Source organism: Pseudomonas sp. ATCC 13867 (assembly GCF_000349845.1).
Classification (GTDB): domain Bacteria; phylum Pseudomonadota; class Gammaproteobacteria; order Pseudomonadales; family Pseudomonadaceae; genus Pseudomonas.
Genome location: NC_020829.1, coordinates 3,776,859 through 3,889,328, shown reverse-complemented (window position 1 = coordinate 3,889,328; position 112,470 = coordinate 3,776,859). Strand labels below are relative to the sequence as shown.

Annotated in this window: 106 protein-coding genes and 5 tRNA genes (2 of these 111 running past the window's edge); 67 read left to right on the top strand and 44 right to left on the bottom strand. The window is 66.1% G+C overall.

Annotated elements, in window-relative coordinates:
- Positions 1-1,179 carry the 5' portion of a patatin-like phospholipase family protein gene (locus tag H681_RS17285; protein ID WP_015478167.1) on the bottom strand. It extends 1,008 nt beyond the left edge of the window, so the window shows 1,179 of its 2,187 coding nt (coding positions 1-1,179); it begins with the start codon at positions 1,177-1,179; its stop codon lies beyond the left edge, outside the window.
- 68 nt (positions 1,180-1,247) lie between these two features.
- Between H681_RS17285 and H681_RS17280 the strand changes: the two genes are divergently transcribed.
- Both H681_RS17280 and rfaD read left to right on the top strand, forming a co-directional pair.
- Entirely contained in the window at positions 1,248-1,532 is a 285-nt protein-coding gene (locus tag H681_RS17280; protein WP_015478166.1) for a SelT/SelW/SelH family protein, read from the top strand.
- A gap of 112 nt (positions 1,533-1,644) precedes the next feature.
- Positions 1,645-2,637 (top strand): ADP-glyceromanno-heptose 6-epimerase, encoded by a 993-nt coding sequence (gene rfaD, locus H681_RS17275; protein WP_015478165.1) that lies wholly within the window; start codon positions 1,645-1,647, stop codon positions 2,635-2,637.
- 548 nt (positions 2,638-3,185) lie between these two features.
- Here the strand turns inward: rfaD and H681_RS17265 are convergent.
- The 3 genes from H681_RS17265 to H681_RS17255 all read right to left on the bottom strand — a co-directional run bounded on the left by H681_RS17265 (position 3,186) and on the right by H681_RS17255 (position 5,308).
- On the bottom strand, positions 3,186-4,052 hold the full coding sequence (locus tag H681_RS17265; protein ID WP_015478164.1) for a DMT family transporter: 867 nt from the start codon (positions 4,050-4,052) through the stop codon (positions 3,186-3,188).
- 75 nt (positions 4,053-4,127) lie between these two features.
- Positions 4,128-4,469, bottom strand: a complete 342-nt coding sequence (locus tag H681_RS17260) for a tRNA-binding protein (RefSeq protein WP_015478163.1) — start codon at positions 4,467-4,469, stop codon at positions 4,128-4,130.
- Positions 4,470-4,543: 74 nt separating this feature from the next.
- Complete coding sequence (locus H681_RS17255) at positions 4,544-5,308, bottom strand: helix-turn-helix transcriptional regulator (protein WP_015478162.1); 765 nt, start codon at positions 5,306-5,308, stop codon at positions 4,544-4,546.
- A gap of 138 nt (positions 5,309-5,446) precedes the next feature.
- Here H681_RS17255 and H681_RS17250 point away from each other — a divergent pair, with 138 nt between their 5' ends.
- Positions 5,447-6,256: a UDP-2,3-diacylglucosamine diphosphatase gene (locus H681_RS17250; protein WP_015478161.1), complete on the top strand. Its 810-nt coding sequence runs from the start codon at positions 5,447-5,449 to the stop codon at positions 6,254-6,256.
- Positions 6,253-7,275 (top strand): glycosyltransferase family 4 protein, encoded by a 1,023-nt coding sequence (locus H681_RS17245; RefSeq protein ID WP_015478160.1) that lies wholly within the window; start codon positions 6,253-6,255, stop codon positions 7,273-7,275. The genes H681_RS17250 and H681_RS17245 overlap by 4 nt, the downstream gene beginning before the upstream one ends.
- On the opposite strand, the gene H681_RS17240 is transcribed toward H681_RS17245, so the two are convergent.
- Entirely contained in the window at positions 7,276-7,524 is a 249-nt protein-coding gene (locus H681_RS17240; RefSeq protein ID WP_015478159.1) for a hypothetical protein, read from the bottom strand.
- A 213-nt stretch (positions 7,525-7,737) separates the two neighbouring features.
- Here H681_RS17240 and H681_RS17235 point away from each other — a divergent pair, with 213 nt between their 5' ends.
- Positions 7,738-8,871 (top strand): GNAT family N-acetyltransferase, encoded by a 1,134-nt coding sequence (locus H681_RS17235; protein WP_015478158.1) that lies wholly within the window; start codon positions 7,738-7,740, stop codon positions 8,869-8,871.
- A gap of 222 nt (positions 8,872-9,093) precedes the next feature.
- Here the strand turns inward: H681_RS17235 and H681_RS17230 are convergent, their stop codons facing one another.
- The 4 genes from H681_RS17230 to H681_RS17215 form a co-directional block, all read right to left on the bottom strand.
- The gene (locus tag H681_RS17230) at positions 9,094-9,360 is read right to left on the bottom strand and encodes a DUF2790 domain-containing protein (RefSeq protein ID WP_015478157.1); all 267 of its coding nucleotides are present in this window, start codon (positions 9,358-9,360) and stop codon (positions 9,094-9,096) included.
- 249 nt (positions 9,361-9,609) lie between these two features.
- Positions 9,610-9,840 (bottom strand): hypothetical protein, encoded by a 231-nt coding sequence (locus tag H681_RS17225; protein ID WP_015478156.1) that lies wholly within the window; start codon positions 9,838-9,840, stop codon positions 9,610-9,612.
- A gap of 1 nt (position 9,841) precedes the next feature.
- Positions 9,842-11,269: a cytochrome-c oxidase, cbb3-type subunit I gene (gene ccoN / locus H681_RS17220; RefSeq protein WP_015478155.1), complete on the bottom strand. Its 1,428-nt coding sequence runs from the start codon at positions 11,267-11,269 to the stop codon at positions 9,842-9,844.
- 149 nt (positions 11,270-11,418) lie between these two features.
- Complete coding sequence (locus tag H681_RS17215; protein WP_015478154.1) at positions 11,419-11,853, bottom strand: NUDIX hydrolase; 435 nt, start codon at positions 11,851-11,853, stop codon at positions 11,419-11,421.
- A gap of 131 nt (positions 11,854-11,984) precedes the next feature.
- Between H681_RS17215 and rluB the strand changes: the two genes are divergently transcribed.
- On the top strand, positions 11,985-13,310 hold the full coding sequence (gene rluB / locus H681_RS17210; RefSeq protein ID WP_015478153.1) for a 23S rRNA pseudouridine(2605) synthase RluB: 1,326 nt from the start codon (positions 11,985-11,987) through the stop codon (positions 13,308-13,310).
- Positions 13,311-13,466: 156 nt separating this feature from the next.
- Here rluB and H681_RS17205 read toward each other — a convergent pair whose 3' ends face one another.
- From H681_RS17205 to H681_RS17185, 5 genes are all read right to left on the bottom strand, one after another.
- The gene (locus tag H681_RS17205) at positions 13,467-14,393 is read right to left on the bottom strand and encodes a GGDEF domain-containing protein (protein ID WP_015478152.1); all 927 of its coding nucleotides are present in this window, start codon (positions 14,391-14,393) and stop codon (positions 13,467-13,469) included.
- 247 nt (positions 14,394-14,640) lie between these two features.
- On the bottom strand, positions 14,641-15,384 hold the full coding sequence (locus H681_RS17200; protein ID WP_015478151.1) for a YciK family oxidoreductase: 744 nt from the start codon (positions 15,382-15,384) through the stop codon (positions 14,641-14,643).
- A 51-nt stretch (positions 15,385-15,435) separates the two neighbouring features.
- Positions 15,436-16,113, bottom strand: a complete 678-nt coding sequence (mupP, locus tag H681_RS17195) for an N-acetylmuramic acid 6-phosphate phosphatase MupP (RefSeq protein ID WP_167650136.1) — start codon at positions 16,111-16,113, stop codon at positions 15,436-15,438.
- A complete protein-coding gene (gene ubiG, locus H681_RS17190) occupies positions 16,110-16,808 on the bottom strand; it encodes a bifunctional 2-polyprenyl-6-hydroxyphenol methylase/3-demethylubiquinol 3-O-methyltransferase UbiG (protein WP_015478149.1) in 699 nt (232 codons plus the stop codon). Before ubiG ends, mupP begins: the two co-directional genes overlap by 4 nt.
- A 147-nt stretch (positions 16,809-16,955) precedes the next feature.
- Positions 16,956-18,281 carry a TRZ/ATZ family hydrolase gene (locus tag H681_RS17185; RefSeq protein ID WP_015478148.1) on the bottom strand — a complete coding sequence of 442 codons (1,326 nt, stop codon included), beginning with the start codon at positions 18,279-18,281 and terminating at the stop codon, positions 16,956-16,958.
- A gap of 152 nt (positions 18,282-18,433) precedes the next feature.
- On the opposite strand from H681_RS17185, the gene mtnA reads away from it, so the two are divergent.
- The 17 genes from mtnA to H681_RS17100 all read left to right on the top strand — a co-directional run bounded on the left by mtnA (position 18,434) and on the right by H681_RS17100 (position 37,295).
- On the top strand, positions 18,434-19,510 hold the full coding sequence (gene mtnA / locus H681_RS17180; RefSeq protein ID WP_015478147.1) for an S-methyl-5-thioribose-1-phosphate isomerase: 1,077 nt from the start codon (positions 18,434-18,436) through the stop codon (positions 19,508-19,510).
- A gap of 233 nt (positions 19,511-19,743) precedes the next feature.
- The gene (gyrA, locus tag H681_RS17175) at positions 19,744-22,524 is read left to right on the top strand and encodes a DNA gyrase subunit A (RefSeq protein ID WP_015478146.1); all 2,781 of its coding nucleotides are present in this window, start codon (positions 19,744-19,746) and stop codon (positions 22,522-22,524) included.
- A 14-nt stretch (positions 22,525-22,538) separates the two neighbouring features.
- Positions 22,539-23,624 (top strand): 3-phosphoserine/phosphohydroxythreonine transaminase, encoded by a 1,086-nt coding sequence (gene serC / locus H681_RS17170; RefSeq protein WP_015478145.1) that lies wholly within the window; start codon positions 22,539-22,541, stop codon positions 23,622-23,624.
- Positions 23,624-24,721: a prephenate dehydratase gene (pheA, locus tag H681_RS17165; protein ID WP_015478144.1), complete on the top strand. Its 1,098-nt coding sequence runs from the start codon at positions 23,624-23,626 to the stop codon at positions 24,719-24,721. The genes serC and pheA overlap by 1 nt, the downstream gene beginning before the upstream one ends.
- Before the next feature lie 87 nt (positions 24,722-24,808).
- Complete coding sequence (hisC, locus tag H681_RS17160) at positions 24,809-25,921, top strand: histidinol-phosphate transaminase (RefSeq protein ID WP_015478143.1); 1,113 nt, start codon at positions 24,809-24,811, stop codon at positions 25,919-25,921.
- A complete protein-coding gene (locus H681_RS17155) occupies positions 25,914-28,139 on the top strand; it encodes a bifunctional prephenate dehydrogenase/3-phosphoshikimate 1-carboxyvinyltransferase (RefSeq protein ID WP_041712105.1) in 2,226 nt (741 codons plus the stop codon). Before hisC ends, H681_RS17155 begins: the two co-directional genes overlap by 8 nt.
- Complete coding sequence (gene cmk, locus H681_RS17150) at positions 28,140-28,832, top strand: (d)CMP kinase (protein WP_015478141.1); 693 nt, start codon at positions 28,140-28,142, stop codon at positions 28,830-28,832.
- Between the two features lie 215 nt (positions 28,833-29,047).
- Positions 29,048-29,821, top strand: a complete 774-nt coding sequence (locus H681_RS17145; RefSeq protein WP_236620485.1) for an ABC transporter permease — start codon at positions 29,048-29,050, stop codon at positions 29,819-29,821.
- Positions 29,811-31,541, top strand: a complete 1,731-nt coding sequence (locus H681_RS17140) for a GspE/PulE family protein (protein WP_015478139.1) — start codon at positions 29,811-29,813, stop codon at positions 31,539-31,541. Before H681_RS17145 ends, H681_RS17140 begins: the two co-directional genes overlap by 11 nt.
- A gap of 4 nt (positions 31,542-31,545) precedes the next feature.
- Positions 31,546-32,736: a type II secretion system F family protein gene (locus H681_RS17135; protein ID WP_041712102.1), complete on the top strand. Its 1,191-nt coding sequence runs from the start codon at positions 31,546-31,548 to the stop codon at positions 32,734-32,736.
- 127 nt (positions 32,737-32,863) lie between these two features.
- A complete protein-coding gene (gspG, locus tag H681_RS17130; protein ID WP_051070481.1) occupies positions 32,864-33,259 on the top strand; it encodes a type II secretion system major pseudopilin GspG in 396 nt (131 codons plus the stop codon).
- A 28-nt stretch (positions 33,260-33,287) separates the two neighbouring features.
- Entirely contained in the window at positions 33,288-33,638 is a 351-nt protein-coding gene (locus tag H681_RS17125; protein ID WP_015478136.1) for a hypothetical protein, read from the top strand.
- A complete protein-coding gene (locus H681_RS17120) occupies positions 33,635-34,066 on the top strand; it encodes a PulJ/GspJ family protein (RefSeq protein ID WP_041712660.1) in 432 nt (143 codons plus the stop codon). The genes H681_RS17125 and H681_RS17120 overlap by 4 nt, the downstream gene beginning before the upstream one ends.
- Before the next feature lie 41 nt (positions 34,067-34,107).
- Complete coding sequence (locus H681_RS17115) at positions 34,108-34,656, top strand: type II secretion system protein GspJ (RefSeq protein WP_236620484.1); 549 nt, start codon at positions 34,108-34,110, stop codon at positions 34,654-34,656.
- Positions 34,646-35,680: a hypothetical protein gene (locus H681_RS17110; RefSeq protein ID WP_015478133.1), complete on the top strand. Its 1,035-nt coding sequence runs from the start codon at positions 34,646-34,648 to the stop codon at positions 35,678-35,680. The genes H681_RS17115 and H681_RS17110 overlap by 11 nt, the downstream gene beginning before the upstream one ends.
- Positions 35,595-36,689, top strand: coding sequence for a hypothetical protein (locus H681_RS17105; RefSeq protein WP_162140833.1), 1,095 nt, complete (start codon positions 35,595-35,597; stop codon positions 36,687-36,689). Before H681_RS17110 ends, H681_RS17105 begins: the two co-directional genes overlap by 86 nt.
- Positions 36,690-36,701: 12 nt before the next feature.
- Positions 36,702-37,295: a hypothetical protein gene (locus H681_RS17100; protein ID WP_080636234.1), complete on the top strand. Its 594-nt coding sequence runs from the start codon at positions 36,702-36,704 to the stop codon at positions 37,293-37,295.
- Between the two features lie 298 nt (positions 37,296-37,593).
- Here the strand turns inward: H681_RS17100 and H681_RS17095 are convergent, their stop codons facing one another.
- From H681_RS17095 to phhA, 3 genes are all read right to left on the bottom strand, one after another.
- A complete protein-coding gene (locus H681_RS17095) occupies positions 37,594-38,790 on the bottom strand; it encodes an amino acid aminotransferase (RefSeq protein ID WP_015478130.1) in 1,197 nt (398 codons plus the stop codon).
- The gene (locus H681_RS17090) at positions 38,787-39,143 is read right to left on the bottom strand and encodes a 4a-hydroxytetrahydrobiopterin dehydratase (RefSeq protein WP_015478129.1); all 357 of its coding nucleotides are present in this window, start codon (positions 39,141-39,143) and stop codon (positions 38,787-38,789) included. The genes H681_RS17095 and H681_RS17090 overlap by 4 nt, the downstream gene beginning before the upstream one ends.
- Before the next feature lie 99 nt (positions 39,144-39,242).
- Positions 39,243-40,031 carry a phenylalanine 4-monooxygenase gene (phhA, locus tag H681_RS17085; protein ID WP_015478128.1) on the bottom strand — a complete coding sequence of 263 codons (789 nt, stop codon included), beginning with the start codon at positions 40,029-40,031 and terminating at the stop codon, positions 39,243-39,245.
- A 257-nt stretch (positions 40,032-40,288) separates the two neighbouring features.
- On the opposite strand from phhA, the gene H681_RS17080 reads away from it, so the two are divergent.
- Positions 40,289-41,851 (top strand): sigma-54-dependent phenylalanine hydroxylase transcriptional regulator PhhR, encoded by a 1,563-nt coding sequence (locus tag H681_RS17080; RefSeq protein WP_015478127.1) that lies wholly within the window; start codon positions 40,289-40,291, stop codon positions 41,849-41,851.
- A gap of 212 nt (positions 41,852-42,063) precedes the next feature.
- Here H681_RS17080 and H681_RS17075 read toward each other — a convergent pair whose 3' ends face one another.
- Positions 42,064-42,432: a hypothetical protein gene (locus H681_RS17075; RefSeq protein WP_015478126.1), complete on the bottom strand. Its 369-nt coding sequence runs from the start codon at positions 42,430-42,432 to the stop codon at positions 42,064-42,066.
- Positions 42,433-42,543: 111 nt separating this feature from the next.
- On the opposite strand from H681_RS17075, the gene H681_RS17070 reads away from it, so the two are divergent.
- Positions 42,544-46,860, top strand: coding sequence for a DEAD/DEAH box helicase (locus H681_RS17070; RefSeq protein ID WP_015478125.1), 4,317 nt, complete (start codon positions 42,544-42,546; stop codon positions 46,858-46,860).
- Between the two features lie 102 nt (positions 46,861-46,962).
- On the opposite strand, the gene H681_RS17065 is transcribed toward H681_RS17070, so the two are convergent.
- Entirely contained in the window at positions 46,963-47,280 is a 318-nt protein-coding gene (locus H681_RS17065) for an Mpo1-like protein (protein ID WP_015478124.1), read from the bottom strand.
- A 136-nt stretch (positions 47,281-47,416) separates the two neighbouring features.
- On the opposite strand from H681_RS17065, the gene H681_RS17060 reads away from it, so the two are divergent.
- Positions 47,417-48,415, top strand: a complete 999-nt coding sequence (locus tag H681_RS17060; protein ID WP_015478123.1) for an AraC family transcriptional regulator — start codon at positions 47,417-47,419, stop codon at positions 48,413-48,415.
- A 178-nt stretch (positions 48,416-48,593) separates the two neighbouring features.
- Here H681_RS17060 and H681_RS17055 read toward each other — a convergent pair whose 3' ends face one another.
- A complete protein-coding gene (locus tag H681_RS17055; RefSeq protein ID WP_015478122.1) occupies positions 48,594-50,048 on the bottom strand; it encodes a TrkH family potassium uptake protein in 1,455 nt (484 codons plus the stop codon).
- 352 nt (positions 50,049-50,400) lie between these two features.
- Here H681_RS17055 and H681_RS17050 point away from each other — a divergent pair, with 352 nt between their 5' ends.
- On the top strand, positions 50,401-50,961 hold the full coding sequence (locus H681_RS17050; protein ID WP_015478121.1) for a nitroreductase family protein: 561 nt from the start codon (positions 50,401-50,403) through the stop codon (positions 50,959-50,961).
- Here the strand turns inward: H681_RS17050 and H681_RS17045 are convergent.
- The 7 genes from H681_RS17045 to H681_RS17015 form a co-directional block, all read right to left on the bottom strand.
- On the bottom strand, positions 50,942-51,403 hold the full coding sequence (locus tag H681_RS17045) for a hypothetical protein (protein WP_015478120.1): 462 nt from the start codon (positions 51,401-51,403) through the stop codon (positions 50,942-50,944). The genes H681_RS17050 and H681_RS17045 overlap by 20 nt on opposite strands.
- Before the next feature lie 26 nt (positions 51,404-51,429).
- Entirely contained in the window at positions 51,430-52,764 is a 1,335-nt protein-coding gene (locus H681_RS17040; protein ID WP_015478119.1) for a sensor histidine kinase, read from the bottom strand.
- Positions 52,765-52,855: 91 nt separating this feature from the next.
- Positions 52,856-53,314 (bottom strand): Spy/CpxP family protein refolding chaperone, encoded by a 459-nt coding sequence (locus tag H681_RS17035; protein WP_015478118.1) that lies wholly within the window; start codon positions 53,312-53,314, stop codon positions 52,856-52,858.
- Positions 53,315-53,461: 147 nt separating this feature from the next.
- Positions 53,462-54,139 (bottom strand): response regulator transcription factor, encoded by a 678-nt coding sequence (locus tag H681_RS17030; RefSeq protein WP_015478117.1) that lies wholly within the window; start codon positions 54,137-54,139, stop codon positions 53,462-53,464.
- Positions 54,140-54,152: 13 nt separating this feature from the next.
- Positions 54,153-54,581, bottom strand: coding sequence for a hypothetical protein (locus H681_RS17025; RefSeq protein WP_015478116.1), 429 nt, complete (start codon positions 54,579-54,581; stop codon positions 54,153-54,155).
- 106 nt (positions 54,582-54,687) lie between these two features.
- A complete protein-coding gene (locus tag H681_RS17020; RefSeq protein ID WP_015478115.1) occupies positions 54,688-54,987 on the bottom strand; it encodes a YciI family protein in 300 nt (99 codons plus the stop codon).
- Position 54,988: 1 nt separating this feature from the next.
- Entirely contained in the window at positions 54,989-55,582 is a 594-nt protein-coding gene (locus tag H681_RS17015) for a septation protein A (RefSeq protein ID WP_015478114.1), read from the bottom strand.
- Between the two features lie 170 nt (positions 55,583-55,752).
- Between H681_RS17015 and H681_RS17010 the strand changes: the two genes are divergently transcribed.
- The 7 genes from H681_RS17010 to bglX all read left to right on the top strand — a co-directional run bounded on the left by H681_RS17010 (position 55,753) and on the right by bglX (position 63,709).
- Positions 55,753-56,628, top strand: coding sequence for a PHP domain-containing protein (locus H681_RS17010; protein WP_015478113.1), 876 nt, complete (start codon positions 55,753-55,755; stop codon positions 56,626-56,628).
- Complete coding sequence (locus tag H681_RS17005) at positions 56,625-57,254, top strand: L-threonylcarbamoyladenylate synthase (RefSeq protein WP_015478112.1); 630 nt, start codon at positions 56,625-56,627, stop codon at positions 57,252-57,254. The genes H681_RS17010 and H681_RS17005 overlap by 4 nt, the downstream gene beginning before the upstream one ends.
- A 45-nt stretch (positions 57,255-57,299) precedes the next feature.
- Positions 57,300-58,514, top strand: a complete 1,215-nt coding sequence (locus H681_RS17000; RefSeq protein ID WP_015478111.1) for a tryptophan--tRNA ligase — start codon at positions 57,300-57,302, stop codon at positions 58,512-58,514.
- 335 nt (positions 58,515-58,849) lie between these two features.
- Positions 58,850-59,662 carry a segregation and condensation protein A gene (locus tag H681_RS16995; RefSeq protein ID WP_162140838.1) on the top strand — a complete coding sequence of 271 codons (813 nt, stop codon included), beginning with the start codon at positions 58,850-58,852 and terminating at the stop codon, positions 59,660-59,662.
- Positions 59,640-60,152 carry a GNAT family N-acetyltransferase gene (locus H681_RS16990; RefSeq protein ID WP_015478109.1) on the top strand — a complete coding sequence of 171 codons (513 nt, stop codon included), beginning with the start codon at positions 59,640-59,642 and terminating at the stop codon, positions 60,150-60,152. Before H681_RS16995 ends, H681_RS16990 begins: the two co-directional genes overlap by 23 nt.
- Positions 60,153-60,168: 16 nt before the next feature.
- Complete coding sequence (gene scpB / locus H681_RS16985) at positions 60,169-61,206, top strand: SMC-Scp complex subunit ScpB (protein ID WP_015478108.1); 1,038 nt, start codon at positions 60,169-60,171, stop codon at positions 61,204-61,206.
- A 217-nt stretch (positions 61,207-61,423) separates the two neighbouring features.
- Positions 61,424-63,709 carry a beta-glucosidase BglX gene (gene bglX / locus H681_RS16980; RefSeq protein ID WP_167650144.1) on the top strand — a complete coding sequence of 762 codons (2,286 nt, stop codon included), beginning with the start codon at positions 61,424-61,426 and terminating at the stop codon, positions 63,707-63,709.
- Between the two features lie 59 nt (positions 63,710-63,768).
- On the opposite strand, the gene H681_RS16975 is transcribed toward bglX, so the two are convergent.
- Both H681_RS16975 and gap read right to left on the bottom strand, forming a co-directional pair.
- Positions 63,769-64,548 (bottom strand): hypothetical protein, encoded by a 780-nt coding sequence (locus H681_RS16975; RefSeq protein ID WP_015478106.1) that lies wholly within the window; start codon positions 64,546-64,548, stop codon positions 63,769-63,771.
- A gap of 182 nt (positions 64,549-64,730) precedes the next feature.
- Positions 64,731-65,735 (bottom strand): type I glyceraldehyde-3-phosphate dehydrogenase, encoded by a 1,005-nt coding sequence (gene gap, locus H681_RS16970; RefSeq protein WP_015478105.1) that lies wholly within the window; start codon positions 65,733-65,735, stop codon positions 64,731-64,733.
- Between the two features lie 128 nt (positions 65,736-65,863).
- On the opposite strand from gap, the gene edd reads away from it, so the two are divergent.
- The 3 genes from edd to H681_RS16955 all read left to right on the top strand — a co-directional run bounded on the left by edd (position 65,864) and on the right by H681_RS16955 (position 69,824).
- Positions 65,864-67,690, top strand: a complete 1,827-nt coding sequence (edd, locus tag H681_RS16965; protein ID WP_015478104.1) for a phosphogluconate dehydratase — start codon at positions 65,864-65,866, stop codon at positions 67,688-67,690.
- Between the two features lie 104 nt (positions 67,691-67,794).
- Positions 67,795-68,784, top strand: a complete 990-nt coding sequence (locus H681_RS16960; protein ID WP_015478103.1) for a glucokinase — start codon at positions 67,795-67,797, stop codon at positions 68,782-68,784.
- A 203-nt stretch (positions 68,785-68,987) separates the two neighbouring features.
- Positions 68,988-69,824, top strand: a complete 837-nt coding sequence (locus H681_RS16955; RefSeq protein ID WP_015478102.1) for an aldose epimerase family protein — start codon at positions 68,988-68,990, stop codon at positions 69,822-69,824.
- 126 nt (positions 69,825-69,950) lie between these two features.
- Here H681_RS16955 and H681_RS16950 read toward each other — a convergent pair whose 3' ends face one another.
- Positions 69,951-70,808, bottom strand: coding sequence for a MurR/RpiR family transcriptional regulator (locus tag H681_RS16950; RefSeq protein WP_015478101.1), 858 nt, complete (start codon positions 70,806-70,808; stop codon positions 69,951-69,953).
- A 186-nt stretch (positions 70,809-70,994) separates the two neighbouring features.
- Between H681_RS16950 and zwf the strand changes: the two genes are divergently transcribed.
- From zwf to H681_RS16935, 3 genes are read left to right on the top strand one after another with little or no spacing between them, the layout of a single operon-like run.
- Positions 70,995-72,464: a glucose-6-phosphate dehydrogenase gene (gene zwf, locus H681_RS16945; RefSeq protein WP_015478100.1), complete on the top strand. Its 1,470-nt coding sequence runs from the start codon at positions 70,995-70,997 to the stop codon at positions 72,462-72,464.
- On the top strand, positions 72,451-73,167 hold the full coding sequence (gene pgl, locus H681_RS16940) for a 6-phosphogluconolactonase (RefSeq protein WP_015478099.1): 717 nt from the start codon (positions 72,451-72,453) through the stop codon (positions 73,165-73,167). The genes zwf and pgl overlap by 14 nt, the downstream gene beginning before the upstream one ends.
- Before the next feature lie 17 nt (positions 73,168-73,184).
- Positions 73,185-73,832 (top strand): bifunctional 4-hydroxy-2-oxoglutarate aldolase/2-dehydro-3-deoxy-phosphogluconate aldolase, encoded by a 648-nt coding sequence (locus H681_RS16935; RefSeq protein WP_015478098.1) that lies wholly within the window; start codon positions 73,185-73,187, stop codon positions 73,830-73,832.
- A 194-nt stretch (positions 73,833-74,026) separates the two neighbouring features.
- Here the strand turns inward: H681_RS16935 and H681_RS16930 are convergent, their stop codons facing one another.
- The 4 genes from H681_RS16930 to H681_RS16915 all read right to left on the bottom strand — a co-directional run bounded on the left by H681_RS16930 (position 74,027) and on the right by H681_RS16915 (position 78,269).
- Entirely contained in the window at positions 74,027-75,859 is a 1,833-nt protein-coding gene (locus tag H681_RS16930; protein WP_015478097.1) for an ABC transporter ATP-binding protein, read from the bottom strand.
- A 75-nt stretch (positions 75,860-75,934) separates the two neighbouring features.
- On the bottom strand, positions 75,935-76,495 hold the full coding sequence (locus H681_RS16925) for a peptidylprolyl isomerase (RefSeq protein WP_041712654.1): 561 nt from the start codon (positions 76,493-76,495) through the stop codon (positions 75,935-75,937).
- Positions 76,496-76,524: 29 nt separating this feature from the next.
- Positions 76,525-77,316 (bottom strand): alpha/beta fold hydrolase, encoded by a 792-nt coding sequence (locus tag H681_RS16920; RefSeq protein WP_015478095.1) that lies wholly within the window; start codon positions 77,314-77,316, stop codon positions 76,525-76,527.
- 26 nt (positions 77,317-77,342) lie between these two features.
- Positions 77,343-78,269 carry a LysR family transcriptional regulator gene (locus H681_RS16915; protein WP_015478094.1) on the bottom strand — a complete coding sequence of 309 codons (927 nt, stop codon included), beginning with the start codon at positions 78,267-78,269 and terminating at the stop codon, positions 77,343-77,345.
- Between the two features lie 55 nt (positions 78,270-78,324).
- On the opposite strand from H681_RS16915, the gene H681_RS16910 reads away from it, so the two are divergent.
- The 9 genes from H681_RS16910 (at position 78,325) to H681_RS16870 (ending at position 85,998) form a co-directional block, all read left to right on the top strand.
- Positions 78,325-78,639: a hypothetical protein gene (locus H681_RS16910; protein ID WP_015478093.1), complete on the top strand. Its 315-nt coding sequence runs from the start codon at positions 78,325-78,327 to the stop codon at positions 78,637-78,639.
- Between the two features lie 151 nt (positions 78,640-78,790).
- Positions 78,791-79,390, top strand: coding sequence for an FMN-dependent NADH-azoreductase (locus H681_RS16905; protein ID WP_015478092.1), 600 nt, complete (start codon positions 78,791-78,793; stop codon positions 79,388-79,390).
- A gap of 203 nt (positions 79,391-79,593) precedes the next feature.
- Positions 79,594-79,878: an integration host factor subunit beta gene (ihfB, locus tag H681_RS16900; RefSeq protein ID WP_015478091.1), complete on the top strand. Its 285-nt coding sequence runs from the start codon at positions 79,594-79,596 to the stop codon at positions 79,876-79,878.
- Positions 79,879-79,908: 30 nt separating this feature from the next.
- Positions 79,909-80,214, top strand: coding sequence for a lipopolysaccharide assembly protein LapA domain-containing protein (locus H681_RS16895; RefSeq protein WP_015478090.1), 306 nt, complete (start codon positions 79,909-79,911; stop codon positions 80,212-80,214).
- Positions 80,215-80,332: 118 nt separating this feature from the next.
- Positions 80,333-81,358 carry a tetratricopeptide repeat protein gene (locus H681_RS16890; RefSeq protein ID WP_236620483.1) on the top strand — a complete coding sequence of 342 codons (1,026 nt, stop codon included), beginning with the start codon at positions 80,333-80,335 and terminating at the stop codon, positions 81,356-81,358.
- A gap of 49 nt (positions 81,359-81,407) precedes the next feature.
- Positions 81,408-82,370, top strand: coding sequence for a UDP-glucose 4-epimerase family protein (locus H681_RS16885; RefSeq protein ID WP_041712095.1), 963 nt, complete (start codon positions 81,408-81,410; stop codon positions 82,368-82,370).
- Positions 82,367-83,392: an MraY family glycosyltransferase gene (locus H681_RS16880; RefSeq protein WP_015478087.1), complete on the top strand. Its 1,026-nt coding sequence runs from the start codon at positions 82,367-82,369 to the stop codon at positions 83,390-83,392. Before H681_RS16885 ends, H681_RS16880 begins: the two co-directional genes overlap by 4 nt.
- A gap of 74 nt (positions 83,393-83,466) precedes the next feature.
- Entirely contained in the window at positions 83,467-85,458 is a 1,992-nt protein-coding gene (locus H681_RS16875) for a polysaccharide biosynthesis protein (RefSeq protein WP_041712094.1), read from the top strand.
- 192 nt (positions 85,459-85,650) lie between these two features.
- Complete coding sequence (locus H681_RS16870) at positions 85,651-85,998, top strand: ComEA family DNA-binding protein (protein ID WP_015478085.1); 348 nt, start codon at positions 85,651-85,653, stop codon at positions 85,996-85,998.
- A gap of 334 nt (positions 85,999-86,332) precedes the next feature.
- On the opposite strand, the gene H681_RS16865 is transcribed toward H681_RS16870, so the two are convergent.
- Together H681_RS16865 and H681_RS16860 are read right to left on the bottom strand one after the other, a co-directional pair.
- Positions 86,333-86,408 (bottom strand) — tRNA-Asn (locus tag H681_RS16865).
- Between the two features lie 69 nt (positions 86,409-86,477).
- A complete protein-coding gene (locus H681_RS16860; protein ID WP_015478084.1) occupies positions 86,478-87,674 on the bottom strand; it encodes an amino acid aminotransferase in 1,197 nt (398 codons plus the stop codon).
- A gap of 183 nt (positions 87,675-87,857) precedes the next feature.
- On the opposite strand from H681_RS16860, the gene uvrB reads away from it, so the two are divergent.
- A complete protein-coding gene (gene uvrB / locus H681_RS16855) occupies positions 87,858-89,873 on the top strand; it encodes an excinuclease ABC subunit UvrB (RefSeq protein ID WP_015478083.1) in 2,016 nt (671 codons plus the stop codon).
- 138 nt (positions 89,874-90,011) lie between these two features.
- Here uvrB and H681_RS16850 read toward each other — a convergent pair whose 3' ends face one another.
- Together H681_RS16850 and H681_RS16845 are read right to left on the bottom strand one after the other, a co-directional pair.
- Positions 90,012-91,517, bottom strand: coding sequence for an MDR family MFS transporter (locus H681_RS16850; protein WP_269078310.1), 1,506 nt, complete (start codon positions 91,515-91,517; stop codon positions 90,012-90,014).
- 43 nt (positions 91,518-91,560) lie between these two features.
- Positions 91,561-92,595, bottom strand: a complete 1,035-nt coding sequence (locus H681_RS16845; RefSeq protein ID WP_015478081.1) for an HlyD family secretion protein — start codon at positions 92,593-92,595, stop codon at positions 91,561-91,563.
- 108 nt (positions 92,596-92,703) lie between these two features.
- On the opposite strand from H681_RS16845, the gene H681_RS16840 reads away from it, so the two are divergent.
- From H681_RS16840 to H681_RS16790, 11 genes are all read left to right on the top strand, one after another.
- Positions 92,704-93,624, top strand: coding sequence for a LysR family transcriptional regulator (locus tag H681_RS16840; protein ID WP_015478080.1), 921 nt, complete (start codon positions 92,704-92,706; stop codon positions 93,622-93,624).
- A gap of 49 nt (positions 93,625-93,673) precedes the next feature.
- Positions 93,674-95,158 (top strand): glutamate--tRNA ligase, encoded by a 1,485-nt coding sequence (gltX, locus tag H681_RS16835; protein ID WP_015478079.1) that lies wholly within the window; start codon positions 93,674-93,676, stop codon positions 95,156-95,158.
- A gap of 279 nt (positions 95,159-95,437) precedes the next feature.
- Positions 95,438-95,513 (top strand) — tRNA-Ala (locus tag H681_RS16830).
- Between the two features lie 67 nt (positions 95,514-95,580).
- Positions 95,581-95,656 (top strand) — tRNA-Glu (locus H681_RS16825).
- A 43-nt stretch (positions 95,657-95,699) separates the two neighbouring features.
- Positions 95,700-95,775, top strand: a tRNA-Ala gene (locus H681_RS16820).
- A gap of 58 nt (positions 95,776-95,833) precedes the next feature.
- Positions 95,834-95,909, top strand: a tRNA-Glu gene (locus H681_RS16815).
- A 170-nt stretch (positions 95,910-96,079) separates the two neighbouring features.
- On the top strand, positions 96,080-96,619 hold the full coding sequence (locus H681_RS16810; RefSeq protein ID WP_015478078.1) for a TetR/AcrR family transcriptional regulator: 540 nt from the start codon (positions 96,080-96,082) through the stop codon (positions 96,617-96,619).
- 13 nt (positions 96,620-96,632) lie between these two features.
- Positions 96,633-97,472, top strand: a complete 840-nt coding sequence (locus H681_RS16805; protein ID WP_015478077.1) for an alpha/beta fold hydrolase — start codon at positions 96,633-96,635, stop codon at positions 97,470-97,472.
- Between the two features lie 167 nt (positions 97,473-97,639).
- Entirely contained in the window at positions 97,640-98,290 is a 651-nt protein-coding gene (locus H681_RS16800; protein WP_015478076.1) for a bifunctional 4-hydroxy-2-oxoglutarate aldolase/2-dehydro-3-deoxy-phosphogluconate aldolase, read from the top strand.
- The gene (locus H681_RS16795) at positions 98,287-98,742 is read left to right on the top strand and encodes an acyl-CoA thioesterase (RefSeq protein ID WP_015478075.1); all 456 of its coding nucleotides are present in this window, start codon (positions 98,287-98,289) and stop codon (positions 98,740-98,742) included. The genes H681_RS16800 and H681_RS16795 overlap by 4 nt, the downstream gene beginning before the upstream one ends.
- Before the next feature lie 75 nt (positions 98,743-98,817).
- The gene (locus H681_RS16790; protein ID WP_015478074.1) at positions 98,818-99,777 is read left to right on the top strand and encodes a tRNA dihydrouridine synthase; all 960 of its coding nucleotides are present in this window, start codon (positions 98,818-98,820) and stop codon (positions 99,775-99,777) included.
- A 122-nt stretch (positions 99,778-99,899) separates the two neighbouring features.
- Here the strand turns inward: H681_RS16790 and H681_RS16785 are convergent, their stop codons facing one another.
- A complete protein-coding gene (locus tag H681_RS16785) occupies positions 99,900-100,646 on the bottom strand; it encodes an SDR family oxidoreductase (RefSeq protein WP_015478073.1) in 747 nt (248 codons plus the stop codon).
- A 145-nt stretch (positions 100,647-100,791) separates the two neighbouring features.
- Between H681_RS16785 and H681_RS16780 the strand changes: the two genes are divergently transcribed.
- Entirely contained in the window at positions 100,792-101,238 is a 447-nt protein-coding gene (locus H681_RS16780) for an Hsp20 family protein (protein WP_015478072.1), read from the top strand.
- Positions 101,239-101,322: 84 nt separating this feature from the next.
- Here H681_RS16780 and H681_RS16775 read toward each other — a convergent pair whose 3' ends face one another.
- Genes H681_RS16775 through H681_RS16765 form a run of 3 tightly spaced genes read right to left on the bottom strand, consistent with a single transcriptional unit; the run spans position 101,323 to position 103,949 of the window.
- On the bottom strand, positions 101,323-102,384 hold the full coding sequence (locus H681_RS16775; RefSeq protein WP_015478071.1) for a YkvI family membrane protein: 1,062 nt from the start codon (positions 102,382-102,384) through the stop codon (positions 101,323-101,325).
- Positions 102,385-102,441: 57 nt separating this feature from the next.
- Positions 102,442-102,816 carry a RidA family protein gene (locus H681_RS16770; RefSeq protein WP_015478070.1) on the bottom strand — a complete coding sequence of 125 codons (375 nt, stop codon included), beginning with the start codon at positions 102,814-102,816 and terminating at the stop codon, positions 102,442-102,444.
- A gap of 20 nt (positions 102,817-102,836) precedes the next feature.
- The gene (locus H681_RS16765) at positions 102,837-103,949 is read right to left on the bottom strand and encodes an NAD(P)/FAD-dependent oxidoreductase (protein WP_015478069.1); all 1,113 of its coding nucleotides are present in this window, start codon (positions 103,947-103,949) and stop codon (positions 102,837-102,839) included.
- 110 nt (positions 103,950-104,059) lie between these two features.
- Between H681_RS16765 and H681_RS16760 the strand changes: the two genes are divergently transcribed.
- Positions 104,060-104,683 (top strand): helix-turn-helix domain-containing protein, encoded by a 624-nt coding sequence (locus H681_RS16760; RefSeq protein WP_015478068.1) that lies wholly within the window; start codon positions 104,060-104,062, stop codon positions 104,681-104,683.
- Positions 104,684-104,697: 14 nt separating this feature from the next.
- Here the strand turns inward: H681_RS16760 and H681_RS16755 are convergent, their stop codons facing one another.
- Both H681_RS16755 and H681_RS16750 read right to left on the bottom strand, forming a co-directional pair.
- A complete protein-coding gene (locus H681_RS16755; RefSeq protein WP_015478067.1) occupies positions 104,698-107,571 on the bottom strand; it encodes a sensor domain-containing protein in 2,874 nt (957 codons plus the stop codon).
- 109 nt (positions 107,572-107,680) lie between these two features.
- On the bottom strand, positions 107,681-108,574 hold the full coding sequence (locus H681_RS16750) for a LysR family transcriptional regulator (RefSeq protein WP_015478066.1): 894 nt from the start codon (positions 108,572-108,574) through the stop codon (positions 107,681-107,683).
- A 166-nt stretch (positions 108,575-108,740) separates the two neighbouring features.
- Here H681_RS16750 and leuC point away from each other — a divergent pair, with 166 nt between their 5' ends.
- The 4 genes from leuC to leuB form a co-directional block, all read left to right on the top strand.
- The gene (gene leuC / locus H681_RS16745; RefSeq protein WP_015478065.1) at positions 108,741-110,168 is read left to right on the top strand and encodes a 3-isopropylmalate dehydratase large subunit; all 1,428 of its coding nucleotides are present in this window, start codon (positions 108,741-108,743) and stop codon (positions 110,166-110,168) included.
- Between the two features lie 12 nt (positions 110,169-110,180).
- A complete protein-coding gene (leuD, locus tag H681_RS16740; protein WP_015478064.1) occupies positions 110,181-110,825 on the top strand; it encodes a 3-isopropylmalate dehydratase small subunit in 645 nt (214 codons plus the stop codon).
- A 29-nt stretch (positions 110,826-110,854) separates the two neighbouring features.
- Complete coding sequence (locus H681_RS16735) at positions 110,855-111,619, top strand: class I SAM-dependent methyltransferase (protein ID WP_015478063.1); 765 nt, start codon at positions 110,855-110,857, stop codon at positions 111,617-111,619.
- Between the two features lie 104 nt (positions 111,620-111,723).
- A protein-coding gene (gene leuB, locus H681_RS16730) for a 3-isopropylmalate dehydrogenase (protein ID WP_015478062.1) crosses the window boundary here: on the top strand, positions 111,724-112,470 show its 5' portion. Its footprint extends 336 nt past the window's final position; the window shows 747 of its 1,083 coding nt (coding positions 1-747); it begins with the start codon at positions 111,724-111,726; its stop codon lies off the right edge, out of view.

Below are 112,470 nucleotides of genomic sequence, written 5' to 3'. Positions count from 1 at the left end.
GTCCTTCTGGTGCACCACGCGGTACTGCACCTGGTCGAAGTAGTCCAGGCCGTAGAGGGTGCTCATGTCGCGCTGCAGGCGTTCCAGGTCCAGGCGTTCGCCCAGCGGCTGGCGGATGTAGTGGAGGATGACGTCGTCGCTGACCTTGGAGTTGTTCTCCACTTCGATGCGATTGATCACCGGCTGGCGTTCGCCGGGCGTGCGCGCCTCGTTCAGGGCCACGGCGTGTTCGTCCCTGCTCTGGCGCAGGCTGGCCAGGCGCGGCGCGAGGATGGTGGCGGCGCGGTAGCCGGCGTCGATCAGTTGCGGCACCTTGCCGAAGTCGGCGGAGCTGTAGCCGCTGAGCGGTGGCTGGATCAGCACGTCGGTGGATTTCAGGGTGGCCAGTTGCGCCTCGGAGTTCTTGCGGGTCATCAGGGTGACGGACTGGTTGAGCATGTCCACCACCGAGGTCAGTTGCTTGCGGTCCAGCAGCGGGTTGCCGATGTCCACCGCGATCACCACGTCGACGCCCATCTGCCGCGCGACATCCACCGGGATGTTGTCGACCATGCCGCCGTCCACCAGCAGCTTGCCGTTGACGTCCACCGGGGCGAACACCGCCGGGATCGACATGCTGGCGCGGATCGCCTGGGGCAGGTGGCCTTTGCTGAACACTATTTTCTCGCCGGTGGAGATGTCGGTGGCCACTGCGCGGAAGGGGATGGCCAGCTTGTCGAAATCGCGGGTGTCGCTGGTGTGCACCAGCAGGCTTTCCAGCAGCATCGACAGGTTCTGGCCCTGGATCGCGCCCAGCGGCAGGCCGAGGGTACCGTCGTCACGGAAGCTGAGTTTCTGTTTCACCAGGAAGTCGCGGTCGTCCTGCTTGCGCCGGAAGGGCATGTCGACCCGTGGCGGGGAGTCGGACAGCGCCTGCTGCCAGTCCAGGGTCAGCGCCAGCTTTTCGAGCTCCTTGGGTGTGTAGCCCGCCGCATAGAATCCGCCGATCACTGCGCCCATGCTGGTGCCGGCGATGGCGTCGACATGGACGCCCTGTTCGTCCAGTGCCTTGAGTACGCCGATGTGCGCCAGGCCCCGGGCCGCGCCGCCGGAGAGCACCAGTCCGATCTTCGGCGGCGCGTTGGCCGCCAGGGTGCCGAGGGGCAGGAGCAGGAGGAGGGCGAACAGCAGGCGGCGCATAACAGGGGAATCCGAATAGGCGTGTCGGCCGGTATTATAGGTGCGCGTCCTACTGCAGGGTCTGATTCATGTCCGAAGCCAAAGCCGAAATCGTCATCACCTATTGCACCCAGTGCCAGTGGCTGTTGCGCGCCGCCTGGCTGGCGCAGGAACTGCTGAGTACCTTCGGCGACGACCTGGGCAAGGTCAGCCTGGTGCCGGGCACCGGCGGGGTGTTCCACATCAGTTGCGATGGCGAGCAGATCTGGGAGCGCAAGGCCGACGGTGGGTTCCCCGAGGCCAAGGTGCTCAAGCAGCGGGTGCGCGACCGCATCGACCCGCAGCGTGGCCTGGGCCACAACGACCGCCCCTGAGTCGCCGAAATATCATTTCGATAGCAAGCTAACTTCTTTGCTTCATGTCAACGGGGTACGTCCGTGCCACTCGTAGTCTGGGTGCATCCATTCTCCGCAGGGGATGCCCGACATGAGCATCATCGTCACCGGCGCCGCCGGCTTCATCGGCAGCAACCTCGTCAAGGCGCTGAATGCGCGCGGCGAGACCGACATCATCGCGGTCGACGATCTGACCGAGGGCGACAAGTTCGCCAATCTCGCCGATTGCGACATCAGCGATTACCTGGACAAGCGCGACTTCATCGAACGCTACGCCCGCGGCGACTTCGGCGTGGTGCGCGCGTTGCTGCACCAGGGCGCCTGCTCCAGCACCCTGGAGCGCGACGGGCACTACATGATGGACAACAACTACCGCTACAGCGGCCAGTTGCTCGACGCCAGCCTGTCGCTGGGCGTGCCGTTCCTCTACGCCTCGTCGGCGGCGGTGTATGGCGGCGGCCAGGAGTTCCGCGAGATGCGCTCCTGCGAGCGGCCGCTGAACGTCTATGGCTATTCGAAATTCCTCTTCGACCAGCGTGTGCGCAAGGTACTGCCCACCGCGCGCAGCCAGATCGCCGGCTTCCGCTACTTCAACGTCTACGGCCCACGCGAACAGCACAAGGGGCGCATGGCCTCGGTGGCCTTCCACTGCTTCAACCAGTTCCGCGAGACGGGGAAGGTGAAACTGTTCGGCGAATACGGCGACTACCCGGCTGGCGGCCACCAGCGCGATTTCGTCTCGGTGGAGGACGTGGCGAAGGTCAATCTGTACTTTCTCGACCACCCCGAGCACAGCGGCATCTTCAACCTCGGCAGTGGTCGCGCGCAGCCGTTCAACGACGTGGCGCTGGCCGTGATCAACACCCTGCGCGAGCAACAGGACCTGCAGCCGCTGACCCGGGATGCGGCGACGCGCGCCGGGCTACTGGAATACACCGCGTTCCCGGACGAGCTGCGCGGAAAGTACCAGTGCTACACCTGCGCCGACATCGCCTTGCTGCGCGAGGCGGGCTACCGCGAGCCGATGCTGGCCGTGGAGGAGGGCGTGGCGCGTTATTGCCGCGGCCTGCTGGCGCAGGCGTGAGCCGGTTTTACCCAGTCTTTACCTTGTGCTGACACTCAAGGGCGGGCGAACACGCGATCATTGCACCTGGAGCGGCGGACATCGCTCCGCCCGATACCGCGTCAACCGAGGCTCCTGGAACACAGGAGCCGTCACCGGACAGGCCGCTTCGCAGGCTGTCATGCGAGGAACCCTTGGTATTCCCTCCCCAGGGCAAGGATTCGCAATCCGCATGCTGCGAGGCGGCCTTCTTTTTGCCGCACGCATTGCTCCAGCCCTTGTAGGAGCAACCCTCTCCCTCCGGGAGAGGGGGCAGACCGTGCCGGCTGAGACCGAGATTTCCTCCTGCACCGAACGGTCCCCTCTCTCCCTGGGAGACGACTGCATGGATGCAGGGGGTACGACGCAGGATGCCAAAGCCGAGGGTTAGGGTGAGGGTCGCCCCGAGCGCAGATATATCTCGTAGGAGCGAGCTTGCTCGCGAACTGGTCCTGCTTCGCTGCCAAGCGGTTCGCGAGCAAGAACCAGGCGTCCCCCTCGCTCCTGCGAAAAGCAAGCGCGGAGCGAGATCAGTGCGACCCGCGCGCACTGAGGAAGGTGGCGAAGATGATCAGCACGCCACCCGCCAGCATCCGCAGGCTCGGTTCTTCGCCGAACAATACGGTGGCGAAGGCGATGCCGTAGACCGGCTCCAGGGCGAAGATCACCGCCGCCGTGCGTGCCTTGATCAACCGCAGGCTGGCGACGAACAGGCTGTGGGCGACGCCGGTGCAGAGCACGCCCAGCAGCACCAGCCAGAGCCAGTCCATGCCGCGCACCGAGGGCAGTTCGACGAACACCAGCGGCAGCAGGCAGGCGATGATCGTCAGGTTCTGGCACAGCGCCGCCTGGATCGGGTCGATGCCGCGCACGCTCACCCGGTTGGCCAGCGACAGCAGGGCGAACAGCAGGCCTGAGAGAGTGCCCCAGAGCAGTCCGGCGGTGGCGCCGTCGCGCAGGTCCAGGGTTGGCGTGACCATCACCAGGCCGATGCACACCAGCGCCACCACCCCGTACTCGCCCTTGCGGATGCGCTCGCGGAACAGCAGCCCTTCCAGCAGCACGGTGAAGGCCGGGAAGCTGGCGAAGCCGAGGGTGGCGACGGCGACGTTGCCCACCTTTACCGCGAGGAAGAAGGTCAGCCAGTGCGTACACAGCAGCACGCCGCCGCCCAGCAGCATGGCGGCCTGTTTCAGCGTGGGTCGCCGTTGCCCGCGCAGATGCCCGGCGAACACCGTCGCCAGCGACAGCGAGCCGAACAGCGCACGGCCGAAGACGATGACCAGGGGGCCGGCGAGGATGAGTTTGCCGAAGATGCCGGACAGCCCGAACATCAGGGCGCCGATGTGCAGGCCGATCAGGGCGCCGCGGGGAGTGAGTTGAGTGACGCGTTTCATGCCGGGGGCGGTGGCGGGACCTTGTCGGGAAAGAGGGACGCGCGCCAGGACAGCCGGCGCGCGGTGGAACGAGCATCAGGCCAACCGCGCGCCATTGGGCAGCGGCTTGTCGAAACCGGCCAGCACCACTTTCTCGTCGCTGTCGTAGGCGCCGGTGACCAGCACTTCCGAGCGCACGCCGGCGATGGACTTGGGCTCGAAGTTGCACACGCACAGCACCTGGCGGCCGATCAGCTCGCTGGCTTCATAGTGCGCGGTGATCTGCGCGCTGGAGGTCCTGATCCCCAGCGGGCCGAGGTCGACCTGGAGGATGTAGGCGGGTTTGCGCGCCTTCACGTTGGGTTCGGCCTGGACGATGGTGCCCACGCGCAGTTCGACGCGCTCGAAATCCTGCCACTCGATGGTGTCTGCCGACATCGCTGCTCCCGCTGGGTTATCCGGTTCGATGGCCGGCAGTCTAGGCCCTGGGCGCGCGGCTGTCTGTCGCGCGGCTAGCGGGAATTGTCGCGCGCCTGCTGGCGCAGTTGGCGCGGGGTGGTGCCGAACTGGCGCACCAGCGCGGCGGTGAAGGCGCTTTGCGAGGCGTAGCCGACCTGCGCGGCGATCTCGCCGACCGACAGGTGCGAGCCGCGCAACAGGTCGCGGCCCAGCTGCAGGCGACGCTGGCGCACATAGTCCATGGGCGTTTGCCCGGTTTCGGCGAGGAAGCGGGCGTGGAAGCGCGCGGCGGACAGCCCGGCGAGTCGCGCCAGGTCGGCGACCTGCAGCGGGTGCGCGGCATGGCGGTCGATGTAGCTATCCAGGCTGGCCAGCGGCAATTGCGCGGGTTCTTCCACGCGCTGCTGGCCGGCGGCGAGGCTGGCCAAGAGCAGGATCGCACCCTGGCGCGCCAACACCGGATCGTGCAGCGGGCTGCCGGCAAGCCAGTGCACCAGTTGTGCCTGATCGTTGCTGAGCAGGCGCTGGCCGGGGGTTTCCAGCAGGCGGCGACCGGCATCGCTGTGCAGCCCCAGGTCGGCGAGCAGATCGTCTTCGTCTTCCAGATCCACCACCAGGCAGCGACTGCCGTCGGGGCTGGCGCAGGCGTGGTGCTCCTCGCGCGGCACCACGGCGAAAGTCTGCCGGGTCACCAGGCTGCCGCGTCCGCCCACTTCGAAATCCAGGCTGCCGGACAGCCCCAGCACCAGCTGCGCATGGCTGTGGCTATGGGCGAGATGGTCATGGCTGTAGTGACGCAGGGAGAGGATCTGGCTCATGCAAGGCTGCTTTTCGTGCTGGCGGGCAGGCTGACAGTCTAGCGCGCCGCGGGCTGTAACGGGACTGTCGCCAGTCGGTCACCTGCGCTTCACCCCGTGGGTCGACACTCGGAGAAACCCCACTGGAGGTCGCCGACGATGAGCAGCGCGCAACGCATGACGCCGACGAAGAAACAACGGGTGCGGACCCTGTGGATATCCGATGTCCACCTCGGCACCCGCGACTGCCAGGCCGAGCACCTGGCCGGCTTCCTCAAGCGCTACCATGCCGACCGCATCTATCTGGTGGGCGACATCATCGACGGTTGGAAGCTGCGCGGCGGCATCTACTGGCCGCAGGCGCACACCAACGTGATTCGCCGTTTGCTGACCATGAGCAAGCGCGGCACCGAGGTGATCTATGTCACCGGCAACCACGACGAGTTCCTGCGCCGCTATTCCTCGCTGCTGCTGGGCAACATCCGCCTGGTGGACGAGATCGAGCACACCACCGCCGACGGCCGCCGGCTGCTGGTGATCCACGGCGACCAGTTCGACGTGATCACCCGCTACCACAAGTGGCTGGCCTTCCTTGGCGACTCCGCCTACGAATTCACCCTGACTCTCAATCGCTGGCTGAACCACTGGCGCAGCCGCTACGGCTATGGCTACTGGTCGCTGTCGGCGTACCTCAAGCACAAGGTCAAGACGGCGGTGAACTTCATCAGCGACTTCGAGGAAGCCATCGCCCACGAGGTGCACAAGCGCGGTCTCAATGGCGTGATCTGCGGGCATATCCACCATGCCGAGATCCGCCAGATCGGCGAGGTGGAGTACCTCAACTGCGGCGACTGGGTGGAGTCCTGCTCGGCGCTGATCGAGCACTGGGACGGCAGCATCCAGCTCTACCGGCTGGCCGAGGAGCAGGCGCGCGGCGCGGAGCTGACGGCGGTCGAGACGGCGGCATGAGGCTGCTGATCGTCACCGATGCCTGGCTGCCGCAGGTCAACGGCGTGGTCACCAGCCTGCGGGCGCTGGTGGCTGAGCTGGAGGAGATGGGCCATGCGGTCGGCCTGATCACCCCGCAGGATTTTCGTCATTGCCCGTGCCCGAGTTATCCGGAAATTCCCCTGGCCTGGGACCTGTGGAGGGTCGGCGAGAGGATCCGCGAGTTCGCTCCCGACTGCGTTCACCTCGCCACCGAAGGTCCGCTGGGCTGGGCCGCCCGGCGCTGGCTGATACGCCGGGGCCTGAAGTTCAGCAGCGCCATCCACACGCGCTTTCCCGAATACGTGAACACCCGCTGGCCCTGGTTGCCGCTGGGTTGGGGCTATGCCCTCCTGCGCCGCTTCCACGCGCCGAGCCAGGCCGTGCTGGTGAGCAGCGAGCGGATGCGCGAGGCCTTTGCCGAGCGCGGATTGGAGCGCCTGGTGCTGTGGCGCAAGGGCGTCGACCTTTGCCGTTTCCAGCCAGGCGAGAGAGCGCCGGCGGCGGAGCCGGTGTTTCTCTATGTGGGACGCCTGGCGCGGGAGAAGAACCTCGACGCTTTCCTGGGTCTCGACCTGCCCGGACTCAAGCGCGTGGTGGGCGATGGCCCGCAGCGGGCGGAGCTGCAGGCGCGTTATCCACAGGTGGAGTTCCTCGGCTATCGCCACGGCGACGCACTAGTGGCGGCTTATCGCCAGGCCAGCGTGCTGGTGTTCCCCTCGCGGACCGATACCCTGGGGCTGGTGATGTACGAGGCGCTGGCCTGCGGCACGCCCGTAGCGGCCTTCCCGGTGGCGGGGCCGCTGGATGTGCTGGAAGAGGGCGTGACCGGTGCGTTGCACGAGGACCTGCGCAGCGCCTGCCTGCGGGCGCTGGCTCTGGATCGCCAGGTCTGCGCGCAGTGGGCGCGCGGTCAATCGTGGCGGTCGTCGGCGCAGGAGTTCCTTTCCCTGCAGGTACGCCTGACGGAGTTGCCGATCAGCGAAGCGCCAGCCTGCTGATCAGAACAGCGGACGGTCGTGGTCCAGGCTCTGGTCCACCAGCCATTTGCCGTGGGCGATGGAGGCGTGCTGGGCCTTCTCCAGGTCCGCCATGTAGGCGTATTCCAGCGGCAACGTCTTGCGTTTGGTGGTCTGGCCGTCGGGGCTGGTAATGTGGCAGCCGCCGGCCCAGGGCGTGGGCATGCCGGGATGTTCAACGACATCGGCGGTGATGGTGTACTTGCGGTATTCGCATTGCATCAGGCTCATGGGACGTCCTCCGGGCAAATCGCCACTCTTCCGGGCCGGGCGCGTGGCGGGCGGAATGGAGCCGGCTGGGGTTGCCGGCAAGCCTTGTCAATCCCCACCATAGACCAGTCGTTGGGTCCGTTTGCCGGATACCGACGAACGTGAATGTCACTGGCGCGGGCTTTTCCTGCGCCAATCTTCCATTCCCGGGCGCTGCGCGCCAGACTGTCGGCCATGCCAATCCAGACTCTTTCCCGCCTCGCCGATGTGGATGCCCGCCAGTGGGATGCCCTGCTGACGGACGGCCAGCCGTTCCTGCGCCATGCCTTTCTCCAGGCATTGGAGGAAAGCGGCAGTGTCGATGGGCGTACCGGCTGGACACCGGCTCATCGCGCCCTGTTCGACGACGATGGCCGCCTGCTCGCCGCCGCGCCGGCCTATCTGAAAGGCCATTCCTACGGCGAGTACGTGTTCGACTGGAGCTGGGCCGATGCCTGCCAGCGGGCGGGTATCGGCTACTACCCCAAGCTGCTGGTGGGCATTCCCTTCACCCCGGTGGCCGGCGGGCGCTTGCTGGGCGCACCTGAGGCCGCGCTGAGCCTGGTCGGTGCGCTGGTGAGGGAGGTGGATGAGGCGCGTTGCTCCGGGGTACACGTGAACTTCACCGATGGTGCCGCCGACGCGCTGCTCGGTGGGGCCGATGGCTGGATGGAGCGGCTGGGTTGCCAGTACCACTGGCGTAACCGTGGTTACCGCGATTTCCAGGATTTCCTCGACGCCCTGAGTTCGCGCAAGCGCAAGCAACTGCGCAAGGAGCGCGAGCAGGTCGCCGGGTTGGGCATCGATTTCGTCTGGATGGAAGGCCGCGAGCTTTCCGAGGCGCACTGGGACTTCGTCCATGCCTGCTATAGCAGCACCTACGAGGTGCGCGGGCAGGCGCCTTACCTGACGCGGTCCTTCTTCAGCCTGCTCGGCGAACGCATGCCGGAGGCCGTTCGCGTGGTGTTCGCCCATCGCGGCGGGCGCCCGGTGGCGATGGCCTTCAGCCTGGTCGGTGGCGATTCGCTGTACGGTCGTTACTGGGGTTGCCTGGCGGAGTTCGATCGACTGCACTTCGAGACGTGCTTCTACCAGGGGTTGGACTTCGCCATTGGCCACGGTCTGCGGCGTTTCGATGCGGGGGCGCAGGGCGAGCACAAGCTGATCCGTGGCTTCGAGCCGGTGATCACGCGCTCCTGGCATCGCCTGGGGCATCCCGGTTTGCGGGCGGCGGTAGCGGAGTTTCTGGAACAGGAGCGCGCCGGCATTCTCGCCTACGCCGAAGAGGCCCGGACCGCGTTGCCCTATCGGCAGCAGGGCTCTTCGTAGGAACGAGCTTGCTCGCGAACCGCTTTGCAACGATGTCTACGGGGCGTTCTGTTCGCGAGCAAGCTCGCTCCTACAGGTGGCGCAGCTTCCTGGTAGGGCTGAGTTTCGCGGACTTGCGGGATGACGGCTGTGGTGCGGCGGCAAATCAGGATCGCCCCCCGACCGCCACCACAGGCTCGCGGGGGTGGGCCAAGACGGCCGGAGGGCGATGTTCGGCGGGGCTCAGCCCTGGCTGGTGCTGCCGCCCCATTCGAGGAAGCGAACCTTGTGGGTTTCGCCGTTGTGGTCCTGGTAGACCATGTAGGCCGGCACGATGCCGACCTTGCCGGAGTTGTCGGTGCGGTGCAGCACCTTGTCCACGTCCAGGGCCATGCCGTAGTGGTATTCGGTAACCGGCAGATCGGCACCGGGGTTCTTGATGGCGTCCTGGGCGAAAGCCATCGGGGCAAGGCTGGAGATCACAGCCGACACGACAGAGGCAAGCTTCATTCTGATATTCCTCGGTGAACGGACTCGGTGAATGGGTTTGAAAGCCCCACCGGGGAGCGCTGGCATCGATGATGTTTGTCCTGGGGTCCAGGCAGGGCAGGGGACGATGCTTCAGGCGTCCATCGGGTGGCGGGGCACGGGACAGATAGTTTCATTCCGGCCGCCCGCCGAGAAATTGATGTGCTTGCTAATGAAAATTGATGGAGGTGATGCGGCGCTCTGTCGCAGGTCTTTGCGTGAGATACCGCGCTAGGGCTGCCAGTCGTGCCAGTGCTCGCAGTCGCCTTGGCAGCGACCGGGGCAGGCGCAGCCAGTACGGCTGCGTCCGGTGGTTTTTTCCATGCGCCGGGCGACCTCTTCGTCATCGGCGAAGGGCAGCATGCTGGCCTCCTCGATGCCGCGCTCGCGGTGCGCCCGCAGGCTCCAGCCGACGCCGAAGTACAGCGCCAGCAGGCCGGCCAGCCCCAGCCAGAGCGTCACCTCAGGCCATCCGCTCGGCGGCGAGCAGCGCTTCGGGCTGCGGCCTGCGCACGGTCATCCAGGTGTTCCAGGCCATCAGCAGCATGCCGCCGAGGAACAGCATGCCGCCGCTCATGCGCACCACGAAGCCGGGGTGGCTGGCCTGCAGCGCTTCGACGAAGGAGTAGGTGAGCGTGCCGTCGGCGTTCACCGCGCGCCACATCAGGCCCTGGGTGATGCCGTTGACCCACATCGAGGCGATGTACAGCACGGTGCCGATGGTGGCCAGCCAGAAGTGCGCGTTGATCAGGCCGATGCTGTGCATCTGTTCGCGACCGAAGACCTTGGGAATCAGGTGGTAGAGCGAGCCGATGGAAATCATCGCCACCCAGCCCAGGGCGCCGGCATGGACATGGCCGATGGTCCAGTCGGTGTAGTGAGACAGGGCGTTGACGGTCTTGATCGCCATCATCGGGCCTTCGAAGGTGGACATGCCGTAGAAGGCCAGGGAGACGACGAGGAAGCGCAGGATCGGGTCGGTGCGCAGCTTATGCCAGGCGCCGGAGAGGGTCATCATGCCGTTGATCATTCCTCCCCAGCTCGGAGCCAGGAGGATCAGCGACATCACCATGCCCAGCGACTGGGCCCAGTCCGGTAGCGCGGTGTAGTGCAGGTGGTGCGGGCCGGCCCAGATGTACAGGGTGATCAGCGCCCAGAAGTGCACGATGGACAGCCGGTAGGAATACACCGGGCGTCCGGCCTGCTTGGGCACGAAGTAGTACATCATCCCCAGGAAGCCGGTGGTGAGGAAGAAGCCCACCGCGTTGTGGCCGTACCACCACTGCACCATCGCGTCGGTGGCGCCGGAGTACACCGGGTAGGACTTGAACCAGTCCACCGGGATCGACAGGTGGTTGACGATGTGCAGCATCGCGGTGACCACGATGAAGGCGGCGAAGAACCAGTTGCCCACGTAGATGTGCGGCGTCCTGCGCTTCATCAGGGTGCCGAAGAACACCACCGCGTAGGCGACCCAGACGATGGCCATCCACACCGCGCCGGTGAACTCGATCTCGGCGTATTCCTTGGTGGTGGTGTAGCCCAGCGGCAGAGTGATCAGCATCACCACGATCAGCGCCTGCCATCCCCAGAAGGTGAAGGCGGCCAGGCTGTCGGAAAACAACCGCGCCTGGCAGGTGCGCTGCACGGTGTAATAGCTGGTGGCGAACAGGGCGCAGCCGCCGAAGGCGAAGATCACCAGGCTGGTGTGCAGCGGGCGCAGGCGCCCGAAACTGGTCCACGGCAGGTCAAGGTTCAGTTGCGGCCAGACCAGCTGGGAGGCGATCAGCACCCCCATAGCCATGCCGACGACGCCCCAGACCACCGTCATGATGGCGAATTGGCGAACCACCTTGTAGTTGTACGCCTGCTCCGTGCTTCTCGTGTTCATGCTGGATTCCCGCTTGTGTCAGAACGTCCGGGCACGCGCGGGTGGGCCGGCGGCGTGCTTCGGTGAGCGGGCAATCTAAGGAGATGTGTCAGCCGGAAACAGATTCAGATGGGCCGTGCAAATGCATATCAGCGGTTGGCCGCGTGGAATCAGCCGATCTCGACGCGGCCTGCGAGGAAATGCCGCAGGCGCTCCTGCAGGTAATCCACGGCCTGCCCGTGGGCGAGGTATTCGCTGACCCGCATCAGGCGCCAATACTGGCCCTCGTCGCCGAAGCGGATGGCGTCGAGCTCGGCTCGATCCAGGCGCGCCACCAGGAACCAGGCCCACGGCGCGGGACCGTGGGTGGCGCGGTAGCGGCGCTGCCACTCGATACGCCGGGCATCCAGGCGGATGGCAAACTCCTCTTCCAGTTCACGCAGTGCGCACTGCGCCGGGGTTTCGTCGCCCTCGCGGCCGCCGCCAGGGAAGTCCCAGCAGCCGGGGTAGGGGATGCCGGGTTTCTCGTCGCGCTTGTAGACCACCAGTTGGCCGGCATGGAACAGCGCGAGCTTCGCGCCGGTGAAGTCGTCTTCGCGGTGCATTGATCCATTCCCCGTGTAGGGTTCTGTAAGTCGGCTAGTCTTTCCCGATCGCGGGCGATGCTTTGCCGCGCGCAAGCGCGTATGATGCGCGACCTTTTTATTCGTTGCATGCCACACCGGGAGGTGCCCAGATGACCGACACGCACGAAAACCCAGAACTGATCCCCGCGCCGGCCGGCGAGAAACTGCAGAAGGTCCTCGCTCGCATGGGCGTCGGCTCGCGCCGCGACGTCGAAGCCTGGATCGAAGATGGCCGGGTGAAAGTCAACGGCGCCGTGGCCACCCTTGGCCAGCGCGTCGGCGACCGCGATGCCATCGCCGTCGATGACCGCCTGCTCAAGCGCGAGAAGATCGAAGAGCACGTCCGTCGCGTGCTGATCTACAACAAGCCCGAAGGCGAAGTCTGCACCCGCGACGATCCGGAAGGCCGCCCGACCGTGTTCGACCGCCTGCCGCGCCTGCGCAGCGGCCGCTGGATCAACGTCGGTCGCCTGGACATCAACACCACCGGCCTGCTGATGTTCACCACCGACGGTGAGCTGGCCAACCGCCTGATGCACCCGTCCTACGAGATGGACCGCGAGTACGCCGTGCGCGTGCGCGGCGAAGTCGACGAAGAGATGATCGAGCGCCTGAAAGCCGGCGTGATGCTCGAAGACGGCCCGGCCAAGTTCAGCGACATCCAGGAAGCGCCCGGTGGCGAAGGCTTCAACCACTGGTACCACGTGGTGGTGATGGAAGGCCGTAACCGCGAAGTCCGCCGCCTGTGGGAGTCCCAGGGCGTGATCGTCAGCCGCCTGAAGCGCGTGCGCTTCGGACCGGTGTTCCTGACCTCCGAGCTGACCATGGGCCGCTACCGCGAGATGGGCCAGCGCGAGCTGGACATCCTCAGCGAGGAAGTCGGCCTGACGCCGGTCGCCCTGCCGGCGGTCTCCACCAAGACCAAGGAGAAGGTCGAGCGCCAGGAGCGCAAGCTCGGCAAGAAGCTGGCGCCCAGCGAGCGTCCGGGCCGTGGTGCGCGTACCCGCACCGAGCGCGCCGAAGGCGAGCGCCCGCAGCGCGCGCCGCGCCCGGCTGCCGGTGAGCGTCCGGCGCGCGCTCCGCGTGATGGCGACGAGCGTCCGGCCCGAGCCCCCCGTGGTGATGACAGCCGTGCCCCGCGCAAGCCGCGCGAGACGGGCAGTGATCGTCCTGCTCGCGCCCCGCGTGGCGAAGACAGCCGTGCTCCGCGCAAGCCGCGTGACGCGGGCGGTAATCGTCCGGCCCGTGGTCCGCGCAGCGATGCCGGCGAAGACCGTGCACCGCGCAAGGCACCGAGCGATCGTCCGGCTCGCGCGCCCGAGCGCGACAAGGGCGCCCCGCTGGCCGAGCGTCCGGGCAAGCCGGCGCGCAAGCCGATTGCCAAGCGTCGCCCGCAGGCTGCCGGTGACGGCATGCGCCCGGGCTTCAAGCGCTAAGCGTTAGCGATAAATGAAAAAGGGCTCCTCGGAGCCCTTTTTCATTGCCTGCGAATTAGCAGAGCTTTGTAGGAGCGAGCTTGCTCGCGAACCCGCCTGACACCGAAGTCACCGGGAAACGCTGTTCGCGAGCAAGCTCCTACAGGGAGATAGTTCTCAACTCGCGCAGGCCAGCCGGTTGCGCCCGTCGCGCTTGGCTTCGTAGAGGGCGCTGTCGGCGCGGCGCAACAGGTCGTCCACCGACTCACCGCCATTGAGCGTGGCACAGCCCAGGCTGATGGAAAGCGGCAAGCGCTTGCCGTCGATGACCAGGTCCAGCTCCTCCACGGCGCGCCGCAGCCGTTCGCCCACCTGGGCGGCGCTGCTGCCGGGAGTATTGGAAAGCAGCACGAGAAACTCCTCGCCGCCGAAACGGAACACCATGTCGACGTTGCGCAGGCTGGTCTTGACCGCCGCCGCCACCGCGCACAGGGCGTCGTCGCCGATGCTGTGGCCGAACGCGTCGTTGATCTGCTTGAAATGGTCCAGGTCGAGCATCAGCAGCGACAACGGTTGCAGGTGGCGCCGGGCGACCTCGACCTCGCGAGTCAGGGCCTGGTCCATCGCGATGCGATTGCCGGTGCCGGTGAGCGCATCGCGCAGGGCGGACTGCACCGCGGCGCGGTAGAGCAGGGCGTTGCGCAGCGGGTAGAGCAGGCAGGCCATCAGCGACTCCAGCTGGCCCAGCTCGGCCTCGGAGAAGCGCTGGCGGCGGCGGAAGCAGAGTTCGCCCAGGTACTCGCCGTCATGGGTGAGGCGATAGCCGGCGCTGTGCGCTGCCGAGTCGCCGAACTCCAGGCGCAGGTCGGCCCCCGAGTGCTGGTAGGCCAGGTAGTCCACCGGCAGCAGGCGCTGGATCTCACTGAAGAACACCGCCAGGATACGTTCGGCTTCCAGGCTGGCCTGCAATTGCAGGTTCAGTTGCTGGCGCAGTTCCAGCGGGTCGAGCGGAAGCCTGGGACGCTGGCGCGTCTCCTGGGCGGCCAGGCGCTGGAGCTTGGCGGCATCGAAGTCGATGGTGTTGGACTGTTTGGGGGGAACCATGACGCGAGGCAACCTCTGACGCATTTTGTACGGCGACAGGAGGGACAGAGCGATTTCCGTGCCAGCCCTCGAAAAGTCTCCAAAAGAGCGCTTATGGACCGACAGAAGGCGGGTTGGGTTCCGATGGGGTGGAAGTTTCGTCAGAAGAGTGGCGAAATAATGGCACTTTGCCGGGAGTCAGAAAGCGCGCTAGCCAGAAAACCGGCGAAATGCGGCGCCCCCGAGGCGGGGCGAGGGCGCCGTGGGGTCAGTCCTGGGCGTTGAAGGCCTGGCCGTTCACGCCCTTGCTGTCCGGACCCATGAGATACAGGTAGACCGGCATGATTTCTTCGGGCGCCGGGTTGTTGAAGGCGTTCTCGCCCGGATAGGCATGGGCGCGCATGGCGGTCCGGGTGGCGCCGGGGTTGACGCTGTTGGCGCGCACGCGGGTGATGTCCTCGCACTCGTCCGCCAGCACCTGCATCAGGCCTTCGGTGGCGAACTTCGACACCGCGTAGGCGCCCCAGTAGGCGCGGCCCTTGCGGCCGACGCTGCTGGAGGTGAAGACCACCGAGGCGTCCTCGGAGAGCTTGAGCAGCGGCAGCAGGGTGTGGGTGAGGCTGAACATGGCGTTGACGTTCACCTGCATGACGCGGGTGAAATTGTCGGTGGAAATCTGCTCGATGGGCGAGCGCAGGCCGAGGATCGAGGCGTTGTGCAGCAGGCCGTCGAGCTTGCCGAACTCCTTCTCGATGGTGGCCGCCAGCTCGTCGTACTGGTGCGGCAGGGTGGTTTCCAGGTTCAGCGGGATCACTACCGGTTCCGGATGGCCGGCGGCGACGATCTCGTCGTAGACCTCGTTGAGGTAGTCCTCGGTCTTGCCCAGCAGCAGCACGGTGGCGCCGTGGGCGGCGAAGGTCAGCGAAGCGGCCCGGCCGATGCCGCGACCGGCGCCGGTCACCAGGATCACGCGGCCCTTTAGCAGGTCGGGGCGGGCGGAGTAGTCGAACATGGTTTCTCCTAAGCGGAGCCCGTCAGCGCGACGAGCTCCCGGGAATTGAACTCAGCAGGAGCAGAGCGCGCGGTCGAGGACGGCGAGCAGGTCGCGAGGCTGATCGACGATGACGTCGGCGCCCCAGTGCGCGGGGTTGTCGTCCGGGTGGATGTAACCGTAGCGCACGGCGGCGGTCTTGGTCCCGGCGGCGCGGCCCGACTCGATGTCGCGCAGGTCGTCGCCGATGAACAGCGCTTCGGACGGGTCGATCTTCAGCTGGCTGCAGGCCAGCAGGAGCATTTCCGGGTCCGGCTTGCTGTTCTTCACATGGTCCGGGCAGACCAGCACGGCGGAGCGCTCGGCCAGGCCCAACTGCTCCATGATCGGCGCGGCGAAGCGCACCGGCTTGTTGGTCACTACACCCCAGATCAGGCGCGACTGCTCGATGCTCTCCAGCAGCTCGGCCATGCCGTCGTACGGGCGGGTGAAGACGGCGCAATGTTCCTGGTAGCGATCGAGGAACTCCTGGCGCAGGGCCTCGAAGCCGGCGGCTTCCGGGTCCATCTCGAAGGTCGCGGCGACCATCGCGCGGGCACCGCCGGAGACCACGTCCTGGATGCGCTGGTCGTCGATCGGCGGGCGGCCGTGGGCCTTGAGCATCGCCTGGCACACGGCGATGAAGTCCGGCGCGGTGTCCAGCAGCGTGCCGTCCATGTCGAAGAGAACCGCTCTGAGCATGCGACTCACTCCTCGCGCAGGGTCTGGATCATGTAGTTGACGTCGACGTCGTCGGCCAGCTTGTAGTGCTTGGTCAGCGGGTTGTAGGTCAGGCCGATGATGTCCTTGACCGCCAGGCCGGCGTCGCGCGACCAGGCGCCCAGTTCGGAGGGGCGGATGAATTTCTTGAAGTCGTGGGTGCCGCGCGGCAGCAGGCGCATCACGTATTCCGCACCGACGATGGCGAACAGGTAGGCCTTCGGGTTGCGGTTGATGGTGGAGAAGAACACCTGGCCGCCGGGCTTGACCATCCTGTAGCAGGCGCGGATGACCGAGGCAGGGTCCGGCACGTGCTCGAGCATCTCCAGGCAGGTCACCACGTCGAACTGCTCGGGCATCTCTTCGGCCAGTTCTTCGGCGGTGGTGCGGCGGTATTCCACCGGCACGCCGGATTCCAGCTGGTGCAACTGGGCGACCGCCAGGGGCGCTTCGCCCATGTCGATACCGGTGACGGTGGCGCCGCGCTGGGCCATCGCTTCGCTGAGGATGCCGCCGCCGCAGCCGACGTCGAGCACCTTCTTGCCGGCGAGGCTGACGCGCTCGTCGATCCAGTTGACCCGCAGCGGGTTGATGTCGTGCAGGGGCTTGAACTCGCTCTCGCGGTCCCACCAGCGGTGGGCGAGGGCCTCGAATTTGGCGATCTCGGCGTGGTCGACGTTGCTCATGGTGTCCCTATTGATCAAAAAGCTGGAAACGAAGACTGACTATGATGCCAGCTTCGTGGAATGGATGGGGCGCGGCATGACAGATTGTCGCAGCGGCGGCGGGCATCCTCAGGCAGCGCGGCCTGAGGATGCCGATCCGGGGTGGGCTCAGGCGCCGGCGATCCTGCGGCCCCACTCGCCGGCCACGGCGATCAGGCGCTCTTCGTCCAGGCGGGTGAGCTGGCCGTCGTCCAGCAGCTGCTTGCCGCCGACCCAGACGTGGCGCACGCAGTCGCGGCCGCTGGCGTAGATCAACTGGGAAACCGGCTCGTAGACCGGCTGCTGGGCCAGGCCCGAGAGGTCGAAGGCGGTCAGGTCGGCGGTCTTGCCCAGCTCCAGCGAGCCGGTTTCCTGCTCCATGCCCAGCGCGCGGGCGCCGTTCAGGGTGGCCATGCGCAGGGCGCGGTGGGCGTCCAGTGCGGTGGCCTGGCCGGCCACGGCCTTGGCCAGCAGGGCGGCGGTGCGGGTTTCGCCGAGCAGGTCGAGGTCATTGTTGCTGGCGGCGCCGTCGGTACCGATGGCGACGTTGACGCCGGCCTGCCACAGCCGTTCCACCGGGCAGAAGCCGCTGGCTAGCTTGAGGTTGGATTCCGGGCAGTGCACCACCGAGCTGTTGGTTTCCACCAGCATCGCCAGGTCCTCGTCGTTCACCTGGGTCATGTGCACGGCCTGGAAGCGCGGACCGAGCAGGCCCAGGCGGTGCAGGCGCGCCAGCGGCCGCTCGCCATGCTTCTCCAGCGCCTGCTGGACCTCGAAGGCGGTCTCGTGGACGTGCATGTGGATGCCGACGTCCAGCTCCTCGGCGAGCATCAGGATGTTTTCCAGCTTGTCGTCGCTGACCGTGTAGGGCGCGTGCGGGCCGAAGGCCACCTTGATGCGCGGGTGGTGCTTGAGGTCATCGCGCAGCGCCAGGCCCTGGCGGATCGCCTCGTCGGCGTCGCGGGCGCCGGGCACCGGGAAGTCCAGCACCGGCACGCTGATCTGCGCGCGCACGCCGGCCTTGTGCACCGCCTCGCAGGCCACCTGCGGGTGGAAGTACATGTCGGAGAAGCAGGTGATGCCGCCCTTGAGCTGTTCGGCGATGGCCAGCTCGGTGCCGTCGCGGACGAAGTCCTCGCCGACCCACTTGGACTCCGCCGGCCAGATGTGTTCCTGCAGCCAGGTCATCAGCGCCAGGTCGTCCGCCAGGCCACGGAACAGGCTCATCGCCGCGTGGCCGTGGGCGTTGATCAGGCCGGGGGAGAGCAGCATGCCCGGCAGCTCGCGGGTTTCCGAGGCCGGGTGGCGCAGCGCCTCGGCGCGCGGGGCGAGCAGGGCGATGCGGCCGTCGCGGATGCCCAGGCCGTGATCGCGCAGGACGACGCCGGCGGGCTCCACGGGGACGATCCAGGAGGGAAAGAGCAGCAGGTCGAGCGGGACTTTGGCGGTGGGCATGGAGCGCATCCTGGGCGCGGGGATAAAGGGCCCGAGTATAGCCGAGCGCCACTCGATCCGGCTCGGTATACTCGGCGCTTTTACCCGCCCGTGCGGGACGATTCCCGGGGCCGGGAAAGGCCCGCGATTCCATTGAAATGAAGAGGTGTTCCATGCGTGAGCGACTGTTGGCGGCCGAACGGGTGACAGCCATTGATTGGCGCAAGGGGACCCTCCGCCTGCTGGACCAGCGCCTGCTGCCGCTGGAGGAAACCTGGCTGACCTACGAGAGCGCCGAGGGCGTGGCCGAGGCCATCCGCCAGATGGTGGTGCGTGGCGCGCCGGCCATCGGCATCGCCGCCGCCTATGGCGTGGTCCTGGGGCTACGCGCCCGCCTGGCCGTGGGTGGTGACTGGCGCGCGGCGCTGGAGAACGATTTCAGCGTGCTGGCCGAGTCGCGTCCCACCGCGGTCAACCTGTTCTGGGCGCTGAACCGCATGCGCGACCGCCTGGAGCGTCTGAAGCCGGGCGAAGACCCGATGCCGCTGCTGGAGGCGGAAGCCATCGCCATCCATGAAAGCGACCGCGAAGCCAACCTGACCATGGCCCAACTGGGCGTGGAGCTGATCCGCAAGCAGCACAGCGGCCCACAGAAGATCCTCACCCACTGCAACACCGGCGCCCTGGCCACCGGCGGCTTCGGTACCGCGCTGGGGGTGATCCGCGCCGCGCACCTGGAAGGGCTGATCGAGCGCGTCTACGCCGACGAGACCCGTCCCTGGCTGCAGGGCGCGCGCCTGACCGCCTGGGAGCTGGCCAACGAGAACGTGCCGGTTACCCTCAATGCCGACGCGGCTGCCGCGCACCTGATGAAGACCGAGAGCATCACCTGGGTCATAGTCGGGGCCGATCGCATCACCGCCAACGGTGACGTCGCCAACAAGATCGGCACCTACCAGCTGGCCGTCAACGCCATGCACCACGGCGTGCGCTTCATGGTGGTGGCGCCCAGTTCGACCATCGACATGAACCTGGAAAGCGGTGAGGACATCCCGATCGAGGAGCGCGACGGCCGTGAGCTGCTGGAAATCGGCGGCAAGCGGGTCGCCGCCGAGGTCGATGCCTTTAATCCGGTCTTCGATGTGACTCCGGCGGATCTGATCGATGCCATCGTGACCGAGCGCGGGGTGGTCGAGCGTCCCGACGCCGAGCGCATGGCCCAGTTGATGAGCCGCAAGCGCCTGCATTGACGGGGCCTGCGGCAATTCATCGTGGGGGCTGGGCGAGGGTAGGGTTTGACCCTGGCTTGTGGTAAGCTCCGACGGTTCTTAAGGGGGCATTTTCACGGCCCCCACAGCATCGCGGATCAACGGCCAAGTCGTTGATTTGTAGAGAGTCGGTGGCGCTTTGATGGCGCACCGCGCTCCGCCGGGCTCAGGACGGGCGAGGCGGAGTCCCATTTGAAAAAGGAACCAGGCTTCTCATGGGCGAACTGGCCAAAGAAATCCTCCCGGTCAACATCGAAGACGAACTCCGACAGTCCTACCTCGATTACGCCATGAGCGTGATCGTCGGTCGTGCCCTGCCCGATGCGCGCGACGGCTTGAAGCCCGTGCATCGCCGCGTCCTGTACGCCATGAGCGAACTGGGCAACGACTGGAACAAGCCCTACAAGAAGTCTGCCCGTGTGGTCGGCGACGTGATCGGTAAGTACCACCCGCACGGCGACACCGCGGTGTACGACACCATCGTCCGCATGGCCCAGCCGTTCTCGCTGCGCTACATGCTGGTCGACGGCCAGGGCAACTTCGGTTCGGTGGACGGCGACAACGCCGCGGCCATGCGATACACCGAAGTGCGCATGTCCAAGCTTGCCCATGAGCTGCTGGCGGACCTGGACAAGGAAACCGTCGACTGGGTGCCCAACTACGATGGCACCGAGCAGATCCCGGCGGTCATGCCGACCAAGATCCCGAACCTGCTGGTCAACGGTTCCAGCGGTATCGCCGTGGGCATGGCGACCAACATCCCGCCGCACAACCTCACCGAGGTGATCGACGGCTGCCTGGCGCTGATGGACAACCCCGAGCTGTCCATCGATGACCTGATGCAGTACATCCCCGGTCCGGACTTCCCGACCGCGGGCATCATCAACGGCCGTGCGGGCATCATCGAGGCCTATCGCACCGGTCGTGGCCGCGTCTATATCCGTGCCCGCGCCACCATCGAGGACATGGAGAAGGGTGGCAACCGCCAGCAGATCATCATCACCGAGCTGCCCTACCAGTTGAACAAGGCCCGCCTGATCGAGAAGATCGCCGAGCTGGTGAAAGAGAAGAAGATCGAAGGCATCACCGAGCTGCGCGACGAGTCCGACAAGGACGGCATGCGCGTGGTCATCGAGCTGCGCCGCGGCGAAGTGGGCGAGGTCGTGCTGAACAACCTCTACGCGCAGACCCAGCTGCAGAGCGTCTTCGGCATCAACGTGGTGGCCCTGGTCGACGGCCAGCCGCGCACGATGAACCTCAAGGACATGCTCGAGGTGTTCATCCGTCACCGCCGTGAAGTGGTGACCCGCCGGACCGTCTACGAGCTGCGCAAGGCGCGCGAACGTGGCCACATCCTCGAAGGTCAGGCCGTTGCCCTGTCGAACATCGACCCGGTGATCGAACTGATCAAGACCTCGCCGACCCCGGCCGAGGCCAAGGAACGCCTGATCGCCACTGGCTGGGAATCCAGCGCCGTGGAAGCGATGGTCGAGCGCGCCGGCGCCGATGCCTGCCGTCCGGAAGACCTGGACCCGCAGTACGGCCTGCGTGACGGCAAGTACTTCCTGTCGCCGGAGCAGGCCCAGGCCATCCTGGAATTGCGCCTGCACCGCCTGACCGGCCTGGAGCACGAGAAGCTCCTGTCCGAGTACCAGGAAATCCTCACCCTGATCGGCGAGCTGATCCGCATCCTGACCAGTCCCGAGCGCCTGATGGAAGTCATCCGCGAAGAGCTGGAGAAGGTCAAGGCCGAGTTCGGCGACGCCCGCCGCACCGAGATCGTCGCGTCGCAGATGGACCTGACCATCGCCGACCTGATCACCGAAGAAGAGCGCGTGGTGACCATCTCCCACGGCGGTTACGCCAAGTCCCAGCCGCTGGCCGCCTACGAGGCCCAGCGTCGCGGTGGCAAGGGCAAGTCCGCCAGTGGCGTGAAGGACGAGGACTACATCGAACACCTGCTGGTCGCCAACAGCCACGCCACCCTGCTGCTGTTCTCCAGCAAGGGCAAGGTCTACTGGCTGCGCACCTTCGAGATCCCGGAAGCCTCGCGTACCGCCCGTGGCCGTCCGCTGGTGAACCTGCTGCCGCTGGACGAAGGCGAGCGCATCACCGCGATGCTGCAGATCGACCTGGAAGCCGTGCGCGCCCAGTTCGCCGGCGACGACAACGATGACGACGACGTGGTTGCCGAGCAGGTCGCCGAAGTGGTGGAAGCCGAAGAGGCCGAAGAGGGCGACGACGCCGACTTCAGCCAGGACGAGCCGACCGGCGCGTACATCTTCATGGCCACCATGAAAGGTACCGTGAAGAAGACCCCGCTGATCCAGTTCACCAAGCCGCGTTCCAACGGCCTGATCGCCCTGAAGCTGGAAGAGGGCGACTCGCTGATCGCCGCCGCCATCACCGACGGTTCGAAGGACGTGATGATGTTCTCCGACGCCGGTAAGGTGATCCGCTTCAAGGAAAGCAAGGTGCGCATCATGGGCCGTAACGCCCGTGGCGTGCGCGGCATGCGCCTGGGCGAAGGCCAGCGCATCATCTCGATGCTGATCCCCGAGTGCCGCGAGGCGCAGATCCTCAGCGCCTCCGAACGCGGCTACGGCAAGCGCACCCCGCTGGCCGACTACCCGCGTCGCGGTCGTGGTGGCCAGGGCGTGATCGCCATGGTGATCAACGAGCGTAACGGCAACCTGGTCGGCGCCGTGCAGGTGCTGGACGGCGAGGAAATCATGCTGATTTCCGACCAGGGCACCCTGGTGCGTACCCGCGTCGACGAAGTTCGCGGTGCGGGCCGTAACACCCAGGGCGTGATCCTCATCAAGCTCGCCGCCGACGAGACCGTCGTGGGCCTGGAGCGGGTGCAGGAGCCGACCGTGGTGGAAGACGAAGACGACGTCATCGACGGCGAGATCGTCGAGGGCGAAGTGTCGGAAGAGAACCCAGAAGCAGGCGAAGCTGTGGCTGAAGAAGCCCCGCAGGCCAGCGAAGACTGATAGCGAGAGTGGATGTGAGCAAGCGAGCCTTTAACTTCTGCGCCGGTCCCGCGGCGCTTCCCACCGAGGTGCTGGAGCGCGCCCGCGCCGAACTGCTGGATTGGCAGGGCAAGGGCCTGTCGGTCATGGAGATGAGCCACCGTAGCGACGACTACGTGGCCATCGCCGAGAAGGCCGAACAGGACCTGCGCGATCTGATGGGCGTGCCGTCGAACTACAAGGTGCTGTTCCTGCAGGGCGGCGCCAGCCAGCAGTTCGCCGAGATCCCGCTGAACCTGCTGCCCGAAGACGGCGTGGCGGATTACGTGGAAACCGGCATCTGGTCGAAGAAGGCCATCGAAGAGGCTCGTCGCTACGGCAATGTCAACGTGGTTGCCAGTGCATCCAAGTACGACTACTTCGCCATCCCCGGGCAGAACGAGTGGAACCTGTCCAGGGACGCCGCCTACCTGCACTACGCGTCCAACGAGACCATCGGCGGCCTGGAGTTCGACTGGATTCCGCAAGTCGGCGACGTCCCGCTGGTGGTGGACATGTCCTCGGACATCCTCTCGCGCCCGACCGACGTGTCGAAGTTCGGCCTGATCTACGCCGGTGCGCAGAAGAACATCGGCCCGTCCGGCCTGGTCGTTGTCGTCGTCCGTGAAGACCTGCTGGGCCGCGCCCGCAGCATCTGCCCGACCATGCTCAACTACAAGGTCGCCGCCGACAACGGCTCCATGTACAACACCCCGGCGACCTACTCCTGGTACCTCTCCGGCCTGGTCTTCCAGTGGCTGAAGGAGCAGGGCGGCGTCGAGGCGATGGAGCAGCGCAACCGCGCCAAGAAGGACATGCTGTACGGCTTCATCGACAGCAGCGACTTCTACACCAACCCGATCCAGCCCAGTGCCCGCTCCTGGATGAACGTGCCGTTCCGCCTGGCCGACGAGAAGCTCGACAAGGCCTTCCTCGAAGGCGCCGACGCGCGCGGCTTGCTCAACCTCAAGGGCCACCGCTCGGTGGGCGGCATGCGTGCCTCCATCTATAACGCCCTGGGCCTGGACGCCATCGAAGCCCTGGTCGGCTACATGGCCGAGTTCGAGAAGGAGCACGGCTGATGAGCGACGCTGACCAGCTCAAGGCTTTGCGCGTACGCATCGACAGCCTCGACGAGAAGATCCTCGAGCTGATCAGCGAACGCGCCCGCTGCGCCACCGACGTGGCGCGCGTGAAGATGGCCGCCCTGCCCGAAGGCGAGAAGCCGGTGTTCTACCGGCCCGAGCGCGAGGCCTGGGTGCTCAAGCACATCATGGAGCTGAACAAGGGCCCGCTGGACAACGAGGAAGTCGCTCGTCTGTTCCGCGAGATCATGTCCTCCTGCCTGGCTCTGGAACAGCCGCTGAAAGTGGCCTACCTCGGCCCGGAAGGCACCTTCACCCAGGCCGCGGCGCTCAAGCACTTCGGCCACGCGGTGATCAGCACGCCGATGGCAGCCATCGACGAAGTGTTCCGCGAAGTCGCCGCCGGTGCGGTGAACTTCGGCGTGGTGCCGGTGGAAAACTCCACCGAGGGCGCGGTCAACCACACCCTCGACAGCTTCCTCGAGCACGACATGGTGATCTGCGGCGAGGTCGAGCTGCGCATCCACCACCACCTGCTGGTGGGCGAGAACACCAAGACCAGCAACATCACCCGCATCTATTCCCACGCCCAGTCCCTGGCCCAGTGCCGCAAGTGGCTGGACGCGCACTACCCGAACGTCGAGCGCGTGGCGGTCTCCAGTAACGCCGACGCCGCCAAGCGGGTGAAGAGCGAGTGGAACAGCGCCGCGATTGCCGGCGACATGGCGGCCAGCCTGTACGGCCTGGACAAGCTGCACGAGAAGATCGAGGACCGCCCGGACAACTCCACGCGCTTCCTCATGATCGGCAACCAGGAAGTGCCGCCCACCGGCGACGACAAGACCTCCATCATCGTCTCCATGCGCAACAAGCCGGGCGCGCTGCACGAGCTGCTGGTGCCGTTCCACAACAACGGCATCGACCTGACCCGCATCGAGACTCGCCCGTCGCGTAGCGGCAAGTGGACCTACGTGTTCTTCATCGACTTCGTCGGTCACCACAAGGACCCGCTGATCAAGGACGTGCTGGAAAAGATCAACAGCGAAGCCGTTGCCCTGAAGGTGCTGGGCTCGTATCCGAAAGCGGTTCTCTGAACCGACAGCCGCAAGCCAGGGCCGCAAGCTGCCGACACGTCGGTAGACGGTTGATGGCTTGCGGCCCATAGCTTGAGGCTTTTAGCGATGTCGTGTGATTTCCTTGCCCTGGCCCAGCCGGGTGTGCAGAAGCTTTCCCCCTACGTACCCGGCAAGCCGGTCGATGAGCTGGCCCGCGAGCTGAAGCTTGACCCCGCCGGCATCGTCAAGCTGGCCAGCAATGAGAATCCGTTGGGCCCGAGCCCGAAGGTCCTCGAGGCCATCCGCGCGGAACTGGCCGAACTGACCCGCTATCCCGACGGCAACGGCTTCGAACTGAAGAGCCGCCTGGCCGCCCGCTGCGGCGTCGAAACCGCGCAGGTCACCCTGGGCAACGGCTCCAACGACATTCTCGATCTGGTGGCTCGCGCCTACCTGGCGCCCGGCCTGAACGCTGTGTTCAGCCAGTACGCCTTCGCGGTCTACCCGATCTCCACCCAGGCCGTCGGCGCCCAGGGGAAGGTCGTGCCGGCGAAAGACTGGGGCCATGACCTGGAAGCCATGCTGGCGGCCATCGATGCCAATACCCGCGTGGTCTTTATCGCCAACCCGAACAACCCCACCGGCACCTGGTTCGGCCCGGACGCGCTGGAGCGCTTCCTGTCGCAGGTTCCGGAGAATGTCCTGGTGGTGCTCGACGAGGCCTACATCGAGTACGCCGAAGGCGAAGAGCTGCCGGACGGCCTGAAATATATGGCGCGCTACCCGAACCTGCTGGTCTCGCGCACCTTCTCCAAGGCCTACGGCTTGGCGTCCCTGCGCGTTGGCTACGCGATCTCCTCGGCGCAGGTCGCCGACGTACTCAACCGCGTGCGCCAGCCGTTCAACGTCAACAGCCTGGCCCTGGCCGCCGCCTGCGCCGCGCTGGACGACGCCCAGTACCTGGCCGAAGGCAAGCGCATCAACGACGAAGGCATGGCCCAGCTGGAAAACGGCCTGCGCGCGCTGGACCTGCAATGGATTCCCTCCAAGGGCAACTTCATCGCCGTGGACCTCAAGCGCGATGCCGGTCCGGTCTACCAGGCCCTGCTCGCCGAGGGCGTTATCGTCCGTCCGGTGGGCGGCTACGGCATGCCACAGCACCTGCGCATCTCCATCGGCCTGCCGGCCGAGAACGCCCGTTTCCTCGAAGCGCTGGCCAAGGTACTCGCCCGTGCCTGATGTCCAGCCGCAAAAGCTTCGCCGACTGGTTGTGGTGGGGCTCGGCCTGATCGGCGGCTCCTTCGCCAAGGGTATCCGCGAGAAGGGGCTGTTCGAGGAAGTGGTCGGCGTCGACCGCGATCCGCAGACCCGACGCCTGGCGGTGGAGCTGGGCGTGGTCGACCGCTGCGAGGAAAGCCTCGCCGCCGGCTGTCGCGAGGCCGACGTGATCCAGCTTGCCGTGCCGATCCTGGCCATGGAGAAGGTCCTCGGCGAACTCGCCACCCTCGACATCGACAACGCCATCCTGACCGACGTGGGCAGCGCCAAGGGCAACGTGGTACGTGCGGCGAAAGCGGTGTTCGGCGGCATGCCGGCGCGCTTCGTGCCCGGCCATCCCATCGCCGGCTCCGAGCAGAGCGGGGTGGAAGCGGCCAACGCGAAACTGTTCCGCCGTCATAAAGTCATCCTCACGCCGCTGGATAATGCCGATGCGGACGCGATCCAGTGCGTCGAAAGCCTCTGGCGCGAGCTGGGGGCGGATGTCGAACAGATGGCTGTCGAGCACCACGACGAAGTTCTTGCCGCCACCAGCCACCTGCCGCACCTGTTGGCCTTCACGCTGGTCGACTCGCTGGCCAAACGCAGCGAGAATCTGGAGATCTTCCGCTATGCCGCTGGCGGCTTCCGCGACTTCACGCGGATCGCCGGCAGCGACCCGGTGATGTGGCACGACATCTTCCTCGCCAACCGCGAGGCGGTGCTGCGCATCCTCGACGTATTCCGTGACGACCTTGATGATCTGCGCGAGGCCGTCGACCAAGGGGACGGGCAACAACTGATGGGCGTCTTCACCCGCGCCCGCGTTGCCCGCGAGCATTTCAGCAAAATCCTGGCCCGCCGGGCCTATGTGGACGCCATGCACAACAATGACCTGATTTTCCTGGCCCAGCCGGGTGGCCGCCTCTCCGGACGTGTTCGCGTACCGGGCGACAAGTCCATTTCCCATCGCTCGATCATGCTCGGCTCGCTGGCCGAAGGCACGACCGAGGTGCAAGGCTTCCTCGAGGGTGAAGACGCCCTCGCCACCATCCAGGCGTTCCGCGACATGGGCGTGGTCATCGAAGGCCCGCACCACGGTCGCGTGACCGTTCACGGCGTCGGCCTGCATGGCCTGAAGACTCCGCCTGGCCCGATCTACCTGGGCAACTCCGGAACCTCGATGCGCCTGCTCAGCGGCCTGCTCGCCGCCCAGCCGTTCGACACCACCCTGACCGGCGACGCCTCACTGTCCAAGCGTCCGATGAACCGCGTGGCCAAGCCGCTGCGGGAAATGGGCGCGGTGATCGAGACCGGTCCCGAAGGCCGTCCGCCGCTGACCATCCGTGGCGGCAACAAGCTCACCGGCATGCACTACGAAATGCCGATGGCCAGCGCCCAGGTGAAGTCCTGCCTGCTGCTCGCCGGCCTCTATGCCGCCGGCAGCACCTCCACCACCGAGCCGGCGCCGACCCGCGACCACACCGAGCGCATGCTGCGCGGCTTCGGCTACCCGGTGGACGTCGAAGGCGCCACCGCCCGCGTCGAGTCCGGCCACAAGCTCAGTGCCACCTCCATCGAAGTCCCGGCCGACATTTCCTCGGCGGCCTTCTTCCTGGTTGCCGCGAGCATCGCCGAAGGTTCCGACCTGACCCTGGAGCACGTCGGCATCAACCCGACCCGCACCGGCATCATCGACATCCTCAAGCTCATGGGTGCCGACATCACCCTGGAAAACCAGCGTGAAGTGGGCGGCGAGCCGGTTGCCGACATCCGCGTGCGTTCGGCCCGGCTGAAAGGCATCGATATCCCCGAAGACCTGGTGCCGCTGGCTATCGACGAGTTCCCGGTACTCTTCGTCGCCGCCGCCAACGCCGAAGGCCGCACCGTCCTGCGCGGCGCGGAAGAGCTGCGGGTGAAGGAATCCGACCGCATCCAGGTCATGGCCGACGGCTTGCTGGCCCTGGGCGTGAAGTGCGAACCGACCCCGGACGGCATCATCATCGACGGCGGCAGCTACGGTGGCGGCGAAGTCTGGAGTCACGGCGACCACCGTATCGCCATGTCCTTCAGCGTGGCCTCCCTGCGTGCCGGCGCGCCGATCCGCATCCACGACTGCGCCAACGTCGCCACCTCCTTCCCGAACTTCCTAGGGCTGGCCGCCGGCGCGGGCATCCGCGTCGCCGAGGAGGGCAAGTAAATGAGAGGCGAATGGCCGGTCGTCGCCATCGACGGCCCCAGCGGTTCCGGCAAGGGCACGGTCGCCGGTCTGCTGGCCAAGCGTCTGGGCTGGAACCTGCTGGATTCCGGCGCGTTGTACCGCCTGCTGGCGTTCGCCGCCGGTAACCACGGCATCGACCTGACCAACGAGGAGGCCCTCAAGGTCCTGGCCGCGCACCTGGACGTGCAGTTCACCCACCGCAAGGGCGGGCAGGGCCAGCACATCATCCTCGAAGGCGAAGACGTCACCGACGTGATCCGCACCGAGCAGGTCGGCGCCGGCGCCTCGCAAGTCGCCGCGCTGCCCGCGGTGCGCGACGCGCTGCTGCAACGCCAGCGTGCCTTCCTCGAAGCGCCGGGCCTGGTGGCCGACGGTCGCGACATGGGCACCGTGGTCTTCCCTTATGCGCCGCTGAAGATCTTCCTCACCGCTTCGGCCGAGGAGCGCGCCCGCCGCCGCTACCTGCAACTGAAGAACAAGGGCATCGACAGCGACCAGGCGCAACTGGCCGAGGAAATCCGCACCCGCGACGAGCGCGACAGCCAACGCGCCGTGGCACCGCTGAAACCGGCGGAAGGTGCGATTCTGGTGGACTCCACCGAGATGACCATCGACGCGGTGGTGGAGAGCATTCTCGGAGAGATCGCCCGGCTCGGCCTGGACAATCTCTGATCCCCTCTGCCCATCCGGATGCCCTGAGCGTTCGGATGGGTTCCTCCTCATCCTCGGAAAATGCCGTACGTAGCTGCGGAACGGTCCTGCATCTCCGAAAGTCTCCCAGCCCTCACCATTACCTACTCATTTTTCTGGGCGGTTTGTAGAAAACCGGTCCGAGTCGGTCGGGGGCGTGCGTGTCGAAGCATCACTTTCTTTCCTGGTACGAGTCCGTGTTCGAGCGCCTCGGACTGACCGTCGCGCTGGCGCGGCGGGAGATCGAATCCAGGTATCGCGGCACCTTGCCGGGGCGGGCCTGGATCATTATCGCCCCCTTCCTGATGCTGGTTGTCTACACCTTCGTGTTCGGCCATATCCTGAAGTCCCGCTGGGGTGCCGATCAGGACACCTCTTCATTTGCCCTGACCCTGTTTTCGGGGTTGCTGCTCAATACCCTGCTGGGTGAATGCCTGAGCCGTGCGGCATCAGTGATGCACAGCTATGGCAACTACGTGAAGAAACTGGTTTTTCCCCTTGAAGTCATTCCTCTTTCCGTGGTTCTTGCCGGGCTGCTCAATGTATTCATCGGCTACCTTGTCCTGCTTGTAGCCATGCTGCTGTTGGGACATCCGCTGGCTTGGAGCGTGCTCTACCTGCCGTTGGTGTTGCTGCCGTTTCTCGTATGCCTTGTCGGGTTGACCTTCCTAATCGCGGCGCTGGGGACGTATTTCCGAGATGTCGGACAAATCGTGCAGTTCGTCCTGATACTCGCCTTGTTCCTCAGTCCGATCCTTTACCCGTTGACCTCTCTTCCTGAATCCGCGCGCTCCTACCTCGCGCTGAACCCGTTGACTATTCCGGTCGAGACGGTGCGGGCTGTTCTCTTCGGTTCGCCATTGCCGGAGCTGTCGCAGATCGTTGCTTACCATGTGACGGCCGGGGTTCTCGCGGTGATCGGTATCGGGCTGTTCATGCGCGTGAAATGCGGATTTGCCGATGTCCTCTGAACGAGCGGACGACCTGATGCAGGCGGTTTCACCGGACCTGCTGGGGCAACGCCTGATTCGCAAGGGGGTGGTGTCCGACCAGGAGGTTGAACGGGCGCTCGATCTCCAGGCACGCATCGGTGGCCGCCTGGGAGGCATCCTGATGCGCTCCGGCGCACTCTCGGAGACGGCGCTGCTTGAAGAGCTTGCCGAGCAGTTGGCACTTCCTCTCGTAGGGCGGGATCTGGAGGGGCCGTCGGCCGTGGCTATTGCCGGATTGCTGGAGGCGACGCCGATCAGTGTCGAGTGGTTTCTTTCCGAACAGATAGTGCTCTGGCAGGACGAGCCGAACGCCTTGCTGGTGGCGGCTCGCGACCCCCTGGAGCCCGCCCTGCGTGATGTGTTGAGTCACTTCTATCCCGACCTGACCCCGCACTGGGTGTTGTGCCGTTCCCAGGAACTGGATGCCTGGCTGCGGATCATCGATGAACACCAGCAACGTGATGGATGGAAGTCCCAGACGATCGGGGATGACGATGTACGGCATCTGCGTGAAATGGCAGAAGAGGCGCCGATCGTCGAGTTGGTGAACAACGTGATCGGCCAGGCTATCGAGAAGCGTGCTTCGGACATTCATATCGAGCCGAGCGAGTTCAGCTTCCAGGTGCGCCTCCGGGTGGATGGCGTCCTGCAGTCGCAGCTATCGCTTCCTCGCGAGCGTTTTGCCGCCGTGGTGTCGCGAATCAAGCTGATTTCCATGATCGATATCGCCGAGCGACGTCTTCCGCAGGATGGGCGGATGAGCGTGAGAGTCGGTGGTCAGGAGATGGATATCCGGGTTTCGACGTTACCCGGTGTGCACGGCGAGTCCGTGGTGATGCGTCTGTTGCCCAAGAAGCGTGAGGGGTTACGTCTGGATAGCCTTGGCATGCTACCGGATCACTTGGAAATGGTGCGTACCTGGACGCTGGAGCCTCATGGCATCGTGCTGGTTACCGGCCCCACCGGCTCGGGCAAGTCGACCACGCTTTACGGTTGCCTGGAATCGATCAATGACGGGGTACGCAAGATCATCACGGTGGAGGACCCGGTGGAGTACCAGGTGCCGCATATCACCCAGGTCCAGGCCCATTCGGAAATCGGCCTGACCTTTGCCGCGGCGTTGCGCTCGATCCTGCGCCAGGACCCGGACGTAATCATGATCGGTGAGATCCGTGATCTGGAAACGGCGGAAATTGCCGTGCAGTCCTCGCTGACCGGACATCTGGTGTTCTCAACACTGCACACGAATGACGCCGTGAGCGCTTTCACCCGCCTCATCGATATGGGGGTGGAGCCGTTTCTGGTTGCTTCACCGGTGCGCGGTGTGCAGGCCCAGCGGTTGGTTCGAAGCCTGTGCAGCCACTGTGCTGAACCTCATGCATCCGGGCTCCCCGAAGCAGAGCGGCAGGGGGTGGAGAGTCTGGTGGCGAAGTTGTTCCCGAATCGGGCGCCGGCCTGGAAGCGCGCGGTGGGGTGCGCGCAGTGCCAGGGCACCGGTTACCGGGGGCGCTTGGGAATCTACGAAATGATTGACGTGCTGCCACAGATGCAGGAACTGATCATGCAGCGTTCTCCAGTGGAGCAGATGCGGCGCCTGGCCCTGGCTCAGGGTTTCCGCAGCATGCGCGAGGACGGCTTTATCAAGGCCTGGATGGGCTTGACCACGGTCGATGAAGTCCATCGTGTGACCAGCGGTTGACACCATGCGCATGCAGTACCTAGCCATCGACCGCCACGGTAAACGCTGTCGCGGTGAATTGAATGCCAACTCCAGGGAGGAGGCCGCACGGCAACTGGAGGCCCAGGGGCTGACGCCGCTGTCGCTGGCGCAACCCAGTCGCTCGATGATGCGCAGGGGTCGAAGGTTGCGGGCCGAGGAGCTCAATCTGGCGCTCTATGAGTTGGCGACCTTGCTTGGCGCAGGTGTCAGCCTGGCGGAGGCGGTCGAGGCGCAACAGCGGGCCGCGCAGCATCCCCGCCTGGCCGATGCCTTGCAAGGGATGAATGACGGGCTCCGCCAGGGACGTTCTTTCCCCCAGGTACTGGAGGCGGCGCGTCTACCGTTGCCTCGCTATGCCTATCAGTTGGTCACCGCCGGAGAAATGACCGGCAACCTCGCAGCCTCGTTGCGCGATTGCGTCGCCCAGATGGAGTACGAGCGGCGTACCCGGGACGAGATCCGCAATGCCTTGATCTACCCGGCGATCCTGGTGATGAGCGGTATCGGCGCGGTGGCGATGATGTTCGTCTTTGTCGTGCCCAAGTTCGCCAACCTGCTCGAGCATGCCGATCGTTTGCCTTGGCTGGCCTGGGCGGTACTCAGCAGCGGCGTGTGGTGCAGGAACAACGCGATGCTCCTGGCCTTGATGGTGGCGATGGCCGCAGTGCTCGCTGTATCGCTGGCAGGCAACTCCCGGGTACGAGGGCGAGGCCTGGGGGCCTTGCTGCGGCTGCCCGTTCTTGGCGAGTGGCTGCTACAGGCCGAGGTCGCCCAGTGGTCGAAGGTGCTCGGCACCTTGCTGGGCAATCGCGTGGCATTGGTCGATGCCTTGCGCCTTGCCGCCGAGAGTCTGCGGGTTCCGACGCAGCGGGAGGTGATGGAGCGAGTCACCCAGGATGTACGAGGCGGTTTATCCCTCTCGCTGGCGCTGGAGAATCGGCATGCCATAACCGCCACGGGCGGCAACCTCATTCGGGTTGGGGAGACGTCCGGGCGCTTGTCGGAAATGCTCGACAGCCTCGCTGGGCTGTATGAGGAGCAGGGGCGGTCGAGGATGCGGAGAGTGTTGGCGCTGATGGAGCCGTTATCGATCCTGCTGATCGGTACGGCCTTCGGCGTGATCATCACCGGCGTCGTTCTGGCGATCACCAGCGCCAACGACATCGTGCTGTGAACGGACCGCGACGGGCTTGCCCCGCCGGGCATCGGAAAGTCGCCGGCGCCGGTTCTGACGTCGGTCGTATGGAGGGAGAACGCGAGTGAAGAGCAGGTATGGAGAGCGAGGGTTTACCTTGCTTGAGATGATCGTGGTCCTGGTGATCATCGGGTTGCTCATGGGACTGGTCGGCCCACGACTGTTCAGTCAGGCCGACAAAGCCAAGATTCAGACCGCCGAAACCCAGGTCAAGATGCTCAAGGGGGCATTGATGACCATGCGTCTGGACATCGGCAGGTTGCCGACGGAGCAGGAGGGGCTGGCGTTGCTGAACACCGCCCCCACCGACGAACTCATCAGGAAGTACTGGAGGGGACCTTACCTCGAGGGCGGCGTGCCCCTGGACCCCTGGAACCATCCCTATATCTACAGCGCCAAGCCAAGCCAGGAGCAGCCATTTTCGCTCTATAGCCGTGGCGCCGATGGCCAGTCAGGTGGCGAAGGTGAGAATGCCGAGATCGGCTATCTACCCGTGCAGTGAGCGACCATCGGGATTCACGTTGCTCGAAATGGTCGTGGTGCTGGCGCTGGTAGCCCTGCTCGGTGCGGTGGTCATGCCCGGTCTGCTGAAGATGCAGGAGGCCTGGAAGCGCCGTATCGATATGCAGGACATTGCCGATCAGTTGCGCAGCCTTGGCTATCGTGCGCGACTCGAGGCGACCGACGTGGTTATAGGTCGCGAGGGTGTTTGGCCCGGGCGGATGCTGGATCTGCCGCCCGGCTGGTCCTTGTCGGCCCAGCCACCTGTGGTGTTTCGCCGCAATGGTGCCTGTCTGGGGGGGCAGGTCGATCTGATCCGGGGGGAGGTGGTGGATCACCTCAGGCTGGATGCCCCCTTGTGCCTGCCGAGCCGCTCATGAGTCGCCGCCAGGCTGGATTCACGCTGCTGGAGGCGGTGGTCGCCATGACGCTGCTGGTAGTGGTCGGCGGGGCATTGCTGGCCTGGCTCAATTCCGGATTCGTCACAGTGGAGCGAATGGCGGATGTACAGCGTCGGCTCGATGCATCCCGAGTCGCCCTGGCTTATCTGGAGCAGATCAACCCTTCGCTTCAGCACGAAGGCCAGGTGCACCTGGGGCCCTATACGCTGGAGTGGACGTGTGATGCTCTGGTGGAGGCGCGCCCAGTCGTCGGGCGCCATAGCGGCGCTCCGGGGCCGTACGATGCTGCGTTGTACCGGGTCAAGGTCCTCATTCTCGAGGAACACGCCGACCCGATCGAGTTGTTCGTCGAGTTGCCGGGCTTCCAACGAACCCGCGTGGCGCAGGATGCCGGGGGGGACGAATGATGCTCCGGCGGAGCGTGCACAGGGGCGAGTCTGGCTTCACATTGCTGGAGCTGCTGGTGGTGCTCGTTCTGCTGTCGTTCATCACGACCCTGCTGATACAGGGAATGACCTACGTCGCCAAGGTCAACGATACCTTTGCGCGCGAAGGGCATCAGCGCTATCTACGGGAGTTGGCGTTCGGCTGGTTCTCCGATGCCATTTCCCAGCTGGCAGCACCCGAGCAGGGCGAAACTGGCGAGCGATTTCGTGGTGATCCGCTGAGTTTCGAGGCCGTGACGCTGAGCAGCGTGGACCGCCGGGAAGGTATCCCGACGCCTTTTGCCTTTCGCCTGGAGCCCGAGGGCCCTGCTGCCGAGCTGATCTATGTGCGGCGTGTCGAGGCCAGCCGCTGGCCACTTTTGGCGATTGCGGCGGATGCCCGTTTCGAATACCTGGACGGTCAGGGACGCTGGCATGAGGACTGGCCTCCCGTTCCTGAGCTGGCGGACGCGCTGCCGGATGCGGTTGCCGTGGCTTCCGAACAGGAGCGGTTGTTCCTGATGGCGCCGGTACAGATGCCCAGACGAGGTCTTGCCCTGGATGATCGCTGATATCAGGACCGATCGAATCGGTGGCCAGCAAGGGTTCGTACTGGTCGGCGTCATCTGGTTCCTGGCCTGCATGACGCTGGTGGTGGGCGCTGCGGTGCTGTGGATCGATCGCTCTCGGGAAACGCTCGAAGCGGAGCGGCAAGGGGTACAGAGAAGTTTCGAGGAGCGCAGCATGCTGAGCCGCCTGACCTGGCTGATGGCTACCCATCGCCTGACTGCCGCAGGCCAGACCACTCCGGAGAGTGCTCCCGCCGATCCGTCGGAGATGGATCCGTCGATGCTGTCCGCGGGAGCTGAGTTGCCTCTGGATGGCCGGGAGCTCTGTTGGGTCAACGGTTTCTGCGTGGCACTGATTGACCGGGCCTCCCGGTTGAGCCTGAACAGCAGTGATCCTGCCGCTATCAATGCCCTCCTGCTCAGCCTTGGCGTACCGGCGGAAAGCACTGCGCGCATGTTGCGCGAACTGGCGCTCTACCAGGCGGCTGAGCGTGGAACGGCCTCCTCGTTATTGGCCCGTCGTCGCCTGCGCTCACCTATGGAGGTGTTCCGCCTGCCATCGTGGCAGCAGTGGGAGGAGCTACTGGTCGCCAGAGGGTGGAGCGAACTGGTCACGGTGGGAGAGGCCGGCCTCAATCTGAACACGGCCAGTGCTGCCGTGCTCACTCAGGCGTGGAGAGTTCCCGAAGGAGGACTTCTGCGGCTGCTCGATCTTCGTCGAGAGCGCCCCATTCTCAGTGGCTCCGATCTGGAAAATATTCTCGGCGGTTACTACGGCGATATTCCTCCGGAAGGTTGGTCACGTTTACCCAGCTCTGTGGTTCTGATCCGTATCCGTCCCCGCGATGGTGAGGTTCGCCATGAGTTTCAACTCAAGCTGCTACCCAACAGTTCCTCTCTGCCGCCCTGGCAATTCCTTCAACGAAGAACCTTACCCAGCCATGCTTCTGAAATCGTCGAACCTCAATCGCCTCAAACTCTACCTGGCCTACTCGCCGCCCCGCTTGTGGCAGGCCCTTGGGGCTGACGGGAGCCGCCTCCTGCGTTGGACCCATCGTCCGCAAGGGCTCTGGCGTACCGCCCCCACGCAATGGGTGATCGACCGTTCCCAGTGCCTGTACCGTTGCCTCGACTTCAGTCATGTGCCTCGAGCGCAGCGTGGTCAGGCGCTGGCGATGAAGGTGTCCAGCCTGTCGGCATATCGCACCCCTGAATACCATGCCGTCTGGCGGGGTGGCCATGCTTTGCTGTGGATGTGGGACAGGCAGGTCCGGCAGGCATTGGCGCAGGACATGGCCGATGCCCCCAGGCGCTATCGCTGCCTGCCCGAGTCTCTGTTGCAAAGCCCGGTGGAGGCAGTGGCTTCACCTGTCCTGCGCCTGATCCAGGTGATGCACGGCTATGACTTGCAGGTGTGGAAGCAGGGGGTCCTGCTGCTGAGTCTTCACTTCCGGGAACCACCCTCTCTGCAGCAGATCCGCTTCGCGACACGCGGTCTGGCGGGGTTGGAGGTCACAACTGTGCCTGAGGTGCAGCGGTTCGAATATCTGCAAGCGCCGTGGGCAGCAGCGGGAGGACCGGGGGACAGGGCCTGGGAGCGCTGGGTGCCTCATGGACTGGCTGCGGCGCTGGTGCTGGGGGGCACGATGGAGATAACCCAGGGCGTTCTTTCCTGGTCGGGCATGCGGGAGTTGCAGAGCGAGCATGCGCAACTGGTCAAGGATATCGAGCCGCTACTCGATGCTCGCTCCCGGACTCAGCGGGCGGTAGCGCAATCCCAGGAGCTCCAGCGGCGAATGCAAGCGATACCCACGCAGATCGAGTTGATGAAAAGAGTCGCGGAGTTGCTTCCGCCGGACAGCAGGCTGACCACCTGGCGTTTCGATGGCCGTGAGCTGGCGTTGCTGATCAACACCACGAACATGGATCCGCGCTTCTTCGTCCAGCGCCTGCAGGACGAGGGGCACTTCCACGATGTACGAGTAGAGCCTTCTCCCCGAGGGGACGGTTTGCAGTTGGCCATGTCCCTGAATTAATGGAGTGGAGTCATGGGAGAGCTATGGACGGTGCCACGCCAGCGTTGGCATCAGTGGGTACAGCGCTGGCAGGAGCAACCTCGTTTGCGCCTGGCCGGCTGGATCATCCTTGCGTTGCTGGTGATCGACCTGGTGGGTGTCTGTGCCGACTGGAAAGGCGCCAGGCAGCAGGAGTACACGGGCATTGCGGAGGAGCTCCGGAAAATGCACGACCTGGCCCGACAGTCCTACTGGCCCGAACGCGCTGTCCAGGCGGAGGATCGCCTGGCGCAGTTCCGTGCCCATTTATGGCAGGCACAGAATGCCTCGCTGGCACGTGCCGATGTGCAGTCCTGGCTGGATGTCGAGATCAGGAAGGCGGGCGTCATGGAGCCGCGGGTGACAGTGCTGGATCCGGTGGACTTCAATGATGGCAAGCCGGATCCACGAATCGAAGTACAGGTGCGCGGGAGCTTCGATCCCACCAGCTATGGACGATTGCTCCTCGCCATCGAGGGGGCTGAGCGCTGGATCAGCATCGAGCGGGTAGAGTTGAGCAATGGCGTCTCGCCGTCCATCAACCTGCAACTGGCATTCCATTGGGCCCTGCCAGGCAAGGCTCCTTGAGTGAGGCCTTTTCGCCGCCATTCCTACGGATTGTGATGGAGTCTGCCAGGGTATCCGTACGTTTTCACGCGCCAGCAATATGCCCTTCCGATCCGGCGGTGAATTGGGCTGGGCGAGGTTTTCCAGTGCCTGGGGCAATGGCACCGTATCCCGCGCTACAAGGCAGGGCCGGGGGCGTTGGAGGGCTGTCGTCGAGGGATAAGGACATTTCCGAAACCTTGCCCGCAGTGACGTGGGCGCCGCTCCCCTGTCTCAGAAAGGACCGGCCCGAGGGCCGGTCGAAGAGGTAGACGATCCGTCAGCGGCAGACGCTGGCGATGGCCGCCGCCAGGTCGTCCAGGCGTTCGGCGGCGAGCCCGGCGATATTGGCGCGGCCGCTGCCGACCATGTACACGCTGTGTTCTTCGCGCAGGCGGCGTACCTGGTCCGGCGTCAGGCCGGTGTAGGAGAACATGCCGCGCTGGATGGCGATGTGCGCGAAGCGCTCCGCCAGGCCGTGGGGGCGCAGGGCCTCCACCAGGCTCAGGCGCAGATCGGCGATGCGCGCGCGCATGCCGTCCAGCTCTTCCAGCCAGAGTGCCTTGAGGTCCGTGTCGCCGAGGATGGTGGCGACCACTTCGGCGCCGTGGGCAGGCGGAGTGGACCAGAGGTTGCGGGCCATCAGCGCCAGTTGGCTGCGCACGTCGGTGAGCTTGGCGGCGCTGCCGGCGCAGACGATCAGCGCGCCGGTGCGTTCGCGGTAGAGGCCGAAATTCTTCGAGCAGGAGCTGGTGATCAGCACTTCCGACAGGCTGTCGGCGAACAGCCGCACGGCGCGGGCGTCTTCTTCCAGTCCGTCGCCCAGACCCTGGTAGGCGAAGTCCAGCAACGGCAGCAGCTCGCGGCGGCGCACCACGTCCAGCACGCGTTGCCAGTCGTTGTAGGCCAGGTCGAAGCCGGTGGGGTTGTGGCAGCAGGCGTGCAGCAGCACTACGTCGCCGTGGGGTACGCGCTCCAGGGCGCTGAGCATGGCTTCTACGTCGAGGTGGTTGTCGGCATCGACGTAGGGGTAGTGCGATACACGCACACCGGCGGCGGCGAACAGGCTTTCGTGGATCGGCCAGGTCGGGTCGCTCAGCCAGACGCTCCGGCCTGGCAGGCAGCGGGCGATGAAGTCCGCCGCCAGGCGTAGGGCGCCGGTGCCGCCCGGGGTCTGGGTGGCGTCGGCGCGCTGGGTGGCCAGCAGGCGCGAGTCGGTGCCCAGCACCACTTCGCACAGGCGCGCGGCGAACAGTGCGTCACCGTGGCCGCCGACGTAGCTCTTGGTGGTTTCGGTTTCCACCAGGCGTTGCTCGGCGATCTTCACCGCGCGGGGGATCGGCGTCAGGCCCTGGGCGTCCTTGTAGACACCCACGCCAAGGTCGAGTCGCGCCGGGTTCGGGTCGGCCCGGTAGGCGTCGAGCAGGCCGAGGATCGGGTCGCCCGGCACGCGGGTGACCTTGGCGAAATGGCTCATTTGCGGCCCTCGGCGGTTTGCGCAACCTCGTCGGTACGGGCGGCCATGATGAAGTCGTTGCGGTGCAGGCCCTTGAGTTCGTGGCTCCACCAGGTGACGGTGACCTTGCCCCATTGGGTCAGCAGGTCGGGATGGTGGCCTTCTTCCTCGGCAATGGCGCCGATGGCGTTGGTGAAGGCCAGGGCGTGGCGGAAGTTCTTGAACAGGAAGACGCGCTCCAGCTCCATGTGGCCGTCGCGGACTTCGATGTTCCAGTCCGGAATCTGCTTGATCAGTACTGCCAGTTCTTCGTCGGACACCTTCGGGGCGTCGGCGCGGCAGGCTTCGCAATGGGCTTGGGTGAGTGCGGTCATGGCTTTCTCCTGAGTGGGGGCGTAGGAGCGGGCTCGCGAATCATCTTACGTTCGCGAGTGAGTCCGCTCACAGGCACAGATTGGGGTAAATACGGCGGATCAGGCGGCCTGCTTGGGCGGAAATTTCGGCGCATGCAGGCCCAGGTGCATGGCTTCGCGCACCAGCGCCATGATGTCCTGGTGGGCCAGCTCGAACAGGCGCTTGAGTTCCGGCAGCACGAAGTACAGTGGCTGCAGGATGTCGATGCGGTATGGGGTGCGCATGCATTCCAGCGGGTCGAAGGCCTGGTGCTCGGGGACATTGGAGAGACTGTAGACGGTCTCCTTCGGCGAGGAGAGGATGCCGCCGCCATAAATGCGCGTGCCCTGGGAGGTGTCGAGCAGGCCGAACTCGATGGTCATCCAGTACAGGCGGGCGAGGAACACCCGCTCTTCCTTGCTGGCGGCCAGGCCCAGCTTGCCGTAGGTGTGGGTGAACTCGGCGAACCAGGGGTTGGTGAGCAGCGGGCAGTGGCCGAAGATCTCGTGGAAGATATCCGGCTCCTGCAGGTAGTCCAGTTCCTCCGGGGTGCGGATGAAGGTGGCTACCGGGAATTGCTGGCTGGCCAGCAGTTCGAAGAAGGTCTGGAAGGGGATCAGCGCCGGCACCCGCGCCACGCGCCAGCCAGTGGTGGCTTGCAGCACCTGGTTGATTTCGGCCAGTTGCGGGATGCGGTCATGGGGCAGGCCGAGTTGTTCGATGCCGTCCAGGTACTCCTGACACGCGCGGCCCTCGATCACGTTCAACTGGCGGGTGATCAGGGTGTTCCAGACCTGGTGCTCGGTTTCCGGGTAGTGGATGAAACCGTGTTCGTCAGGCTGGCGGGCCACGTACTGCGTTGTCTTCATGGGGCCTCCGGCATCGGGCCTTGTTGTTGTGATGCTCCACAATTAACGCGAGTCGTGCTACCGGACAGCCCCCGGATAGACGCCTGGCGGCTCTTGAGGAAGGGGATTGCGTAAAGAAATGATTACGCTTTGACGTGCGCTCGTCCCTTCATGGCTTGAAGGTGTGTCATGGTGTCACATATTCTTGACGGAAATTTCCGGTTGCCTTGCGAAAAAAGCGCCGGAGCGCCCATCAGAATCACAATCACGGGCCCGCCATGCGCATCAAAGTGCACTGCCAGAATCGCGTCGGTATCCTGCGCGACATCCTCAACTTGCTGGTCGACTACGGCATCAACGTCAATCGCGGCGAAGTCGGCGGCGAGCAGGGCAACGCCATCTACCTGCTCTGCCCGAACCTCATCAATCTTCAGTTCCAGTCGCTCAAGCCCAAGCTCGAGGCAGTGCCCGGCGTGTTCGGCGTCAAGCGCGTCGGCCTGATGCCCAGCGAGCGCCGCCACCTGGAGCTGAACGCATTGCTGGCGGCGCTGGATTTCCCGGTGTTGTCGATCGACATGGCCGGGCAGATCGTCGCCGCCAACCGCGCGGCCGCGCAACTGCTCGGCGTGCGTGTCGACGAGGTGCCGGGCATCCCGCTGTCGCGCTACGTGGAGGACCTCGACCTGCCGGAACTGGTGCGGGCCAACAAGGCGCGCATCAATGGCCTGCGGGTGAAGGTGAAGGGCGACGTATTCCTCGCCGACATCGCGCCGCTGCAGTCCGAGCACGACGAGAGCGAGGCGCTGGCCGGCGCGGTGTTGACGCTGCACCGCGCCGATCGCGTCGGCGAGCGCATCTATAACGTGCGGCGCCTGGAGTTGCGCGGCTTCGACAGTATCTTCCAGAGCTCGCGGGTGATGGCCGCCGTGGTCCGCGAGGCACGGCGCATGGCGCCGCTGGATGCGCCGTTGCTGATCGAAGGCGAGACAGGCACCGGCAAGGAGCTGCTGGCCCGCGCCTGTCACCTGGCCAGCCCGCGCGGGCAATCGCCGTTCATGGCGCTGAACTGCGCCGGCCTGCCCGAGTCGATGGCCGAGACCGAGCTGTTCGGCTACGGTCCCGGCGCCTTCGAAGGCGCGCGCCCGGAGGGCAAGCTCGGTCTCCTGGAGCTGACCGCCGGCGGTACGCTGTTCCTCGATGGCGTCGGCGAGATGAGCCCGCGTCTGCAGGCCAAGCTGCTGCGCTTCCTGCAGGACGGCTGTTTCCGCCGGGTGGGCAGCGACGAGGAGGTGTACCTCGACGTGCGGGTGATCTGCGCGACTCAGGTCGACCTGTCCGAACTGTGCAGCAAGGGCGAGTTCCGCCAGGACCTCTACCACCGCCTCAACGTGCTGTCGCTGCACATCCCGCCGCTGCGCGAATGTCTGGACGGCCTGGAGCCGCTGGTGGAGCACTTCCTCGACCAGGCCAGCCGGCAGATCGGCTGCGCGCTGCCCAGGCTCGCCCCACAGGCGCTGGACCGCCTCGGCCGCTACCACTGGCCGGGCAACGTGCGGCAGCTGGAGAACGTGCTGTTCCAGGCGGTCTCGTTATGCGAGGGCGGCACCATCAAGCCCGAGCACATCCGCCTGCCGGACTATGGCGCGCCGCATCCGCTGGGGGATTTCTCCCTGGACGGCGGACTGGATGCCATCGTCGGCCGTTTCGAGAAGGCCGTGCTGGAGCGGCTCTATCGGGAGCACCCGAGCAGTCGGCAACTGGGCAAGCGGCTGGGGGTGTCGCATACCACTATCGCCAACAAGCTGCGCATGCATGGATTGGGGCACAGCGAGGAGTCCTGAGTTGATTGTAGGAGCGAGCTTGCTCGCGAACCGCCCAAACGCTGGAGTCATCGGGAAACAGCGTTCGCGAGCAAGCTCGCTCCCACAGGTTGGCGCCAGGGCTCCTACGCTCGCCTCGGGCGCAGGCGGACTTTGTCCGGGATTGACCGGCAAGGCCGGCGCGGGCGGGGCGGGGAACACCGTGCGCTCCTGCGAACGCAGGCTCCTGAAGCTCACCACGTCTTCGGCCGGTACCCTTTTACGCACGCCCGCACTTCATCGTCGATCACGTTGCCCGGCTTGATGCATTCGGAAAGCTTTCGCGGACTGTCGCTATAGGGCGAGGCGGCTGGAGCCGCCGGCATGCCGTCAGGCGAAATGCCCAGGCGAATCTGCAGCAGCACCCAGCGCTCGTGGAGCCAGGGCTGGCTGGCCGGATTGCGCCATAGGGCGGTGCCGGCGGCGAGGATCAGCAGGGGGATGAGGAACCACAGCAGTGGCTTCACCAGTATCCGCCAGTTGCGCTTCGGGTCGTCGGGCGGCTTCTGTCGGTTCTGTTGCTTGACCTGCTCCCAGTAGTAGTCGCGATCTCGCTCGCTCATCGGCTGTCCGTCCGCTGGTGGATGAGGGAAGAGTAACGGCTGGCGCGGCCTGCGACGAGCCACGATCGGCGGTCCTTGTGACGGGCTTCGCGCGCCACCATAGTGGGGAATATGACCACCTCCCGAACCTCATCCCGCGTCAGGCGCGCCGACGCGCTGGTCGCCTTCCATCCGGCGGTGGCGGCCTGGTTCCGCGCGCATTTCGCCGCGCCGACCCAGGCGCAGGCGTTGGCGTGGCCGGCGATCCAGGCTGGCGATTCGACCCTGGTGGCCGCGCCCACCGGCTCGGGCAAGACGCTCACCGCCTTCCTCGCCGCCATCGATGTGCTGGTGCGCGAGGGGTTGGCCAACGGCGGTGAACTGCCGGATCGCACCACGGTGGTCTACGTCTCGCCGCTCAAGGCGCTGTCCAACGACATCCGCATCAACCTGGAAGAACCGCTGGCCGGCATCCGCGCGGCGCTGGGCAGGATGGGCCTGGCGGAAGTGGACATCCGCACCGCCGTGCGTACCGGCGACACCACCTCCAGCGAGCGCGAGGCCATGCGCCGACGGGTGCCGCACATCCTCGTCACCACGCCTGAATCGCTCTATGTGCTGCTCGGCTCGGACTCCGGCCGCGCGATGCTGGCCGGCGCGCGCAGCGTGATTGTCGACGAGATCCACGCGCTGGCGGCGAACAAGCGCGGCAGCCACCTGGCGCTGTCGCTGGAGCGGTTGCAGGCATTGTGCGAAGCGCCGCTGGTGCGCATCGGCCTGTCCGCCACGCAGAAACCCCTCTCGGCGGTGGCGGGCTTCCTGGTCGGCCGCCACCAGGCCTGCCGCATCATCGACATCGGCTACAGTCGCCAGCGCGACCTGAACCTGGAGGTGCCGCCGGCGCCGCTGGAGGCGGTGATGTCCCACGATGTCTGGGACAAGGTCTACGACCGCCTCGCCGAACTGGCCGAGGCGCATCGCACCACCCTGGTGTTCGTCAATACGCGGCGCCAGGCCGAGCGGGTCACCCGGCACCTGGCCGAGCGCATCGGCGCCGGCTGGGTCGCGGCGCACCACGGCAGTCTGTCCAAGGAACTGCGCCTGGGCGCCGAGCGGCGACTCAAGGTCGGCCAGCTGCGGGTGCTGGTGGCCACTACATCGCTGGAACTGGGCATCGATATCGGCGACGTGGAGCTGGTCTGCCAGCTCGGTTCGCCGCGCTCCATCGCCGCCTTCCTGCAGCGCGTCGGGCGCTCCGGGCACAGCGTCGGCGGTACGCCCAAGGGACGGCTGTTCCCGGCTTCGCGGGACGATCTGGTCGAATGCGTGGCGCTGCTCGACAGCGTGCGCCGCGACGAGCTGGATGCCTTGACGATTCCGCGCGCGCCGCTGGACGTGCTGGCGCAGCAGATCGTCGCCGAAGTGGCCTGCCGGGAATGGGGCGAGGACGCCCTGTTCGAGCTGTTCACCGCCGCCCAGCCCTATGCCGACCTGACTCGCGAACACTTCGATGCCCTGCTGCGCACCCTCGCCGAGGGTTACAACAGCCGCAACGGCCAGCGCGGCGCCTACCTGCACCGCGATGCCGTGCACCGGCGCCTGCGCGGGCGGCGGGGCGCCAAGCTCACCGCGGTGACCTCCGGCGGCACCATTCCCGATACCGGCGACTACGCCGTGCTGCTGGAGCCGCAAGGGTTGACGGTGGGTTCGGTGAACGAGGATTTCGCCGTGGAAAGCCTGGCCGGCGATGTGTTCCAGCTGGGCAATATTTCCTACCGCATCCTGCGCATCGAACCGGGGCGGGTGCGTGTCGAGGACGCCCAGGGCCAACCGCCGAACATTCCCTTCTGGCTCGGCGAAGCGCCGGGCCGCAGCGATGAGCTGTCGTTCAGCGTGTCCCGCCTGCGCGCCCGGCTGGATGAGCTGCTGGCCCAGGGCGAAGGCGATGCCGAGCCCCTGGCCCGAGCCCTCGGCTGGCTGCGGGACGAACTGAATCTGGACGAGGGCGCGGCGCGCCAACTGGTGGAATACCTGGCCCGCGCCCGTCACGCCCTCGGCGCGTTGCCGACCCAGAAGACGTTGATCCTCGAACGCTTCTTCGACGAGTCCGGCGGCATGCAGCTGGTGATCCATTCGCCCTTCGGCAGCCGCCTCAACCGTGCCTGGGGCCTGGCGTTGCGCAAGCGTTTCTGCCGCACCTTCAATTTCGAGCTGCAAGCCGCCGCCACCGAAAACGCCATCATCCTCTCATTGTCCACCAGCCACAGCTTCCCGCTGGAGGAAGTCTGGCGCTACCTGCACTCCAACAGCGCCGAGCAGGTGCTGATCCAGGCGCTGCTCGATGCGCCGCTGTTCGGTGTGCGCTGGCGCTGGAACGCCACCACCGCGCTGGCGTTGCCGCGCTACAGCGGCGGGCGCAAGGTCGCCCCGCAACTGCAACGCATGCGCAGCGAAGACCTGCTGGCCTCGGTATTCCCCGACCAGGTGGCGTGCCTGGAGAACATCGTCGGCGAGCGCGAGATACCCGATCACCCGCTGGTGGCGCAGACCCTCGATGACTGCCTGCACGAGGCGATGGACAGCGAAGGCTGGCTGGTCCTGCTGCGACGCATGGAGCGCGGCGAGGTGACCTTGCTGGCGCGCGACCTGCCGGCGCCGTCGCCGCTGGCGGCGGAAGTGCTGTCGGCCAGTCCCTACGCCTTCCTCGACGACGCGCCGCTGGAGGAGCGCCGCACCCAGGCCGTGCAGAGTCGCCGCTGGACCGATCCGGAAAGCGCCGACGACCTCGGCGCGCTGGATGCCGAAGCCATCGCCGCGGTGCGCGCCGAGGCCTGGCCGGAAGCCCGCGACGCCGACGAGATGCACGAGGCGCTGAGCGGCCTGGGCGGTATCCGTGACAGCGAGGCCCAGGCCAGCGAGGGTTGGCCGATTCTGCTCAAGTCGCTGGCCAAGGCGGGCCGGGCGACCTGCCTGGCCTTACCCGCAGGCGCCGTGTGGGTGGCGGCGGAACGGCTCAGCCAGTGGCGCGCGCTGCATCCGCGGGCTGCCACGAAGCCGCCGCTCGAGCTGCCGGCATCCTTGTGCGAGGACTGTCCGACGGATGACGCGCGGGTGGAACTGGTGCGCGCACGGCTCACCGGATTCGGCCCGCGGCTGCAGCGCGAGCTGGCCGAGGACCTGGGCATTTCCACCGGCGATGCCGGCTTCGCCCTGGCCAGCCTGGAGCGCGAGGGCTATGTGCTGCGCGGACGCTTCACGCCCGGCGCGCGCGAGGAGGAGTGGTGCGAGCGCCACCTGCTGGCGCGTATCCACCGCTACACGGTCAAGCGCCTGCGCCGGGAGATCGAGCCAGTGCAGCGTGCCGACTTCATGCGCTTCCTGTTCGACTGGCAGCGTGTCTCCGCGGGCACGCGGATGCGCGGTGCGGAGTCGCTGGCCGGCGTGCTCAGCCAACTGGAAGGTTTCCAGGCGGCTGCCGGTGCCTGGGAGAGCGACATCCTGCCCAGCCGCGTGGCCGACTACGGAATCAACTGGCTGGACGACCTGTGTCGCGCCGGCCGCATCGTCTGGGCGCGCCTGCCCGGCCGAGTCGCCGCGAAGGGCCGCGGCGGCCCGCTGAAGAGCACGCCTATCGTGCTGCTGCCACGTGCGCAGATGGCGCAATGGAGCGTGCTGAGCGCGGGGCAGGCGGATGCCGAGCTGTCCACCAAGGCCAACAAGGTGCTGGAGGTGCTCAAGGAGCACGGTGCGTCCTTCTTCGAGGAACTGGCCAGCGACAGCCACCTGCTGCGCACCGAGCTGGAAACCGTGCTGGGCGAGTTGGTAGCGGCTGGGCGGGTGAATGCCGACAGCTTCGCCGGCCTGCGCGCCCTGCTGATGCCGGCGGCGCGGCGCCATCCGCAACGGCGTTCGCGCACGCCGCTGTTCGGCATGGCCGACGCCGGGCGCTGGGCGCTGCTGCGCCGATCCACGCAGGAAGCGGGCGCGCGGCTGCCGGCGGAAGCCCTGGAACATGTCGCCATGACCCTGTTGCGCCGCTACGGGGTGGTCTGCTGGCGCCTGCTCGACCGCGAGGCCGACTGGCTGCCGCTGTGGCGCGACCTGCTGCGGGTCTGTCACCGCCTGGAAGCGCGTGGGGAAATCCGTGGCGGCCGCTTCGTCGCCGGGCTCACGGGCGAGCAGTTCGCCCTGCCGGAGGCGGTCGGGCTGCTGCGCGAGGTGCGCCGCCGCGAGGTCGATGGGGAGTGGGTGGTGGTTTCGGCTGTCGATCCGCTGAACCTGTCCGGCACCCTGCTGCCGGGGCGCAAGGTACCGGCGCTGGCGGGCAACCGGGTGCTCTACCGCGACGGTGTGCCGGTGGGCGCGCTGATCGCCGGTGAGGTCGAGCTGCTGGCGGAACTGGCGCCCGACGATCAGGCCCGCGCGCGGGAACGGCTGATCCGCCGGTAGCGCCGTCCGGGCTGGCTTGCACTCGGCGACACGAACCTCTTTTCCGCAAGGCTGCGATATCGTCCCGTGCGCTGCCGGGGGCTTATGCCGGTCGGCGATGGTTCAGAAGCGGATGCGCCCGGTGAAGGCATCCTTGAGCATCACCCAGTCGCCCATGAACGACCACAGCGGGTACTTGAAGGTGGCCGGGCGGTTCTTTTCGAACACGAAGTGCCCGACCCAGGCGAAGCCGTAGCCCGCAAACGGCAGGGCCAGCAGCCACAGCCACTGCCCGCTGGCGATGGCGTAGGCGAGCAGGGACAGCACCAGCAGGCTGCCCACGTAGTGCAGGCGGCGGCAGGTCGGGTTGCTGTGTTCCTGCAGGTAATAGGGGTAGAACTCGGCGAAGCTCTGGAATCGATCGGCGGTCCGGGTGTTCATGGCGCACCTCCTGTTGTTGTGATGGCCCAGTGTAGGCGCGGGCCTGCGGACTTGCGGATGACGTAGGGTGCCAGTTTAGTATCCCGCTGTGCCGCGCTGCCGGCACGAGTCATCACCATAATCAGAAGAATCGAGCATGCCTGAGCGTACAACCCTGTCCAGTTGGGTGCGGGGGATCGTGCAGTCCCTGGAACTGGAAGGCCTGGACGGCCGCGCGCTGTTCAGCGAGCTACAGCTGGATTTCGCGGCCCTGGAAGACCCCGATGCCCGCTACCCGCAGGACGCCATGAGTCGCCTGTGGAGCCGCGCGGTGGAGCTGTCCGGCAACCCGGCCATCGGCCTGAACATTGCCCGCGTACACACGCCGGCGTTTCCGGTGGTGGGCTATGCGCTGATGTCCAGCAGCAACCTGGGCGAGGGCTTCGAGCGCCTGGAACGCTACCAGCGGATCATTGCCGAGGGCGCCGACCTGACCTTCCGCCGTCTGCCCGAGGGCTGCCTGTACAGCATCGTCGTGCATGGCGACCGTCTGCCGGTGCCACGGCAGAGCGCCGAGTGCTCGCTGGCCAGCCTGATCAGCATGCTGCGCTGGATCACCGGGCGTCCGATCAACCCGCTGGAGGTGCGCCTGGCCGGTGACGCGCCGCCGAATGCCGAGCCCTATCGCGAGCTGTTCCAGGCGCCGCTGAGCTTCGGCCACACGCACTGCGCCATGCTGTTCTCCCATGAGGACATGGGCGCGCCGTTGCCCACCGCCAACGAGGAACTGGCGCGCCTGCACGACCGTTTCGCCGGGGAGTACCTGGCGCGCTTCGTCAGCAGCCGCTTCAGCCACCAGACCCGCCAAGTGCTGTGCCGCCTGCTGCCCCAGGGCGAGCCCAAGCGCGAGAACGTGGCGCAGGCGCTGCACCTGTCCGAGCGCACCCTGCAGCGGCGATTGCAGGAGGAGGGCAGCAGCTACCAGCAATTGCTCGACGACACCCGCCGCGAGCTGGCCCAGCAGTACCTGGCCACGCCACGCATGACGCTGCTGGAGATTGCCTATCTGCTGGGGTTCTCCGAGCCGAGCAATTTCTTCCGGGCGTTCCGCCGCTGGTTCGGGATGACGCCGGGAGAGTACCGGGAAGGGCTGTGATGGGCATGACGCCGGCTCTTCGTAACGAGCTTGCTCGCGAACAGCTTGACGCCGGTGTCGCCGGGGAGCTCGTTCGCGAGCAAGCTCGCTCCTACAGAGTATGGATTTCCAGGGGGCCATGCGGCCGGGGTGAGGGGCTTCCTGGAGGAGAGGAGCCGACGCAACGAACCATCAAGATTCAATGCCGCCAGAACGCCGGCGTGAACAGCACCAGCACGGTGATGATCTCCAGCCGGCCGAACAGCATCCCGGCGCTGAGCAGCCATTTGGCGGCGTCCGGCAGCGGCGCGAAGTTGCCCGATGGGCCGATGATCGGTCCCATGCCCGGCCCCACGCCAGCCACGGTGCTGGCCGCGCCGGTCAGCGCGGTCATCCAGTCCAGGCCGAGGAACGACAGGCCCAGCGCCAGTACGCCGACGGTGCCGCCGAAGAAGAACGAGAAGGTCAGGATCGAGCGGACGATTTCTTCATCCAGGCGGTGGCCGTTGTAGCTCTGCTTGATCACCGCGCGCGGGTGGATCAACTGGTAGAGGCTGGCGCGCAGCAGGGTGAAGGCGACCTGGAAGCGGAAGATCTTGATGCCGCCGGCGGTGGAGCCGGAGCAGCCGCCGATGAAACCCAGGTAGAAGAACAGCATGATCGAGAAGTGACCCCACAGGCTGTAGTCGCCCAGGGCGAAGCCGGTGGTGGTGACCACCGAGGTGACGTTCACCGCGACGATGCGGAAGGCGTCGAACCAGGAGAGATCGGAGTTCACCGAATACCAGGTGCCCATCACCACCCAGGTGAACAGCAGCAGGCCGAGGAAGCCGTGGACCTGGTGGTCCCTGATCAGCGCCTTGCGATGGCCGCGCAGGGTGGCCACGTAGAGCACGAAGGGAATGCTGCCCAGGATCATGATCACCACCGCCACCCAGTGCACCGCCGGCTGGTGCCACTTGGCCAGCGACTGGTCGGAGGTGGAGAAGCCGCCGGTGGAGATCGCCGACATGGCGTGGTTCACCGCGTCGAACAGGCCCATGCCGGCCCACCACAGGGCCAGCGCACCGAGGATGGTGATGCCGACGTACACCCCGACGATGTACTTGGCCACCATGTGCGAGCGCGGCATGACCTTGTCGGAGCGGTCCGAGGATTCGGTCTGGAACAGGCGCATGCCGCCGATGCGCAGCATCGGCAGGATCGCCACCGCCATGCCGATGAAGCCGATGCCGCCCAGCCAGTGCAGCAGCGAGCGCCAGATCAGCAGGCCCGGCGACATCTTGTCCAGGCCGCTGAGCACGGTCGATCCCGTGGCGGTGATGCCGGACATGCTCTCGAAGATCGCATCGGTGAAGCTGATGTGCCGGGCGAACACGAAGGGCAGGGCGGAGAAGAAGCAGACGATCACCCAGCTCGACACGGTGAGCATGTACATGTCCCGCGGGCGCAGGTGCACCTGCTCCGGGCGGCCGGGGATGACCATGCCCAGCCCGCAGGTGAAGGTGATGATCGCGGACCAGATGTAGGGGTGCAGCTCGGTGCCGCGGCCGTAGTAGAGCAGGGTGGCCATCGGCACCAGCATGGCGACCGCCAGGGTGATCACGAAGATGCCGATGATGAATCCAAGGGTGCGTAGTGTCGGCAGGGCCATGCGGCGAAGCTCGGGTGTCGGTGAACCGGCCATTCTACCCGCCGTCGGGCAAGTGTAAACCGAGTGAATCGGCCCTCTTCACCCGCGCAAGGGATGGATGGAGTCTCGCGCAGCCCGCCGGCGCTCGCCGGTTTCTCTGGGGCATTCGCATCCCTGTCCAACAACCATCCGTGTCTGGATCGTGGTGTCTGCTGCGCGCATTGCCGTGAGTCCTTCTGTTTTGGCGGTCGTCATCTGCGGCACCGCGGCTCGCCCGGTACGCTACGTCGGCCTGGCACCGCATCGGGCATCGAGCAAATGCGAAACCTTTGCGTCTACAATGGCGGCTTTCGAGTTTGTCTGGAGGTAGCCGATGGAGGCTCTCGACGCGTTGCAGAACCGTGTGTCCCACGCTCGCCTGGGTGAGCCGGCGCCGTCCGCCGAACAGTTGGACCACCTGTTCCGCGCCGCCTTGCGCGCGCCGGATCATGGCCAACTGCGGCCCTGGCGGTTCCTGACGGTGGAAGGGGATGCGCGCGCGCGCCTGGGCGAGCTGTTCGCCCGCGCCCTGCAGGCGGAGCAAGCCGATGCGACCCCGGAGGCGCTGGCCAAGGCCCGCGCCATGCCGCTGCGCGCACCGACGCTGGTGGTTGCCGTGGCGCGCCTGCAGGAGCACCCCAAGGTGCCGGAAATCGAGCAGTGGCTGGCCGCTGGCTGCGCCGCCTATGGCATCGTCCAGGCCGCCTATGCGCAGGGGCTGGGGGCGATGTGGCGTACCGGCGCGATGGCGTTCGATCCGGTCGTGCGCGAGGGGCTGGGGCTCGAGGCCAGCGAGCGCATCGTCGGCTTCATCTACCTGGGCACGCCGATGGGCGGGCTGCGCCGGCCGACGCCACTCGAGCCGGCCGCGTTCGTCAGCGCCTGGCGGGGCTGAGCGGCAGCCCCAGGCGAATCCTCCAGCCCTTGCCGTGGACGCGCCACAGCAGGCGCCCGCCCTGCCAGGCGGCGAGGCGTTGAGCCGGGCGCAGGGCGTCCGGCAGCCAGGCCCGCGCCTGCGGATCATGGCCCTGCAGGTCCACTCTCAAGAGCCCGCGCGTTGAGCTGAGTACCAGTTCCAGCGCGGCGTTCGGCCGTCGTTGCAGGGCGGCTTGCAGCAGCGCGTCCAGTGCGCCGCGCAGGGCTTCGGGCCAGCTTTCCAGTGGCCAGGTGCCTGATTGCGGCAGGTTCAGGCGCAAGCCGGGCCAGCGTTCGCGCCATTGCGCGGCCAGGCGGGCCAGTTCCACCGCCAGGACCAGGCTTTGCGGGTCGTCCGGCGGCGCGTCGAATGGCGGCACGGGAGGATGCGGGAGCGGGGCGTGCAGGGCGGGAAGGCTCATGTGGGAACTCCGAAAAGGTGCGTCGCTCAGGCGGCCGGCCGGTGGAGCGGAAGGTCGACGCTGGCCAGGAAACCGCCCTCGGGATGGTTGCCCAGGCGCAGCCGGCCACCGTGGCGTTCGATGGCGCGGAGGGCGATGGCCAGGCCCAGGCCGTGGCCGGGGCTGCCTTGATTGGGCGCGCGGAAGAAGGGTTCGCCCAGGTGCGCCAGGTGTTCTTCGCTGGCGCCGGGACCGTGATCGCGCACGCCGATGTGCAGGCGTTCGCCGTCGGTTTCGGCGCGGACTTCCAGCGGCTGCTCTACGGGGTTGAAGCGCAGGGCATTGCGCAGCAGGTTGTCCAGGGCGCGTTCGAGCATGTCGGGCCAGCCGTCGAGCGTGAGTTCCGGCGCGACATCCAGCCGGACCTGCTGGTCCGGGTAAAGCAACTGGGCGTCGTCGCGCAGGCGTTCGAACAACGGCAGCAGGGCGATCCGGCTGGCCGGGCCCGGGTCGGCATCGAGGCGGGCGAGGGCGAGGATCTCGCCGATCAGGGCTTCCAGGCGATCGCACTCCTGCTCCAGGCGCGGCCACATGCTGGCGCGTTCCTCTGGGCTGGCGCGTTCGGCCAGGGCGAGGGCGATGCGCAGCCTGGCCAGCGGCGAGCGCAGCTCGTGGGAGACGTCGCGCAGCAACTGGCGCTGGCTGCTGATCAGGCGCTGCAGGCGGGCGCCCATGCGGTTGAAGTCGCGCGCCAGCACGCCCAGTTCGTCGCCGCGCCGCGACAGGCGGGCGAGGCTGTCCTGTTGATAGGCGGTCTGCCCGAGGTCGTGCACGGCGCGGCGCAGGCGGTTCAGCGGACGGGTGATGGAGAGCGTCAGCAGCAGGCTGAACACGGTCAGCACCACCAGGGCGATGCCCAGCGCGCTGAGCGGCCACAGCAGGCTGCCGCGATGCCAGGCCTGCAGCGCCGGGTGGGGAATGCGGTAGATGAACAGGTAGGTCTGGTCGGTACGGGGGCTGGTGTATTCCTGGCTCAGCTGTCGCCAGGGGAAGCGCGGCAGGTTTTCCCGGTCGAAGGTGCCGTGCGGGCGGGACGGGCGCGGCAGGTAGGTGCCGTTGACCAGGCGCTGGCCGCTCTCGTCGAGTACCTGCACCGAGAGTTCGTATTGCCGCCGGCGGGTCTCCAGCAGCGCCTGTGCGGCTTCCGGACCACGGGTTTCGTACTGTTGGGTCCATTGCCGGGCGAGGTCATGCAGTCCGGGATAGCGGGCGATGACCCAGGTGTCCTGGTTCAGTGCGCGGCCCAGCAGGATCGACAGTCCGGCCACCAGTAGCAGGGCGAGCCAGAAGGCGGCGAGGATTCGCCAGAAGAGTGAACGCATGGTCTTCCTGTTCAGCCGCATGCTCTATCCATTATCGGGGCCCCACGGCAAGACGCCGGGATAACCCGGCGCCTGCGGCTTGCTGGAGCGATCAGTTGGTCTTGGCGCCGTCTTTCTGGGCCTTCCAGGTCTGGAACTCCGCCCATTCGGCCTTGCGCTGCTCGCGCTGCTTCTTCAGCTCGTCGAACTTCTTCTGCTGATCGGGCGTGAGGATGCCGCGGATACTGGTGTCGGCCTTGTCGCGGTTGGCCTTGAGTTCCGCCTGCATGGCCTTGCGGTCGGCCTCGGGCAGCTTGTTCCAGTATTTTTCGGTGATCGCGCGGCGATCTTTCATGGACTCGCCCATCACTTTGCCGACTTGCTGGCGCTGTTCCTGGGTCAGGTTCAGTTCGCGGAACGCGCCGCCGCGGTGCTCGCCACGCATCATGCCGTGGTCATGGCCTTTCATGAACGGGGCCGGCGGCGGGGCGTCGGTCGGCGCGGGAGTGGCCGCCAGCGCGACGGTCGGCAGGGCGGCGGCGATCAGCAGGGCGGTCAGGGTCTTGCGCATGGTGTTTCTCCTTTCAGGGACCGGTCGTTACCGGATGAGCCCAGTCTAGGGGCGGCAAGGTCAAGGGCCGTCAGTCACAGGTAAAGCTTCGGTAAAGATTACGTGAAGCAGCGCCGCGCGCTTTGCGAAGGCGCCCGCCAGCGCGCCTCAGGGCGCGTAGAAGTAGCCGCGGCCGCGCAGGGCGAGGATGCGTGGGCGGCCGTCGGGGTGGCCGCCGAGCTTCTTGCGCAGGTTGCTGACGTGCATGTCCAGGCTGCGGTCGTACAGGGTCAGCTTGCGACCCAGCGCCAGTTGCGCCAGGGCCTGCTTGTCCAGCGGTTCGCCCGGCTGGCGCAGCAGGGCTTCGAGGATGCGGCTCTCGGAGAGGGTCAGGCTGATTTCCTGCGTGCCGATGCTTGCCACGCCGCGCGACAGGTTCAGCGCCAGGTCGCCCAGCTCCAGCTGCGCGCTGGGTTGCGCCGGGTGGCTGCGGCGCAGCACGGCGCGCAGGCGGGCGGTGAGTTCGCGCGGATCGCAGGGTTTGGCCAGGTAGTCGTCGGCGCCCAGCTCCAGGCCGAGGATGCGGTCCAGCGGCTCGCCGCGGGCGGAGAGCATCAGCACCGGCAGGTCAGGGTGTTCGCCGCGCAATTGCTTGAGCAGTTCCAGCCCGCTGCCGTCGGGCAGCATCACGTCGAGCACGACCGCGTCAGGGGCGCGGCTGGCCAGCGCGGCGCGGGCCTGTGCACCGTCGTGGGCGGCTCGGATGCTGAAGCCTTCCTGGACCAGCCAGGTGCCGAGCAGCTCGCAAAGCTCGCGGTCGTCGTCGATCAGCAGCAGTTCACTCATGAAAAGGTATCTTTCAGTTGATCCATTCGCGACGTTGCCGGCGGCGGCTGCCACGGCTCAGCGCGCCGAGGGCGAAGGCCAGCAGGGCGGTGCCGCCGCCGGTGACGTACCAGGTCTGCTGTTCGGACAGCAGGCGTGGCGGCTGTTGTGACTGGGCCTCGTGCAGTTGCAGCTTCAGGCGCTGGTTCTCCTGGCGCAGGCGGCCGATGACGGCTTCGTCCCGGCGGTTGTCCCGATCTGCGGATTGGGCGGCCAGTTGGGCGGCCAGCGCCTGGCGTTGCTGTTCGCTCTCGGCCAGGCGGCGTTCGAGGTCGCCGCGGGCGTCGGCGCTCGCGCTATCGATGGGTTCGACAGCGGCGGCCGGAGGCTGTTCCGGAGCGGGTTGTTCGGCCTGGACGGCCAGGGGCAGGGTGAGGCAGACCAGCAGGGGCAGACGGCGCATCGGGACTCCTTGTTCGATGATGGTCCGCCGTCCACGGCCATCCCGGCGGTGTCCGGCTGCGAACCCCCGTGGCGTTCCGTGCCGCGGGGTACAACGTTCGAGCGGGTTAGGGCAGGACTTTCTTGAAGGGCTTGACCACGACCTCGGCGTAGACGCCGGCGGCGCGGTACGGGTCGGCGTCGGCCCAGGCCTGCGCTGCGGCCAGGGATTCGAACTCGGCGACGATCAGGCTGCCGGTGAAGCCGGCGGCGCCCGGGTCGTTGCTGTCGATGGCCGGGTGCGGGCCGGCCAGCACCAGGCGGCCTTCTTCCTTCAGTTGCTCCAGGCGGGCGATGTGCGCGGGGCGAGTGGCCAGGCGGCGTTCTTGGGAAGCGGTGATGTCACGGGCAATGATCGCGTAGAGCATGTCAGTCCTTGGGTTTTTCGCCGGTAGGTTCATCGTGCATGTGGCGGGCCAGGAACACGCCCTGGCCGATCAGGAACAGCAGGGTCATGCCCAGGCTGCCGAACACCTTGAAGTCCACCCAGATGCTCTGGAAGGTGAAGGCGACGAACAGCTGGACACAGCCGCAGATCAGGAAGAACAGCACCCAGGCGACGTTCAGCTTCGCCCAGAGGGACTCGGAGAGGTGCACCGCGTGGCCCATGATCCGCTGGATCAGCGGCTGGCCACCGATGAAGTGACTGCCGGCGAAGGCCAGGGCGAACAGCCAGTTCACCACGGGCGCCTTCCACTTGAGGAAGGTTTCGCTATGGAAGGCCAGGGTCATGCCGCCGAACAGCAGGCAGGCGGCGAGGGTGACCCACTGGCCCTTGTCCAGCTTGCGCTGCTTGATCAGCAGGGCGCCGTAGACCACCACGGACGCGGCGATCAGCATGGCGGTGGCACTGTAGATGCCGCCGACCGAGAAACTCTGGCCGGCCAGTTCGACGTTGCGCGGATCGAGCTTGTAGACGATGAAGAACAGAATGAGGGGGATGAAATCGATGAATTGCTTCATTACGGCAGCCAGAGCCTGGTAGAGCCGGCATAATACCAACCTGCCGGTGAACTGAAAGCCTCATCCGCCCAACGCTGTGCCCGGTCATGGTTTCAACCGATTACCGTGAGAGCGGGCGCACATAAGCGTCTATACAGAAATAAGCCGTCCCCAGCCTACGGAAGCCCTGCATGCGAGTCGACCTGCACTGCCACAGCACCGCGTCCGACGGACTCCTCAGCCCGACGGCCCTGGTCGAGCGTGCCCACGGACGCGGCGTGCGCGTGCTGGCGCTGACCGACCACGACACCCTCGACGGCCTCCCCGAGGCCCGCGAAGCCGCACGTCGGTTGGGTATGGAACTGGTCGATGGGGTGGAGCTGTCCTGCACCTGGGGCGGCGCCACCATCCACGTGCTGGGCTATGGCTTCGATCCGCGCGCCGAGTCGCTGGTCAAGGCCCTCCACGACCTGCACCGCGCCCGCTGGACCCGCGCCGAGGAGATCGGCCGGCGCCTGGAAGCCAAGGGCATGCCCGGCGCCTTCGAGGGCGCGCGGGCGGTGCAGCGCGAGCTGGGCGACAGCGAGAACGCCCCGGCGCGTCCGCACTTCGCCGAATTCCTGCTGCGCCAGGGCTACGTCAAGGATCGCGCCGAAGCCTTCCGCAAGTGGCTGGGCGCCGGCAAGCTGGGGGACGTCAAGCAGCACTGGCCGGCCCTTGCCGATGCGCTCGGCAGCCTGCGCGGCGCCGGCGCCTGGATCAGCCTGGCGCACCCCTGCCAATACGATTTCACGCGTACCAAGCGGCGCAAGCTGGTCGCTGACTTCATCGCCGCCGGCGGCCATGCCATCGAGGTGGTCAATGGGCCGCAACCGGCGGAGCAGGTCGGCGTGCTCAGCATCCTCGCCCGCGAGTTCGGCCTGATGGTCACCGCCGGCAGCGATTTCCACGGTCCCAGCGACTGGTCCGAACTGGGCCTGTACCGCGCGGTGCCGGAGGACCTGCCGCCGCTCTGGCCGCGTTTCGCCTCTGCGGACAACGCCATAGGGAACAAGGAGACTCAATGAGCCAGTTCTTCCAGGTCCACCCGGAAAACCCCCAGTCGCGCCTGATCAAACAGGCGGTGGAGATCGTCCGGCAGGGCGGCGTGATCGCCTATCCCACCGATTCCTCCTACGCGCTGGGTTGCCGCATCGGCGAAAAGTCGGCGGTGGAGCGCATCCGCCGCATCCGCCGGCTGGACGACAAGCACAACTTCACCCTGGTCTGCCGCGACCTCTCCGAGCTTGGGCTCTACGCCAAGGTCGACACCGGCCTGTTCCGCCTGCTCAAGGCGCACACGCCGGGGCCATACACCTTCATCCTCAACGCCACCCGTGAAGTGCCGCGCATGTTGCTGCACCCCAAGCGCCGCACCATCGGCCTGCGGGTGCCGAGCTGTCCCATCGCCCTGGCCCTGCTGGAGGAACTGGGCGAGCCGTTGATGAGCGTCAGCCTGATCCTGCCGGGGCAGACCGAGCCGCTGAACGACCCGTACGAGATGCGCGACCTGCTGGAGCATCAGGTGGACCTGATCATCGACGGCGGCTACGGCGGCGGCGAGGCTTCCACGGTGATCGCCCTGACCGACGAGGACCCGGTGGTGGTGCGTGTCGGCTGCGGCGACCCGGAACCGTTCATGGTCGGTGCCTGACTTCTATACTGCGCACTTCGTCCGTTGATTCCACGAGGTTGATCTTTGGCCAGCGTCGATTCCCAGCGCCGCGTGCTGTCCGGCATGCGCCCCACCGGGCGCCTGCATCTGGGGCATTACCACGGTGTGTTGCAGAACTGGGTAAAGCTGCAGCACGAATACGAGTGTTTCTTTTCCATCGTCGACTGGCATGCCCTGACCACCGAGTACGACGAGACCGAGGGCATCCGCCGGCATGTGCGCGACATGGCCATCGACTGGCTGGCCGTGGGCATCAGCCCCAGTGCGGCGACCCTGTTCATCCAGTCCCAGGTGCCCGAGCACGCCGAGTTGCACCTGCTGCTGTCGATGATCTGTCCGCTGTCCTGGCTGGAGCGGGTGCCGACCTACAAGGAGTTGCAGGAAAAGCTCAGCCACAAGGACCTCTCCACCTACGGCTTCCTCGGCTATCCGCTGCTGCAGGCGGCGGACATCCTGATCTACCGCGCCGGCTGGGTGCCGGTGGGTTCCGATCAGTTCGCCCACGTCGAGTTCAGCCGCGAGATCGCCCGTCGCTTCAACCATCTCTACGGCGGCGAAGACGATTTCGAGGAGCGCGTGCAGACTGCCATCGGCCGCCTCGGCAAGAAGACCGGCAAGCTCTACTCCAGCCTGCGCCGCACCTGGCAGGAGCAGGGTGACGGCGAAGCGCTGGAGACGGCCCAGGCACTGCTCAAGGAGCAGCAGAGCCTGACCCTGGGCGATCGCGAACGGCTGCTGGGCTACCTCGAAGGCAGCAGCCGGCTGCTGTTGCCCGAACCCCAGACGCTGGTCAGCCACGAGCCGAAGATGCCGGGGCTGGATGGTCAGAAAATGTCCAACTCCCGTGGCAACACCATCGCCCTGCGCGACGGCCCGGCGGAGGTTGAGGAAAAGATCGCGCGCATGCCCACCGACCCCGTGCGGGTCCATCGCAACGACCCCGGCGACCCCGAGCGCTGCCCGGTATGGCAGTGGCACCTGATCTACTCCGACGACGGCTGCCGGCAGTGGGTGCAGGAAGGGTGCCGCAGCGCCGGCATCGGCTGCCTGGATTGCAAGCGGCCGCTGATCGAGTCGATCCAGCAGGAACTGGCGCCGATCCAGGAGCGTGCACTGGACTACGAGGACAACCCGGAGCTGGTGCGCAGCATCCTCGCCGAGGGCGCCGAGCATGCCCGCGAGGCCGCCCGCGAGACGCTGGTGGAGGTGCGGCATGCCATGGGGCTGTCCTACCGCTGATAAACGCTTTTCGTAGGAGCGAGCTTGCTCGCGAACAAGCCCCCGCTGCGGAGCCTGGTTCGCGAGCAAGCTCGCTCCTACAGGAATGCCCACCGCCGCGCGACGTGATTTGACACCGCCCATCCCTTGAGCCATTTCCCCCACCCACGAGGGGTAAAAGCAGGGATAATGCCGCCCATATCCCCCAAGAGCCTGACGAGTGGCCGATGAGTGACCTGAGCGAGCCGGACGATCCTTCCAGCGCCACCGAATACCGGGCCCCGGTACAGCTGGCGCTGGTCTACGGCGAGGCGCTGACCGAGCTGCCGCAGGACCTGTACATCCCGCCGGACGCCCTGGAGGTCTTCCTCGAAGCCTTCGAAGGCCCGCTCGACCTGCTGCTCTACCTGATCCGCAAGCAGAACATCAACATCCTCGACATCCCGGTGGCGGAAATCACCCGCCAGTACATGGGCTACGTCGAGCTGATGAAGTCGGTGCGCCTGGAACTGGCCGCCGAGTACCTGGTGATGGCCGCCATGCTCGCCGAGATCAAGTCGCGCATGCTGCTGCCGCGCTCGGCCGAAGCCGAGGAAGAAGAGGACGACCCGCGCGCCGAACTGATCCGCCGCCTGCAGGAGTACGAGCGCTTCAAGAAGGCCGCCGAGGACCTCGACACCCTGCCGCGCCTGGGCCGCGACATCATCCTGCCCAGCGTTGCCGCGCCGGATGCGCGGGCGCGCAAGCTGCTGCCCGACGTCGACATGCAGGAGCTGATGCTGTGCATGGCCGAGGTGCTGCGCCGCGCCGACCTGTTCGAGAGCCACCAGGTCACCCGCGAGATGCTCTCCACCCGCGAGCGCATGAGCGAAATCCTCGAACGCCTGAAGGGCGCGGGCTTCGTGCCTTTCATCAGCCTGTTCCGCGTCGAGGAGGGCAAGCTCGGCGTGGTAGTGACCTTCATGGCCGTGCTCGAACTGGTGAAGGAACAGCTGGTGGAGCTGGTGCAGAACGCCGCCTTCGCGCCGATCCACGTGCGCGCCCGGAGCGAAACCACGGAAGGCGAATCTTCCGCCGAACCCGTACAGGAGGATGGCGAAGGAGCCTTCGAACCCGAGGAGGCCGCGCCTGCGGAGCCGACACTAGATGACCTTGAAGATTCGCTCTGAACAAGCCGGCGACCACGCCGCCATCGATGCCCTGTTGCGCGCGGCCTTCGCCGACCATCCGCACAGCCGGCAGACCGAGCACCTGCTGGTGCAGTCCCTGCGCGAGGACGGGGCCCTCAGCCTCGCGCTGGTGGCCGAGGAGGCCGGCGACGTGGTCGGTTACCTGGCCGCCTCGCCGGTGACCATCGACGGCGAATCCATCGGCTGGCTGGGCCTGGGCCCGCTGGCGGTGTTGCCGGCGCGGCAGAAGGCCGGCATCGGCAGCGCGCTGGCCAGGGCCTGCCTGTTGCAACTGCGCGCCGACGGCGTGGCCGGCTGTGTGCTGGTGGGCGATCCGGCTTATTATTCGCGTTTCGGCTTCATCGCCGACGACACCCTGGTATTCCCCGGCATTCCCGCCCAGTACTGCCAGTGCCTGCGCCTGACCCCGGCGGCACAGGCGGTGCGCGGCGAAGTGGCGTACCACCCGGCCTTCACCCGTTTCGGCTGACCCACTGAGCGACTCGATGAACCTGTCCGACCCCAAAGAACTGGCGACCCTGCTCGAAGGCATCCTCCTGGCGGCTGGCAAGCCGCTGTCGCTGGAGCGCCTCGGCGAGCTGTTCGAAGAGGCCGAGCGGCCGGAGCCGCAACAGTTTCGCGATGCGCTGGCGGTGCTGTCGCTGTCCTGCGCGGGGCGTGCCTTCGAGCTGAAGGAAGTGGCCACCGGCTACCGCCTGCAGGTGCGCGAGAAGCTCGCTCCCTGGGTCGGCCGCCTGTGGGAGGAGCGCCCGCAGCGCTATTCCCGTGCCCTGCTGGAGACCCTGGCGCTGATCGCCTACCGCCAGCCGATCACCCGTGGCGAGATCGAGGAAATCCGTGGCGTCGCGGTGAACACCCAGATCGTCAAGACGCTGATGGAGCGCGAGTGGATCCGCATCGTCGGCTACCGCGAGGTGCCCGGCCGCCCGGCGATGCTGGCGACCACGCGGACCTTTCTCGATTACTTCAACCTCAAGAGCCTGGAAGAACTGCCGCCGCTGGCCGAGCTGAAACTGATGGAGCCCGAGCCGCAGCCGATCCTCGAGGACATGGCACCCACCGTCAGCCTGCCCGGCCCCGAGGAATACGACGAGGACTACGTCCCGCCGTCCCTGCAGGCCCTGGCCGACCAGGCGCTGCGCGATGCCGGCGAGGAGCCGGAGCCCGCGCCGCCGGAGGAAAAGCCGGAGGAAACCAGCTTCCGCAGCCTGCTCGCCGAGCTGGACGAGATGGAGCAGGGCCTGAAGACCGACTTCGACGACCTGATCGATCGCCCGCCGAGCGACGACGAAGACTCCGGCGTGGATGCCGACTTCAGCGGCGTTCACGCGCTGCCGGAGGTCGAGCCGCAGGGTGAAGCCGAAGCGGCTGCCGAGCCCGAAACGAACGCCGAGACCGCAGCAACCGCGCCGCCGACCTCAGCGCCGTCCGCTCCCGAGGAAGACGAGTGGGACGAAGAGCGTGCGCTGCGCGAAGCCATGCTCGAGGAAATGGAGTTCAACGTGCGCAATCGCGACCATTGAGTGCAGGCGTTGGCCTGGATGGCCGCTGCTTTCCAGCCGTTCGGTGATTGACTTCCGCTGCCGGCACGACGAACTTATGTGCCGCGTTCGAACGGCGTCGGCGGCACCACCCGGGGGAGCCGCCGGAATACCGGCCCCTTCGACGACCCTCTACAACATTCCACAGTGGCCCGGCGCCTCGCGCAGGCTGCTGAGTACCCATATGAAAAGAACTCCAATCAGCCGCATCTGCTGGCTCGGCCTGCTGCTGGGCCTGAACAGCGCATCGCTTCTCGCCGCCGAGGCTCCCGCCGTGCCGCTGCCCGGCCAGTCCAAGGACGCCTTCCTCGACAGCCTGATGCAGCGCATGACGCTGGAAGAGAAGATCGGCCAGTTGCGCCTGGTCAGCGTCGGGCCGGACCATCCCAAGCCGGTACTGCTGAAGGAAATCGCCGAGGGCACCACCGGCGCGGTGTTCAATACCGTGGTGCGTCCGGGCATCCGCGACCTGCAGGATGCGGCGATGAAGAGCCGGCTGAAGATCCCGCTGTTCTTCGCCTATGACGTGGTCCACGGCCACCGCACCGTATTCCCCATCGGCCTGGGCCTGGCGGCGAGCTGGGACCTGGCATCCATCGAGCGCAGCGCCCGCGTCGCGGCCATCGAGGCTAGCGCCGACGGTCTCAACCTGACCTATTCGCCCACCGTCGACATCGCCCGTGACCCGCGCTGGGGCCGTGTCTCCGAAGGCTTCGGCGAAGACGCCTGGCTGACCAGCAAGGTCGCCGCCGCGGTGGTCAGGGGCTACCAGGGCAAGGGCCTGGACCAGCCGCAAACCATCATGGCCGGGGTCAAGCACTTCGCCCTGTATGGCGCCGGCGAAGGCGGCCGCGACTACAACACCGTGGACATGAGCCTGCAGCGCATGTTCCAGGACTACCTGCCGCCGTACCGCGCGGCCATCGACGCCGGCGCCGGCGCTGTGATGGTCTCGCTGAACAGCATCAACGGCGTGCCGGCCACCGCCAACAAGTGGCTGCTGCAGGACCTGCTGCGCGGCCAGTGGGGCTACAGGGGCCTGACCCTGAGCGACCACGGCGCGGTGGGCGAACTGATCAAGCACGGCGTGGCCGCCAACGAGCGCGACGCCACCCGCCTGGCGATCAACGCCGGCGTCGAAATGAACATGAACGACGATCTCTACGGCAGGCACATGCCCGAACTGCTCAAGGCCGGGCTGATCAGCCAGGCCGAGATCGACCGCGCCTGCCGCGACGTGCTGGCCGCCAAGTGGGACATGGGCCTGTTCCAGGATCCGTACCGCTACCTGCAGGGCAAGGACCCGGTGGACACCAACGCCGAGGAGCGCCTGCACCGCGCCGACGCCCGCGAGATCGCGCGCAAGGGCATGGTGCTGCTGAAGAACCAGAACGGCGTGCTGCCGCTCAAGCGTGATGGCGTGATCGCCCTGGTCGGCCCGTTGGCCGACAGCAAGCGCGACGTGATGGGCAGTTGGTCCGCCGCCGGCAAGGCCTTCCAGGCGGTGACCGTGCTCGAAGGTATGGGCACGGCGACCCGTGGCAAGGCTGCGCTGCTCTACGCCAAGGGCGCCAACGTCACCGACGATGCGGAGATCATCAAGTACCTCAACGAGTATAGCGAGGATGTCAGCGTCGACTCGCGCAGCCCGAAGTCGATGATCGACGAGGCCGTGGCCAAGGCGCAGCAGGCCGACGTGGTGGTGGCCGTGGTCGGCGAGGCCCAGGGCATGGCCCACGAGGCGTCGAGCAAGACCAACCTGCACATCGCGCAGAGCCAGATCGAACTGCTCAAGGCTCTCAAGGCCACCGGCAAGCCGCTGGTGCTGGTGCTGATGAACGGCCGGCCCTTGGACCTGCGCTGGGAAAGCGCCAACGCCGATGCCATCCTGGAAACCTGGTTCAGCGGCACCGAGGGCGGCAACGCCATCGCCGACGTGCTGTTCGGCGACTACAACCCGGCGGGCAAGCTGACCATGACCTTCCCGCGCTCGGTGGGCCAGGTACCGATCTACTACAACCACCTGAACACCGGCCGCCCGTTCGACCACGAGCACCCGAACAAGTACACCTCGCGCTACTTCGACTCGCAGAACGGCCCGCTGTACCCCTTCGGCTACGGTTTGAGCTACACCGATTTCAGCGTCTCGGACGTGAAGCTGTCGGGCAGCAAGCTGAAGAAGGGTGACCAGCTGACTGCCAGCGTGACCGTGAAGAACACCGGCAAGGTCGCCGGCGAGACCACCGTGCAGCTCTACCTGCGCGACGTCGCCGCGTCCATCAGTCGTCCGGTCAAGGAGCTCAAGGGTTTCAGCAAGATCCTGCTGCAGCCGGGCGAGTCGAAGGTGGTGCAGTTCCCGATCCGCGAGGAAGACCTGCGCTTCTACGACAGCCAACTGCGCTACGCCTCGGAGCCGGGCGAGTTCAAGGTCTACGTCGGCCTGGATTCGGACAGCGTGAAGGAGCAGAGCTTCACGCTGCTCTAAGCGTCACTCGCGCTGCAAACGAAAACGCCACGGCTGGATCAGCCGTGGCGTTGTTCTTTTCAGGCGGCTTTGGCCGCCTTTCGCGAGCGGAACCCGATCAGCCCGCGTAGCGCGCCCTGCACCAGCACCGCCAGCAGCGCCGCTTCGGCGAAGCTCGGCAGGATGTCGTTGTCCGGCAGGCGCAGCGCCAGCCACAGGCAGAATGCCGCGAAGGCCGGGCGCCCGGTGACCATGCCGCGCAGCAGGGCGATGACGAAGCCCGCGCCATGCAGCCGCTGCGACGACACGCAGAGCACGATGGAGAGCAGCGGGAACACCGCCAGCAGGCCGCTCCAGCTCGGCCCGGCCCAGCCGGCGAGGGCGGTGACGGCCAGGGTCAGTAAGGCGCCCGCGAACATGCGCAACCCCAGTTCGAGGCGTCCTACCGGCGAGACGGCCGCCGGCAGTTCGGCACGCGGCATGAACAGTTGGCTGGTCAGTGCTCCCGGCGCCGCAGCCATCAATGCCCAGATGGGCAGGGCGGGTAGCTGCGTCAGCCCCCAGGCGGCGACCAGCCAGGCCAGCAGCGCGCCGCCCAGCGCCAGCGGCCACGCGTGGCGCCGGCAGATCCAGGCATAGGCGAAGTTGAACGCTTCCGCAGCGAAGATCGCCGCCAGCGCCAGCAGTGCGGCCCGGGCACCGAAATCGCGGCCGTGCTCCACGGTGATCAGGTAGAGGATCGGTCCCGTAATGGCGGGCAGGGCGGCGAGGCAGCCGGCGACGGCGGGGCCCCACCAGCGTCCGGAGAGCGAAACCAGCAACAGGAACAGCGGAACCAGGGTGAGCTTGAGGGCGAGCATGGGGATGGCGGATGCAGGTGAACCGGCGGATTCTAGTTCGTCGGAGGCATCGCGCGAAGCGTTATGCGCCGTGGCTATTGATTGTGCGCTGGCTGTTCGCGAGCAAGCTCGCTCCTACGAAGAGCAAACGCTCCACCCTTCTAGGAGCGAGCTTGCTCGCGAACCCCGGCGGCCGAGGAGTCTCAGCTCCGCGCGTCCCGCATCGCCCGCGCCGTATCCAGCATGCGGTTGGAGAAGCCCCACTCGTTGTCGTACCAGGCCATCGCCTTGACCAGCCGGCCGCTCACCCGGGTGTGGCTGGCGTCGAATATCGCCGAGTGCGAATCGTGGTTGAAGTCCACCGAGACCAGCGGCTGGCGGTTGCAGCCGAGGATCGCCGAGCCCTGGCTGGCGCGTTCGAACAACGCATTGACCTGCTCGGCGCTGGTGTCGCGGGCGACCTGCACCGTGAGGTCCACCAGCGACACGTTGATCACCGGCACCCGTACCGCCAGCCCGGTCAGCTTGCCGGCCAGCTCAGGCAACACCAGCCCCACCGCGTCGGCGGCGCCGGTTTTCGTGGGGATCATCGACTGGGTGGCCGAGCGCGCCCGGTACGGATCGCTGTGGTAGACGTCGGAGAGGTTCTGGTCGTTGGTGTAGGCATGGATGGTGGTCATCAGTCCGTGCTCTATGCCCAGCTCGCGGTGCAGTACCTGGACCACCGGTGCCAGGCAGTTGGTGGTGCAGGAGGCGTTGGAGACGATCCGGTGCTCCGCCCGCAGGATCTGTTCGTTGACGCCATAGACCACCGTGGCGTCGACACCCTGGCCCGGCGCCGAGATCAACACCTGTTGCGCACCGGCTGCAAGGTGCGCGGCGGCCTTGTCGCGGGCGGTGAAAAGACCGCTGCATTCCAGCACGATGTCCACCTCCAGCGCCTTCCAGGGCAGCTCCGCCGGGTTGCGGATGGCCGTGACGGCGATGCGGTCGCCCTCTACGCTGAGGCTTTCCGCGTCATGTTCCACCTGGCCGGGGAAGCGTCCGTGCACGCTGTCGTACTGCAACAGGTGGGCGTTGATCGCCGCATCGCCCAGGTCGTTGATCGCCACTACCTGCAGGTGCTGGCGGTAGGGGCCGGAGTAGAGTGCACGGAGGATATTCCGACCGATGCGGCCGAACCCGTTGATCGCCAGGCGTATAGTCATGAAGGTCGTCTCTTTTCTTATGTTGTGGTAAAAAACATTAAATTTCCGCTTCGAAGAAAAGTAAATGCTTTGTATTCGAAGATTATGTTGTAAAAACAACAACTGATAGTCTGTAGGAGAATGCTGCCATGCACCCCCGCGTGCTCGAAGTCACCCAGCGCATCCAGGCCCGCAGCGCGGCCACGCGCCAGCGCTACCTCGACCTGGTCAAGGCAGCCGCCACCAAGGGCCCGCACCGTGGCACGCTGCCCTGCGGCAACCTCGCCCACGGCGTCGCGGCCTGTGGTGAATCCGACAAGCAGGCGCTGCGGCTGATGAACCAGGCCAACGTCGCCATCGTTTCCGCCTACAACGACATGCTCTCCGCGCACCAGCCGCTGGAGCGCTTCCCGGAACTGATCAAGGACGCCCTGCGGCAGATCGGCTCGGTCGGCCAGTTCGCCGGCGGCGTGCCGGCCATGTGTGACGGCGTGACCCAGGGCGAGCCGGGGATGGAGCTGTCCCTGGCCAGCCGCGATGTGATCGCGATGGGCACCGCCATCGCGCTGTCGCACAACATGTTCGACGCCGCGCTGTGCCTGGGCGTGTGCGACAAGATCGTCCCCGGCCTGCTGATCGGCGCGCTGCGCTTCGGCCATCTGCCGGTGGTGTTCGTGCCTGCCGGCCCGATGCCCACCGGTATCTCCAACAAGGAGAAGGCCGCGGTGCGCCAGCTGTTCGCCGAAGGCAAGGCCACCCGCGAGGAACTGCTGGCCTCGGAGATGGCTTCCTACCACGCGCCGGGCACCTGCACCTTCTATGGCACCGCCAACACCAACCAGTTGCTGGTGGAAGTGATGGGCCTGCACCTGCCGGGTGCTTCCTTCGTCAACCCGAATACCCCGCTGCGCGACGAGCTGACCCGCGAGGCCGCGCGCCAGGCCACCCGCCTGACGCCGGAAAATGGCCAGTACGTGCCGATGGCGGAGATCGTCGATGAGAAATCGCTGGTCAACTCGGTGGTGGCGCTGCTCGCCACCGGCGGTTCGACCAACCACACCCTGCACCTGCTGGCCATCGCCCAGGCCGCCGGCATCCAGCTGACCTGGCAGGACATGGCCGACCTCTCCGAGGTGGTGCCGACCCTGGCGCGCATCTACCCGAACGGGCAGGCCGACATCAACCATTTCCAGGCGGCGGGCGGCATGTCCTTCCTGGTCCGTCAACTGCTGGGTGGCGGCCTGCTGCATGAGGACGTGCAGACCGTGGTTGGCAAGGGCCTGCGTCGCTACCTGCAGGAACCCTTCCTCGACGAGGGCAAGCTGGTCTGGCGCGAAGGCCCGGCGGCGAGCCTGGACGAAAGCATCCTGCGTCCGCTGGACAAGCCCTTCTCTACCGAAGGCGGCCTGCGCCTGATGGAAGGCAACCTCGGTCGCGGCGTGATGAAGGTATCCGCCGTGGCGCTGGAGCATCAGATCGTCGAGGCACCGGTGCGCATTTTCCACGACCAGTCGAGCCTGGCCGCCGCCTTCAAGGCCGGCGAGCTGGAGCGCGACCTGGTCGCCGTGGTGCGCTTCCAGGGCCCACGCGCCAACGGCATGCCGGAACTGCACAAGCTCACGCCGTTCCTCGGCGTGCTGCAGGACCGTGGCTTCAAGGTGGCGCTGGTCACCGACGGGCGCATGTCCGGCGCCTCCGGCAAGGTGCCGGCGGCGATCCACGTCTCCCCCGAGGCGCTCAACGGCGGCCCGCTGGCCAAGCTGCGCGACGGCGACGTGGTGCGCGTCGACGGCACCACCGGCGAGCTGCGCGTGCTGGTGGATGCGGCGGAATGGGACGCCCGTCCGCAGGTGGAAACCCCGGTCATCGATAACCAGGGCATGGGGCGCGAACTGTTCGCCTTCATGCGCAACGCCTTCAGTCCGGCGGAGCAGGGGGCGTGCAGCTTCACCACCGAGCTCAGCGGCGCGCGCTGAGACGTGGGTCTCCCGTGCGACGGCCAGCCCGTCGCGCGGGGGATCGAGTCGATGTCCTATGCTGGCATGAGCCCCTTCTTTCACATTTCCAGGCCGAGCTCGCCATGAATTCCAGCAACGCCCAGAACGCTTTCGCCCTGGTCGGCGATATCGGTGGCACCAACGCCCGCTTCGCCCTGTGGCGCGGGGAAGTCCTCGAATCCATTCAGGTCCTGGCCTGCGCCGACTACCCGCGTCCGGAAGACGCCGTGCGCGACTACCTGCAGCGCATCGGTCAGCCGCTGTCGGCCATCCACAACGTCTGCCTGGCCTGTGCCGGGCCGGTGGGCGCCGGTGACTTCCGCTTCACCAACAACCACTGGGTAATCAAGCGCAACGCCTTCCGCGCCGCGCTGGGGCTCAGTCATCTGCTGCTGGTCAACGACTTCAGCACCATGGCCTGGGCGGCTTCGCGACTGTCGGAAGAGCATCTGGTGCAGGTGCGCACTGGCAACGCGCTGGAGGGGCGCGCGAAACTGATCATCGGTCCCGGCACCGGCCTGGGCGTCGCCAGCCTGATGCCGCTGCCGGCCGGCGGTTGGGAGGTGCTGCCGTGCGAGGGTGGCCATGTCGACCTGCCGGTGACGTCCGAGCGCGATTTCGCCCTCTGGCAACTGCTGCGCGAGAAGTACGGCCATGTCTCGGCCGAGCGGGTGTTGTCCGGTAGTGGCCTGGAGAATCTCTACCGCATGAGCTGCCAGCTCGATGGCATTGAGCCCAAGTGCGCTACCGCCGCCCAGATCGGCGAGCGCGCCATGACCGGCGATGCCTATGCCGATGGGGTTCTGGAACACTTTTTCCTGTGGCTGGCGCGGGTCGCCGGCAACGCGGCGCTGACGGTGGGCGCGCTGGGCGGCGTGTATATCACCGGTGGCATCGTTCCGCGCTTCCTCGAACGTTTCCAGCGCAGCGGGTTCGCCGCCGCCTTCTCGGCGCGCGGCAAGACCAGCGGGCCGTATCTGGATCAGGTGCCGGTGTGGGTGATGACGGCGGAGCATCCGGGGCTGTTCGGTGCCGGTGTGGCTCTGGAGCAGGCCTTGAGGGCCGAAGCCTGAGCCGGTGTGGAGTGTCGCGGTCCCGCGTCGGCCTGCCGGGATGGCGGGGAGGGCGCTTTGCGGATGTGCTTTTCGTTGGCGCGGGCGCTGCGCGTGACTAGGCTTTGCGAGTAGAATCGCCGCCTTTCATCGAATGTAGTGAAACTACAGCCTCTTTACGCCCCGGAGCGTCCGGGCAGGGATTGGATCAGGACATCCGGATAATGCTCGAGCATCCGCTGCAGCGCTTTTTTCATTCCATGCGGGCCAAGCGCCCCTTCGACTGGGTGCGCTTCCAGCGTCGCGACCTGCTGCTCATCGACCATCCGCAGTGCCAGGCGGTGTTCAGCCGCCAGGGTGCGCAACTGCTGCACTTCCAGCCGCGCGGCGCGCGCCCGCTGTTGTGGTGCTCCGGGCAGTGGCCGAGCCTGAGCACGGCGCCGATCCGTGGCGGCATCCCGGTCTGCTGGCCCTGGTTCGGCAGCCATCCGGTCGAGCCCGACTGGCCCCAGCACGGCTGGGCGCGCCAGCGCGAGTGGCGCATGCTCGATGCCTGGGCCGATGACAGCAAGGTGGTGGTCAGCTGGCAGCTGGACATCGAGGACTGGCACGTGCGCCTGGAAGCGCGCCTGGGCCAGGACCTGGACATCGAGCTCTCCAGCTACCACGAAGATGACAGCGACTGCCTGTTCAGCTTTGCCTTGCAACCTTACTGGCGCGTGGGTTCGCTACGCCGCTCGGTGGTCCACGGCATGGAACTGGACGGCAAGGCCAGCGGCCTGCCCAACACCTGGGCGCCCCGTGGCGCGGTCAAGCAGGTGCTCTACAACACCGGCTCCCTGGTACTGGAGGATGCCGGCTGGCAACGCCGCCTGCGCATCGACAAGAACGTAGGCGCCGGCAGCGTCATCTGGCACCCCGGCAGCCGCGCGGTGGAGCAGGTGACGGCGAGCGAGGCGGAGCGTTTCCTGTGCATCGGCGCCGCGGGCTATCGCGCCGGTGGGCTGATCCTGGCGCAGGGCGAGCGCATGCTGCTGAACCTGCGGGCGGGGTTGGTCTGACGCGGGCGGTCTGAACGACTGTAGGAGCGAGCTTGCTCGCGAACCGCTTGGCTCCGTAGTCACCGGCGAGACTGTTCGCGAGCAGGCTCGCTCCTACAAAAGGCCGCAATACCTGCTGGCCGTCTCTCAATCCTCCTCATCGAGCTGGTAGCGCGTCGGCACCAGGCTCTCCTTGATCCGCCGCAGGTGCGGCTGGAAGTCCACTCCGCGGCGCAGGGTTACGCCGGTGGCGAGGACGTCGAGCACGGTGAGCTGGATGATCCGCGAGGTCATCGGCATGTAGATGTCGGTGTCTTCCGGTAGTGGAATGTCCAGGCTCAGGGTGCTGGCGCGGGCCAGTGGGGAGTCGGCGGCGGTCAGGCCGAGCACCGAGGCGCCGTTCTGCCGCGCGAGGTGCGCCACTTCCACCAGCTCGCGGGTACGCCCGGTATAGGAAATCACCACGAACAGGTCGCCGGTGTGCGTCACCGAGGCGATCATCCGCTGCATCAGCACATCGCTGTGGGCCGACACTGCCAGGTTGAAGCGGAAGAACTTGTGCTGCGCATCCAGCGCCACGGAACTCGAAGCGCCGAGGCCGAAGAAGTGGATCTGCCGGGCCTGGATCAGCAGGTCCACGGCGCGGTCGATCAGCTTCGGGTCGAGCAGCTTGTAGGCGCTGTCCAGCGAGGCGATGGTGCTGCTGAAGATCTTCCGGGTGTAGGCCTCGGGGCCGTCGTTCTCCGCCACCGCCTGGGTGACGAAGGCCGCGCCGCTGGCCAGGCTCTGGGCCAGTTGGATCTTCAGTTCCGGGTAGCCGCTCATGCCGAAGGAGCGGCAGAAGCGGTTCACCGTCGGCTCGCTGACGCTGGAGGCCTGGGCCAGCGCGGCGATGCTGAAGCGCGTGGCCTGCTGCGGGTCGTGCAGGATCACTTCGGCGACCTTGCGCTCGGCCTTGTTCAGCTGTTCCAGACGGCTCTGGATCTGCTCCAGCAGGTTTTTCATCCGTGCTCCTTGGGCAATCGACGGTTGGCCGGGTAGGGGCGGCCAGCGGCGCTATCCTAACGTCAGGCCGGCAGGCGACCAACAACGGCGCGAGGTGGCAAAAATATCTTGTTTAATTACTACATATTTGTCTTAATGCCGGCGTGTAAGGCTAACTATCGTTCAAAATTTAGTTGGTAACAACAAATGCCTGATGTGCGCGTTCTACCCTGTACCCTGGCGCTGTTCGGCGCACTGGGTGATCTCGCCCTGCGCAAGCTGCTGCCGGCGCTGTATCAACTGGACCGCGAGGGCCTGCTGCACGGCGACACCCGCATCCTCGCCCTGGCCCGTGACGACGGTGCCAGCGAGGCGCCGCTGGCCACCATCGAAGGCCGCCTGCGCCAGGCGGTGCCGGCGAACGAGTGGGATGACGCCGTGTGGACCCGCTTCCAGGCGCGGCTGACGCACCTGAGCATGGACTTCCTCGACGCCGGCGCCTACAGAACGTTGGTCGAGCGGGTTGGCAACGCGCAGACGCTGGTGGCGTATTTCGCCACGGCGGCCTCGGTGTTCGGCGGCATCTGCGAGAACCTCGCGGCCGTCGGCCTTGCCGAGCGCACCCGGGTGGTGCTGGAAAAACCCATCGGTCATGACCTGGAATCCTCCCGCGTGGTGAACGACGCGGTGGCGCGCTTCTTTCCGGAAAACCGCATCTACCGGATCGACCACTACCTGGGCAAGGAGACGGTGCAGAACCTCATCGCGCTGCGCTTCGCCAACAGCCTGTTCGAGACCCAGTGGAACCAGAATCACATCTCCCATGTGGAGATCAGCGTGGCCGAGAAGGTCGGCATCGAAGGCCGCTGGGGCTACTTCGACAAGGCCGGCCAGTTGCGCGACATGGTGCAGAACCACCTGTTGCAACTACTCTGCCTGATCGCGATGGACCCGCCGGCGGACCTGACCGCCGACAGCATCCGCGACGAGAAGGTGAAGGTGCTGCGCGCGCTGGAGCCCATCGCGCCGGAACAACTGGCCACCCGCGTGGTGCGTGGGCAGTACACCAGCGGTTTCATCGACGGCAAGGCGGTGCCCGGCTATCTCGCCGAGGAAAATGCCAACCCCAACAGCGACGCCGAGACCTTCGTCGCGATGCGCGTGGACATCCGCAACTGGCGCTGGTCCGGCGTGCCGTTCTACCTGCGCACCGGCAAGCGCATGCCGCAGAAGCTGTCGCAGATCGTCATCCACTTCAAGGAGCCGCCGCACTATATCTTCGCCCCGGAGCAGCGTTCGCTGATCAGCAACCGGCTGATCATCCGCCTGCAGCCGGACGAGGGCATTTCCCTGCAGGTGATGACCAAGGACCAGGGCCTGGGCAAGGGCATGCAGCTGCGCACCGGCCCGCTGCAACTGAATTTCTCCGAGACCTTCCACACGGCCCGCACGCCGGATGCCTACGAGCGGCTGTTGCTGGAAGTCATGCAAGGCAATCAGTACCTGTTCGTGCGCAAGGACGAGGTGGAGTTCGCCTGGAAATGGTGCGACCACCTGATCGCCGGTTGGGGCCGCCTGGGCGAACAGCCCAAGCCGTACCCGGCGGGCAGTTGGGGCCCCCAGGCGGCCGTTGCCCTGATCGCGCGCGACGGGAGGGACTGGTATGGCGATCACTGAACCGAAACTGGCTGAAGGCATGGCCTGGAAAACCTGGAAGAACGCCGCCGAGCAGGCCAGGGGACTGGCCGCAAGCGTGGCCGATGGATTGCGCGCGGCGCTGGCCGCGCGGGGGCGGGCGCTGCTGGTGGTGTCCGGCGGGCGTAGCCCGATCGCCTTCCTCGAAGCGCTGAGCGGCGCCGAGCTGGACTGGTCGAAGGTTTCCGTCAGCCTGGCCGACGAGCGCTGGGTGCCTGAGTCGCACCCGGACAGCAATGCCGGCCTGCTGCGCCGTCACCTGCTCAAGGGGGCGGCGGCCAAGGCGAACTTCATCGGCCTCTACCAGCCGGCGAGCAGCCTGGATGAGGCGGCGGCCAAGGCGGATCGCTACCTCCATGAACTGGCGTTGCCCATCGATGTGCTGGTGCTGGGCATGGGCGACGACGGCCACACGGCATCGCTGTTCCCCGGCAGCGCCAACCTGGCCGATGCGCTCGACCCGGCGAGCACGCGTCGCTGCCTGCCGATGTGGGCGCCGAGCGTGCCCCGTCAGCGCCTGACCCTGACCCGCGCCGTGCTGCAAGGCGCGCGGGTGCAACTGCTGGCCATCCAGGGCGAGGCCAAGCTGGCCACCCTGAGCCAGGCGCTCAGCGACAACGACGACCAGCGCATGCCAATCAATGCGTTCCTGCGTTCGCCTCTTTCGATCCACTGGTGCCCCTGAGGCACGGAGTTACCGCAATGTCTGAACAACACATCCAGCAGATCGATGCCCTGGCGCGGCGCGCGCGGATCCTGCCGGTGATCACCATCGAGCGCGAGGCGGACATCCTGCCGATGGCGGATGCCCTGGCCGCTGGAGGGCTCACCGTCCTGGAGGTCACGTTGCGGACGTCGCTGGGGCTCATCGCGATTCGCCAGTTGAGCGAACAGCGTCCGGAACTGTTGGTCGGCGCCGGAACGGTGCTCGACCCGGAAACCTTCCGCCGGGCGGAAGAGGCGGGGGCGAGATTCATCGTGACGCCGGGCTGCACCGATGAGCTGCTGCAATACGCCGCCGGCCGCCCGGTGCCGCTGCTGCCGGGGGTGGCCACGGCGTCGGACATCATGGCCGCATACCGCCACGGCCTGCGCCGCTTCAAATTGTTTCCGGCCAAGGTGTGCGGCGGCGTGGAAGCGCTCAAGGCCTTTGCCGGGCCGTTCCCGGACGTGCGTTTCTGCCCCACCGGCGGCGTCGGCCCGGACAATCTGAATGACTACCATCGGCTGCCCAACGTGATGTGCGTGGGTGGTAGCTGGATGCTGCCCAAGGCCGCCATCGACAGCGGCGACTGGGCCACGGTCGAACGCCTGGGCCGCGAGGCGCTGGCTTTGCTGGATACACACTGAGCTGTCCTGATCTGGACGTGCCCGGCCTTGTGCCGGGCTTTTTTATGGGGGCGCGAGCGGCTCTTCGTAGGAGCGAGCTTGCTCGCGAACGGATTTCCCGGCGGCTCTGATGCTCGGGCTGTTCGCGAGCAAGCTCGCTCTTACAGATAACGGATGTATCAGCGCAGCTTGCCGGAGCGGCGGTGCATCGGAGATCAATCCACCCCGACGAACCCACCCGTCTGGTGCCGCCACAGCCGCGCGTACAGCCCGCCATGAGCCAGCAGCTCGGCGTGGCTGCCGCTCTCGACCACGCGGCCATGTTCCAGCACCACCAGGCGGTCCATGCGGGCGATGGTGGACAGGCGGTGGGCGATGGCGATCACCGTCTTGCCCTGCATCAGGGTCTCCAGGCTTTCCTGGATCGCCGCCTCCACTTCCGAGTCCAGCGCCGAGGTGGCCTCGTCGAGGATCAGGATCGGCGCATCCTTGAGCAGCACGCGGGTGATCGCGATGCGCTGGCGCTGGCCGCCGGAGAGCTTTACGCCGCGCTCGCCGACGTGGGCGTCGAGCCCGCTGCGCCCCTCGGCGTCGCTCAGCTGCGGGATGAACTCCGAGGCCCGGGCCTTCTGGATCGCGTCCTGCAACTCCGCTTCGCCGGCATCCGGGCGGCCATAGAGCAGGTTGGAGCGGATCGAGCGGTGCAGTAGCGAGGTATCCTGGGTGACCATGCCGATCTGCGCGCGCAGGCTTTCCTGGGTCACGCCGGCGATGTCCTGGCCGTCGATCAGGATGCGTCCGCCTTCCAGGTCATACAGGCGCAGCAGCAGGTTCACCAGGGTGGACTTGCCGGCGCCGGACGGGCCGACCAGGCCGATCTTCTCGCCGGGGCGCACGGTCAGGTCGAGGTCGTCGATCAGGCCGCCGCCCTTGCCGTAGCTGAAACTCGCCTGCTCGAAACGCACCTCGCCGCGACTCACCGTCAGCGGCCTGGCATCGGGCTTGTCCACCACCTGGCGGGGCAGGGCGATGGTCTGCATGCCGTCCTGCACCTGGCCGACGTTCTCGAAGATGCCGCCGACCACCCACATGATCCAGCCGGACATGTTGACGATGCGGATGACCAGGCCGGTGGCCAGGGCGATGGCGCCCACCGAGATCAGCGACTGGGTCCACAGCCACAGGGCCAGGCCCGTGGTGCCGGCGATCAGCAGGCCGTTGAAGGCGGTGATGGTGACGTCCATCGAGGTCACCACGCGCCCGGCGCTCTGGGCCTTGCGGGTCTGGTCGTCGATGGCGTCGCGGGCGTAGTCCTCTTCCTGGCGCGTGTGGGCGAACAGCTTGAGGGTGGTGATGTTGGTGTAGCCGTCGACGATCCGGCCCATGAGTTTCGAGCGCGAGTCCGAGGCAACCACCGAGCGGTGCTTCACCTGTGGAATGAAGTAACCCAGCGCGCCGACGTAGCCGATCATCCAGAGCAGCAGAGGGATCATCAGTCGCCAATCGGCCTCGGCAAACAGTACCAGGGAGCTGACGATGTAGATGAGTACGTGCCAGATGGCATCGACCGCTTGTACGGCGGAGTCGCGCAGCGAGTTGCCGGTCTGCATGATGCGCTGGGCGATGCGTCCGGCGAAGTCGTTCTGGAAGAAGCCCAGGCTTTGCTTGAGTACGTAGCGGTGATTCTGCCAGCGGATCAGGTTGGTCATGCTGGGGTTGATGCTCTGGTGCACCAGCATGTCGTGCAGGCCGAAGAACACCGGGCGCAGGATCAGCGCCACCACGGCCATCCAGATCAGCTCGCGGCCGTGCTGGGTGAAGAAGTCGGCGGGGGCGGTGCCCTGGGCGAGGTCGACGATGCGCCCGAGGTAGCTGAACAGCGCGACTTCGATCAGCGCGGCGATCAGGCCGACGATGAGCAGGGCGAGGAACACCGGCCAGACCTGGCGCAGGTAGTAGACGTAGAAGCGGATGACGTCGGTGGGCGGCATGCGCTCGGGGACGTCGCGGAAGGGGTCGATCAGACGTTCGAAACGACGGTAAAGCATGATTCTTCTCGGGTTGGTAGCGGGTCCATCCTGGACCCGCTGAACAGGGCCTCCGTCAGGCGTATGCGCGAGGCATCACAGGCGCTTGGCGGAGAGGATGACCACCGGGGTGGTCGGTACGTCCTGGAACATGCCGCGATTGCCGGTCTTGACGCCGGCGATCTGGTCGACCACGCCCATGCCGCGTACGACCTTGCCGAACACGGCGTAGCCGAAGTCGCGGGAGCCGTGGTTGAGGAAGTCGTTGCCGGTCAGGTTGATGAAGAACTGGCTGGTGGCGGAGTTCACGTCGCTGGTGCGGGCCATGGCCAGGGTGCCGCGCTCGTTGAGCAGGCCGTTGTCAGCCTCGTTCTTGATCGGCGCCTGGGTGTCCTTCTGGTTCATGTTCTCGGTGAAGCCGCCGCCCTGGATCATGAAGTTGGGGATCACGCGGTGGAAGATGGTGCCGTTGTAGAAGCCACTGTCGACATAGGCGAGGTAGTTCTTCACCGAGATCGGCGCCTTGTCGGCGTACAGCTCGATTTCGATTTCCCCCTGGCTGGTGGACAGCAGCACGTGCGGCTTGTTGGCGTCGGCGGCGAATGCCGAACCGGCCAGGACGAGGGAGCAGGCGGCGAGCAGGAAGCGTTTGAACAGGGTCATTTGGCGGATGTTTCCTGAAGGTTCTAGGGATGGTCGACCTGCTCGAGGAAGTCGAGCAGGGTGGTGTTGAAGCGTTCCGGTTGATCCAGCGGCGTGGCGTGGCGCGAGTCCTCGATCACTACCAGGCGGGCGTTGGGCAAGTGCCCGACGTAGGCCTGCTTGAGCGAGACCGGGGTGTAGTCGCGGTCGGCGCTGATCACCAGCGTGGGACAGGTTATGCGCGCCAGGCGTTCCTGCACACCCCAGCCGATGATGGCGTGCAGGCTGGAAAGGTAAGCGCGTTTGTCGTTCTGCGGCCAGCGCTGCTGGATCTTGCGGCGCAAGTCGGCCTGTTCGGGCTTGGGAAAGAGCAGCTTGCCCAGGGCCTTGCCCACGGTGTCCAGGCCCAGCACATGGGCGAGGAACAGGCGGCGCGCCACTTCCAGGTACTCGCGCGGAGTGCGGGGTTTGACCTCCGGCGCGCTGTTGACGATGGTCAGGCTGTTCAGCCGCTCCGGCCAGCGGGTGGCCAGTTCGAAGCCGATCATGCCGCCCATGCTGATGCCCACCAGGTGCACGCGGCCCAGGCGCAGGTGGTCGAGCAGGGCGATAACGTCCTCGGCGAAGGCGGCGATGCTGTAGCGCTCGCGCGGCTTGTCCGACTGGCCGTGGCCGCGCACGTCGAGGGCGATCACCCGGTGGCGCTTTTCCAGTTCCGGCACCTGGTATTCCCAGTCGCGGGTGCTGGAGCCGAGGCCGTGCACCAGCAGTACCGGGGTACCGAATCCGCTTTCCTCGTAATGCAGGCGGTGGCCGGTGTGGTCGAAGAAGGGCATGGCGGGCTCCTTGGGCGAGTCCGGCTTCAGGCCGGGCTCTCGGGGGCGGCGAAGTGCGCGTCCAGCGGGACGCTGGCGAAGGTGGTCAGCAGCTCGACGAGAATCTGCGTGGCCGGACCCAGCGGCTTTTCCTTGTTCGGGTAGAGATAGAAGCGGCTCTCGCGTACGCCGCCCTGGGTCAGTGGCAGCGGCTTGAGCAGGCCGTCGCGCAGTTCGCGCTCGACCATGTGTCGCGGCAGCCAGGCGAAGCCCAGGCCGTTGCTGACGAAGGTGGCGGCGGTGGCCAGGCTGCCCACCGTCCAGCGCTGCTCGGCGCCCAGCCAGCCGACATCGCGGGGCTGCAGGCGACCGGAGTCGCGGATCACCACCTGCATCTGGGCTTCCAGGTCCTGGTGGGTGAGTTCCCGTTGCAGGCGGTGCAGCGGATGGTCGGGGTGGGCTACGGCGACGAAGTCCACCACGCTCAGGTCGGCGCCCAGGTGGCCGGCGATGTGCAGGCCGCTGATGGCCAGGTCGGCGTGGCCCTGCACCAGGGCTTCCTCCACGCCGGAAAGCACTTCCTCGCGCAGCAGCACCCGGCAGCCACGGCTTTGCGGCATGAAGGCGGAGAGGGCGCGCACCAGGCGCACTGTGGGGTAGGCGGCATCCACCACCAGGCGGACTTCCGGTTCCCAGCCCTGTTCCATATGGTGGGCCAGCTCTTCCAGTTGCCCGGCGGACTTCACCAGTTGCCGGGAGCGCCGCAGCAGCACCTCCCCGGCCTCGGTGAGCACGGCCTTGCGCCCGTCGATGCGCAGCAGCGGCACGCCGAGCTGTTCCTGCATCCGCGCCACGGTATAGCTGATCGACGACTGCGAACGGTGCATGGCTTCCGCCGCCTGGGCGAAGCCGCCGTGATCGACCACGGCCTGCAGGGTTCTCCACTGATCCAGGGTAACGCGGGGCGCTTTCATCCTCGCTTCCTCTTGTCTAATCTGGCGGTCCGAAGAAGACCTGCAAGAGACCGCCATGAAAAAAATCTGCTGTGCCGTACTGGCTTTGTTGCCGCTGACCGCCCTGGCTTATCCCATCGAGGTGCAGAAGAGCCTCAACGGCACCGAGGTCGATTACGAGACCCAGGACATCGGTGACCAGATGGGAGCCATCCTCCTGCGCAACAACGGCCAGCAGTCGGTGACCTGTACCGCGGTGTTCGTCAATGGCCCGGAAACGCCCCATGTGCGCAAGGCCACCCTGGAGCCGGGCAAGCAGGCCAACATGACCTCCAGCTTCAGCCGTGCGGTGATCAAGCTGCGCATCAAACTCACCTGCAGGCCGGCCTAACGGCGCTTCGATGTTCGCTCAAGACTAGAAGCAGTCTGCTTGAAAATCAATTTATTCGATAATTAGTAGCGATTATTTCCGCTTTTTTATCGACTTATCCATCTTTAGGATTCACTCCATCGCCCAGTTATGACCGATGGAGGTCGAATCCATGTCCCGCGTTCTGGTTATCGAAAGCAGCGCCCGTCAGCAAGGTTCCGTATCCCGTCAGCTGACCCGCGATTTCATCGCCCAATGGCAGGCCGCCCACCCGGCGGATGACATCCAGGTTCGCGACCTCGCCGCCGAGCAGGTCCCGCACCTGGACGCCGACCTGCTGGGCGGCTGGATGAAGCCTGAACAGGAACAGTCCAAAACCGAGCGCGCGGCGTTGCAGCGTTCCAATCTGCTGACCGCCGAACTGCAGGCCGCCGACGTGCTGGTGCTGGCCGCGCCGATGTACAACTTCGCCATCCCCAGCACCCTGAAATCCTGGCTGGACCACGTGCTGCGCGCCGGCGTCACCTTCAAGTACACCGAGACCGGCCCGCAGGGGCTGCTGACCGGCAAGCGCGCCTTCGTGCTGACCAGCCGCGGCGGCGTCTACGCCGGTGGCGTGCTGGACCACCAGGAGCCCTACCTGCGCCAGGCGCTGGGCTTCGTCGGTATCCACGATGTCATCTTCATCCATGCCGAAGGCCTGAACATGGGGGCCGAGTTCGCCGAGAAGGGCCTTTCCAGGGCCAAGGCCCAGCTCGCCGCCGTCGCCTGATCCGTTTTTTCCTTGCGCACCCTTTCGCTCCTGGGTGCGGCCGTGGCCGACCTCCATCCCCCGGAGGCCGGCCATTTTTTTATTCCCGGCACCGGTCCGGTGGGGGAGTAATCACATCCTCCCCCTTCGGGCTGTTCAAAGCATGATCAGCATGCTAAAAGAACCTAGAGCTGATCTAGCCGCTTGAAAAAGAAGGGAAAACCATGACCAAGTCGGAGTTGATCGAGAGAATCGTCACCCATCAGGGGCAGCTTTCCGCAAAGGATGTGGAGCTGGCGATCAAGACCATGCTTGAGCAAATGTCCCAGGCTCTGGCCACTGGGGATCGCATCGAAATCCGGGGTTTCGGTAGCTTCTCGCTGCATTACCGTGCGCCGCGCACTGGCCGCAATCCGAAAACCGGCGAATCCGTGCGCCTGGACGGCAAGTTCGTCCCGCACTTCAAGCCCGGCAAGGAGCTGCGCGACCGCGTCAACGAGCCCGAGTGATCCCGGGGTATCCGTTTTGAAGGAGTTTCCATGCTTCGGGTAAAGCGTTTCCTGTTCATCCTGGCGTTCGTCGTGCTGGCCGCCGTGGTTGTGGTTTTCGCCCTGGAAAACCTCCAGCCCGTGCAGTTGACCTTCCTCGGCTGGCAGTCGCCGCAATGGCCACTGGTGCTGTTCGTTTCCCTGGCTTTCATCCTCGGTGGGCTGATCGGCCTGCTGTTGAGCGTCCCCGTCCGCGCCCGGGCGCGCGTCCGCATGGCCGGCATGCGCTCCGAAATCACCCGCTTCCGCAAGGAGAACGACGCGCTGCGTGACAAGTCGCTGACGGACCATGCCTAGCGTACTGGCGACACTGTTCTTCTTCTGCGCCCTGGCCATCGGCTGGTGGATGGGGCGGCGTTCGCGTCCTGGATCCGCTGCCGGCGAAGGCAAGGACCTGCGTTCGCGCATCCACGGCATGCACAATCTGCTGGAGCGCCACTCCGACGATGCGCTGGAAAGCCTGTCCCAGGGGCTGCTGCTCAGCCCGGAGACGCTGGAAAGCCATCTGCACGTCGGCAACCTGTTCCGCCGTCGCGGTGACATCGAAAAGGCCATTCATATTCACCAGGATCTCTTGGGGCGCACGGGGGAGGACGCATCGCTGGCCTCCCAGGTTCGCCTCGAGCTGGCGCGTGACTTCATTGCCGGCGGCCTGCTCGGCAGCGCCGAGGAGTTGCTGGATGAGCTGATCCATCTGCAGGGCGAGCCGATTTCGCTGGAGGCGCTGGATGAGCAGCGCCTGATCTGCGAGCGGGAAAAGGGTTGGTCGCGGGCGATCGAGCTGGCCGCCCAACTGGTGCCGAGCCGCCCCGAGCTGAGCGCGGCGCTGGCCAACTATTATTGCGAGCTGGCCCAGGACAAGGGCCGGAGCGGTGATCGCAGCGCCATGCAGGAGCTTCTGCGCGAAGCTCGCCGGGTGGATCGCCATTGCGTGCGTGCGCTGTTGATGCGGCTGGACTGTGAGCTCTGGCGCCAGGACCATCCCGCGGCCGTTGCCACGATGACTGAGTTGGCGCGGGACGCCAAGGCTTTCGTTGGGGAGATCGTGCCGCTGTTGCGGCGTTACGATTGCCTGGGCGTGCCGCTGGTGCGCAAGTTTCTCCGTGACCTGGCGGAGTCCGAAGAGGTGCCGCCGCTGATCCTGGCTGTCCTGGCCGAAACCGAGGATGACGGCGCCTCGACGCATTGGCGTGACAGTCTGCTGCGGCGCGTCGAACAGCGTCCCTCCTGGCAGGGAATCGGCGAATTTCTGGACGGAGTCGAGAAAGCTGTCGACAACCCATCCGCCGTTGAAAAAATTGCTCCAATTATCATCGGCCTGTATAGGACAATGCCGCGCTATCGCTGTAGCCGCTGTGGCTTCGCCGGGCGGGAGCTGCACTGGCAGTGTCCGAGCTGCCATGCCTGGAATGCGCTGCGGCCGGTCATCTCGCCTCTCTAGGGCGACTCTCTGAATGACGCCGTGGGTGTCAGTTTCTACAGGTGCCGGATTGAACGTTTTACTGACGGGCGCGACAGGTTTTGTCGGTGGAGGCGTGCTGCTGCGCTTGTGCGCGGAGCCGGGCGTGCGGGTGCGCATCGCCGTGCGGCGGCCGCCGGACGAGGTGCCAGCCGGCGTCGAGTGCGCAGATATCGAAGGGCTGAGTGCCACCCAGTGCTGGGACGAGGCCCTGCGGGGTATCGACGTGGTCATCCATGCGGCGGCGCGTGTGCCTGTCATCGGCGAGCGCGCCAGCGATCCGCTGGCCGCGTTCCGTGCGGTGAACGTCGATGCGACTCGCCACCTGGCTCGGCAGGCCGCTGCGGCGGGCGTGAAGCGATTCGTTTACGTCAGTTCCATCAAGGTCAATGGCGAGGAAACCGAGCCGGGGCAGCCGTACCGTGCCGATTACGCCGCGCGCCCGCAGGATCCCTATGGCCAGTCCAAGCTCGAGGCGGAGCAGGCGCTGTTCGCCATTGCCGGCGAGACCGGGCTTGAAGTGGTCGTGGTGCGCTCGCCGCTGGTCTACGGGCCGGGCGTCAAGGCCAATTTCGCCAGTCTGATGGGGGCGTTGCAGCGGCGGTTGCCACTGCCTTTCGCAGCCATCGACAATCGCCGCAGTCTGGTTGCGCGGGACAACCTGGTCGATCTGCTGTTGCTGTGCGCGCGTCACCCCGAGGCGGCTGGCCGGGTGTTCCTGGTCAGCGATGGGCAGGATCTGTCCACGACGCAACTGTGCCGCGAGTTGAGCGAAGCACTGGGTGTGCGCCCGCGGCTGCTGCCGGTGCCGGCCCTGGCCCTGCGCGCGCTGGGGGTGCTTACCGGGCGCGGTCAGCAGGTGCAGCGCCTGCTGGGTTCGCTGCAGGTGGACATCTCCGCCACCCGCCGGATTCTGGATTGGCAGCCGCCGGTGCCGGTGAAGCAGGCCATCCGGGAAACCGCAGAATGGTACAGGGAGTGCCGAGGCCAATGAGCATGGGTGTATTGCTGGCGGCGGTTTTCCTGGTGTCCTGGGGCATGACCTGGGGCGTACGGCGCTATGCGCTGGCACGGAGCATCATGGACATCCCCAATGCGCGCAGCTCGCACCGGATTCCGACGCCCCGGGGCGGTGGTGTCGCCATCGTGGCGGGGTTCCTCGGCTGCCTGGCGCTGGCGGCTGTCCTGGGTGTGGTGGAGGTTCGTAGCCTGGTGGCCCTGCTGCCGGCCGGCGCCTGGGTGGCGGCCATAGGCTTCCTGGACGATCATCGGCATATTCCGGCGCGCTGGCGCCTGCTCGGGCATTTCCTCGGGGCGGGGTGGCTGCTGTACTGGGTGGGCGGGTTGCCGGTGCTGTCCGTGCCCTGGGGCATGCTCGACCTGGGGCTTCCGGGTGATCTGCTAGCCTTGGTATTTCTTGTCTGGTTGCTCAACCTGTACAACTTCATGGATGGCATCGATGGCATCGCCAGCCTGGAAGCCATCGGTGTCTGCCTGGCGGGCGCGCTCTGTTACGGCTTGGCCGGCGCGGGCTCGAATGCGTGGCTCCCATTGATCCTGGCCACGGCGACCGCGGGATTCCTGGTATGGAACTTTCCGCCGGCGCGTATTTTCATGGGGGATGCCGGCAGCGGCTTTCTCGGGGTCGTATTGGGAGGCATGGCGCTCCAGGCGGGATGGGTATCGTCGTCGCTGCTCTGGAGCTGGCTGATCCTGCTGGGGGTATTCGTCGTGGATGCGAGCTACACCTTGCTCCATCGCCTGATTCGCGGCGAGCGGGTCTACGAGGCGCATCGCAGCCATGCCTACCAGCGGGCCTCACGGCAATATGGCAGCCACTTGCGGGTTTCCCTGGCAATTACAGGCATCAACCTGTGCTGGTTGATGCCGCTGGCGATTCTGGTCAGTCTGGGGTGGGTTTCCGGTTTGCCGGTACTGATTGTGGCCTATGCTCCTCTGGTGCTTGTGGTAGCTCGTCTGGGTGCAGGTCGTCCGGATGATCAGGACGTGAGCTGAACTCCATTGGAAATGGTGGTCAATGTAGCGGGGAAGAACGGGTTATCTCCGCTCTCGATGAAGGACAAGCACAAATGCTTCGAGAACGCTTGCTAAGGCTTCCGCGACGCTACAAGCGCCTCTTGCAGGTCGCCACTGACATCATGCTGGTGTGGTTTTCGCTCTGGATGGCATTCATCGTACGTCTGGGGACGGAAGACCTGCTTTATCCGATGCGCGTGCACGGCTGGCTGTTCGTCGCTGCGCCGCTGGTGGCGACTCCGCTGTTCATCCGTTTCGGCATGTATCGCGCGGTGATGCGTTATCTGGGCAACGACGCGCTGATCGCCATCTGGAAGGCGGTTACACTGTCCGCCCTGCTGCTGTCGCTGGTGGTGTACTGGAACCGTTCGGTGATCGAGGCGGTTCCGCGTTCCCTGGTGCTGAATTACTGGTGGCTGAGCCTGCTGATGATGGGTGGCCTGCGTCTGGCCATGCGCCAGTATTTCATGGGCGACTGGTACGGCGTTGTGCAGGCGGTCCCGTTCTTCAACAAGCAGGACGGCCTGCCAAAGGTCGCCGTGTACGGCGCCGGCTCGGCGGGTAACCAGCTGGTCGCCGCTTTGCGTCTGGGGCGGGCCATGCGGCCCGTGGCCTTCATCGATGACGACGATGAGATCGCCAACCGCGTCATCGCTGGCTTGCGTGTCTACAAGCCCAAGCATATCCAACAGTTGATCGAGGAGACCGGCGCTCAGGAAGTGCTGCTGGCGATTCCGTCCGCCTCGCGTGCGCGCCGCCGCGAGATCCTGGGGTTGCTGGAACCCTATCCACTGCATGTGCGCAGCGTTCCCGGCTTCATCGACCTGGCCAATGGCCGGGTACGGGTGGACGACATCCAGGAGGTGGACATCGCCGACCTGCTCGGGCGGGATGCGGTCGAGCCGCGTAGGGAGCTGTTCGAGCACTGTATCCGTGGTCAGGCGGTGATGGTAACGGGGGCGGGTGGTTCCATCGGCTCGGAGCTCTGTCGCCAGATCCTGGCTTCTGCGCCGACGGTGCTCGTCCTGTTCGAGCACAGCGAATACAACCTTTATCGCGTGCACCAGGAACTGGAAATGCGCGTCAAGCGCGAGTCCCTGGCGGTCCAGTTGGTGCCGATCCTGGGCTCCGTGCGCAGTCCCGAGTGGTTGCTCGACGTCATGCGGACCTGGAAGGTGTCCACCCTCTACCATGCCGCTGCCTACAAGCATGTGCCGATCGTCGAGCACAACATTTCCGAAGGCGTGCTCAACAATGTGCTCGGAACGCTCCATACGGCGCAGGTGGCGGTGCAGGCCGGAGTCCAGCATTTCGTGCTGATCTCCACCGACAAGGCGGTGCGCCCGACCAATGTCATGGGCAGTACCAAACGTCTGGCGGAGATGATCCTGCAGGCCCTGAGCCAGGAGTCGGCGCCGGTGCTGTTCGGCGACAAATCCGGCGTGCATCAGGTCAACAAGACCCGTTTCACGATGGTGCGCTTCGGCAATGTGCTGGGGTCGTCCGGTTCGGTGATTCCGCTGTTCCGCGAGCAGATCAAGCGCGGCGGGCCGGTGACGGTCACCCATCCCGGCATCACCCGTTACTTCATGACGATTCCCGAAGCCGCCCAGTTGGTGATTCAGGCGGGCTCGATGGGGCGTGGCGGCGACGTGTTCGTGCTCGACATGGGGCAGCCGGTGAAGATTCTCGAACTGGCCGAACGGATGATCCACCTGTCCGGCCTGAGCGTGCGCTCTGAGCGGACGCCCCACGGCGATATTTCCATCGAGTTCAGCGGGCTGCGGCCGGGCGAGAAGCTCTACGAGGAGTTGCTGATCGGCGATAACGTCAGCGCCACCGAGCACCCCATGATCATGAAGGCCAGCGAAGAGCTGATGCCCTGGGAGGGCTTCAAGCTGGTGCTGGTCGATCTGCTCAAGGCGGTCGACCAGGGCAACTATGCGCGCGTGCGGCAGTTGCTGCGCGAAACGGTCAATGGCTATTGCCCGGAAGGCGACATCGTCGACCTTATCCATCAGCAGCGGCGCAGCATGGAACCCTGAAAACGGGCTCCTAGCAGAGGGTTGGAGAACCGCATCTGCGAACGCTGTCAGCCTTTTCTGCACAATCTATCGGCGGTGGCGGAAACTGCCGCCGACTCTTTAAACCGGCGTTTTCACGGACATTCCTGGCGATATGTTTTCCGGGCGGCGCAATGGCGCCGCCTCGAAACCTGATACATCAAGGAATGATTCATGAAGAAGAGTCTGCTTTCCGTTGCGAGCCTGATTCTGCTGGCCAGTCTTTCTTTCGTGGGTGTCGCTGGTGCGGCAACCAAGGCAGAACCTGTCGCCGCGCCTGCGGCCGAATCCTCCGCTCCCGCCAACAGGGCGCCGGTCGCGCAAGCCGACACGGTGAACATCAACTCCGCGACCGTGGATGAGCTGCTGAAGTCGCTGAAAGGCATTGGCAAGGTCAAGGCCCAGGCGATCATTGATTACCGTACGACCAACGGCCCGTTCACCAGCGTCGATCAACTGCTGGAAGTGAAGGGGATCGGCAAAGGGATCCTGGAGAAGAATCGAGACAGGATTTTGCTCTGAGGAGCCGAGGTAGAAAGAAGGCCGGTCGCTGACCGGCTTTTTTAGGGGCTTTGCCGCGACCTGGACTCGACGGCGCTAGCCGAACGCGCTTCAGCGCGGCCCCGAAGGGGGAATCACCTGGGACGTAGTCCCTGGAGAGAGTCCAGCAGCACAAAGAAAAAGCCCCCGGCATGTGCCGAGGGCTTTGAATTTGGCTCCGCGACCTGGACTCGACGGCGTCAGCCGAACGCGCTTCAGCGCGGCCCCGAAGGGGGAATCACCTGGGACGTAGTCCCTGGAGAGAGTCCAGTGGCACAAAGAAAAAGCCCCCGGCATGTGCCGAGGGCTTTGAATTTGGCTCCGCGACCTGGACTCGAACCAGGGACCCAATGATTAACAGTCATTTGCTCTACCGACTGAGCTATCGCGGAACAACGGGGCGTATCTTACTGATTAAAAAGGGGAAGTCAACATCGCCCCGATGACTTCCCCTTAATTTTTTACAGCACCTGGACGATGGCGCGGGTCACGGTGTCCAGGTTGCCGTTGTTCAGTGCGGCGACGCAGATGCGGCCGGTGCCGACGGCGTAGATACCGAACTCGTTCTTCAGGCGCTCGACCTGCTCGGCGGTCAGGCCGGAGTAGGAGAACATGCCGCGCTGCTGGGCCACGAAGCCGAAGTCACGCTTGGCGCCCAGGGCGGCCAGTTGCTGGACCATCGCTTCGCGCATGGTGCGGATACGGCTACGCATTTCGCCCAGTTCGTCTTCCCACAGGGTACGCAGTTCCGGGCTGTTCAGCACGGCGGCGACGACGCTGGCGCCGTGGGTCGGCGGGTTGGAATAGTTGGTGCGGATCACGCGCTTGACCTGGGAGAGCACGCGGGCCGACTCCTCGCGGCTGTTGGTCACGACCGACAGCGCACCAACGCGCTCTCCGTACAGCGAAAACGACTTGGAGAAGGAGCTGGACACGAAGAAGTTCAGGCCGGACTGGGCGAACAGGCGCACGGCGGAAGCGTCTTCGTCGATGCCGTCGCCGAAGCCCTGGTAGGCGATGTCGAGGAAGGGCACGTGGCCCTTGGCCTTGAGCACGTCCAGGACCTGCTTCCAGTCGTCCAGGGTCAGGTCGACGCCGGTCGGGTTGTGGCAGCAGGCGTGCAGCACCACGATGGACTGCGAGGGCAGGGCGTTGAGGTCTTCCAGCAGGCCGGCGCGGTTCACGCCGTGGGTGGCGGCGTCGTAGTAGCGGTAGTTCTGTACCGGGAAGCCGGCGGCTTCGAACAGGGCGCGGTGGTTTTCCCAGCTCGGGTCGCTGATGGCGACGGTGGCGTTGGGCAGCAGGCGCTTGAGGAAGTCGGCGCCGGTCTTCAGCGCGCCGGTGCCGCCGACGGCCTGGGTGGTCACCACGCGGCCTTCGGCCAGTAGCTTGGAATCAGCGCCGAACAGCAGCTTCTGTACGCCCGAGTCGTAGGCGGCGATGCCTTCGATCGGCAGGTAGCCGCGCGGGGCATGGGCCTCGATGCGGGCTTTCTCCGCGGCCTGCACGGCGCGCAGCAACGGGAGACGGCCTTCCTCGTTGTAGTAAACGCCTACGCCAAGGTTGATCTTGCCCGGACGGGTATCGGCGTTGAAAGCTTCGTTCAGGCCCAGGATGGGGTCGCGGGGGGCCATTTCGACAGCAGAGAACAGACTCATTTTGGCAGCAGCTCTAAGGCGGGAGTGAAGTGCAATTGCAACCCCCCGCTCACGGCGCTGGGGGTTGCGTCGACGGGCCGGTATTATATAGGCCTCTATGGCAGGCCGCGAGTTGTCGCGCATGCTTTTCGACTGGTATGACGCTTTGGCGACCGAAGCGTCACACGCCAATGCGAGGTTCCCATGTCGTTATTCCAGCTGGATTCGCGCTTCAAGCCCGCCGGCGATCAGCCCGAAGCCATCCGACAGATGGTGGAAGGGCTGGAAGCGGGCCTGTCGCACCAGACGCTGCTGGGGGTGACCGGCTCCGGCAAGACCTTCAGCATCGCCAACGTCATTGCCCAGGTACAGCGCCCGACCATGATCCTGGCGCCGAACAAGACCCTGGCCGCGCAGCTCTATGGCGAGTTCAAGACCTTCTTCCCGAACAACGCGGTGGAGTATTTCGTCTCCTACTACGACTACTACCAGCCCGAAGCCTACGTGCCGTCCTCCGATACCTATATCGAGAAGGACTCCTCGATCAACGACCACATCGAGCAGATGCGGCTGTCGGCGACCAAGGCGCTGCTGGAGCGCGAGGACGCCATCATCGTCTGCACCGTGTCGTCGATCTACGGTCTGGGCGACCCGGCGTCCTACCTGAAAATGGTCCTGCACCTGGACCGTGGCGACAAGATGGACCAGCGCGAGCTGTTGCGCCGCCTGACCAGCCTGCAGTACACCCGCAACGACATGGACTTTGCCCGCGCCACCTTCCGCGTGCGTGGCGACGTGATCGACATCTTCCCGGCGGAATCGGACCTGGAGGCCATCCGCGTCGAGCTGTTCGACGACGAGGTGGAGAACATCGCCGCCTTCGACCCGCTGACCGGCGAGGTGATCACCAAGCTGCCGCGCTTCACCTTCTACCCCAAGAGCCACTACGTGACTCCACGGGAAACGCTGCTGGAAGCTGTCGAGCACATCAAGGCCGAGCTCAAGCAGCGCCTGGACTACCTGCGCACCAACAACAAGCTGGTGGAGGCCCAGCGCCTGGAGCAGCGCACCCGCTTCGACCTGGAGATGATCCTCGAACTGGGCTACTGCAACGGCATCGAGAACTACTCCCGCTACCTCTCCGGGCGCGGTCCCGGCGAGCCGCCGCCGACCCTCTACGACTACTTGCCGGCCAACTCCCTGCTGGTGATCGACGAATCCCACGTCAGCGTTCCCCAGGTCGGCGCCATGTACAAGGGCGACCGTTCGCGCAAGGAAACCCTGGTGGAATACGGCTTCCGCCTGCCCTCGGCGCTGGACAACCGGCCGCTGCGTTTCGAGGAGTGGGAAGCGATCAGCCCGCAGACCATCTTCGTCTCGGCGACCCCCGGCCCCTATGAAGAGCAGCATGCCGGCCGGGTGATCGAGCAGGTGGTGCGCCCCACCGGTCTGGTCGACCCGGAAGTGGAAATCCGCCCGGCGACCACCCAGGTGGACGACCTGCTTTCGGAGATCCGCCTGCGCGTGGCCGAGGACCAGCGCGTGCTGGTCACCACCCTGACCAAGCGCATGGCCGAGGACCTCACCGACTACCTGGGCGATCACGACGTACGGGTGCGCTACCTGCACTCGGACATCGATACCGTGGAACGGGTGGAGATCATCCGCGACCTGCGCGCCGGCGCCTTCGACGTGCTGGTGGGGATCAACCTGCTGCGCGAGGGCCTGGACATGCCCGAGGTGGCGCTGGTGGCGATCCTCGATGCGGACAAGGAAGGCTTCCTGCGTTCCGAGCGCTCGCTGATCCAGACCATCGGCCGCGCCGCACGGAACCTGCACGGCAAGGCGATCCTCTACGCCGACAACATCACCGGCTCGATGCAGCGGGCGATCAACGAGACCGAGCGCCGCCGCATCAAGCAGCTGGAGTTCAACGCCAAGCATGGCATCGTGCCCAAGGGTGTGAAGAAGGACATCAAGGACATCCTCGAAGGCGCCGTGGTGCCGGGAGCCAGGGGCAAGCGTCGCAGCCTGGCGAAGGTCGCGGAAGAAAGTGGCCGCTACGAGAACGAGTTGCGTACGCCGGACGAGATCGCCAAGCGCATCAAGCAGATGGAAGAACGCATGTACCAGTTGGCCCGCGACCTGGAGTTCGAGGCCGCCGCCGGGGTGCGCGACGAGATCGGCAAGCTGCGCGACCGGATGGTGTCGATGGGCTGACAGGGGAGGACAGTCGAGGCGTGGATAGCTTTTCGTAGGAGCGAGCTTGCTCGCGAACCGCACAGCACCGTCATGCTTCGGCGTGAAGCGGGGTTCGCGAGCAAGCTCGCTCCTACAAGGGGGCTTGGCGCAGGATGGTCAGTGCGCCCCGGCCGCCGCGTCGGCACCGACGCCGGCCGGCAGCGGACGAGTCAGCAGCACCGCCACCATGCTCACCGCCAGCACGATGCCGATGGCATGGAAGGCATCGTTGTAGGCCATGATCGCCGCCTGCTGGTGGACGATCTCGCTGATCTTGCCCAGTGCCGCCTGCTGGCTGCCCAGTTGCGACGCCAGTTGCGCCAGGCGCTCGTCCACCGCACCGTTCACCGGCACCACCGCTTCGCGCAGGTAGTCGTAGTAGACCTTGGCGCGGCTATCGAGCAGGGTCGCCAGCAGGGCGATGCCGATGGCGCCGCCGAGGTTGCGCAGGATGTTGAACAGGCTGGATGCGGAGCCGGCGTCCTGCGGTTGCAGGTAGATCGTGGCGATCAGCGAGATGGTGACCATCACCATCGGCTGGCCGAGGGCGCGCAACAGCTGGATCTGGTTGAACTGCGGGCCGGCGAAGTCCGGGTTGAGCGCGCCGGAGAAGAAGCTCGCCATGCCGAACAGGCCGAAGCCCAGGGCACAGAGCAGGCGCGGTTCGATGATCTTCATCAGCTTGGGAATCAGCGGGATGATGAATAGCTGCGGCACGCCCATCCACATGATCACTTCGCCGATCTGCATGGCGTTGTAGCCCTGGATCTGCGCAAGATACAGCGGCAATACGTAGATCGAACCGTACAGTCCCATGCCCAGGCCGATGCTGGAGATGCTCGACAGGCCGAAGTTGCGGTTGCGCAGGATGCCCAGGTTGATCAGAGGGTTGGGCCGCGAGGTCTGCAGGATCACGAAGAGGATCAGGCTGACCAGCGCGATGCTGCCCAGGCTGACGATCAGGTTGGATTCCAGCCAGTCCTTGCGATGGCCTTCCTCCAGGAACACCTGCAGGCAGCCCAGGCCGACGGCCATCGTCACGATGCCGGCGTAGTCGGTGCTCTTCAGCAACTCCCAGTGCGGCGGCTTCTTCTCCAGGCCGTAGAGCAGGCCGGCGATCATCAGCAGGCCCGGCGGGATGTTGATGTAGAAGATGTATTCCCAGCCGAAATTCTCGGTCAGCCAGCCGCCCAGGGTCGGTCCGATGGATGGCGCGAAGGTGGCGGTGATGGCGAACAGCGCCATGCCCTTGGCGCGGTGATGTTCCGGCAGCTTGATCAGCGCCAGGGTGAAGGCCAGCGGGATCAGCGCGCCACCGGTGAAGCCCTGCATGGCGCGGAACACGATCATGCTCTCCAGGTTCCAGGCGAAGGAGCAGAGCAGGGAGGAGAACAGGAAGCCGGTGGAGATCATCCAGGCCAGCCGCCGCGCCGAGAGCAGCTGCACCAGCCAGGCGGTGAGCGGGATCATGATGATTTCCGCCACCAGGTAGGAGGTGGAAATCCACGAACCTTCCTCCAGGGTGGCGGCCAGTGCGCCCTGGATGTCTTTCAGCGAGGAGTTGGTGATCTGGATGTCGAGCACCGCCATGAACGCGCCGAGCATGACGCTGAAGACGGCGATCCAGTCGCGGCGGGTCGGCTCCCCGACCGGCCGCACCAGGGCGTCAGCGGACACGCAGCTCGACCTCGGCCTCGACGGACATGCCCGGGCGGATCAGGCCCTTGAGCGGGTTGTCGTCGGCGAAGGTGATTTTCACCGGGATGCGCTGCACCACCTTGGTGAAGTTGCCGGTGGCGTTGTCCGGCGGCAGCAGGCTGAACTGGGCGCCGGAGGCGGCGAACAGGCTCTGCACTTCGCCGTCGATGGGGGTGTCGGGGAAAGAGTCGAACACCAGCTTGACGGTCTGTCCCGGACGCATGCGGCCAATCTGGGTTTCCTTGAAGTTGGCCTGGATCCAGATGCCATCGTCCGGCACCAGCGACAGCAACTGGGTGCCGACCTGCACGTACTGGCCGATGCGGGCGTTGCGCTGGCCAACCAGGCCGCTCACCGGGGCGCGGATTTCAGTGCGGGCCAGGTTGAGTTCGGCCTGGGCGATATCGGCGCGGGCGCTCTCGATCTGCGCTTGCAGGCGCTGGATGTCGGTACCCAGGGTGTCGCGCTGGATGCGCTGGGCCTGCAGGTCGGCCTGGGCCTTGGCGACCTGGGAGCGGGCGACGCGGGAGTCGGCGGTCAGGGTAGTGACGCGTTCTTCCGAGACATAGCCTGGCCCCCGCAGCGCCTGGGCGCGGCCAAGGTCGACTTCGGCGCGCCCCAGCGTCGCCTGGCTGGCGTTCACGTCGGCCAGGCTGGCGGCGATGTTGCTCGATTGGCCTTTGAGCTTGCTGTGCGCCTGTTGCAACTCCGCCTCGCGGGTAGCCAGGGTGGCCTTGGCGCGATCCAGGGCGAGCTTGAAGTCGTCGGCTTCGAGCTTCACCAGCAGTTGGCCTTTCTCCACGTGCTGGTTGTCCTGCACCAGCACCTCATCGATGCGGGCGCCGAGCTGGCTGGCAATACGGGTGATCTCGCCCTGCACGTAGGCGTTATCGGTTTCCTCGACGAAGCGACCGATGAAGTACCAGCGCGCCAGGAAGGCGAGGGCGACCACCACGAGGATGACGAAAAACACGGTCAGGCGACGTTGCAGTTGGGCAGGCATAGGTAAACGAGCGTTTGGTTGGCGAAAAATGTTTGCCAATGTAACAGTGTTCCGTGGCGGCACGTAGCCGCTACACTTCGGAAACTTTGTTGCTTATAGGGAACAATCATGGGGCTGGATGATGCGCTGATCTTCACCCGCGTCGTGGAACTGCACAGTTTTACCCAGGCCGCGCAGAGCCTAGGCATGCAGAAGTCCACCGTGAGCCGGCGTATCGTCCTGCTCGAAGAGCGCCTTGGCGTGCGGCTGCTCAACCGCACCACTCGCAAGCTGCGCCTGACCGAAGTGGGACAGGCGTATTACGACCGCTGCCGGCAGATCATGCACGACTTCGCCGAGGCCGAGCAGGCGGTGATGCAGTTGCAGCAGGCGCCGTCGGGGCTGCTGCGGATCACCGCGCCCATCGAGTTCGGGCAGATGTACCTGGCCAAGGTGCTGGGGGGCTTCATGGGGTTGTATCCACAGATCACCGCCGAAGTCGAACTGACCTCGCGCAGCGTCGATCCGCTGGAGGAAGGCGTGGACATCGTGATCATGGTCGGCCAGCCGGAAGACTCCACGCTGATCGCGCGGCGCATGCTGCTCACCAATCGTTGCCTGTGCGCGAGCCCCGAGTACCTGAGACTGCACGGCCATCCGCAACAGGTCGAGGAACTGGTTGGCCATCGCGCCGTGCTGTTGCAGTCCGACTCCCAGCGCTACTGGCCGCTGCGTGGCGAGACGATTCCCTGCCATCGCGTGCTGTCGTGCAACAACATCACTTTCGCCCGCGAGGCGGTGCTGGCCGGTGCCGGGATTGCCTCGCTGCCGGAACTGATCGTCGACCAGCAACTGGGCAGCGGAAGCCTGGTGCGCGTATTGCCACAGGTGCAACTGCCGGTCGGCGAGCTTTATGCGGTCTATCCGTCGCGGCGCTTCCAGGCGATGAAGGTGAAGGCCTTTCTCGACTTCCTGATCAACAACCTGCCGCTCGATGCGGAGCGTTGGCTGGAGCCGGGGGCGGCCCGCCTGATAACATCGCGTCCATGAGCGCGTGTCCCGGCCCGCGCTGTCCTCACCGATTCACATGAGAGCCTTCATGACCACTGTCCGCACCCGTATCGCGCCGTCCCCTACCGGCGACCCGCACGTCGGCACCGCGTATATCGCGCTGTTCAACCTCTGCTTCGCCCGTCAGCACGGCGGCCAGTTCATCCTGCGTATCGAGGATACCGACCAGCTGCGCTCGACTCGCGAATCGGAACAGCAGATCTTCGACGCGCTGCGCTGGCTGGGCATCGAGTGGGACGAGGGCCCGGACGTCGGTGGTCCGCACGGTCCGTACCGGCAGAGCGAACGCGGCGCCATCTATAAGCAGTACAGCGACGAGCTGGTGGAAAAAGGCCACGCCTTCCCCTGCTTCTGCTCCGCCGAGCGCCTCGATGCGCTGCGCGCCGAGCAGCAGGCGCGCAAGGAAACCCCACGCTACGACGGCCACTGCATGCACCTGTCCAGGGAAGAGTCGGCCAAGCGCATCGCCGCCGGCGAATCCCACGTGGTGCGCATGAAGGTGCCGACCGAGGGTGTCTGCGTGGTGCCGGACATGCTCCGCGGCGACGTGGAAATTCCGTGGGACCGCATGGACATGCAGGTGCTGATGAAGGCCGACGGCCTGCCCACCTACTTCCTCGCCAACGTGGTCGACGACCACCTGATGGGCATCACCCACGTCCTGCGCGGCGAAGAGTGGCTGCCCTCGGCGCCCAAGCTGATCAAGCTGTACGAGTACTTCGGCTGGGAACAGCCGGTGCTCTGCTACATGCCGCTGCTGCGCAACCCGGACAAGAGCAAGCTGTCCAAGCGCAAGAACCCCACCTCCATCACCTTCTACGAGCGCATGGGCCTGCTGCCCCAGGCGCTGTTGAACTACCTCGGCCGCATGGGCTGGTCCATGCCCGACGAGCGCGAGAAGTTCAGCCTGGCGGAGATGATCGAGCACTTCGACCTGTCCCGCGTGTCGTTGGGCGGCCCGATCTTCGACATCGAGAAGCTCTCCTGGCTGAACGGCCAGTGGATTCGCGAGCTGTCGGTGGAGGACTTCGCCAAGGAAGTGCAGAAGTGGGCGCTCAACCCCGAGTATCTGATGAAGATCGCCCCGCACGTACAGGGCCGGGTGGAGAACTTCAGTCAGATCGCTCCGCTGGCCGGTTTCTTCTTCAGCGGCGGCGTGCAACTGGACGCCAAGCTGTTCGAGCACAAGAAGCTCGACGCCACCCAGGTTCGCCAGGTGCTGCAACTGGTGCTGTGGAAGCTCGAAGCGCTGCGCCAGTGGGAAAAGGACCGCATCACCGCGACCATCCAGGCCGTGGCCGAGCACCTGGGCCTCAAGCTGCGTGACGTGATGCCGCTGATGTTCCCGGCCATCACCGGCCAGGCCAGCTCGGTGTCGGTACTCGACGCGATGGAAATCCTCGGTGCCGATCTGTCGCGCTACCGTCTGCGCCAGGCCCTGGAGTTGCTGGGTGGTGCATCGAAGAAAGAAGCCAAGGAGTGGGAGAAGATTCGCGACGCCATCGGCGCCTAATATCTTTCCTACACTGGAGAAGGCCGGTCGCCGTCAGGTGCCCGGCCTTTTTCATACCTGCGCAGCCCATTTGGCGCGGCCGGAGGAGGGCGCGCGGCCCGCTCGTTCCGCCGGCCGGAAATCGGGACGGTCACATAAGTGATTGTTCTTTGGGAGAAAAAAATTAGAAATCTGAAAAAATCTTGTTGACAGGGTTTCGTCTCGCCCCTAAGATGCGCCCCGTTCCAGCGACGAACTGAATGACAGAGCGAAGCGGAACGGTAGATCCAGCGGTACTTTGGGGCTATAGCTCAGCTGGGAGAGCGCTTGCATGGCATGCAAGAGGTCGACGGTTCGATCCCGTCTAGCTCCACCAATTTCTTATGGACAGAGAGTCCAGTAAGTTTCGTCGATCCAGGCGGAGCTGAAATCGAAGGTTTTGCGTCCCCTTCGTCTAGTGGCCTAGGACACCGCCCTTTCACGGCGGTAACAGGGGTTCGAGTCCCCTAGGGGACGCCACTATCCAGCGACGATGCGTTCGCGTCGTCAGCCAGAGTGATCTGGGGCTATAGCTCAGCTGGGAGAGCGCTTGCATGGCATGCAAGAGGTCGACGGTTCGATCCCGTCTAGCTCCACCAATTTCCCATTCGGGATGAAGCCAGAATCCACCATCGGGTGGGTTTCTTCGAAGGATATGTCCCCTTCGTCTAGTGGCCTAGGACACCGCCCTTTCACGGCGGTAACAGGGGTTCGAGTCCCCTAGGGGACGCCATTTTTACCGCTCTGCGGTGCCTATAGGGCCACTCAGTTTTCGAGTGGCCCTTTTGTTTTTCTACCTTCCGAAAATCGTTCTCCCGATCAGTGGTCGCACTTTTGGCTTGCCGATTTTTATTATGAGAATAATATTTCACCCATAATATTTATCCGAGTGAGAAGCCAGACATGAGCGACAAGAAGGCCCAGACCCGCGAACGCATCCTTTCCGCCGCCACCCACGCGCTGCTCAAGCGTGGCCCGGTCGACCCCAGCGTCGGCGAGGTGATGGCGGCGGCGGGGATGACCGTGGGGGGGTTCTATGCGCACTTCGAGAGCAAGGATGCGCTGATGCTCGAGGCTTTCCGCCAATTGCTGAGCAAGCGCCGGGTCGGCCTGAAGACGTTCGACCCGCAACTGAGCTTCGCCGAGCGTCGCGCCCTGGCGGCGCAGTTCTACCTGTCGCGCAAGCACCGCGACACCGAGGACGAAGGCTGTCCTATCCCCAGTTCCCTGAGCGAAGTGGCGCACCTGCCGGAAGGCTTTCGCGCCGCCCTGGAGGAGCATGTGGAACTGATGGTGGCGAGCCTTGCCGGGCGCCCGGAGGAAATCGACGCGGTGCTCAGCGATATGGCCCTGATGATTGGCGGACTGGCGTTGGCCCGTGCCCTGGGCAAGGGCGACCTGTCCGATCGTGTCCTGCGTGCCGCGAAAAAAGCGGTGATCTGAGGAGGTACGGAAAATGAGCAGTCTGAACTGGGTTCGAGGAATCAACGCCACCCTGGGCCGCGTTGCGCCGCAATGGGCGGCGGGGCGCATGCGTCAGCTGTTCATGACGCCCCATGAGTTGCCGCCGCGCGACTGGGAGCTGCCGCTGCTGGCCAGTTCCGAGCGCATCACCCTGCGCTTCGGTCTCTCCGCGCTGCGTTGGGGCGAGGGGCCGGCGGTGCTGCTGATGCACGGTTGGGCGGGGCGTCCGACGCAGTTCGCCGCGCTGATCGAGAAGCTGGTCGGCGCCGGCTACGGGGTGATTGCCCTCGACGGTCCGGCCCACGGCCGCTCGCCGGGCAGCGAGGCGGATGTCGTGCTGTTCGCCCGTGCCCTGTTGGAGGCGGCCGGCGAGCTGCCGCCCCTGCGCGCGGTGATCGGCCATTCCCTGGGCGGTGCCAGTGCGCTGTTGGCGACCCAGATGGGGCTGCGCACCGAGACCCTGGTGACCATCGCCGCGCCGAGCAAGGTGCTCACCGTGCTGCGTGGTTTCGCTCGCTATGTCGGCCTGCCGCCGGAGGCGCGTGCGAGCTTCATTCGCCAGGTCGAGCGGCAGGCGGGCATTCCGGCCAGGCAGTTGGACGTGGCGCGCTACGAGTTGGGCATGCCGGGGCTGGTGGTTCATGCCGAGGATGATCGTCAGGTACGGGTGACGGAGTCCGTCGCCATCCACGAGTCCTGGCCAGGCAGCCGGTTGCTGCGGCTGCCGAGCGGCGGGCACCATCGCGTGCTGGCCGAGATCGCGCTGTCGGAGGCGGTGCTGGAGTTGCTGGAAGGCGTCGATGAGCCACTCGCGCTGGCGTTGGCATCCTGAGTCATCCGGCGGTGCGATGACGGCGGCCGTGAGCCGCCGTTTTCGTTGGGGGATGGCCCGGTGCGGGTCGTCAGGCCTGGCGGCGTGGCGTAGACTTCCGGACATTTCCGGCCGCCCCGGCCTGGGCGCGAGGTCTTGCGTACGCGGGTGGCTGATTGGGGGAACGCATGAGTCTGTCGATGGATTGGGTGCTGCAACAGGCGCGCCCGGTCATGCCGGTGCTGGTGATCGAGGATGTGGCGCTGGCGGGGGATCTCGCACGCGCGTTGCATGACGGCGGGGTGCGGGTATTGGAAGTGACCCTGCGCACGCCGCAGGCGCTGGATGCCCTCGCTGAAATCCGCCGTGAGCTACCCGAGATGATCCTCGGCGCCGGTACCCTGATCCACACCGAGCAATTCCAGGAAGCCCGCGATGCCGGTGCGCAGTTCGCCGTCAGCCCGGGCTGCACGCCGCGACTGGTGGCGGCCGCGGAAGATGCGAAGATGCCTTTCCTGCCGGGCGTGATGACGCCTTCCGAGGTGCTGGTGGCGCTGGAGTACGGCTATCGCTCGCTGAAGCTGTTCCCCGCCGACGGCAATGCCGCGATCAAGATGCTCAAGAGCCTGAAGGCGCCGTTCTCCGGCATCCGCTTCTGCCCGACCGGCGGCATCACCCAGGAGAACCTGCTCAACGTGCTGCGTCTGCCCAATGTCGCCTGCGTCGGCGGCACCTGGATTGCGCCGCCCAGCCTGGTGCGCGCCCGCGCCTGGGATCAGATCACTCAATTGGCCATCGAAGCGCGCGAGCTGGCCGCAAGCCTGGAGCATTCTTCATGAGTTGGCAGTTGCCCGATCCGTTCGTCATCGACATCGTGGTCAAGGCGGAAGACATCGACGGTCTCGGCCATGCCAACAATGCCGTCTACGTCAGCTGGCTGGAGCGCTGCGCCTGGCGCCACTCGCAGAGCCTGGGGCTGGATCTGGTGGAGTACCGCCGGCTGGACCGCGCGATGGCCGTGGTGCGGCATGAGGTGGATTACCTGGCCGCCGCCTATGAAGGCGATGAGCTGCAATTGGGCACCTGGATCGTCGAGTCCGACCAGCGCCTGCGGATGACCCGGCATTTCCAGCTGGTGCGGCCTGCCGATGCACTGACCCTGCTGTGCGCGCAGACCACCTTCGTCTGCATCGAACTGTCCACCGGCAAGCCCAGGCGCATGCCGACGGAGTTCATCGAGGGTTACGGCCGCGCCTTGCTGTCGCCGGAAACCGTCGCCAGCGGCGCGTGATCCGTCGCGCCGCGCTTTTCCCGGCGCGGCGCATTCCCTACAATCCGCGCCCTTCGCCATAGCCGAGATTCCCCAGTGCAGATTGCCCTGGCCCCGATGGAAGGGCTGGTAGATGACATCCTCCGCGATGTGCTGACCCGCGTCGGCGGCATCGACTGGTGCGTCACCGAATTCATCCGCATCAATGACCGCCTGCTGCCGCCGTCGTCCTTCCTGGCGCTTGCCCCGGAGCTGGCGCATGGCAGCCGCACCCGCGCCGGCGTGCCGATGCGCGTGCAACTGCTCGGTTCCGATCCGCAGTTGCTGGCGGAGAACGCCGTGCAGGCCTGCGAGCTAGGCGCCCCGGTGATCGACCTGAACTTCGGCTGCCCGGCCAAGACCGTGAATCGCTCCCGTGGCGGCGCGGTGCTGCTGAAAGAGCCCGAGTTGATGTTCAGCATCATCGAGGCCGTGCGCCGTGCGGTACCCGCACAGATTCCCGTGACCTCGAAGATGCGCCTGGGCTACGACAGCCCGGACGGCGCCATCGACTGCGCCCGCGCGCTGGCCGACGCCGGCTCCGCCCATGTGGTGGTGCACGCGCGGACCAAGGCCGACGGCTACAAGCCGCCGGCCCATTGGGAGTGGGTGGCCAGGGTGGCCGATGCGGTGAAGGTGCCGGTGTTCGCCAACGGCGAGGTGTGGACGCTGGAGGATTACCACCGCTGCCGCTCCATCAGCGGCGTGGCGGACATCATGCTCGGGCGCGGGCTGGTGTCCCGCCCGGACCTCGCCCGGCAGATCGCTGCCTGGCGCGACGGCCGCGAAGTGGTGCCGATGCCCTGGTCGGAAGTGCGCGTACTGCTCGACGACTTCTGGCGCCAGGCCCGGCGCAAGCTGGCGCCGCGCTATGCGCCGGGGCGCCTGAAGCAATGGCTGGGGATGCTCACGCGCAGCTATCCCGAAGCGCTGGAGCTGTTCGCCCGGGTGCGGCGCGAGCATGACTGCGAAGTGATCGACCGGATGATGCAGGTCGAGATCGAAGAAGCGGCCTGATGCCGGGTTGCTCTTCGTAGGAGCGAGCTTGCTCGCGAACAGATCAACCGACTGAAATCGGCGCCCGGGCGGTTCGCGAGCAAGCTCGCTCCTACAAAAGCGTGGCCCAGGACAACGCCGAGTCAGCGCCCGCCGCTGACGTCGATGAACCCGCCGGTGCTGTAGCTGGATTCCTCCGACGCGAGGAACAGGATCGACCGTGCCACTTCCTCCGCTTCGCCGCCCCGGCCCAGGGGAATCGCCGATTGCAGTCGCTCCACGCGCCCCGGCTCGCCGCCGCTGGCGTGGATCTCGGTCCTGATCAGCCCCGGCCGCACGGCATTCACGCGGATGCCTTCGCCGGCCACCTCCCTGGCCAGGCCGATGGTCAGGCTGTCCACCGCCCCCTTGGCCGCCGCGTAGTCGATGTACTCGTTGGGCGAACCCAGGCGCGAGGCCATTGACGAGACGTTGACGATACTCCCGCCGTTGCCGCCATGCCGGCGCGCCATGCGCTTCACCGCCTCGCGGCAGCAGAGGAAGGTGCCGGTGACGTTCACCGCGAACACCCGCTGCAGGCGCGCCACGTCCATGTCTTCCAGGCGCATCTGACGTTCCAGGATACCGGCGTTGTTCACCAGCACGTCGAGGCGACCGAACGCGTCGTCCACTTCGTGGAACAGACGCAGCACGTCCGCCTCGTTCGCCACGTCGGCGGCGAAGGCTTGCGCTGTTCCGCCGGCGGCGGTGATCCGCGCCACCAGCGCCTCGGCCGCTTCACGCTCGCGGCGATAGTTGAGTGCCACGGTGAAGCCGCGCTCGGCGGCGAGCAGCGCGGTGGCGGCGCCGATGCCGCGACTGGCGCCGGTGATCAGCATGACCTGGGCCATCGATCATCTCCTGTTGCGAAGGGGGCTTGAAATGGATTTCCACAGCCCAATCTATGTTCCTGCGGGAGGCCGAAGACGGGTCCCGCAGCGGAGTTCTGAAGTCAGGCTCCAGATCATACCTTGCTGAAAATTTCAGGAGATTCGCATGAGCAACGTCCTTTCCCTCGCCCCGCTGTTCCGCCAGTCCGTCGGCTTCGATCGCTTCAACGACCTGTTCGAATCCGCCCTGCGCAGTGAAAGCGGCAGTTCCTACCCGCCCTACAACGTCGAGAAGCATGGTGACGACCAGTACCGCATCGTCATCGCCGCCGCCGGCCTGCAGGAAGAAGACCTGGAGCTGCACGTGGAGCGCAGCGTGCTGACCGTCAGTGGCGGCAAGCGCGAGAAGGCTTCCGAGAGCGTCACCTACCTGCACCAGGGCATCGCCCAGCGTGCTTTCAAGCTGTCCTTCCGCCTGGCCGACCACATCGAGGTCCAGGGCGCGTCGCTGAAGAACGGCCTGCTGAGCGTCGAGCTGGTGCGCATCATCCCGGAAGAAGCCAAGCCCAAGCGGATCGCCATCAACGGCCAGCGTCCGGCCATCGAAGGCTGAGTATCGTCTCGGCGATAGCCGAGTCGTAGCCGCATGGTAAAACGCCCGTCTCGAAAGAGACGGGCGTTTTCGTTTGTGCCTCGATCAGGCGTTTTGCCCCAGCGGCGCCGAGCGATTGCGCCACCAGGCGATGATGATCGCCGCCATGAGTACGAAGCCCAGATAGCCCATTACCGGGTAGACGATCCCCACCAGCTTGACGAAGCCGACCTGGCTGCCGATGAAGGCGAGCACCACGGCGGCCACGGTGGCCACGCGGAAGGGCACGCCGTAGGCGGCGCAACGCGCGGCCAGGGTATAGGCGAAGCCGCTGGTGGTGCAGTAAAGCTTCACCAGCAACAGGGCGAGCATCACGTCGCCGAACCACGGCGCGATGTGGTTGCTCAGCAGCAGGGTGGGAATGGCGCTGTCGCCGATCACATCGATCTGCACCAGCATCACCAGGGCCATCGCCAGGATCAGCACGCCGACCCCGGCTCCGCCGATCACACCGCCCAGGCCGGCCTTGCGCAGGTTGGCCACGCTGCTGCCCATCACCACCACGGCGGCCGCGGTGGCGGCGACGTTGTAGGACACGTAGAGGAAGGCGCTGAGCAGCCAGTTGGGCGCCGGGTGCGGCAGGGCGAGGGCGATCTGTTCCAGCTCGGCCAGCGGCTTCTGGATATGCGTCAGGGCGTAGATGGCGATGATCGCCACGATGACCATCAGCACCGGCGTGATCAGGCTCATCAGGGTGATCACCCGCTTCAGGCCCAGGCACACGGTGATGATGGTCAGCACGCCGAGGACGATGCCGCCGATGGAGTGGCCGATGCCCAGTTGCTGTTCGAAGGACGAGTTGGCGCCGGCGAACATGACCACCATCGTGCCGAACAGGAAGAAGGTCAGCATCAGGTCGACGACGCGGCCCAGCGGCTTGCCGCAGATGAACTCCATCGCTTCCTTGTGCGACTGCGTCTGCAGGCGGCTGCCGATCTGGTAGAGGTTCATCAGCAGGAAGGCGAACAGCGCCAGCGCCACCGCGGCGCCTGCCAGGCCCATGATGCCGAATCCGCCGAAGAACTGGAGGATCTCCTGGCCCGAGGCGAAGCCGACGCCTACCACCAGGCCGATGTATGCCCCGCCGAGCTTGAGACTGGTTTTCATGATCGAGACTCTGTTGTTGTTATGAAAGCGGCCCCGCCTGGTGCGGAACCGCAAGGATCATGCTTCGCCGACGAAGGCCTGGATTTCCACTTCGACGTCCACGCCCAGCGCCAGCGCCGAAGCCACGCAGGAGCGTACCGGCAGGCCCTGGTCGAAGTAGCGCTGGTACACCTCGTTGAAGCCGGCGAAGTGCGCCATGTCGGACAGCCACACGGTGGCCTTCACCACCTGGGAGAAGTTCGCGCCGCAGGCTTCCAGGCTCTCGGCGATGCGGGTCATCACCGCTTCGGCCTGGGTCTGGATGTCGCCCTTCACCACCTGGCCGTCCGCGCTCATCGGGATTTGCCCGGACAGGAACAGGAAGCCGCCGGCCTTGACCGCGCGCGAGAAGGGGAAGGGCAGGGGGCTGGGGTAACGCTGGATATCGCTCATGGGATTGCCTCCGGTAGGACTCAACGCAAGCGCGCCGGGCTCAGGCGCAGGGGATCAACGCCTTCCTGGCGCAGGGTTTCGGGGAGCGGCTGGCCGAGCAGCAACGACTGGGCCAGGCAGGAGACGCCGTCGGCCGACTGGATGCCGTAGCCGCCCTGGGCGGCCAGCCAGAAAAACGCCGGGTTCTGCGCGTCCTGGCCGATCACCAGGTCTCCGTCGGCGACGAAGGAGCGCAGGCCGGCCCAGCTGTGGTTCGGCCGGCGGATCGCCAGGGTGGTGTGTTCCTCGATGTGGTGAATGCCCAGGGCGATGTCGAGTTCTTCGGGCTGGACGTCCTGCGCCTCCACCGGGTCGGCGTTGGCGGGCGAGCCGAGCAGTTGGCCGGCGTCGGGCTTGAAGTAGAAGCTCTCGTCGATGCCGATCACTGTCGGCCAGTGGCTGACGTCCACACCCTCGGGGAGGGCGAAGGTGAAGGCGGTGCGGCGGCGGGGCTGCAGGCCGATCGGGCGGATGCCGCAGCGCTCGGCCACGTGATCGGCCCAGGCGCCGGCGGCGTTGACCAGTTGCGCGGCCTGGACGGTTTCGCCCTGGCTCAGTTCGAGCGTCCACAGCCCGTCGGCGAATCCTGCCGACAGCAGCTCGCGGTTGCAGCGCAGTTCGCCGCCGCGCTGGCGCAGCGCGCGCAGGTAGCCCTGGTGCAGCGCATGCACGTCGAGGTCGCGGGCGTCGGGTTCGTACAGCGCACCGGCGATGGCGTCGGCACGCAGGACGGGGAGGAATTCCAGCGCCTGTTCGGTGCTGATGCGCTCGACGCCGGGCGTGGCTTCGGCCTGCTTGAGCAGCTCGACGTGTTCCGGGCCGCCGACGTACAGGCAGCCGCGCGGAGTGAGGATCGGGTGCTCGCTGAAGCCGGCTGGCGGGTTCTCGTAGAAGGCCCGGCTGGCGCGGGTCAGCGCCTGGATCTGCGGCGTTCCGTAGGCCTCCATGAACATGGCGGCGGAGCGCCCGGTGGAGTGGTAGCCGGGCTGCTCTTCGCGCTCGAGCACCAGCACTCGGTGGGTTTCGCTCAAGCGGTAGGCGAGGGAGGCGCCGGCAATACCGGCGCCGATGATGACGATGTCGAATGGTTTCACGGCAAGGACCTTTTACAGGCTTTCTCTTATGTGAGAAATCTAAGATATGAGAATTTTTGCGGTAAAGGCAAGGCCCGGTAAACTTTCCGCACCCACTTCCGAGATGTCCCATGAGCGAAACCGCCCAAGCCCTGCCCAAGCCACAGCAACTGGACCGGAACGAAGTCGGCGCGCGCCTGCGGGCCGTGCGCAAGCAACAGAAGCTGACCTTGAAGCAGCTCTCCGACCTGTCTGGCGTGGCGGTTTCCACGTTGTCGAAAATGGAGCTGGCGCAGGTCGCGGTGAGCTATGACAAGCTGGCGGCAGCGGCCCGCGCGTTGCAGGTGGATATCGCCCAGTTGTTCCGCCCGCTACCGTCCGTCGGGGCCCAGGCCGGGCTGAAGACCTTCGTGAAGACCCGCGTCGATGATGCCGCCGGCTACGACACCGGCGGCTACGAGTACTACCCGATCGCCGGCGACTTTCCGCAGCGCAGCATGACCCCGCTGTATGCGCGCATCTTCGCCCGCGAGGTGGGGGACTTCGATGATTTCGTCCGCCACCCCGGCCAGGAGTTCGCCCTGGTGGTGTCCGGGCGTGTGCGCATCCAGTTCGAGACGGGCGAGTCGGTGAGCATCGGCCTGCGCGAGACGGCTTACTTCGACAGCAGTGTCGGCCATCTTTATCTGAACGACGGCGAGGCGGACGAGGCGCAGGTGATGGTGGTGATGTCGGAGTTGCGCCCGGCCGGCTGACCGAGCGGGGCGCCTCAGGGCGCCCCTTGCCTGTCCCGGGGCGGAAGCAGGTCGATGAAGGCTTCCAGTGGCACGGGCCGGCTGAACAGGTAGCCCTGGTGCAGGTGGCAGCCCTGTTCCTCCAGCAAGGCCAGCTGCTCCGGGGTTTCCACGCCTTCGGCGATGAGTTCCAGGCCCAGGCTGTGGCCCATTGCGATGATGGCGCGGACGATCTCTGCATCATTGCTGTCGTTGGGCGCATCGCGCACGAAGCTCTGGTCGATCTTCAGGCTGTCCACTGGCAGGCGCTTCAAGTAGGTGAGCGAGGAGTAGCCGGTGCCGAAGTCGTCCATCGCGAAGCGCACCCCGGCCTGGCGCAGGCGCTGCATCCGGGCGATGGTGTCCTCCAGTTGCTGGATGACGATCCCTTCGGTGATCTCCAGCTTCAGCAGGCGGGCAGGGAGTCCGGCCTTGTCCAGGCTGTCGAGGACACGCTCGACGAAGTCGCTCTGGCGGAATTGCCGGGGGCTGATGTTCACGCTGAGGCAGAAGTCCTCGATGTCGATCCGTCCTTCGGCGAGCAGGCGCGCGCAGGTGTGGCAGGCCTCCTCGATGACCCAGTGGCCTACGGCGATGATCAGCCCGCTGTCTTCCAGCACGCGAATGAAGCTGGCAGGCGATTGCGCTCCCTGTGTCGGGTGTTCCCAGCGCAACAGCGCTTCGGCGCCGACGATGCGCCCGCCGCGGGAGTCGATCTGCGGCTGATAGTGCAGGCTGAACTCGCGACGGGCGATGGCCATGCGCAGGCCGCTTTCCAGGCGTAAGCGTTCGCTGGCAGCCTTCTGCATGGAGGCGTGGAACAGTTGCACGGTGTTCCGTCCGGCGTCCTTGGCGCGGTACATGGCGATGTCGGCGCGCTTGAGCAGGTCCTCGGGGGTGGCGCCGTCATCGGGGATCAGGGCGATGCCGATGCTCGGGGTGATCTGCAGGCGGTGCCCGTCCAGCAGCATGGGCTCGGCCAGCAGGTCGCGCAGTTTTTCGGCCAGTTGGCGCACGCGGCGCGCGGTTTCCAGGCGGCTGCCATCGATGCCGGTGAGCAGGATCACGAACTCGTCGCCGCCCAGCCGCGCCACGGTGTCTTCCTGGCGTACGCTGGCCTCCAGGCGCGCGGTGACCATCTGCAGGATGGCATCGCCCACCGAGTGCCCCAGCGAGTCGTTGATGTGCTTGAAGTGGTCCAGGTCGAGGAACAGCAACGCGCCGCGCAGGTTGTGGCGCTGCAGCAGGGCGATCTGCTGCTTGAGGCGGTCCATCAGCAGCGCGCGGTTGGGCAGGTCGGTCAGGGCGTCGTGGTAGGCCAGGTGCTGGATGCGCGCTTCCGCTTCGCGCAGCTCGCTGGTGTCGCGGGCGGTGAGCAGCAGGCAGGCGGTGCCGCCCAGGTCGATGGGTTCGACCGAGACGTCCACGGTCTTGGTATGACCGTCGCGGTGGCGGCCGCACATCTCCAGGTGGTGCACGTAGCCGTCGCGGTCGAGGGCCGCCAGCAGCTTGGTTCGCTCCTCCGGGTCGCCCCAGATGTTGAGCTCCAGCGAGGTGTGTCCGGTGACTTCCTCGGGGCGATAGCCGGTCAGGCGGTGAAAGCCTTCGTTGACCTCGATGTAGCGGCCGCTGTCGCGCTCGGTGATGGTGATGGCGTCGGGGCTGGAGTGGAACGCCTTGGCGAACTTCTCCTGGCTGGCCTTGAGTTCCGCTTCCGCCTGCTGGCGCCGGGTGACGTCGCGGAAGGTGGAGAGGATGCACAGCTGGCGGTCGACCCAGATCAGCCGGCTGGCGACCATGCAGGTGATGCTCCGGCCTTCGCGGGTGAGGAACTGCACTTCGGCGTTCTGCAGCGAATGGTCCCGCATCAGTTGCTCGAACAGCCGCTCGCGCAGTCGATGATCGGCCCAGAAGGCGATCAGGTGCGAGGAATGGCCGATGACCTCCTCGGCCCGCCAGCCGAAGGTGCTGCAGAAGCTCGGATTGACCTCGATGAACTCGCCGTCGCGCACCCGCGAGACGCAGATCGGATCCGGGCTGCCCTGGAACAGGCTGGCGAATTTTTCCTCGGAGGCTTCCAGGGTGCGCTCCCGCATGACCTGCTCGGTGATGTCGAGCAGGGTCCCGGCCATGCGCAGCGGCTTGCCCTCGGTGTCACGGTAGAGCCGCGCGCGGCTCTCCAGGTAGCGTACTTCGCCGGATTGCAGCTGGGCGCGGTAGGTGAACTGGTAGTCGTTGTCCGGTCCCTTGGCCAGGCGCGCATAAGCCTGGCGCATGCGCCGGCGATCGGTCTCGTCGACGCAGGCGAAAAACTCGCCGAAGGGACCGTGGAAGTCCTGCGCCGGCAATTCGTGGAGCACGGCGGCGCGGATCGAGCCGTAGAGCATCCCGGAGGGGATGTGCCAGTCCCAGATGCCCAGCTGGGCGGAGTCCAGCGCCAGGTCGAGGCGTTCCTGGCTGTCGCGCAGGGCCTGTTCCTGGGCGCGCAGGCGGGTGACGTCGCGGATGGTCAGGACCAGGCAGATGTGGCCCTGCAGTTCGATCTGGCAGCCGTAGACGCGGGCGCTGCGTTCTTCGCCCGCGCGGGTGAGCAGGGTGACTTCGAAGCCGTCGATGCGTTGCTCGGCGTCGATGCTGTCGAGCATCCGCTGGCGCTCGTCCAGGCTGCGCCAGATACCCAGTTGCAGCGAAGTGCGGCCGATGGCCTCTTCGCGGCTCCAGCCGAAACGCTCGGTGAAGCTGGCGTTGATCTCGCGGAAGCGCCCGCTGTCCCGGTCGCTGATGACCATTGCGTCGGGGCCGGTGTGGAAGGCCTTGGCGAATTGGTCCTGGCCGTCGGATTCGGGCAGGGACGGGGAGTGCTGGGTCATGCGTCGCTCCCCGGACAGAAACCGGGACCGCTTACAAGGCGGTCTCGGCGTGACGTGCGGACGGGCATTCAGGCCCCTTGTTCTTCTAGTTATGCCAGAACAATAGAGGCTAGGCCGCGGCAGGCGCAAGCCCGGCTGCCTGGGCGTCGAGCAGACGCATGAAGGCTCGCGCGGCGTTGGACAGCGTGCGCTCGGTGTGCAGGATGTAGCCCAGCTGGCGGCTGAGCTGGATATCCTGCAGCGGCAGGCGTACGACGCTGTCGTCGAGCATGGTGCGCGGCAGCACGCTCCAGGCCAGGCCGATGGAGACCATCATCTTGATGGTCTCCATGTAGTTGGTGCTCATGCCGATGTTCGGCGTCAGGCCTTCGGCCTCGAACATGCGCCTCACGATGTGGTGGGTGAAGGTGTTGCCGCCGGGGAATACCGCCGGGTGCCGCGCCACGTCGGCGAGGAACACCGGGCCCTGCACCGACAGCGGGTGCTCGGGGGCGGCGACGAAGTCCAGCGGGTCGTCCCACACCGGCACGGCGCGTACCGGTTCGGCGGTTTCCGGGGCGAGGGTGATCACGGCCAGCTCGGCGCGGCCGTGGAGAATTTCTTCGTAGGCCACTTCCGAGTCGCAGAACTGGATGTCCAGCGCCACCTGCGGGTGGGCCTTGGTGAAGGCGCGCAGCAGCGGCGGCAGGCGGTGCAGGCCGATGTGGTGACTGGTGGCCAGGACCAGCCGGCCGCTCACTTCACCGTTCAGGTTGGTCAGGGCGCGGCGGGTGTCGTCCAGCACGCTGAGGATCTGGTAGGCGCGCGGCAGAAGGGCGCGGCCGGACTCGGTGAGGGTCACCTCGCGGCCGACACGGTCGAACAGGCGCACGCCCAGCTGGCTCTCCAGGGCGGCGATGCGCTTGCTCACCGCCGGCTGGGTCAGGTGCAGGCGCTCGCCGGCTTCGGAGAAACTGCCGGACTCGGCGATGGCGAGGAAGGTGTTGAGGCTGGTCAGGTCCATGTCGACTCCCTGCGCTCTGGAAGCGGCGCCCGGCTTTTATAACGCACCGTATTCCTCGTGGGAATCCTTCGGATAAAAAATATGAATTTGAGTTATTCGGCTCCATTCCATAGCATCATCCCCACAAGCCCAAGGGGCATAGAAAGACGCTGATGAGGATTCTCTGATGGCCGGCAAGACGCTCTACGACAAACTCTGGGAAATGCACGAGGTGAAGCGCCGTGACGATGGTTCGTCGCTCATCTATATCGACCGCCACATCCTCCACGAAGTGACCTCGCCGCAGGCCTTCGAAGGCCTGCGCCTGGCCGGCCGCAAGCCGTGGCGCATCGATGCGAACATCGCCACCCCGGACCATAACGTGCCGACCACCCAGGTCGAGCGCAAGGGCGGCCTCGCGGCCATCGCCGACGAAGTGTCGCGCATCCAGGTCCAGACCCTGGACGAGAACTGCGACGACTTCGGCATCCTCGAATTCAAGATGAACGACGTCCGCCAGGGCATCGTCCACGTGGTCGGCCCGGAGCAGGGCGCGACCCTGCCGGGCATGACCGTGGTCTGCGGCGACTCGCACACCTCGACCCACGGCGCCTTCGGCGCGCTGGCCCACGGCATCGGCACCTCCGAGGTCGAACATGTGCTCGCCACTCAGTGCCTGGTCGCCAAGAAGATGAAGAACATGCAGGTCCGCGTGGAAGGCAAGCTGCCCTTCGGCGTGACCGCCAAGGACATCGTCCTCGCGGTGATCGGCAAGATCGGCACCGCCGGCGGCAACGGCCATGCCCTGGAATTCGCCGGCAGCGCCATCCGCGACCTGTCCATGGAAGGCCGCATGACCATCTGCAACATGTCCATCGAAGCGGGCGCCCGCGTCGGCATGGTGGCGTGCGACGAGAAGACCGTGGAATACGTGAAGGGCCGTCCGTTCTCGCCGCAGGGCAGTGACTGGGACAAGGCCGTGGAAGCCTGGAGCGACCTGGTTTCCGACGCCGACGCGCACTTCGACACCATCGTCGAACTGCGGGCCGAGGACATCAAGCCGCAGGTCAGTTGGGGGACTTCCCCGGAGATGGTCCTCGCGGTGGACCAGAACGTGCCGGACCCGGCGGCCGAGGCCGATGCGGTCAAGCGCGACTCCATCGTCCGTGCCCTCAAGTACATGGGCCTGAACGCCAACCAGGCGATCACCGATATCCAGCTGGACCGCGTATTCATTGGCTCCTGCACCAACTCGCGCATCGAAGACCTGCGCGCCGCCGCTGCCGTGGCCAAGGGCCGCAAGGTCGCTTCTACCGTGAAGCAGGCGCTGGTCGTTCCGGGCTCGGGTCTGGTGAAGGCCCAGGCCGAACAGGAAGGCCTGGACAAGATCTTCATCGAAGCCGGCTTCGAATGGCGTGAACCGGGCTGCTCCATGTGCCTGGCGATGAACCCGGACCGCCTGGAGAGCGGCGAGCATTGCGCTTCCACCTCCAACCGCAACTTCGAAGGCCGTCAGGGCGCCGGTGGTCGTACCCATCTGGTGAGCCCGGCGATGGCTGCCGCGGCTGCCGTGACCGGTCGTTTCATCGACGTACGTGAATTGATGCAGGCCTGAGGAGACCTATAAATGAAAGCCTTTACTCAGCATACCGGCCTCGTCGCGCCGCTCGACCGCGCCAACGTCGACACCGACCAGATCATCCCCAAGCAATTCCTCAAGTCGATCAAGCGCACCGGCTTCGGCCCGAACCTGTTCGACGAGTGGCGCTACCTCGACGTGGGCCAGCCGAACCAGGACAACTCCAAGCGCCCGGTGAACCAGGACTTCGTCCTCAACTTCCCGCGCTACGAGGGCGCCAGCGTGCTGCTGGCCCGCGAGAACTTCGGTTGTGGCTCGTCCCGCGAGCACGCACCGTGGGCCCTGGACGAGTACGGCTTCCGCGCCGTGATCGCGCCGAGCTTCGCCGACATCTTCTTCAACAACAGCTTCAAGAACGGCCTGCTGCCGATCATCCTGAAGGATGAGGAAGTCGACGAGCTGTTCGCCCAGTGCGAAGCCACCGAGGGTTACCAGCTGACCGTCGACCTTGCCGCGCAGACCGTAACCCGCCCGGACGGCAAGCAGTACCGCTTCGACGTGGATGCGTTCCGCAAGCACTGCCTGCTCAACGGTCTGGACGACATCGGCCTGACCCTGCAGGACGCCGACGCCATCCGCCGTTTCGAAACCGGCTACAAGCAGAGCCAGCCCTGGTTGTTCCGCGACGCCTGAGCGCGGCGCACCCTAATAAGGAGAAAGCCATGACCGAGAGTCGCCACGAGCAAGTGGTCCAGCGCCAGTTCGGCGCCCAGGCCAACGCTTACCTGACCAGCGCCGTACACGCCCAGGGCGAAGAGTTCGCCCAGCTGCGCGAGCGACTGTCGGCGACCACCGGCGCGCGCGTGCTGGACCTGGGTTGCGGGGCAGGGCACGTCAGTTTCAACGTCGCGCCGCTGGCCGGCGAGGTGGTGGCTTACGACCTGTCCCAACAGATGCTCGACGTGGTGGCTTCGGCCGCCGCCGAGCGCGGCCTCGGCAACATCGCCACGCGCTGCGGCGCCGCCGAGCAGCTGCCGTTCGAGGATGGCGAGTTCGATTTCGTCTTCAGCCGCTATTCCGCGCACCACTGGCGGGATGTCGGCCAGGCGCTGCGCGAAGTGCGCCGGGTGCTCAAGCCGGATGGCGTGGTCTGCTTCATCGACGTCGCGGCGCCGGGCTTGCCTCTGCTGGACACCTATCTGCAGACTGTCGAGGTCCTGCGCGACACCAGCCATGTGCGTGACTACTCCCCGTCGGAGTGGGCGCGTCTGGTCGGCGAAGCCGGCCTCGCCGTGACCGCCGTCAAGCGCCAGCGCCTGCGCCTGGAGTTCACTTCCTGGGTCGAGCGCATGCGCACCCCCGAGGTGATGCGCCAGGCCATTCGTGCCCTGCAGCTTTCGATGGGCGACGAGGTGCGCGAGTATTTCGAGATCGACGCCGAGGGTTCCTTCAGCACCGACGTGCTGGTGCTCTGGGCGGAGCGCTGATCTCAAGGTTCTGACCGCCCCGGATGGCGCGAGCCATCCGGGGCGTTACGTTATTTGCCAAGCGGCTTTATTGGCCAAGCGACTTTCAAAAAGTGAGCAGAAAGATGAGCAAACAGATTCTGGTTCTCCCCGGCGACGGTATCGGCCCGGAAATCATGGCCGAAGCGGTCAAGGTGCTGGAGCTGGCCAACGACAAGTTCGCCCTGGGCTTCGAGCTGACCGAGGACGTGATCGGCGGTGCCGCCATCGACAAGCACGGGGTGCCGCTGGCCGACGAGACCCTGGAGCGCGCGCGCCATTCCGACGCCGTACTGCTGGGCGCCGTGGGCGGCCCGAAGTGGGACAAGATCGAGCGCGACATCCGCCCCGAGCGCGGCCTGCTGAAGATCCGCTCGCAACTGGGCCTGTTCGGCAACCTGCGCCCGGCCATCCTCTACCCGCAACTGGCCGATGCCTCCAGCCTGAAGCCCGAAGTGGTCGCCGGCCTGGACATCCTCATCGTCCGCGAGCTGACCGGCGGCATCTACTTCGGTCAGCCGCGCGAGCAGCGCGTGCTGGAGAACGGCGAGCGCCAGGCGTACGACACCCTGCCGTACAGCGAGAGCGAAATCCGCCGCATCGCCCGCGTAGGCTTCGACATGGCCCGCGTGCGCAACAAGAAGCTGTGCTCGGTGGACAAGGCCAACGTCCTGGCTTCCAGCCAGCTGTGGCGCGAAGTGGTCGAGGAAGTCGCCAAGGACTACCCGGACATCGAGCTGTCGCACATGTACGTCGACAACGCCGCCATGCAGCTGGTCCGCGCGCCCAAGCAGTTCGACGTGATGGTCACCGACAACATGTTCGGCGACATC

Excerpts from the sequence above, each read along its gene's own strand:
- edd (WP_015478104.1), top strand. The coding sequence starts at position 65,864 with ATGCACCCCCGCGTGCTCGAAGTCACCCAGCGCATCCAGGCCCGCAGC.
- H681_RS16760 (WP_015478068.1), top strand. The coding sequence starts at position 104,060 with ATGAGCGAAACCGCCCAAGCCCTGCCCAAGCCACAGCAACTGGACCGG.
- H681_RS17055 (WP_015478122.1), bottom strand. The coding sequence starts at position 50,048 with ATGGCCCTGCCGACACTACGCACCCTTGGATTCATCATCGGCATCTTC.
- H681_RS17060 (WP_015478123.1), top strand. The coding sequence starts at position 47,417 with ATGCCTGAGCGTACAACCCTGTCCAGTTGGGTGCGGGGGATCGTGCAG.
- pheA (WP_015478144.1), top strand. The coding sequence starts at position 23,624 with ATGAGCGACGCTGACCAGCTCAAGGCTTTGCGCGTACGCATCGACAGC.
- phhA (WP_015478128.1), bottom strand. The coding sequence starts at position 40,031 with ATGAAGACAACGCAGTACGTGGCCCGCCAGCCTGACGAACACGGTTTC.
- H681_RS16910 (WP_015478093.1), top strand. The coding sequence starts at position 78,325 with ATGAAAAAAATCTGCTGTGCCGTACTGGCTTTGTTGCCGCTGACCGCC.
- H681_RS16870 (WP_015478085.1), top strand. The coding sequence starts at position 85,651 with ATGAAGAAGAGTCTGCTTTCCGTTGCGAGCCTGATTCTGCTGGCCAGT.
- H681_RS16860 (WP_015478084.1), bottom strand. The coding sequence starts at position 87,674 with ATGAGTCTGTTCTCTGCTGTCGAAATGGCCCCCCGCGACCCCATCCTG.
- H681_RS17245 (WP_015478160.1), top strand. The coding sequence starts at position 6,253 with ATGAGGCTGCTGATCGTCACCGATGCCTGGCTGCCGCAGGTCAACGGC.
- H681_RS17200 (WP_015478151.1), bottom strand. The coding sequence starts at position 15,384 with ATGTTCGACTACTCCGCCCGCCCCGACCTGCTAAAGGGCCGCGTGATC.
- H681_RS17105 (WP_162140833.1), top strand. The coding sequence starts at position 35,595 with ATGCTTCTGAAATCGTCGAACCTCAATCGCCTCAAACTCTACCTGGCC.
- H681_RS16735 (WP_015478063.1), top strand. The coding sequence starts at position 110,855 with ATGACCGAGAGTCGCCACGAGCAAGTGGTCCAGCGCCAGTTCGGCGCC.
- H681_RS17045 (WP_015478120.1), bottom strand. The coding sequence starts at position 51,403 with ATGAGCCTTCCCGCCCTGCACGCCCCGCTCCCGCATCCTCCCGTGCCG.
- H681_RS17070 (WP_015478125.1), top strand. The coding sequence starts at position 42,544 with ATGACCACCTCCCGAACCTCATCCCGCGTCAGGCGCGCCGACGCGCTG.
- H681_RS16750 (WP_015478066.1), bottom strand. The coding sequence starts at position 108,574 with ATGGACCTGACCAGCCTCAACACCTTCCTCGCCATCGCCGAGTCCGGC.
- H681_RS17020 (WP_015478115.1), bottom strand. The coding sequence starts at position 54,987 with ATGCTCTACGCGATCATTGCCCGTGACATCACCGCTTCCCAAGAACGC.
- H681_RS16795 (WP_015478075.1), top strand. The coding sequence starts at position 98,287 with ATGAGTTGGCAGTTGCCCGATCCGTTCGTCATCGACATCGTGGTCAAG.
- H681_RS17205 (WP_015478152.1), bottom strand. The coding sequence starts at position 14,393 with ATGGTTCCCCCCAAACAGTCCAACACCATCGACTTCGATGCCGCCAAG.
- H681_RS17120 (WP_041712660.1), top strand. The coding sequence starts at position 33,635 with ATGAGTCGCCGCCAGGCTGGATTCACGCTGCTGGAGGCGGTGGTCGCC.
- gltX (WP_015478079.1), top strand. The coding sequence starts at position 93,674 with ATGACCACTGTCCGCACCCGTATCGCGCCGTCCCCTACCGGCGACCCG.
- H681_RS17025 (WP_015478116.1), bottom strand. The coding sequence starts at position 54,581 with ATGCGCCGTCTGCCCCTGCTGGTCTGCCTCACCCTGCCCCTGGCCGTC.
- H681_RS17005 (WP_015478112.1), top strand. The coding sequence starts at position 56,625 with ATGAGCCAGTTCTTCCAGGTCCACCCGGAAAACCCCCAGTCGCGCCTG.
- H681_RS17035 (WP_015478118.1), bottom strand. The coding sequence starts at position 53,314 with ATGCGCAAGACCCTGACCGCCCTGCTGATCGCCGCCGCCCTGCCGACC.
- H681_RS16955 (WP_015478102.1), top strand. The coding sequence starts at position 68,988 with ATGCTCGAGCATCCGCTGCAGCGCTTTTTTCATTCCATGCGGGCCAAG.
- H681_RS17185 (WP_015478148.1), bottom strand. The coding sequence starts at position 18,281 with ATGCCCACCGCCAAAGTCCCGCTCGACCTGCTGCTCTTTCCCTCCTGG.
- H681_RS16930 (WP_015478097.1), bottom strand. The coding sequence starts at position 75,859 with ATGCTTTACCGTCGTTTCGAACGTCTGATCGACCCCTTCCGCGACGTC.
- H681_RS16780 (WP_015478072.1), top strand. The coding sequence starts at position 100,792 with ATGAGCAACGTCCTTTCCCTCGCCCCGCTGTTCCGCCAGTCCGTCGGC.
- ccoN (WP_015478155.1), bottom strand. The coding sequence starts at position 11,269 with ATGAACACGAGAAGCACGGAGCAGGCGTACAACTACAAGGTGGTTCGC.
- gspG (WP_051070481.1), top strand. The coding sequence starts at position 32,864 with ATGATCGTGGTCCTGGTGATCATCGGGTTGCTCATGGGACTGGTCGGC.
- zwf (WP_015478100.1), top strand. The coding sequence starts at position 70,995 with ATGCCTGATGTGCGCGTTCTACCCTGTACCCTGGCGCTGTTCGGCGCA.
- scpB (WP_015478108.1), top strand. The coding sequence starts at position 60,169 with ATGAACCTGTCCGACCCCAAAGAACTGGCGACCCTGCTCGAAGGCATC.
- H681_RS17050 (WP_015478121.1), top strand. The coding sequence starts at position 50,401 with ATGGAGGCTCTCGACGCGTTGCAGAACCGTGTGTCCCACGCTCGCCTG.
- H681_RS17040 (WP_015478119.1), bottom strand. The coding sequence starts at position 52,764 with ATGCGTTCACTCTTCTGGCGAATCCTCGCCGCCTTCTGGCTCGCCCTG.
- H681_RS17080 (WP_015478127.1), top strand. The coding sequence starts at position 40,289 with ATGCGCATCAAAGTGCACTGCCAGAATCGCGTCGGTATCCTGCGCGAC.
- hisC (WP_015478143.1), top strand. The coding sequence starts at position 24,809 with ATGTCGTGTGATTTCCTTGCCCTGGCCCAGCCGGGTGTGCAGAAGCTT.
- H681_RS16895 (WP_015478090.1), top strand. The coding sequence starts at position 79,909 with ATGCTTCGGGTAAAGCGTTTCCTGTTCATCCTGGCGTTCGTCGTGCTG.
- H681_RS17015 (WP_015478114.1), bottom strand. The coding sequence starts at position 55,582 with ATGAAGCAATTCATCGATTTCATCCCCCTCATTCTGTTCTTCATCGTC.
- mtnA (WP_015478147.1), top strand. The coding sequence starts at position 18,434 with ATGCGTGAGCGACTGTTGGCGGCCGAACGGGTGACAGCCATTGATTGG.
- H681_RS17110 (WP_015478133.1), top strand. The coding sequence starts at position 34,646 with ATGATCGCTGATATCAGGACCGATCGAATCGGTGGCCAGCAAGGGTTC.
- H681_RS17240 (WP_015478159.1), bottom strand. The coding sequence starts at position 7,524 with ATGAGCCTGATGCAATGCGAATACCGCAAGTACACCATCACCGCCGAT.
- H681_RS17010 (WP_015478113.1), top strand. The coding sequence starts at position 55,753 with ATGCGAGTCGACCTGCACTGCCACAGCACCGCGTCCGACGGACTCCTC.
- H681_RS16775 (WP_015478071.1), bottom strand. The coding sequence starts at position 102,384 with ATGAAAACCAGTCTCAAGCTCGGCGGGGCATACATCGGCCTGGTGGTA.
- H681_RS17250 (WP_015478161.1), top strand. The coding sequence starts at position 5,447 with ATGAGCAGCGCGCAACGCATGACGCCGACGAAGAAACAACGGGTGCGG.
- H681_RS16920 (WP_015478095.1), bottom strand. The coding sequence starts at position 77,316 with ATGCCCTTCTTCGACCACACCGGCCACCGCCTGCATTACGAGGAAAGC.
- H681_RS17255 (WP_015478162.1), bottom strand. The coding sequence starts at position 5,308 with ATGAGCCAGATCCTCTCCCTGCGTCACTACAGCCATGACCATCTCGCC.
- leuD (WP_015478064.1), top strand. The coding sequence starts at position 110,181 with ATGAAAGCCTTTACTCAGCATACCGGCCTCGTCGCGCCGCTCGACCGC.
- H681_RS16755 (WP_015478067.1), bottom strand. The coding sequence starts at position 107,571 with ATGACCCAGCACTCCCCGTCCCTGCCCGAATCCGACGGCCAGGACCAA.
- H681_RS17260 (WP_015478163.1), bottom strand. The coding sequence starts at position 4,469 with ATGTCGGCAGACACCATCGAGTGGCAGGATTTCGAGCGCGTCGAACTG.
- H681_RS17090 (WP_015478129.1), bottom strand. The coding sequence starts at position 39,143 with ATGACCGCACTCACCCAAGCCCATTGCGAAGCCTGCCGCGCCGACGCC.
- H681_RS16905 (WP_015478092.1), top strand. The coding sequence starts at position 78,791 with ATGTCCCGCGTTCTGGTTATCGAAAGCAGCGCCCGTCAGCAAGGTTCC.
- H681_RS17135 (WP_041712102.1), top strand. The coding sequence starts at position 31,546 with ATGCGCATGCAGTACCTAGCCATCGACCGCCACGGTAAACGCTGTCGC.
- H681_RS16960 (WP_015478103.1), top strand. The coding sequence starts at position 67,795 with ATGAATTCCAGCAACGCCCAGAACGCTTTCGCCCTGGTCGGCGATATC.
- H681_RS16890 (WP_236620483.1), top strand. The coding sequence starts at position 80,333 with ATGCACAATCTGCTGGAGCGCCACTCCGACGATGCGCTGGAAAGCCTG.
- H681_RS16840 (WP_015478080.1), top strand. The coding sequence starts at position 92,704 with ATGGGGCTGGATGATGCGCTGATCTTCACCCGCGTCGTGGAACTGCAC.
- H681_RS17100 (WP_080636234.1), top strand. The coding sequence starts at position 36,702 with ATGGGAGAGCTATGGACGGTGCCACGCCAGCGTTGGCATCAGTGGGTA.
- ubiG (WP_015478149.1), bottom strand. The coding sequence starts at position 16,808 with ATGAGCAACGTCGACCACGCCGAGATCGCCAAATTCGAGGCCCTCGCC.
- H681_RS16990 (WP_015478109.1), top strand. The coding sequence starts at position 59,640 with ATGACCTTGAAGATTCGCTCTGAACAAGCCGGCGACCACGCCGCCATC.
- H681_RS16805 (WP_015478077.1), top strand. The coding sequence starts at position 96,633 with ATGAGCAGTCTGAACTGGGTTCGAGGAATCAACGCCACCCTGGGCCGC.
- H681_RS16935 (WP_015478098.1), top strand. The coding sequence starts at position 73,185 with ATGTCTGAACAACACATCCAGCAGATCGATGCCCTGGCGCGGCGCGCG.
- H681_RS17235 (WP_015478158.1), top strand. The coding sequence starts at position 7,738 with ATGCCAATCCAGACTCTTTCCCGCCTCGCCGATGTGGATGCCCGCCAG.
- H681_RS17215 (WP_015478154.1), bottom strand. The coding sequence starts at position 11,853 with ATGCACCGCGAAGACGACTTCACCGGCGCGAAGCTCGCGCTGTTCCAT.
- uvrB (WP_015478083.1), top strand. The coding sequence starts at position 87,858 with ATGTCGTTATTCCAGCTGGATTCGCGCTTCAAGCCCGCCGGCGATCAG.
- H681_RS16845 (WP_015478081.1), bottom strand. The coding sequence starts at position 92,595 with ATGCCTGCCCAACTGCAACGTCGCCTGACCGTGTTTTTCGTCATCCTC.
- H681_RS17125 (WP_015478136.1), top strand. The coding sequence starts at position 33,288 with ATGGTCGTGGTGCTGGCGCTGGTAGCCCTGCTCGGTGCGGTGGTCATG.
- H681_RS16810 (WP_015478078.1), top strand. The coding sequence starts at position 96,080 with ATGAGCGACAAGAAGGCCCAGACCCGCGAACGCATCCTTTCCGCCGCC.
- H681_RS17030 (WP_015478117.1), bottom strand. The coding sequence starts at position 54,139 with ATGAGTGAACTGCTGCTGATCGACGACGACCGCGAGCTTTGCGAGCTG.
- H681_RS17075 (WP_015478126.1), bottom strand. The coding sequence starts at position 42,432 with ATGAGCGAGCGAGATCGCGACTACTACTGGGAGCAGGTCAAGCAACAG.
- H681_RS16915 (WP_015478094.1), bottom strand. The coding sequence starts at position 78,269 with ATGAAAGCGCCCCGCGTTACCCTGGATCAGTGGAGAACCCTGCAGGCC.
- H681_RS17230 (WP_015478157.1), bottom strand. The coding sequence starts at position 9,360 with ATGAAGCTTGCCTCTGTCGTGTCGGCTGTGATCTCCAGCCTTGCCCCG.
- leuC (WP_015478065.1), top strand. The coding sequence starts at position 108,741 with ATGGCCGGCAAGACGCTCTACGACAAACTCTGGGAAATGCACGAGGTG.
- H681_RS17280 (WP_015478166.1), top strand. The coding sequence starts at position 1,248 with ATGTCCGAAGCCAAAGCCGAAATCGTCATCACCTATTGCACCCAGTGC.
- gyrA (WP_015478146.1), top strand. The coding sequence starts at position 19,744 with ATGGGCGAACTGGCCAAAGAAATCCTCCCGGTCAACATCGAAGACGAA.
- H681_RS17065 (WP_015478124.1), bottom strand. The coding sequence starts at position 47,280 with ATGAACACCCGGACCGCCGATCGATTCCAGAGCTTCGCCGAGTTCTAC.
- H681_RS16950 (WP_015478101.1), bottom strand. The coding sequence starts at position 70,808 with ATGAAAAACCTGCTGGAGCAGATCCAGAGCCGTCTGGAACAGCTGAAC.
- H681_RS16770 (WP_015478070.1), bottom strand. The coding sequence starts at position 102,816 with ATGAGCGATATCCAGCGTTACCCCAGCCCCCTGCCCTTCCCCTTCTCG.
- rfaD (WP_015478165.1), top strand. The coding sequence starts at position 1,645 with ATGAGCATCATCGTCACCGGCGCCGCCGGCTTCATCGGCAGCAACCTC.
- H681_RS17095 (WP_015478130.1), bottom strand. The coding sequence starts at position 38,790 with ATGAGCCATTTCGCCAAGGTCACCCGCGTGCCGGGCGACCCGATCCTC.
- rluB (WP_015478153.1), top strand. The coding sequence starts at position 11,985 with ATGACCGACACGCACGAAAACCCAGAACTGATCCCCGCGCCGGCCGGC.
- H681_RS16875 (WP_041712094.1), top strand. The coding sequence starts at position 83,467 with ATGCTTCGAGAACGCTTGCTAAGGCTTCCGCGACGCTACAAGCGCCTC.
- H681_RS17140 (WP_015478139.1), top strand. The coding sequence starts at position 29,811 with ATGTCCTCTGAACGAGCGGACGACCTGATGCAGGCGGTTTCACCGGAC.
- pgl (WP_015478099.1), top strand. The coding sequence starts at position 72,451 with ATGGCGATCACTGAACCGAAACTGGCTGAAGGCATGGCCTGGAAAACC.
- H681_RS17265 (WP_015478164.1), bottom strand. The coding sequence starts at position 4,052 with ATGAAACGCGTCACTCAACTCACTCCCCGCGGCGCCCTGATCGGCCTG.
- H681_RS16975 (WP_015478106.1), bottom strand. The coding sequence starts at position 64,548 with ATGCTCGCCCTCAAGCTCACCCTGGTTCCGCTGTTCCTGTTGCTGGTT.
- cmk (WP_015478141.1), top strand. The coding sequence starts at position 28,140 with ATGAGAGGCGAATGGCCGGTCGTCGCCATCGACGGCCCCAGCGGTTCC.
- H681_RS16880 (WP_015478087.1), top strand. The coding sequence starts at position 82,367 with ATGAGCATGGGTGTATTGCTGGCGGCGGTTTTCCTGGTGTCCTGGGGC.
- gap (WP_015478105.1), bottom strand. The coding sequence starts at position 65,735 with ATGACTATACGCCTGGCGATCAACGGGTTCGGCCGCATCGGTCGGAAT.
- ihfB (WP_015478091.1), top strand. The coding sequence starts at position 79,594 with ATGACCAAGTCGGAGTTGATCGAGAGAATCGTCACCCATCAGGGGCAG.
- H681_RS16785 (WP_015478073.1), bottom strand. The coding sequence starts at position 100,646 with ATGGCCCAGGTCATGCTGATCACCGGCGCCAGTCGCGGCATCGGCGCC.
- H681_RS16800 (WP_015478076.1), top strand. The coding sequence starts at position 97,640 with ATGAGTCTGTCGATGGATTGGGTGCTGCAACAGGCGCGCCCGGTCATG.